At 38.9% G+C, this 101,529-nt stretch carries 92 protein-coding genes, 1 rRNA gene, 2 pseudogenes, 1 riboswitch and 1 other annotated feature (2 of these 97 only partly in view); of the genes and pseudogenes, 74 read left to right on the forward strand and 21 right to left on the reverse strand.

Going from position 1 to position 101,529, the window contains the following annotated elements:
* Window positions 1–798, reverse strand: the 5' portion of a protein-coding gene (rlmD, locus tag HII32_RS03805; protein WP_172188455.1) for a 23S rRNA (uracil(1939)-C(5))-methyltransferase RlmD. 615 nt of this gene lie to the left of the window's left edge; only the first 798 of its 1,413 coding nucleotides appear in the window; its start codon is at window positions 796–798; its stop codon lies off the left edge, out of view.
* Between the two features lie 244 nt (window positions 799–1,042).
* Here rlmD and HII32_RS03810 point away from each other — a divergent pair, with 244 nt between their 5' ends.
* From HII32_RS03810 to HII32_RS03835, 6 genes are all read left to right on the forward strand, one after another.
* Window positions 1,043–1,900 (forward strand): oxidoreductase, encoded by an 858-nt coding sequence (locus HII32_RS03810; RefSeq protein ID WP_172188457.1) that lies wholly within the window; start codon window positions 1,043–1,045, stop codon window positions 1,898–1,900.
* A 7-nt stretch (window positions 1,901–1,907) separates the two neighbouring features.
* Window positions 1,908–2,017, forward strand: a riboswitch (TPP riboswitch).
* Window positions 2,018–2,085: 68 nt separating this feature from the next.
* A complete protein-coding gene (thiM, locus tag HII32_RS03815) occupies window positions 2,086–2,889 on the forward strand; it encodes a hydroxyethylthiazole kinase (RefSeq protein WP_172188459.1) in 804 nt (267 codons plus the stop codon).
* Window positions 2,879–3,682: a bifunctional hydroxymethylpyrimidine kinase/phosphomethylpyrimidine kinase gene (gene thiD / locus HII32_RS03820; RefSeq protein ID WP_172188461.1), complete on the forward strand. Its 804-nt coding sequence runs from the start codon at window positions 2,879–2,881 to the stop codon at window positions 3,680–3,682. Before thiM ends, thiD begins: the two co-directional genes overlap by 11 nt.
* A gap of 10 nt (window positions 3,683–3,692) precedes the next feature.
* Window positions 3,693–4,346 (forward strand): thiamine phosphate synthase, encoded by a 654-nt coding sequence (thiE, locus tag HII32_RS03825; RefSeq protein WP_172188463.1) that lies wholly within the window; start codon window positions 3,693–3,695, stop codon window positions 4,344–4,346.
* Window positions 4,347–4,574: 228 nt separating this feature from the next.
* Complete coding sequence (locus HII32_RS03830) at window positions 4,575–6,515, forward strand: ABC transporter ATP-binding protein/permease (protein ID WP_172188465.1); 1,941 nt, start codon at window positions 4,575–4,577, stop codon at window positions 6,513–6,515.
* A 128-nt stretch (window positions 6,516–6,643) separates the two neighbouring features.
* Complete coding sequence (locus HII32_RS03835; protein ID WP_172188467.1) at window positions 6,644–7,123, forward strand: hypothetical protein; 480 nt, start codon at window positions 6,644–6,646, stop codon at window positions 7,121–7,123.
* Window positions 7,124–7,167: 44 nt separating this feature from the next.
* Here the strand turns inward: HII32_RS03835 and HII32_RS03840 are convergent, their stop codons facing one another.
* Window positions 7,168–8,274 (reverse strand): glycerol dehydrogenase, encoded by a 1,107-nt coding sequence (locus HII32_RS03840; RefSeq protein ID WP_172188469.1) that lies wholly within the window; start codon window positions 8,272–8,274, stop codon window positions 7,168–7,170.
* A 264-nt stretch (window positions 8,275–8,538) separates the two neighbouring features.
* Here HII32_RS03840 and HII32_RS03845 point away from each other — a divergent pair, with 264 nt between their 5' ends.
* The 5 genes from HII32_RS03845 (at window position 8,539) to HII32_RS03865 (ending at window position 14,310) form a co-directional block, all read left to right on the forward strand.
* Window positions 8,539–9,909: a DUF5776 domain-containing protein gene (locus HII32_RS03845; RefSeq protein WP_172188471.1), complete on the forward strand. Its 1,371-nt coding sequence runs from the start codon at window positions 8,539–8,541 to the stop codon at window positions 9,907–9,909.
* Window positions 9,910–10,083: 174 nt separating this feature from the next.
* On the forward strand, window positions 10,084–10,332 hold the full coding sequence (locus HII32_RS03850; protein WP_172188473.1) for a sigma factor: 249 nt from the start codon (window positions 10,084–10,086) through the stop codon (window positions 10,330–10,332).
* 191 nt (window positions 10,333–10,523) lie between these two features.
* Window positions 10,524–11,714: a hypothetical protein gene (locus HII32_RS03855; RefSeq protein WP_172188475.1), complete on the forward strand. Its 1,191-nt coding sequence runs from the start codon at window positions 10,524–10,526 to the stop codon at window positions 11,712–11,714.
* A gap of 249 nt (window positions 11,715–11,963) precedes the next feature.
* Window positions 11,964–12,725 carry a C40 family peptidase gene (locus tag HII32_RS07815; protein ID WP_246224813.1) on the forward strand — a complete coding sequence of 254 codons (762 nt, stop codon included), beginning with the start codon at window positions 11,964–11,966 and terminating at the stop codon, window positions 12,723–12,725.
* Between the two features lie 25 nt (window positions 12,726–12,750).
* On the forward strand, window positions 12,751–14,310 hold the full coding sequence (locus tag HII32_RS03865) for a GH25 family lysozyme (RefSeq protein WP_172188477.1): 1,560 nt from the start codon (window positions 12,751–12,753) through the stop codon (window positions 14,308–14,310).
* Between the two features lie 25 nt (window positions 14,311–14,335).
* Here HII32_RS03865 and HII32_RS03870 read toward each other — a convergent pair whose 3' ends face one another.
* Window positions 14,336–14,959, reverse strand: coding sequence for an SGNH/GDSL hydrolase family protein (locus HII32_RS03870; protein WP_172188479.1), 624 nt, complete (start codon window positions 14,957–14,959; stop codon window positions 14,336–14,338).
* Window positions 14,960–15,162: 203 nt separating this feature from the next.
* Here HII32_RS03870 and HII32_RS03875 point away from each other — a divergent pair, with 203 nt between their 5' ends.
* The 21 genes from HII32_RS03875 (at window position 15,163) to HII32_RS03975 (ending at window position 40,645) form a co-directional block, all read left to right on the forward strand.
* Window positions 15,163–16,227, forward strand: a complete 1,065-nt coding sequence (locus HII32_RS03875; protein ID WP_172188481.1) for a hypothetical protein — start codon at window positions 15,163–15,165, stop codon at window positions 16,225–16,227.
* Window positions 16,228–17,189: 962 nt separating this feature from the next.
* Entirely contained in the window at window positions 17,190–18,455 is a 1,266-nt protein-coding gene (locus HII32_RS03880; RefSeq protein WP_172188483.1) for a NupC/NupG family nucleoside CNT transporter, read from the forward strand.
* A gap of 30 nt (window positions 18,456–18,485) precedes the next feature.
* Window positions 18,486–19,799, forward strand: a complete 1,314-nt coding sequence (locus HII32_RS03885) for an NCS2 family permease (RefSeq protein WP_216655626.1) — start codon at window positions 18,486–18,488, stop codon at window positions 19,797–19,799.
* Between the two features lie 23 nt (window positions 19,800–19,822).
* On the forward strand, window positions 19,823–20,737 hold the full coding sequence (gene rihC / locus HII32_RS03890) for a ribonucleoside hydrolase RihC (RefSeq protein WP_172188485.1): 915 nt from the start codon (window positions 19,823–19,825) through the stop codon (window positions 20,735–20,737).
* Between the two features lie 170 nt (window positions 20,738–20,907).
* Window positions 20,908–21,630: a 16S rRNA (guanine(527)-N(7))-methyltransferase RsmG gene (gene rsmG, locus HII32_RS03895; protein WP_172188487.1), complete on the forward strand. Its 723-nt coding sequence runs from the start codon at window positions 20,908–20,910 to the stop codon at window positions 21,628–21,630.
* Window positions 21,631–21,648: 18 nt separating this feature from the next.
* Window positions 21,649–22,416, forward strand: coding sequence for a ParA family protein (locus HII32_RS03900; protein WP_172188489.1), 768 nt, complete (start codon window positions 21,649–21,651; stop codon window positions 22,414–22,416).
* Window positions 22,406–23,290 carry a ParB/RepB/Spo0J family partition protein gene (locus HII32_RS03905; RefSeq protein ID WP_172188491.1) on the forward strand — a complete coding sequence of 295 codons (885 nt, stop codon included), beginning with the start codon at window positions 22,406–22,408 and terminating at the stop codon, window positions 23,288–23,290. Before HII32_RS03900 ends, HII32_RS03905 begins: the two co-directional genes overlap by 11 nt.
* A gap of 11 nt (window positions 23,291–23,301) precedes the next feature.
* The gene (locus tag HII32_RS03910) at window positions 23,302–23,487 is read left to right on the forward strand and encodes a DUF951 domain-containing protein (protein ID WP_172188493.1); all 186 of its coding nucleotides are present in this window, start codon (window positions 23,302–23,304) and stop codon (window positions 23,485–23,487) included.
* A gap of 18 nt (window positions 23,488–23,505) precedes the next feature.
* The gene (gene ychF / locus HII32_RS03915) at window positions 23,506–24,606 is read left to right on the forward strand and encodes a redox-regulated ATPase YchF (RefSeq protein WP_172188495.1); all 1,101 of its coding nucleotides are present in this window, start codon (window positions 23,506–23,508) and stop codon (window positions 24,604–24,606) included.
* Window positions 24,607–24,624: 18 nt separating this feature from the next.
* On the forward strand, window positions 24,625–25,359 hold the full coding sequence (locus HII32_RS03920) for a DUF1129 family protein (protein ID WP_343034647.1): 735 nt from the start codon (window positions 24,625–24,627) through the stop codon (window positions 25,357–25,359).
* Between the two features lie 81 nt (window positions 25,360–25,440).
* The gene (gene guaB / locus HII32_RS03925) at window positions 25,441–26,580 is read left to right on the forward strand and encodes an IMP dehydrogenase (RefSeq protein WP_172188497.1); all 1,140 of its coding nucleotides are present in this window, start codon (window positions 25,441–25,443) and stop codon (window positions 26,578–26,580) included.
* 156 nt (window positions 26,581–26,736) lie between these two features.
* The gene (croR, locus tag HII32_RS03930; RefSeq protein WP_172188499.1) at window positions 26,737–27,426 is read left to right on the forward strand and encodes a response regulator transcription factor CroR; all 690 of its coding nucleotides are present in this window, start codon (window positions 26,737–26,739) and stop codon (window positions 27,424–27,426) included.
* A gap of 16 nt (window positions 27,427–27,442) precedes the next feature.
* Window positions 27,443–28,633 carry an ATP-binding protein gene (locus tag HII32_RS03935; RefSeq protein WP_172188501.1) on the forward strand — a complete coding sequence of 397 codons (1,191 nt, stop codon included), beginning with the start codon at window positions 27,443–27,445 and terminating at the stop codon, window positions 28,631–28,633.
* A complete protein-coding gene (locus HII32_RS03940) occupies window positions 28,620–29,882 on the forward strand; it encodes a D-alanyl-D-alanine carboxypeptidase family protein (RefSeq protein WP_172188503.1) in 1,263 nt (420 codons plus the stop codon). The genes HII32_RS03935 and HII32_RS03940 overlap by 14 nt, the downstream gene beginning before the upstream one ends.
* 136 nt (window positions 29,883–30,018) lie before the next feature.
* The gene (locus HII32_RS03945) at window positions 30,019–30,786 is read left to right on the forward strand and encodes an AzlC family ABC transporter permease (protein ID WP_172188799.1); all 768 of its coding nucleotides are present in this window, start codon (window positions 30,019–30,021) and stop codon (window positions 30,784–30,786) included.
* A gap of 12 nt (window positions 30,787–30,798) precedes the next feature.
* The gene (locus HII32_RS03950) at window positions 30,799–31,131 is read left to right on the forward strand and encodes an AzlD domain-containing protein (RefSeq protein ID WP_172188505.1); all 333 of its coding nucleotides are present in this window, start codon (window positions 30,799–30,801) and stop codon (window positions 31,129–31,131) included.
* Window positions 31,132–31,507: 376 nt separating this feature from the next.
* Window positions 31,508–33,739 (forward strand): ornithine decarboxylase, encoded by a 2,232-nt coding sequence (gene speC, locus HII32_RS03955; protein ID WP_172188507.1) that lies wholly within the window; start codon window positions 31,508–31,510, stop codon window positions 33,737–33,739.
* A gap of 80 nt (window positions 33,740–33,819) precedes the next feature.
* On the forward strand, window positions 33,820–36,000 hold the full coding sequence (gene speC / locus HII32_RS03960; RefSeq protein WP_172188509.1) for an ornithine decarboxylase: 2,181 nt from the start codon (window positions 33,820–33,822) through the stop codon (window positions 35,998–36,000).
* Window positions 36,001–36,034: 34 nt separating this feature from the next.
* A complete protein-coding gene (gene potE, locus HII32_RS03965; RefSeq protein ID WP_172188511.1) occupies window positions 36,035–37,372 on the forward strand; it encodes a putrescine-ornithine antiporter in 1,338 nt (445 codons plus the stop codon).
* 218 nt (window positions 37,373–37,590) lie between these two features.
* Window positions 37,591–39,096, forward strand: a complete 1,506-nt coding sequence (gene lysS, locus HII32_RS03970) for a lysine--tRNA ligase (RefSeq protein WP_172188513.1) — start codon at window positions 37,591–37,593, stop codon at window positions 39,094–39,096.
* Window positions 39,097–39,127: 31 nt separating this feature from the next.
* Complete coding sequence (locus HII32_RS03975; protein ID WP_172188515.1) at window positions 39,128–40,645, forward strand: UDP-N-acetylmuramoyl-L-alanyl-D-glutamate--2,6-diaminopimelate ligase; 1,518 nt, start codon at window positions 39,128–39,130, stop codon at window positions 40,643–40,645.
* 50 nt (window positions 40,646–40,695) lie between these two features.
* On the opposite strand, the gene HII32_RS03980 is transcribed toward HII32_RS03975, so the two are convergent.
* The gene (locus tag HII32_RS03980) at window positions 40,696–41,868 is read right to left on the reverse strand and encodes an SAM-dependent methyltransferase (protein WP_172188517.1); all 1,173 of its coding nucleotides are present in this window, start codon (window positions 41,866–41,868) and stop codon (window positions 40,696–40,698) included.
* 154 nt (window positions 41,869–42,022) lie between these two features.
* Between HII32_RS03980 and HII32_RS03985 the strand changes: the two genes are divergently transcribed.
* The 7 genes and pseudogenes from HII32_RS03985 to HII32_RS04015 form a co-directional block, all read left to right on the forward strand.
* Window positions 42,023–42,970 (forward strand): hypothetical protein, encoded by a 948-nt coding sequence (locus HII32_RS03985; protein ID WP_172188519.1) that lies wholly within the window; start codon window positions 42,023–42,025, stop codon window positions 42,968–42,970.
* Between the two features lie 21 nt (window positions 42,971–42,991).
* A complete protein-coding gene (locus tag HII32_RS03990; protein WP_172188521.1) occupies window positions 42,992–44,041 on the forward strand; it encodes an AI-2E family transporter in 1,050 nt (349 codons plus the stop codon).
* Window positions 44,042–44,111: 70 nt separating this feature from the next.
* Window positions 44,112–44,801 carry a 2,3-diphosphoglycerate-dependent phosphoglycerate mutase gene (locus HII32_RS03995; protein ID WP_172188523.1) on the forward strand — a complete coding sequence of 230 codons (690 nt, stop codon included), beginning with the start codon at window positions 44,112–44,114 and terminating at the stop codon, window positions 44,799–44,801.
* Window positions 44,802–44,938: 137 nt separating this feature from the next.
* Window positions 44,939–45,385 carry a hypothetical protein gene (locus HII32_RS04000; protein ID WP_172188525.1) on the forward strand — a complete coding sequence of 149 codons (447 nt, stop codon included), beginning with the start codon at window positions 44,939–44,941 and terminating at the stop codon, window positions 45,383–45,385.
* 203 nt (window positions 45,386–45,588) lie between these two features.
* On the forward strand, window positions 45,589–45,852 hold the full coding sequence (locus HII32_RS07930; RefSeq protein ID WP_172188527.1) for a tyrosine-type recombinase/integrase: 264 nt from the start codon (window positions 45,589–45,591) through the stop codon (window positions 45,850–45,852).
* 556 nt (window positions 45,853–46,408) lie between these two features.
* Window positions 46,409–47,617, forward strand: a complete 1,209-nt coding sequence (locus HII32_RS04010) for a reverse transcriptase family protein (RefSeq protein ID WP_172188529.1) — start codon at window positions 46,409–46,411, stop codon at window positions 47,615–47,617.
* A 177-nt stretch (window positions 47,618–47,794) separates the two neighbouring features.
* Window positions 47,795–48,010, forward strand: a pseudogene (locus HII32_RS04015) (2,3-bisphosphoglycerate-dependent phosphoglycerate mutase); the annotation flags it as partial.
* 75 nt (window positions 48,011–48,085) lie between these two features.
* Here the strand turns inward: HII32_RS04015 and HII32_RS04020 are convergent.
* Window positions 48,086–48,586, reverse strand: coding sequence for a hypothetical protein (locus tag HII32_RS04020; RefSeq protein ID WP_172188531.1), 501 nt, complete (start codon window positions 48,584–48,586; stop codon window positions 48,086–48,088).
* Between the two features lie 184 nt (window positions 48,587–48,770).
* On the opposite strand from HII32_RS04020, the gene HII32_RS04025 reads away from it, so the two are divergent.
* The 7 genes from HII32_RS04025 (at window position 48,771) to HII32_RS04055 (ending at window position 56,042) form a co-directional block, all read left to right on the forward strand.
* The gene (locus tag HII32_RS04025) at window positions 48,771–49,352 is read left to right on the forward strand and encodes a uracil-DNA glycosylase family protein (protein ID WP_172188533.1); all 582 of its coding nucleotides are present in this window, start codon (window positions 48,771–48,773) and stop codon (window positions 49,350–49,352) included.
* A gap of 266 nt (window positions 49,353–49,618) precedes the next feature.
* Window positions 49,619–50,971, forward strand: coding sequence for a guanine deaminase (gene guaD, locus HII32_RS04030; protein WP_172188535.1), 1,353 nt, complete (start codon window positions 49,619–49,621; stop codon window positions 50,969–50,971).
* On the forward strand, window positions 50,972–52,318 hold the full coding sequence (locus tag HII32_RS04035; RefSeq protein WP_172188537.1) for a uracil-xanthine permease family protein: 1,347 nt from the start codon (window positions 50,972–50,974) through the stop codon (window positions 52,316–52,318).
* A 158-nt stretch (window positions 52,319–52,476) separates the two neighbouring features.
* A complete protein-coding gene (locus HII32_RS04040) occupies window positions 52,477–53,538 on the forward strand; it encodes an ABC transporter permease (protein ID WP_172188539.1) in 1,062 nt (353 codons plus the stop codon).
* Window positions 53,538–54,200, forward strand: a complete 663-nt coding sequence (locus HII32_RS04045) for an ABC transporter ATP-binding protein (protein ID WP_172188541.1) — start codon at window positions 53,538–53,540, stop codon at window positions 54,198–54,200. The genes HII32_RS04040 and HII32_RS04045 overlap by 1 nt, the downstream gene beginning before the upstream one ends.
* A gap of 140 nt (window positions 54,201–54,340) precedes the next feature.
* Window positions 54,341–55,066: a MerR family transcriptional regulator gene (locus tag HII32_RS04050; RefSeq protein ID WP_172188543.1), complete on the forward strand. Its 726-nt coding sequence runs from the start codon at window positions 54,341–54,343 to the stop codon at window positions 55,064–55,066.
* A 295-nt stretch (window positions 55,067–55,361) separates the two neighbouring features.
* A complete protein-coding gene (locus tag HII32_RS04055) occupies window positions 55,362–56,042 on the forward strand; it encodes a matrixin family metalloprotease (RefSeq protein ID WP_246224814.1) in 681 nt (226 codons plus the stop codon).
* Between the two features lie 194 nt (window positions 56,043–56,236).
* On the opposite strand, the gene HII32_RS04060 is transcribed toward HII32_RS04055, so the two are convergent.
* Entirely contained in the window at window positions 56,237–56,518 is a 282-nt protein-coding gene (locus tag HII32_RS04060; protein WP_172188545.1) for a hypothetical protein, read from the reverse strand.
* 191 nt (window positions 56,519–56,709) lie between these two features.
* Here HII32_RS04060 and HII32_RS04065 point away from each other — a divergent pair, with 191 nt between their 5' ends.
* From HII32_RS04065 to HII32_RS04075, 3 genes are all read left to right on the forward strand, one after another.
* A complete protein-coding gene (locus HII32_RS04065; RefSeq protein WP_172188547.1) occupies window positions 56,710–57,438 on the forward strand; it encodes a Tim44 domain-containing protein in 729 nt (242 codons plus the stop codon).
* 201 nt (window positions 57,439–57,639) lie between these two features.
* The gene (locus HII32_RS04070) at window positions 57,640–58,398 is read left to right on the forward strand and encodes an ABC transporter ATP-binding protein (RefSeq protein ID WP_172188549.1); all 759 of its coding nucleotides are present in this window, start codon (window positions 57,640–57,642) and stop codon (window positions 58,396–58,398) included.
* 11 nt (window positions 58,399–58,409) lie between these two features.
* Window positions 58,410–60,206: an FtsX-like permease family protein gene (locus HII32_RS04075; RefSeq protein ID WP_172188551.1), complete on the forward strand. Its 1,797-nt coding sequence runs from the start codon at window positions 58,410–58,412 to the stop codon at window positions 60,204–60,206.
* A gap of 124 nt (window positions 60,207–60,330) precedes the next feature.
* On the opposite strand, the gene HII32_RS04080 is transcribed toward HII32_RS04075, so the two are convergent.
* A complete protein-coding gene (locus tag HII32_RS04080) occupies window positions 60,331–61,389 on the reverse strand; it encodes a YdcF family protein (RefSeq protein ID WP_172188553.1) in 1,059 nt (352 codons plus the stop codon).
* Between the two features lie 146 nt (window positions 61,390–61,535).
* On the opposite strand from HII32_RS04080, the gene HII32_RS04085 reads away from it, so the two are divergent.
* The 3 genes from HII32_RS04085 to HII32_RS04095 all read left to right on the forward strand — a co-directional run bounded on the left by HII32_RS04085 (window position 61,536) and on the right by HII32_RS04095 (window position 65,627).
* Window positions 61,536–62,873, forward strand: coding sequence for a TrkH family potassium uptake protein (locus HII32_RS04085; RefSeq protein ID WP_172188555.1), 1,338 nt, complete (start codon window positions 61,536–61,538; stop codon window positions 62,871–62,873).
* Window positions 62,866–63,543: a potassium channel family protein gene (locus HII32_RS04090; protein WP_172188557.1), complete on the forward strand. Its 678-nt coding sequence runs from the start codon at window positions 62,866–62,868 to the stop codon at window positions 63,541–63,543. Before HII32_RS04085 ends, HII32_RS04090 begins: the two co-directional genes overlap by 8 nt.
* A gap of 128 nt (window positions 63,544–63,671) precedes the next feature.
* The gene (locus HII32_RS04095; RefSeq protein ID WP_246224815.1) at window positions 63,672–65,627 is read left to right on the forward strand and encodes an acyltransferase family protein; all 1,956 of its coding nucleotides are present in this window, start codon (window positions 63,672–63,674) and stop codon (window positions 65,625–65,627) included.
* Window positions 65,628–65,726: 99 nt separating this feature from the next.
* Here HII32_RS04095 and HII32_RS04100 read toward each other — a convergent pair whose 3' ends face one another.
* On the reverse strand, window positions 65,727–66,044 hold the full coding sequence (locus tag HII32_RS04100; RefSeq protein WP_172188559.1) for a DsrE family protein: 318 nt from the start codon (window positions 66,042–66,044) through the stop codon (window positions 65,727–65,729).
* Window positions 66,045–66,354: 310 nt separating this feature from the next.
* Here HII32_RS04100 and nagE point away from each other — a divergent pair, with 310 nt between their 5' ends.
* The 3 genes from nagE to HII32_RS04115 all read left to right on the forward strand — a co-directional run bounded on the left by nagE (window position 66,355) and on the right by HII32_RS04115 (window position 71,398).
* Window positions 66,355–68,349 (forward strand): N-acetylglucosamine-specific PTS transporter subunit IIBC, encoded by a 1,995-nt coding sequence (nagE, locus tag HII32_RS04105; RefSeq protein ID WP_172188561.1) that lies wholly within the window; start codon window positions 66,355–66,357, stop codon window positions 68,347–68,349.
* A gap of 136 nt (window positions 68,350–68,485) precedes the next feature.
* On the forward strand, window positions 68,486–69,427 hold the full coding sequence (locus HII32_RS04110; protein ID WP_172188563.1) for a glycosyltransferase family 2 protein: 942 nt from the start codon (window positions 68,486–68,488) through the stop codon (window positions 69,425–69,427).
* A 6-nt stretch (window positions 69,428–69,433) separates the two neighbouring features.
* Entirely contained in the window at window positions 69,434–71,398 is a 1,965-nt protein-coding gene (locus HII32_RS04115) for a hypothetical protein (RefSeq protein WP_172188565.1), read from the forward strand.
* A gap of 94 nt (window positions 71,399–71,492) precedes the next feature.
* Here the strand turns inward: HII32_RS04115 and HII32_RS04120 are convergent, their stop codons facing one another.
* The 4 genes from HII32_RS04120 to HII32_RS04135 form a co-directional block, all read right to left on the reverse strand.
* Window positions 71,493–71,705: a hypothetical protein gene (locus tag HII32_RS04120; RefSeq protein ID WP_172188567.1), complete on the reverse strand. Its 213-nt coding sequence runs from the start codon at window positions 71,703–71,705 to the stop codon at window positions 71,493–71,495.
* 23 nt (window positions 71,706–71,728) lie between these two features.
* Window positions 71,729–71,998: a hypothetical protein gene (locus HII32_RS04125; RefSeq protein ID WP_172188569.1), complete on the reverse strand. Its 270-nt coding sequence runs from the start codon at window positions 71,996–71,998 to the stop codon at window positions 71,729–71,731.
* Between the two features lie 119 nt (window positions 71,999–72,117).
* The gene (locus tag HII32_RS04130; protein WP_172188571.1) at window positions 72,118–72,513 is read right to left on the reverse strand and encodes a pyridoxamine 5'-phosphate oxidase family protein; all 396 of its coding nucleotides are present in this window, start codon (window positions 72,511–72,513) and stop codon (window positions 72,118–72,120) included.
* An 84-nt stretch (window positions 72,514–72,597) separates the two neighbouring features.
* On the reverse strand, window positions 72,598–73,071 hold the full coding sequence (locus HII32_RS04135) for a MarR family winged helix-turn-helix transcriptional regulator (protein WP_172188573.1): 474 nt from the start codon (window positions 73,069–73,071) through the stop codon (window positions 72,598–72,600).
* Between the two features lie 221 nt (window positions 73,072–73,292).
* Here HII32_RS04135 and HII32_RS04140 point away from each other — a divergent pair, with 221 nt between their 5' ends.
* Window positions 73,293–73,556: a hypothetical protein gene (locus tag HII32_RS04140; RefSeq protein ID WP_172188575.1), complete on the forward strand. Its 264-nt coding sequence runs from the start codon at window positions 73,293–73,295 to the stop codon at window positions 73,554–73,556.
* 2 nt (window positions 73,557–73,558) lie between these two features.
* Here the strand turns inward: HII32_RS04140 and HII32_RS04145 are convergent, their stop codons facing one another.
* Window positions 73,559–73,927 (reverse strand): helix-turn-helix domain-containing protein, encoded by a 369-nt coding sequence (locus tag HII32_RS04145; RefSeq protein WP_172188577.1) that lies wholly within the window; start codon window positions 73,925–73,927, stop codon window positions 73,559–73,561.
* A 148-nt stretch (window positions 73,928–74,075) separates the two neighbouring features.
* On the opposite strand from HII32_RS04145, the gene HII32_RS04150 reads away from it, so the two are divergent.
* On the forward strand, window positions 74,076–74,906 hold the full coding sequence (locus tag HII32_RS04150) for a LysR family transcriptional regulator (RefSeq protein WP_172188579.1): 831 nt from the start codon (window positions 74,076–74,078) through the stop codon (window positions 74,904–74,906).
* Window positions 74,907–75,088: 182 nt separating this feature from the next.
* Here the strand turns inward: HII32_RS04150 and HII32_RS04155 are convergent, their stop codons facing one another.
* Entirely contained in the window at window positions 75,089–75,682 is a 594-nt protein-coding gene (locus HII32_RS04155; protein WP_172188581.1) for an ECF transporter S component, read from the reverse strand.
* Between the two features lie 192 nt (window positions 75,683–75,874).
* Between HII32_RS04155 and HII32_RS04160 the strand changes: the two genes are divergently transcribed.
* The 6 genes and pseudogenes from HII32_RS04160 to HII32_RS07820 all read left to right on the forward strand — a co-directional run bounded on the left by HII32_RS04160 (window position 75,875) and on the right by HII32_RS07820 (window position 81,702).
* Window positions 75,875–76,216: a PadR family transcriptional regulator gene (locus HII32_RS04160; RefSeq protein ID WP_172188583.1), complete on the forward strand. Its 342-nt coding sequence runs from the start codon at window positions 75,875–75,877 to the stop codon at window positions 76,214–76,216.
* Entirely contained in the window at window positions 76,216–76,881 is a 666-nt protein-coding gene (locus HII32_RS04165) for a DUF1700 domain-containing protein (RefSeq protein WP_172188585.1), read from the forward strand. The genes HII32_RS04160 and HII32_RS04165 overlap by 1 nt, the downstream gene beginning before the upstream one ends.
* Complete coding sequence (locus HII32_RS04170; protein WP_172188587.1) at window positions 76,865–77,674, forward strand: DUF4097 family beta strand repeat-containing protein; 810 nt, start codon at window positions 76,865–76,867, stop codon at window positions 77,672–77,674. The genes HII32_RS04165 and HII32_RS04170 overlap by 17 nt, the downstream gene beginning before the upstream one ends.
* Before the next feature lie 374 nt (window positions 77,675–78,048).
* Window positions 78,049–79,974, forward strand: a complete 1,926-nt coding sequence (locus HII32_RS04175) for a hypothetical protein (protein WP_172188589.1) — start codon at window positions 78,049–78,051, stop codon at window positions 79,972–79,974.
* 65 nt (window positions 79,975–80,039) lie between these two features.
* Complete coding sequence (locus HII32_RS04180; protein ID WP_172188591.1) at window positions 80,040–80,600, forward strand: WxL domain-containing protein; 561 nt, start codon at window positions 80,040–80,042, stop codon at window positions 80,598–80,600.
* Window positions 80,601–80,770: 170 nt separating this feature from the next.
* Window positions 80,771–81,702: pseudogene (locus HII32_RS07820) on the forward strand (WxLIP family cell surface protein).
* A 52-nt stretch (window positions 81,703–81,754) separates the two neighbouring features.
* Here the strand turns inward: HII32_RS07820 and HII32_RS04195 are convergent.
* Complete coding sequence (locus HII32_RS04195) at window positions 81,755–82,375, reverse strand: uracil-DNA glycosylase (RefSeq protein WP_172188594.1); 621 nt, start codon at window positions 82,373–82,375, stop codon at window positions 81,755–81,757.
* A 185-nt stretch (window positions 82,376–82,560) separates the two neighbouring features.
* Between HII32_RS04195 and HII32_RS04200 the strand changes: the two genes are divergently transcribed.
* The 3 genes from HII32_RS04200 to HII32_RS04210 all read left to right on the forward strand — a co-directional run bounded on the left by HII32_RS04200 (window position 82,561) and on the right by HII32_RS04210 (window position 86,349).
* A complete protein-coding gene (locus HII32_RS04200; RefSeq protein ID WP_172188595.1) occupies window positions 82,561–83,136 on the forward strand; it encodes a matrixin family metalloprotease in 576 nt (191 codons plus the stop codon).
* 162 nt (window positions 83,137–83,298) lie between these two features.
* Entirely contained in the window at window positions 83,299–84,405 is a 1,107-nt protein-coding gene (locus HII32_RS04205) for a lactate oxidase (RefSeq protein ID WP_172188596.1), read from the forward strand.
* Window positions 84,406–84,648: 243 nt separating this feature from the next.
* A complete protein-coding gene (locus tag HII32_RS04210) occupies window positions 84,649–86,349 on the forward strand; it encodes a bacterial Ig-like domain-containing protein (RefSeq protein WP_172188597.1) in 1,701 nt (566 codons plus the stop codon).
* A 127-nt stretch (window positions 86,350–86,476) separates the two neighbouring features.
* On the opposite strand, the gene HII32_RS04215 is transcribed toward HII32_RS04210, so the two are convergent.
* Complete coding sequence (locus HII32_RS04215; RefSeq protein WP_172188598.1) at window positions 86,477–87,649, reverse strand: iron-containing alcohol dehydrogenase; 1,173 nt, start codon at window positions 87,647–87,649, stop codon at window positions 86,477–86,479.
* Window positions 87,650–87,788: 139 nt separating this feature from the next.
* Window positions 87,789–88,379, reverse strand: coding sequence for an NAD(P)H-dependent oxidoreductase (locus HII32_RS04220; protein WP_172188599.1), 591 nt, complete (start codon window positions 88,377–88,379; stop codon window positions 87,789–87,791).
* A gap of 90 nt (window positions 88,380–88,469) precedes the next feature.
* Between HII32_RS04220 and HII32_RS04225 the strand changes: the two genes are divergently transcribed.
* The 3 genes from HII32_RS04225 to HII32_RS04235 all read left to right on the forward strand — a co-directional run bounded on the left by HII32_RS04225 (window position 88,470) and on the right by HII32_RS04235 (window position 90,458).
* Window positions 88,470–88,943, forward strand: coding sequence for a MarR family winged helix-turn-helix transcriptional regulator (locus HII32_RS04225; RefSeq protein ID WP_172188600.1), 474 nt, complete (start codon window positions 88,470–88,472; stop codon window positions 88,941–88,943).
* A 123-nt stretch (window positions 88,944–89,066) separates the two neighbouring features.
* Window positions 89,067–89,744 (forward strand): VIT1/CCC1 transporter family protein, encoded by a 678-nt coding sequence (locus HII32_RS04230; protein WP_172188601.1) that lies wholly within the window; start codon window positions 89,067–89,069, stop codon window positions 89,742–89,744.
* Window positions 89,745–89,759: 15 nt separating this feature from the next.
* Complete coding sequence (locus HII32_RS04235; protein WP_246224816.1) at window positions 89,760–90,458, forward strand: VIT1/CCC1 transporter family protein; 699 nt, start codon at window positions 89,760–89,762, stop codon at window positions 90,456–90,458.
* A 41-nt stretch (window positions 90,459–90,499) separates the two neighbouring features.
* Here HII32_RS04235 and murI read toward each other — a convergent pair whose 3' ends face one another.
* Together murI and HII32_RS04245 are read right to left on the reverse strand one after the other, a co-directional pair.
* Entirely contained in the window at window positions 90,500–91,294 is a 795-nt protein-coding gene (murI, locus tag HII32_RS04240) for a glutamate racemase (protein WP_172188602.1), read from the reverse strand.
* A gap of 63 nt (window positions 91,295–91,357) precedes the next feature.
* Window positions 91,358–93,355 carry a cation:proton antiporter gene (locus HII32_RS04245; RefSeq protein ID WP_172188603.1) on the reverse strand — a complete coding sequence of 666 codons (1,998 nt, stop codon included), beginning with the start codon at window positions 93,353–93,355 and terminating at the stop codon, window positions 91,358–91,360.
* A 141-nt stretch (window positions 93,356–93,496) separates the two neighbouring features.
* Here HII32_RS04245 and HII32_RS04250 point away from each other — a divergent pair, with 141 nt between their 5' ends.
* From HII32_RS04250 to HII32_RS04260, 3 genes are all read left to right on the forward strand, one after another.
* Complete coding sequence (locus tag HII32_RS04250; RefSeq protein ID WP_246224817.1) at window positions 93,497–94,711, forward strand: MFS transporter; 1,215 nt, start codon at window positions 93,497–93,499, stop codon at window positions 94,709–94,711.
* Between the two features lie 256 nt (window positions 94,712–94,967).
* Complete coding sequence (locus tag HII32_RS04255) at window positions 94,968–95,756, forward strand: C40 family peptidase (RefSeq protein WP_246224818.1); 789 nt, start codon at window positions 94,968–94,970, stop codon at window positions 95,754–95,756.
* Window positions 95,757–95,782: 26 nt separating this feature from the next.
* Window positions 95,783–97,135 (forward strand): GH25 family lysozyme, encoded by a 1,353-nt coding sequence (locus HII32_RS04260; protein ID WP_172188605.1) that lies wholly within the window; start codon window positions 95,783–95,785, stop codon window positions 97,133–97,135.
* Window positions 97,136–97,187: 52 nt separating this feature from the next.
* On the opposite strand, the gene HII32_RS04265 is transcribed toward HII32_RS04260, so the two are convergent.
* Both HII32_RS04265 and spxB read right to left on the reverse strand, forming a co-directional pair.
* On the reverse strand, window positions 97,188–97,388 hold the full coding sequence (locus HII32_RS04265) for a hypothetical protein (RefSeq protein ID WP_172188606.1): 201 nt from the start codon (window positions 97,386–97,388) through the stop codon (window positions 97,188–97,190).
* Window positions 97,389–97,441: 53 nt separating this feature from the next.
* Window positions 97,442–99,190: a pyruvate oxidase gene (gene spxB / locus HII32_RS04270; RefSeq protein WP_172188607.1), complete on the reverse strand. Its 1,749-nt coding sequence runs from the start codon at window positions 99,188–99,190 to the stop codon at window positions 97,442–97,444.
* 139 nt (window positions 99,191–99,329) lie between these two features.
* Window positions 99,330–99,529, forward strand: a binding site (T-box leader).
* A gap of 45 nt (window positions 99,530–99,574) precedes the next feature.
* Between spxB and tyrS the strand changes: the two genes are divergently transcribed.
* Complete coding sequence (gene tyrS, locus HII32_RS04275) at window positions 99,575–100,831, forward strand: tyrosine--tRNA ligase (protein ID WP_172188608.1); 1,257 nt, start codon at window positions 99,575–99,577, stop codon at window positions 100,829–100,831.
* Window positions 100,832–101,176: 345 nt separating this feature from the next.
* Window positions 101,177–101,529: ribosomal RNA gene (locus HII32_RS04280) — 16S ribosomal RNA — on the forward strand (it continues 1,259 nt past the right edge of the window).

Raw genomic sequence — 101,529 nt, forward strand, 5'->3', positions numbered from 1 at the left:
TTTACCGGGATTGATATTTTGCATCACTGAAACGACTTCCGGTAGCTCGGCTTTAATTCGTTCTAAAAGTTGATGTTTCTTTAGTAACTTCGCACTTTGAGTTACAAAAGTTACTTGAACTTCATTAGTGGCTACAGCGGCCCGCACAACAATAGTTTTAATGATACCGGAATTTTGCTCTTCGTTATAAACGGGAATTTGCAATTCTTCTACCATTGCGACCAAAGCCCGCATTACCTTCATGGTTAATGGATATTGCAAGGCACTGGTTTTAAGGTCGACAACGTCATGACTCCGTGATTTATACAAACCGGCAACCACGTTACCATTTTGTTCGCGAACTTGAAATTGGGCCTTGTTTCGGTATTCAATCGGTTCATCCATTCCAATAGTAGCTGGAATTTTATAATGCTTATAACCGGCTGGCTTGAATTTTTCGAGGGATTGAATCACAACATCACGCTTATACTCTAATTGCTCAGGGTAAGCCAAATTCTCGAGTTCAAAGCCACCGACTTCATTGGCATAAGCATCAACGGGATCAATTCGGTGTTCACTAGGGACTAGAATTTCATCTAGTGAAGCGCGGATAAAGCGGGGAAGGTCAGCTTCAACTGTTACCATCACCGTTTCATCTTTGAGTGCGCCCGGAACGAAAACTAGTTTGCGTTCGAAATAACCAATTCCTTCACCGTTAATGCCGAGACGTTTAATTTTAACTTTGAGACGATCACCTTCGTCCACATGGACTTGATCATCATAATAATTATCTTGATATCGATTATTGTATTTGCTCATAGGTACTTCCTTAATTCCTTAGTATTCTGCCTATTATAGCAGAAAATCTAAATTTATGAGCAAGTGTCGGGTTCAAATATTTCATTAAAGGATTTCTATTCAGATATTAAAATAGTTGATGAGGTTAATTTAGAGTTGACGGTCATTTTAAATTGGAAATGATAGCGCTACACTGTGTTCGTAAATATATGGTATACTTTTCTCAATTAAGAAAAATTTAAGGCTGCTTAAGGGAGGAATCGCAATGCAAAGAGAAGTTGCATTAGTAACCGGGGCTTCGTCTGGAATTGGTAAACAAATTGCTAAAAATTTAAAACGCAACGGGTTTAACGTTTATGGTTTGGCTCGACGCGTGGATCAAATGAATGAATTAGATGATTTAGGTATTAATACTATGTATCTCGATGTCGCTGATGAGGAGAGCGTTGATCAGGCAGTTAAGCAAATTGCCGCGCAAACTGATGGCCACATTGACGTCTTAGTCAATAACGCTGGTTATGGTTCATTTGGAGCGGTAGAAGAAGTACCGCTTGAAGAAGGCGAATACCAATTTAAGGTTAACGTCTTTGGTACGATGAAGATGATTCAAGCAGTCTTACCTTACATGCGTGAACAACATCAAGGCCGGATTATCAACATCTCTTCTGTTGATGGTAAGGTCAGTCATTTACTTGGCAGTTGGTATGTCGGTTCTAAGTTTGCGATTGAAGGTATTAGTGATTCGCTACGCTTGGAATTGAATCCCTTTGGCATTGACGTCATTGTTATTGAACCCGGGGCGGTGGAATCTGATTGGGCCGCCATTGCAATGGACAAATTAATTGATAGTTCTGCCAATGGTCCCTATGCGGGCTTAGCCCAACAATCGGCTAACTTTATGGAAATTTCAGCTAAGTTTGCATCAAAGCCCCGCGTCATCGCTCGGTTAGTTGACTTAGCCGCCATTAGTAAACGTCCTAAGACTCGGTATACTGCCGGGTCCGGTCACCAAGCCATTGCGTTGCGTAAAATTTTACCAGATCGCACCTTTGATGCTTTGATGAATGCTATGTATCGTTATGTGACGAAAACGGCTAATCGTAAAATCGCTGAAAATCGTTAATCAAATAAATAAACACTAGGGGTGCCACCGTTTTAGTGGCTGAGATGAACCTGAACGGTTTAATCCCTTCGAACCTGTAAGTTAATACTTGCGTAGGAAATGTGTTCAGTTGAACCGTTACCCACGTGAAACTACGTCTTGGTAGCGGTTTTTTGCTGCCAAGCAATCACGAGGAGCAGATAATAATGAAAATCAATTTACTAAACCAAGTTAAACAACAAAACCCACTCGCTTTTAATTTAGCGAACAATGTCACCATTCAAGATGTGGCCAATGGTATTAACGCCATTGGAGGGTCGCCAATTATGTCCAGTGAAGTAGTGGAAGCTAAGGATATGGTGGCTATGGCTGATTCAGTCACGATTAATTTAGGGACCATTACGGAAATGCAATTTGAACAAATGCAGGTAGTCGGTCGGGTGGCTAATGAACTTGATAAACCCTTAATTTTAGATCCCGTTGCGGTGGCCGTTCCGTATCGTTTCAAACATTGTCAGGAATTATTAGCAGAATTACAGTTTGCGGTGATTCGGGGGAATGCTGGCGAAATTGCGGCATTGGCTGGAGAAAAATGGCAGGCTAAAGGCATCGATGCCGGTGATGGTGATGGTGATCTAGTCGCCATTGCGAAGCGATTAGCTAATAAACAGCACTGTGTGGTAGTGGTTAGTGGAGCGGTCGATATTGTGACTGATGGGCAATTAGTCACTAAAATTTACAATCAAACAGACTTGTTTAAGCTACACGTGGGATCTGGCGACATGCTTTCCAGTACTATTGGGGTGTTTGCTGGAGTTACCGCTAATTATTATGAAGCTGCTCAAGCCGCTAGTTTGGTATTTGCCGTGGCGGGTCAAGTCGTGGCCGAACAAATGAAGCAACCCTTAGCAGGTAGTTTCGGCGCACAATTGATTGATGAGTTATACTTATTAACGGAAGCAACTGTAGCGGAAAAATCTAAATACGAGGAGGACGAAAATGGTAAATGAGTTTCCACAGGCATTGACCGTGGCGGGCACCGATAGTGGTGGTGGCGCCGGGGTTATGGCTGACATTAAAACCATGCAAGAACGGCATGTTTTTGCCGCAGCTGTCGTTGTGGCCGTCACCGCCCAAAATACGATTGGGGTATCTGATTTTATGGCGATGCCGACTAAATTAATTGACGAACAATTTAAGGCCGTGGCTGATGATTTAAAGATCAGAGCGGTTAAAACGGGGATGTTGGCGGATGTTACCAGTGTGCAAACGGTGGTCCGTAACTTTGAGACATATGATTTCGGTCCATTAACGGTAGACCCAGTAATGATTGCTAAGGGGGGCGCCAAACTACTGGCCGATGATGCGATTAAGACGGTTAGAGATGAATTATTACCGTTAGCTACCATTGTGACACCCAATCTACCAGAAGCTGAAGAACTCACCGAAATGCATATTAAAGATGAGGCGACTATGCAACTGGCAGGGCATCGTTTACAAGAATTAGGCGCTAAAAACGTTATTGTCAAAGGGGGACACTCTGACGGCAATCAAGTTAGCGACTTTGTGTTATTAGAAGATGGTCAATCATTTTGGCTATCAGCTCCACGCATTGATACGGTGAGAACCCATGGCACTGGTGATACTTTATCATCAGCAATCACTGCTGAATTAGCTAAGGAAAATGACATTGAAACCGCCATTCGCACCGCGAAAAAATATGTACAAGCAACCATTGCCGATGGAATTGAAGTTGGTCATGGTCACGGACCGCTCAATCACTGGGCCGGCCGAAATATCTAGGAGGAAGAATATGAGTGTTACTTTTGAACCGGGCCTTTTGAAGGCCTACTTTGTAGCGGGAACGCAAGATCTACAACCCACCCAGAGTTTACCAGGAGTATTAACTGATGCTATTTTAGCGGGAATTACGGCGTTTCAATTTCGAGAAAAAGGCCCTAATGCGTTAAAGGGATTAGCTAAACGACAGTTGGCGGAAATCTTGCAAAAGAAGTGTAAGGCAGCTAATATTCCCTTCATCATTGACGATGATTTGGAATTAGCTATGGCCATTGATGCTGATGGAATTCACGTTGGTCAAGATGATTTGTCCGTTCAAACGGTGTTAAGTCGTGTCCGACAACGTCGCATGTTTGTAGGATTATCAGCTAGCAATGCCACTGAAATTGAAAATGCCAATCAACATGAACGAATTGCTTACATAGGATCTGGTCCGATCTTTCCTACCACTTCCAAAGCCGATGCTGATCCGGTTATTGGCATTCCGGAATTAACTAATTTGGTAAAATTAAGTAACAAACCAATTGTAGCGATCGGGGGAATCACCGAAGCTAATATTGCTGAATTAAAACCCACCGGTGTCTCTGGGGCAGCAGTTATTTCTATGATTACTAGAAGTGATGACGTTGTACACACGGTGGCCACCATGAAAGAAGTATTTGATTAATAAGCTGAGCTGGAGTCTATGACTCTGGCTTTTTTTATGAATAATAAGGAGTGCCTGTTGGTTTTATTAATTCTTAACCATTTGGCAAACGCTTAGGCACCTAACTATTATCGAGGGATTGACCGATTAATGCAGTGATTTCAACGGATAATTTGGTTTACTTTTAAGACCACAGTGATATACTCAGGCACATATCAAATTAACGGGCGTAAGTCTTAGGAGGAATCTATGAGTTATTTAGAACTGCGAGATATCAGAAAATCGTATTATCTCGGTAACCAGGAGTTCAAAGTTTTAAAAGGCATTAACTTGAATTTTGAACGGGGTGAATTCGTTTCGATCTTAGGAGAATCTGGTGGTGGGAAATCAACCTTGATGAACATCATTGGGGGACTAGATTCCAACTATGAAGGAGACGTTTTCTTAAAGGGTGAATCATTACGTCATGAAACTACCAAGCAACTGGATGCTTATCGCCGACAAACGATCGGGTTTATTTTCCAAAACTTCAACCTAATCAGTCATTTGACGATTTTACAAAACGTGATGGTTTCATTGGAAATGACCTCACTATCACACGCCGAACAAGAAGAACGAGCCAAAGAGTTACTTGATAAAGTAGGACTAACGGAACACATCAAGAAGTTTCCTAACCAACTTTCTGGTGGTCAAAAACAACGGGTAGCGATTGCTCGAGCCTTGGCTTCTGATCCAGAAATTATCATTGCCGATGAACCCACCGGAGCCTTGGATAGTGAAAATACCAAGGAAATTTTGCAATTGTTATATCAAATTGCAGCGGAAGGTAAATTAGTGATTACCGTTACTCATTCGCAAACGGTTGCTGATTATGGAACCCGAATTGTGCGCTTGGCTGATGGTCAAATCAGTGAAGATATAGAGTTAAAGCCGGCATATCCAGCTGATAGTGAACACGAACTGGCCACTCACACTCTACGTTTTGGGGCAACCTTAAAAATGGCACTGGATAATATGAAGTACAATTGGAAACGGAATTTACTGATTATTATCGGGGCTGCTATCGGAATTTTCTCAGTGATCTTAATGCAAGGGCTGGGGAATGGGGTCCAAGGGTATATGAATCACGAAATTTACTCCCAAATTAATCCTAACGCGGTTCAGGTGGCTAAAAACGTGTCGTCCGATGAACTAGCGGAAGGCTCGAAGAAAGTTAACTTAACTAATCAGGATCGACAACGTTTTGAAAAAATTAAAAACGTTAAAGACGTCCAAGAAGGTTACTATGTTCAAGGCGGAACCCGGCTTCAAAATGGTAAAAAAACGGCCAACCTTCAAATGATGCAAACCTACAATGACACCATCAAGAAAAAGTCTATCAAACAAGGTCATGCACCAAAAAATGGTGAAATTTTATTAACCAAAGAAAACGCACAAAAGTTGAATAAAAAAGATACTAATGCGTTGATTGGCAAAAAAATTACTTACACCCAAACAGTGATGAATGATCAAAAACAACCGGTTCAATTGAAACAAGATTTGACGGTTAGCGGCATTGCTAGTGCTAACTCAGGTTCCACTTCAGTTACTTATAAGACATTAAAACAAATGTACGCTGATCAAAATATTAAGTTAGCACCTAACTTTATGACGGTGGTAATTAAAGGTAATGCTAAAAATGTTAAACCGGTTCAAACCAAGATCAAAGATTACAAGACCGGCAAGAAAGCGACCTATACCATCACTGGTGCTGGTGCCATCGTTGATACTTTAAATACCTATATCGACTTAGCGGTAAACGTTTTGGCAGCTATTGCCGGTATTTCTCTCTTGGTATCTGCGATTATGATTATTGTCGTTTTATACATCAGTGTTTCAGAACGAACCAAAGAAATCGGTATTTTACGGGCATTGGGTGCTTCTAAAGGCAGTATTCGGAATCTGTTCTTCTCGGAAGCATTCTTCATTGGCTTGTTCGCTGCCATTTTAGCGATCGCCTTAGCTTTACTTATTCAAGTCGGAGCCAACTCATTATCACAAGCCGGCATTCATTACGCAATTATGCAAATTAGTGGTAGTAACATTGCCTTTGGGGCAATCGTTTCCATCGTGATTAGTTTACTTGCGGCACTTTCACCAGCTGGGCGGGCTGCTCGATTAGATCCAATTGAAAGTTTAAGTTACGAATAAAACGGTTAAATTAAAGAAGTCTAACGAAATAATTTCGTTGGGCTTTTTTGCTGCCGTTAAGCGCTTAAACGTGATATTCTAAAGGAGAACCAATGGATGATTAGTAACCTGTCGTGGGAGGGATTCTTATGAAGAAAAGTTCGATGGCTTTATTAACTTTGTTAGCTGGATTAATGCTGGGTGGTGGCGTGGTAACAACCGCCCAAGCGGCGACTTGGCATTCAGGGATGCCGGCAGAATTTGAAGGTCAGTGGAAGAAACATGCGGGCTACACTATGGATATCCAAAAAGCGGTGGGGATGATTGTTAACCACCAAAAAACCAGCGAATTGGCCGATGTTTTTCAAGCTCATGAAGGTTACTTTTTAACGATTAATCATCAACGACCAATCGTGAAGGTGAACGTGCCCTATGCTTATAAGCGGACGGGAAAAAACACCTACATGCTTAAATATAAAAAAGAAAATAGTAATAAAATCAAAGTCGGCTACCTCAAACGCTACACTAAAGATATGATTGGGTTTAAGCCTCAGGGAAGCACTACTTATCACATTTATAATAGTCGCAAACCAGTGGTAAACATTGGTAATAACTGGTTGGGACGCTAATAAAAAGCCACCGCAAATGCGGTGGCTTTTTTGTTTGTTTAAGTTTAATTAGTTAAATCTTGATATGCCCGACTATAAGCATTGACGGCTTTCATCGCAGCGGCCACATCATCTGGAGTAACGGTGAATGGCATTTCACTCATAGTGTCGTTAGGAGCGCACGCCACTTCACCCACCTCTAGCAATTCGGTATCGGTTACTTTATCGATAGCTAAATCAGCGAAGTTAGTTGGTAATCCAAGAGCTAAGTCGAAGTCGAGATATTGATCAAAGACGTCGGTAGGGACCCCTTCGAGCATCAATTGAACTAAAGTTCCAAAAGCGACTTTTTCGCCGTGGGTCTTTTCATGAATTGGACCGTGTAAAGCAGTCAAACCATTGTGAATAGCGTGAGCAGCAGCAAGTCCGCCACTTTCAAAACCGACACCACTCATTAAAGTATTGGCCTCAACGATTTTTTTAAAGGCACTAGTAACTACGTTGGCTCTGGAAGCTTCGATAGCTTGCATACCATATTCAAATAAAGTTTCTTCACATTTTTGGGCAACGGCGTTTCCAACTAAAGTTTGTGTCCCACCTAGCATGGTTTGACCGTTGGATTGAGCCACAGCTTGGGCTTCGACGTTGGTAGCTAATGCATCGGCAATCCCGGAAGCTAATAAGCGAGTGGGAGCTTGAGCGATAATTTCGGTATCAACAAGCACTAAATCAGGGTTCTTACTATAGAAACGATACTTATCAAATTTTCCGTCGGGGGTATAAATGACGGATAGACGTGAACAAGGGGCATCAGTGGAAGCTAAGCTAGGTAGGATGGCCACTGGTAAGTGTAAATTGTCAGCAATGGCTTTTGCGGAATCTAGCGTTTTACCACCACCGAGGCCAATGATGAGATCAGCATGGAAATTATTACAGATTTCAGTAATGCGGTTGATTTCTTCGTCAGAAGCTTCGCCACCGAATTCTACGGTTTGAACGTTAAAGCCACTATCGCCTAGGTAGCTAGCTAAATCGTTACCGGCAATCTGCCAAACGATGCTGTCAGCTATTAAGACTGGTTGATGACCTAACTTACCTAAAGAATCAGCACAATACTTTAATGCGCCCTTACCTTGTTCATAAGTTGCGGGACTACCAAAAATTTGAGTCATAACATTTCCTCCCAAAGTATATTTGTTGAAGACAAGTTCAGCTTATCACAATCTGGGAATGGTGGTGCATTTTTAAATCAATTGAACTATATAAAAGTTAGTTAATACTGTGGATAACTATGAGTTTATGAAAAAGTGATGTGTTAGATAAGAAACGTTTGTTAAAGTAATGCCTTATATTATCTATAATGAAAAGTTCATGGTATGTTGTAGTCAGATAAAAAGAAAACGCATTTAGGGATCATTCTATGGGAGAAAATTATTATGACAACACGTAAACTAATTAGTAGCTTAATGTTAGCCGGATTAATTCTGGGTTCAGGAGCCACCGCGGTTTCTGCCACTTCCATGGCTAATGCGCCAGTGACTACGAGTCAAAGTACTCAAAGAGTTGCCGATAAAGAATCAGATTTTGAAATTGTAGATAATATGATTACAGGGGCTAAAAATAAAAAAATTACCAGTTTAACGATTCCCGCTAATATGAATGCTGATGGGATTGCTGTTGGTGCTTTTGAAAAAAATCAATATCCTAATTTAACTACAGTTGACCTAAGTAAAGCATCAAACGGATTTATCGTTGGTAACAGTGCCTTTGCCGAAAGTAATGTCACCACGGTACATTTACCAGGAAAAGGTAACATTGCGGATAATGCATTCTATGGCTGCAAAATTAATTATGTAGTAAATCATGATAGTGGTGGGAAATTAAGTATGGAAGATAATGCCTTTGCTAGCCAAAATCTATCATTAGATTACACTGGCGAAACTAAGCAAGGTACCGAAATCCTGTTAGCGGATATTTTGAAGAATAATCCACAATTTTTAAAGAATAACGGTAAAACTAATTTCTTACAAGTGGTTGATGCTGAAGTATTAGAAAATAATGCTGGATATAAAATCGGTAAAAATGCTGCCGGTCAACCCGTATTAATTATTACAGATACAGGGATTGAATCAATCAAGTTGAGTGTCAGCTTTACTAGTAATCAGGAAGGACATTCTATCGGTGGCTACTCGATTGGTAGCTTGGACTTGAACTTGAATAATGTGACTGATAAAGATGATGGAGAAGGACCTGGTGATGGTACAGGTGAACAACCAGGTGGTGGCACAGGTATCCCTGGCGACTTAAACGACCGGGATAATGGTCAAAGTCTTGGTAAGGGCGAATCAGTAACCTTCAAATTCCCATACAAGATCATGATTAATAAGAACATTTGGCGTCACAAAGATGTTCAAATGACTCAGCGAATTCAACGCTACATCGGTAATGGTGTGAAGCGAGTAGATCGAAAGGTATTGAATATTGTTGGTGCTGCCAAGACCAAGAAAGGAACGTTACGTTATCGCGTTGAAGGTGGTGGCTATGTAACGGCAAATCCTAAGTTCGTTGTGAGTCTTTACTACGCTGGAACTCCTAAGACTATCAAGGTGCTCAACAAGAAGGGAATTAACAGTTACCCAACTAGTAAGTTGAACCGTCCCGACATGGTTAAGCATCATAAGAAGGGTTCCATTCTCAAGATTAAGCGAATTGTTTGGCGGGCTGGTAAGATTACCCGTTACCAATTAACTAACGGTAAGTACATTACCGCCAACAAGCAATTAGTCATCTGGGATCAATATAAATAAATATTAATTTCCAGCAAAGTCCGCCCTTAGTGGTGGGCTTTTTATTTGTTAAGCTGATGACAGCAGGGTTGCAACGCTCTCAAAGTCGGCGGTAGTTATCACCGTGGTTGCTCTTTTACAATTGAACTCGTGACAAGGGCCCTTGGATCAATTCGCTTAAAGGACTGAATCCAAATGAAAACTAACGAAACGATAACGACCATTCAACAACTCTTAGATACCCCGGAGCAAGCCGCCTTTAACTATCTCTTGAGCAAGCAACACGAGCGCATTATTTATGGTGCCCTCAAGCGACTACACGTTTATCGGCGCTACTCGGAGTTCGATGATTTAGTGCAAGAGGGCCGACTCGCCTTCATTCGGACCTATCTAAAAGCACCGGCGCACTATTCACAAAAATTCCTCCTCAAGTTGGTTTGCTGATAACGCTTACAATTAGCGCAGTTATAATATTATCATTAGTTCACGTTTATTCCAATCAAATTATTGAAAAGATGGTCATTTAGCTATATTTATCAAAAATCCACTAAACGAAAAATTTTCCGTTTGGTTATGACAGTCGTTAATAAATAAGTTATAATTAAATTGTTAAATAATTATTAGGAGTGAAGATTGTGAAGGAACGATTAATGTTTTGGGGGATTGCGACCGCTATGTTAGGTACCATTGGTGGTATGAGTTTTAATAACTCATTTAACCAAGGCGAACTAGTAGCTCATGCTGCTAAAGCCAAGTATACTGGTAAATCTGGCGGGATTAAGCAATATAAGGTTAGTGGAAATGTTTTGTCGGGAGTAACTAGCAAAGGTTTTAAGACTGTGAATGTCAGCAAGAAGTATATGGCTGGCAAGGTGGGTAAGTATGATAGTGGATCTTCTTATGCTAGTTGGATGAAACCAGGTGCAGATCATATTCAAACAACGGCTAACGTCATCAAGTCCTCAGCACATAAGGGCGCGGCTTATAGCTTCAAGACAGCTGCTTTCTTACCTTTATTGCCTAAGTCAAGTCCGTTATACGATTATATTCGGACACCACAGGCAGCTGCTTTTTCTAAGAATGGTAAGGAACTCTTTGTGGTTTACACGAAGGGTGGTACCACTTCTGATTGGAGCAAGAACAAGCAAGGTTTTGTTGTGAAGTATGACTGGAGCAAGATTAAGAACAAGGGAATCGATCTTCGTTCAACTTCCACTTACAACAGTATTAAAAAATACATTCATATTGGACCTACATTCGCTACTGGTCACGGTCAACAATTTGCGTTGAATCCTAAGACTAACGAATTGTGGTTAACTCGTGATCGGACTGCTGGTAAGATTTTAATGCAACGAATCAACCAAAGTTCTTTAAAACCAGACCAAGCGATTACTTTCAGTATGGGTAAGCAACAAATGGGTGCTCAATTAACCTTTGATAAAAACGGTTATGCTTACTGGAGTAACGTTACAGCTAAGGCTTGGAGCAATTGTCCAAAGGGAACCATGAAGTTTTATCGTGGTAAGATAGGGACTGGTTCGACTTACTTCAAGATGGTTAAGCGCGGTATTCGTTATGCACCAGGTGCTACCGTTCAAAGTATGGGTTACAACCCAGTTAAAAACCGTGTCTACGTGGTAGCTGATAACGGTATTACTTCAATTGCAGCTAACAAATTTGATAAATTAAGTGCTAAAGATATTGACCAAAATAAATTCAGTGGCTCCCGCGAATTTGAGGGTTTGATTTTTGATCCAACCAATAAATCCGCTAAGAATGGTTATTTACTATCTAACCGTGGTCCTGAACTACTTAAAATGTATTAGAAAAAGCGTGGCTGCGGCCACGCTTTTTTAGTTGCTTCTCTAGACCAATGTTACAAATCATTAGATTTTATTAACATTTGTTACACAATAAAATTAACAAAGCCCTAAAACTGGGGTCTAACGACACATTATAACCAAAATGGCCTGTCATAATCTTTTACTTGTTTGACATTTTCTCGTGCTGGTTCTGTAGTAATGACACTTTATACTAAGAATCATAAATTAAAGTTAAATCGCGGAGGAAATGTTTTGAATAAACCTGTTAAATTATTAACCATTCTCGGGCTTGGCCTTTCAGTTGCTTCTATTGGTACGACCATCGTTCCTGCTACGACACACGCAAGTACTACAATGAAAATTTCTCAATTAAAGAATATCTCTAAAAAAGAATATGTTAAAAAGTCTACTAAAGGTTGGACTTACAATATTAATACTAACAAGAGCAGCTTTACTAGCTGGGGTAAAAAGACTCATTACTTAAAGAATTATCCTAATACTACCTGGGTAGCTACTAAGTCAATGTACATAACTCCTCAAGGTAAATCAGCTGGCCTTTATTATTATGTAACTAATGGTCACGGTGACGTGAGTGGTTGGATCTGGAGTGGCTATTTGAAAGCTAAACCAACTAAGAACAAGAATACTTTTGATAAAGTTTATAACACTGCTAAAAAGTACAAGGGTACTCGTTATGTTTACGGTGGAACCACCCCATCTGGCTTTGACTGCTCCGGCTATACTCAATACGTTTTCAAGCACTCAATCAATAAGAGTATTTCACGCACTGCACAAGCACAATACAATTCCACTAAAAAAGTTTCTAGTTCAAATACCCAAAAAGGTGATCTAGTTTATTTCGGAACTAGCAAGAATAACATCAGCCACGTAGGAATTAACATTGGTAACGGTAATATGATTGATTCTCAAAACCGCGGCGTTGTGATTGAAAAGATTAACTCACCATGGTGGCACAAAGTTGGCTATTCACGTCCAACGACCTTGCAACAATAAAATATGGAACTAGGAGATTGTAATTATGTTGTCGAAATTTAGTAAAGTGATTTGGAGTTTAGCAGTTACTGGGGGAGTGCTAGTGGGGGCGCAACAAGTAGTTAATGCCGAAACTACATTGAGTAAAAAACCAGCTGGAACGATGGGTTCTAGTTATCCAGTTAAGCAATATAATGCCTTTGCTAGGAGTCGTACGAGTATTAAGTACAATAACTCAGTCCCGGATTTATCCGAATGGCAGGGGAATTTTACTGACAGCCAAGTTAAAAAATTGAAGAGTCAAACCCCGTTTGTTATTTTACGAGTGCAGTATGGTAGTGATTATTACGATCGCACTTTTGATCACAATGTGGCTTTGATGAAGAAGTACAAAGTTCCTTACGGAGTGTACTCATTTAGTCAATACTCTAGTCCTAGTGATGCTAAGACGGAAGCGAAGGATTTGTATAAGCGCGCTCCTAACGCCAAATTTTACGTGAACGATTACGAAGATCAAACGGTTAGTGGCAATACTAACACGGCCGCTACTAACTGGTATAACACGATTAAACCGTTAGCTGGTAGTCGCAAAGTGCTGCTTTATTCTTATGCCTCGTTTATGGCATCATACGCTTCTAAGGCGGTCAATGATTATGATGGATTCTGGTTGGCGGCTTATCAATCTAGCGAACCTAACACCTATAAGCATGTTTTATGGCAATACACTGATTCATATTATTCCAGTGCTTTAGGTCAAGCTGTTGATGCAAGTATTTCTTCTAGTAAAGACAGTTCTTGGTTCTTAAATGGTAGTAGTGGCAATTCGTCCACACCATCGACGCCAACACCCACTGGTTATGCCTACACTTATTCCAGCGCTAGTGGTAAATACACGGTGAAAAATGATCCGGGGCATGCCTTTTATAACCACGTTAAGTATGACAAAGATTATAAGTCCACTAAAAAACACAACGGTGCTACCTATGCCGGTAAAAATGTTACCGTGGATATGAAAGCCAAACGTACTGATGGTAAGGGAGGTTACTACTACCGAACTTACTATAATGGAACTAATATTGGTTGGATTAGCGAAAAGGCGTTGGCTAGTCAAATTACTTACAAGGACGCTAACATTAAAGTGCGGGTTAAGGCCAAGCCGGCTTCTAACTTCTATAACCATGTTACTAATAGTAAATATACGGTGAAAAAGACCCACAACGGTGCTACTTATGCCAACAAGGTATTGACCGTAGATCAACAAGGAATTAAGTACGGTTGGAAGACACCTTATTATCGTACCTATGATAACGGCAAGTTAGTCGGCTGGATTTACAATGGTTCTGTGAGCCAAGTGTACCCAGTTAGCTACACTAGTGTTAAGAAAACTTACACGGTGAAGACTGATCCCGGTCATGCCTTTTATAACCATGTTCCTAACGGTGACAAGTATGTTGCTACTAAAAAGCACAATGGTGCCACTTATGCCGGTAAGAAAATTACTGTGGATATGAAGGGTACCCAAGCTAATAGTAAAAAAGATACTTATTATCGAGCATATTACAATGGTAAAAACATTGGTTGGATTCACGCCGCTTCGTTGAAATAAATGTTATTTAAAAAAGAACCTTCTATTATAGAAGGTTCTTTTCTTTAATATAATTAGCAATAATGGTGCCCATTTTTTGATAGGTAGCAGCACTGGGATGTAACCGATGATCATGGAAACGTTCATAATGATTAGTATCAGTAATCAAAGTGGGGGCACTAACCCGCCAATCGAGCACCGTAGCATCATTTTGTTGGTAAATAGTGGCTAACGTATTTCTAAGTTCGTTGATCGTGTAACCCGCCATTCCCGGTAAGTTGTCAGCATTCTGTTCATAATCATAGCGAGTTAGGGGCAAAATACCTAAGATTTTGATAGTGTGATGGTTATCTTTGATAGCAGTTAAATTAGTTTGAAGCGTAGTAGCAATAGTGGTTAATGAATTACGACTGTGGCCGTAATCGTTGGTGCCATAAGCAATGGTAGCTAAACTAAACTGGCTGAAGTCAGTCTGGTATACTACTTTAGTCAAATCACCAGGAGTACTATCATTAGCTAAATAAGCGCCGTTATAACCAAGATTAAGCACTGGTGTATGCAGTAATTGCTGTAAATAATCAGGATAACTGTGACCAATGAGGTCTTGAAAGCCGTCATAACCATTAGTAATAGAATCACCTAAACAGACGATGCGGGATGAATTTTTCATAAAATAACCTCTTTCTACCTTAGAATAAGTATTATCTGTGAATTTATTTATAATAAATGAATTTATTAAGAGCGAAATTTGAAGATTTTTTGAATATTTTATTAATTTTATCGTATTCAACTATTGAAATTTTGTAAGTGAGGGGCTACAATGATGATGTAATCTAGAATGAAAGTCTACTTAAAAACGGGGGGAATTATTAAATGAGAACCACAATTCGAAAGAAAAGGGTTCTTGCTCTTGTATCAGGATTGGTATTAGCCTTCGGGGGAAACGTTAATATCATCCACGCTGCAGTCACATCTGAGAATTCCTCGTCAGTGATTAGTAGCACGAATAATTTTAATCCAATTAACACAAGAGCTAAAGGGTCAACTAATAACGCAACTTCAACAACTTCTAATCATTGGTGGTGGGGACATCATCATAATCATGGCGATGGTGATACCGGTTCTGGGGGGACCGTCGATGATAATGCAGAACCACCAGTGTTTGAAATTACTAAGCCTAATGATCCAAATTACTACCGCCCTAGCGAAGGTAACGACAGTTTGATAACACCGACACTACCAGTTAAGCCAGGTAATCCTTTGGTTAATATTCCTGATAATGATGCCGATAGTACTGAATCGGGTGATTCGAATACAGACGTGGAAGCACCAGTTACGGATAATCCGGTTGTCTCTAATCCGGACCCAGTAATTGATCAACCAACAGATAATGGGCAGCAATCAGGTAATAATAATCAAACCAATAATAATCAACAGGCTAATAATTCCCAACCTAATGATGATAAAAACCGGGTAAAAACTGTTGAACCTGATTCCAATAACAATTCACCGGCAAATAATGATTTGAATGTGTCTACGAAGAATAATAAATTAATTAGCACTAATAAATTTATTGCATTGGTAACGAGAGCGGGAGCTAAAATTTCTAAAAACATTGCGATTCCCAATGAAGACGAAGAGTCTTCGGTTAAAGCTGCCAACAGTGACATTGAAAAATTAATGCGAACCAAACAAATAGTGGTGCAACCAGCAACTACTGAAACAAATACTAACAAGGCGTCTGATAAAGCTAAAGTGACATCCCAAAATCGGTTAAGCATTTACTCACCAGGAAGCAACAATCAATATACAGCTGGTGATAAGAGAAGCGCCAAAGACGATATTATGGATGAATTGCCCGTGATTGGGGTGGCTGTCGGTGCTGCTACTATCTTGGGATTAGCAGTCTTTTTCGATCCATTTAAATATATTGTATAACGACTAAGGTAATCAACAAACGGGTTGATTACCTTTTTTATTGATTTCAGATTTAGAAGTTGTAATCGCTTACAGATATGTTATTATATAGTCATGGAAGGGCAGTAACAGTAAAGCATTCGGGTTAGATTCCCGCTTTTTGGATGTTAGTCAAATTCGAAAGGAATTAACAATTTGAAAAAATTTGAATTTGCACAGTGTGTTTCTGCCAGAAGTTAGGTTCACTATTAAAACTTAAACAATAATATAGAGAAATCTCGATTTAGAAGTAACTTGTAGTGGGCAAAACGGAGGCAATTTATAAATGATTGATTTACCGCGACAACGTGAAACAACACAAACAGTAAGCATGAGTTTTGACCAGTGGGCTTAGTTTGACGGCAAAAATGATATGTATGGACTTAGGTTAATATAAATTTTGCGGCAGAGATGACGGCTCCTAGGTTAACCAAACAAAAAATGTGAAAACCGAGGCGATAAGATATTAATTTCTTCGTAGAGCGGGTTACAAACCCATTATCAGCCCCTTCCACATAGGGTCCAGGCGATTATTTCGATAATTGGCTTGAATCCTATTTTTATGCTTTGAATACATAGTACCTATGGAAACTAATCAAGTATAGTTAGGTATCATGCATAGTTATTTTGGAACTATCTGTTCATATTTTTTTCACATTGTGACGGTTTACAGTGCTATCAAATTTCGTTATCCTTAATATACAGGATTGAAACTATCGCTAATTGAAACTCCAAGTGAGTCTCTAACGCTTCCTCTGATAGCGCTTAACTTATTTGCGTTTAGATGGTTTACCACGGCCAGTGATTGCTATTATTATCGCTGCCATATTATTAATTAGGGTTTAATTCATAAGACCAATCCAATTTGAAGGAGGACCGAGGTAAGCAGGGTTTAATATTTACGTTTATAACGCACATATATAGAAAAGAGAGGACACAATATAATGTATTTGATTGTAAACATTATTGGTATTTTGGTTTTCTTAGGAATTGCAGTGCTATTTTCTAAGGACCGCAAAAACATCAAGTGGAAATCAGTAATTGTCGTTTTAGCCATTAATTTAGTTCTTGCCTGGATTTTCACTAGTTTTACTTGGGGTCGTGACGCGGTTAAGGCAGCTGCCGATGGCTTCAACTGGTTAGTTCAAGTGTCATACACTGGGATTTCATTTGCACTTGCTAGCTGGGTTAACGTTAAACAAATGGACTTCGTTACCAGTTCATTGCTACCAATCTTAATGATTGTTCCATTATTTGATATTTTAACTTATATCGGGGTATTACCTTGGATTATTAAGTGGGTTGGTCGCGGACTTTCATTTATTACTGGTCAACCAAAGTTCGAATCATTCTTCTCAGTTGAAATGATGTTTTTAGGTAACACCGAAGCGATTGCCGTTTCAACATTGCAATTAAAGCAAATGTCAGCTAAGCGTGATTTGACCATTGCGATGATGTCAATGTCTTGTGTTACCGCATCTATCTTAGGGGCCTACACCCAAATGGTTCCTGGTCAATATGTTTTGACCGCTATTCCTCTAAACGTTTTAAATGCAATTATTATTACTAACATTTTAAACCCTGTTCAAGTTACCCCTGAAGAAGATACCATTGCTTCTCTTAGCAGTAGTGCCGGCGACAGTGGTGATGCAGTGGCTACTACTGATGCTGAAGCTTTGGGTGAAGAAAAGGGTAAAAAAGAACCATTCTTCTCATTCTTGGGTGATTCTATCTTGGGCGCTGGTCGCTTGATCTTGATTATCGCTGCTAACGTTATCGCCTTTGTTGCTTTAGCTGCATTGATTGACAAGATTCTCCAATTGTTCAACCGTAACTTAACTTTGGAAAACATTTTAGGTATTATCATGTTCCCATTCACATGGTTACTTGGTTTGAACGTTCACGATGCCTTCCAATTTGCTCAATTTGCCGGAACTAAGTTAGTTACTAACGAATTCGTGGTAATGGGTAAGATTGCATCTACTATTAACAACACCAAAATCTTTGATCCTCACTACCAAGCACAATTAACCGTCTTCTTGACATCATTTGCTAACTTCAGTACTACTGGGATGATCATCGGAGCCTTTAAAGGAATCGTTGATAAAGAAAAGAACGATTTGATTAGTAAAAACGTTGCTTTGATGCTTCTTTCTGGTATTCTTGTTTCCTTAATGTCAGCTGGAGTTGTCGGCTTGTTCGTTTGGTAAACAATTGTTTCAGAAAGTTAGGTTTTATTTTTGAGTAAAGTAACTCGTGAAGAAGAGGTAGCTAATCAGCTACCTCTTCTAGACGCATTGAAGGATAAACAGGTTTTAAAGCAAGAAATTATTGCTGGTATTACAGGCTTCTTTGCGATTTCATATATTATTATTGTTAATCCTATTATTCTAAAAGATGCTGGTATCCCCACCGATTTAAGTGTCTTTGCTACTATTATTTCCTCAGTTATTGGTTGCTTGATTATGGGACTGTGGGCTAATGCTCCTGTGATTTTGACTCCCGGAATGGGAGTTAACGCCTTTTTCACGTATACCGTGGTTGTGGGAATGGGACTTAAATGGCCAATAGCTATTGCCATTTCGATGGTGGCGAGCGCTATTTATGCGTTGGTGGCATTTACTAAGCTTAGCCAAATTTTGGCTGAGGGGATTCCAGAAACTCTCAAGGCGGGAATTACAGCCGGTATCGGGTTATTCTTAGTTGAAATTGGATTAGAAAAGGCTCAGTTAATTCAGCGTGGTACTAATTCGATTTTGGCTGTTGGTAATTTAGCACAACCAGCCACGTTATTAGCTTTATTTGGCTTAGTACTGACGCTGATTTTGTTCTTACGTAACGTGACCGGCGGCTTTTTCATTGGTATTTTTATTACTTCCATTATTGGGGTGATTTTTAAGATCAAAGATCAAGCGGCTCCCAATGTTAAGTTAAGTGATTTTAGTAAATACCACCAAATTATTGCTAAAGGTGATTTTAGTGACATCCTGAGTATTCCGGTACTGCTAGCCATCTTTTCTATGACGATGATTTTAGTATTTGAGTCAATGGGACTGTTGGAAGGCATCTTACCGAACCCGAATAAGTTTAAACGTTCGTTTCAAGCTAGTTCGGTGACCAGCTTCATCTCAGGGGTTTTGGGAACTAGTCCTACGGTTGCAGCCGCTGAAAGTGCTTCTGGTATTGAGAGTGGTGGTCGGACCGGGATCATGGCTTTGGTTGCTGGTTTATTATTTGCGGTATCGCTGTTCTTTATTCCACTATTGACCTACGTACCACAAGCAGCCATTGCCCCAGTTATCATTATTACGGGTGCCATTATGATGGAATCACTGGCGCGAATTAATATGGATGATTTGGCTGAATGGTTCCCAGCGTTTTTGATCGTTGTGTTAATTCCATTTACGACCAGTATTTCTACTGGTTTAGCATTTGGATTTGTAGCTTATCCAGTACTAAAGATTGCAACTGGAAAGGCTAAAGACCTAACCGTTCCAACCTACGTGTTAGGTGGTCTGTTTTTGTTGGATTTAGTGTTGAGTGCATTACTATAATTTAATTGAAGAGGTAATTTACAATGACTATTAAAGTGATTATGGATACTGACCCAGGAATTGATGATGCTGCTGCGTTAACAATGGCAATTAATGACCCTGAAATTGATTTGAAGCTGGTAACTACGGTGGCTGGTAACGTTACGGTAGATAAAACTACCAAAAACGCTCAAAAAATCGTGCGTTTCTTTAACGCTGATGTACCAGTTGCGGCTGGTGCCCAACAACCATTAATCAAGGAATTTGAAGATGCTGCTCGCATTCACGGTGAATCTGGTATGCCTGGTTATGATTTCCCAGAAGATCTACCTAAGCCCCTTGATATGACTGCGGTAGAAGCTTTACGGAAATACATTATGGAAAGTGATGAAAAAATCACTTTGGTACCAACCGGTTCATACACTAATATTGCTTTATTATTTAGCCAATACCCAGAAGTTAAGGACAACATTGAACGTATTGTTGCCATGGGTGGTGCGCTAGGTAAGGGTAATATGACTAGTGCCGCTGAGTTTAACGTCTTTACTGATCCTGATGCTGCTAAGATTGTTTACAATGCCGGGATTCCAATTGTAATGATTGGTTTGGATATTACTATGAAGGCTTTATTAACTCCTGATTCATTAGCTAAGTTAGAAAACATGAATCGAACTGGTAAGATGCTTCATGATATTATTTCTAACGATGGTGACAAGAGCGAAGCCGGTAGTGCCATGCACGACGTTAACACCATCTTCTACTTGCTTCACCCAGAAGCTATCAAGACAGAAGATATGTGGGTCGACGTGGTAACTGATGGTCCTGCCATTGGTGAAACTGTTGGTGATATTCGTGGTGCTTATCACGATGGTAAAATTAACACCAAGGTAGCGGTTGATATTGACGCTGCTGCATTTAACAAATGGTTCTTAGAAGAAATTAGCAAGATTGCTGATTAATAAAATGGTCCTGATTGTTCAATAACAATCGGGGCTTTTTATTTGCACAAAAAATCCAATAATTACGGCCGAAAATCACGCTCGCCCGGTTGTCATACCAGTGATTTTACGTTAAAGTATAATAAGACGTGAAACAGGTTTGTTTCACACTTTCAGGGAGACAAAATGTCATGAATATTGAAGAATTTAAAGCTGAACTTGCTAAACAGCAAATTCAACTAACTGACAAACAACTAACGCAATTTAAACAATATTTTGAATTGCTAGTTCAAACTAACGAACATGTGAATCTTACGACGATTACAGAAGAGCCGGCAGTCTATCTTAAACATTTTTATGATTCTTTGACGCCTGCTTTTTTTATTGCCGGTCTAAGAGACACGCACTGGCATTTATGTGACGTTGGCGCTGGTGCTGGCTTTCCATCAATTCCACTTAAAATTGTGTTTCCAGAGTTGGAAGTGACCATTGTGGACTCACTTAACAAGCGCATCAATTTCTTAAAAGAATTGGTTGCTCAATTGGGCTTGACCGGGGTGCATTTAGTGCATGCCCGCGCCGAGGAGTTTGGTCAAGATAAAACGGCACGAGGCCAGTTTGATATTGTTACCGCTCGTGCGGTGGCTCGAATGAGTGTTTTGGTAGAACTATGTTTACCAATGGTTAAAGTGGGCGGTAAAATGATTGCCTTAAAAGCCGCTAAAACCAATGATGAACTAGCCGCTGGTGCTAAAGCCATCCAAACCATGGGTGGTGTTTTAGAAGCGGATTATGAATTTAAATTACCTCAATCAAATGATGAACGTCACATTGTGGTGATTAATAAAATTAAAAATACGCCTAAAAAATATCCTCGTAAACCAGGAACCCCAGCAAAAGAACCGATTGAATAACGGAAAGGAGGCGCCGAAATGACCAAAGTAATTGCGTTAGCTAACCAAAAGGGTGGTGTTGGTAAAACTACTACCGCCGTCAATTTAGGGGCTGACTTGGCAACTCTTGGTAAGAAAGTATTATTAATTGATGCGGATGCACAAGGCAATGCAACTAGTGGTGTTGGAATTTCTAAAGCTGATATTCAAAATGATATTTACGATGTTTTATTGAATGAAGAAGCTTTAGCTGACACAATTATGCAAACAGCTCATGAAGGCTTAGACATTGTCCCAGCAACGATTCAATTATCAGGCGCCGAAATCGAGTTAACGCCCCAAATGGCACGAGAAACTCGACTGAAACAAGCTCTAACACCGGTGCAAGGTGATTATGATTTTGTATTAATTGATTGCCCACCATCGTTAGGATTGATTACGATTAATGCTTTTACCGCTAGTGATTCGATTTTAATTCCGGTTCAAAGCGAGTATTATGCTTTAGAGGGATTAAGTCAGTTATTAAACACGATTGCGTTGGTTCGCAAGCATTTCAACCCGGACCTAAAAATTGAAGGAGTCTTATTAACCATGTTTGATGCCCGGACTAATTTAGGGGCACAGGTTAACGAAGAAGTCCGTAAGTACTTTAAGGATGACGTTTATGATACTGTTATCCCCCGTAACGTTAAGCTCTCAGAAGCACCTAGTTACGGATTACCAATTATTGATTACGATCCCAAATCTAAGGGAGCTCAGTTTTATTTAGATTTAGCCAAAGAGGTGCTAGCTGCTCATGGAGAATAAGAAAAAAAACGGTGGGTTAGGTCGTGGTATTGAAGCATTATTTGCTGATAATGCAGTCGATACCAGTAAGGAAACCGTGGTGGAGGTAGCAGTTGAAAATATTGTGCCTAATCCGTATCAACCCCGGCATAAGTTCGATGAACAAGCCTTAAAAGACCTGGCCACTTCCATTAAGAACTCGGGGGTCTTTCAGCCAATTATTGTGAGACAACCTAAGCCCGGCATTGAGTCCTATCAATTATTAACTGGAGAGAGACGACTACGAGCTTCTAGAATGGCTGAATTGGCCACGATCCCTGCCATCATTCGTCCCGCTACCGAAGAAGAAATGATGGAAATTGCCGTATTGGAAAACTTACAACGAGAGGATTTAACCCCGTTGGAAGAAGCCGAAGCCTACGATACCTTAATGACCCGCTTGGATTTAACTCAGGCTCAGGTTGCTAATCGGTTAGGGAAGAGTCGCCCATATATTGCCAATTATTTGCGCATTCTAGGATTACCAACTGAGGTTAAGGATATGCTTCAAGATGGTGAAATTTCTATGGGACAGGCCAGAACCGTGTTATCCGTAAAGGATAAGCGTAAAATGGTGGAATTAGCCAAGAAGGCTGCCAAAGAAAAAATGACCGTGCGACAATTGGAACAAGAAGCTAATCGTCTCAACGGCGTTAAAAAAACGGTTGATCACACACCAGTACGTAAATCACCGTTTGTAAAGGCTTCAGAAAGTCAATTGCAAGACAAATTTGGTACTCAAGTCGCTATTAAGACAACTGGACGCAAAAAAGGTCAGGGCAAAATTGAGATTAACTACATGTCAGTAGACGACCTCAATCGAATTTTGGCACTTCTGGACGTTGATTTAGACTAGGAGGGTTAAAAATGTACGAAATTCATGATATTGTGGAAATGAAAAAGCCTCATCCTTGTGGTGTGAACCGCTGGGAAATTATTCGCTTAGGCGCCGATATTAAGATTCAATGTACTGGTTGTCAGCATATTGTAATGCTCTCTAGACGCGAGTTTGAAAAGAAACTCAAAAAGATTTTAGAAAAAGCTACAGATTAACGGAAAGAGGACCTGATAATGTCACTTACTGCAGGAATTGTTGGCTTACCAAACGTCGGCAAGTCAACGTTATTTAACGCTATTACTAAAGCGGGAGCCGAAATGGCGAACTACCCGTTTGCCACGATTGATCCAAACGTCGGGATGGTAGAAGTTCCCGATGCCCGCCTCGACCGTATTCAAGAACTAATCCCCGCTGATAAAGTGGTTCCAACTACTTTTGAATTTACCGATATTGCCGGAATCGTTAAAGGTGCCAGCAAAGGTGAAGGATTGGGAAATAAGTTCTTAGAAAATATTCGCCAAGTAGACGCCATTGTTCACGTGGTTCGAGCATTTGACGATGATAATATCACTCACGTTTCTGGTAAAATCGATCCAATCGAAGATATTGAAACGATTAATTTAGAACTAGGCATGGCTGACTTAGAAGCTGTTGAGAAACGCCTAGCTAAAGTTCAGCGAGCTGCTAAGGGTAACGATAAGGAAGCTAAGGAAGAATTAAGTGTCCTAGAAAAAATTCAACCGGTATTAGAAGCAGGTGGCGCTGTTCGGACAATTGCATTTGATGAAGATGAACAAAAGATTGTTAAGGGACTATTTCTTTTGACTTCTAAGCCTGTGTTGTACGTAGCTAACATTGCCGAAGATGATATGGCTGATCCTGAAAACTCGAAGTACTTTGATGAAATCAAGGAATATGCGGGAAAAGAAGGGGCACAAGTCATCGCTGTAGCGGCCGAAGCTGAAGAAGAAATTGCTCAATTAGATGATGCTGATAAAGCTGATTTCTTGGAAGCCGAAGGGGTGGAAGAACCCGGATTGAATCGTTTAATCCGTGCCTCATACCAATTATTGGGGTTAAAAACCTTCTTCACCGCTGGTGGTAAAGAAACCAAAGCCTGGACCTTTAGAGATGGTACTAAGGCACCACAAGCTGCCGGTATTATTCATTCCGACTTTGAACGGGGCTTTATCCGCGCTGAAGTAATGTCATTTGATGACTTGGATCAATTAGAAACTCCAACTGCTGTTAAAGAAGCTGGTAAGTTACGTTCCGAAGGTAAAGAATACGTCATGGAAGATGGCGACATTGTCGAATTTAGATTTAACGTTTAATAAAAGGAGCCCATTATTGTGAGTGAAGAACAACCAAAACGCAACGCAAACGCAAACCAAAAGCGTAACGCAAACGTTCACCAAGATCGCAATCACAGTGCCAAAGAAGGACGGCGTCGCTTTGATAACATTGGTTTGACCAAGCGTAACGCTGATTATATGTATCGGTTTAGTCAAGCACTTTCAAAGACTAACTTGTCAGATGAAGTGCGCACCAACACTATGGACACGATGTTAAATGAATTAAAAGAAGGCCAAAAGTCAGGAAAGACGGCTCGAAATTTGTGGGGAACGGTTGATGAAAAAATCGAAACGACCGTCCACCCACCACGTAAAGAAGGCCAATTGATTGGTCCGGATTACTGGCCTAACGTCTTATATAACTTCTTCATGTTCTTGATGATCTTTTCACTGTTGTATGGAATTACTCACTACATCAGTAAGAATAACGCTAACGCCGCTATGGGTATCACTGGTATCTTCATCAGTTCAGCCGTTGCTGCGTTAACGATTCCATTTGTCAGCGATATGTTTGCTCCAAACGTTAAACATAAATATAACGTTTGGATTCGCATTTTATTTGTAGCTGGAATCTTCTTATTATGGATGGAAGCCTTCTACCTCGCTGCTATGATCCCACGTGGATTAAACCCAATCTTAGACGCTAACGTTTATATTGGATTAGGCGTGCTTTCATTTGGATTAATGTGGTTCGTCCGCAGTCGCTTTAATGTTAGAAGTACACTATTTTAAGCTGTTAACAATTAAATGGGGTTGGCCAGGTGCCAATCCATTTTTGTATCCAAAACTTGATAAACTATGGAGGTTCATATTATGGGAAAATGGGAAACTAAATTTCAAAAGAAGGGCTATACTTTTGACGATGTTTTATTAGTTCCAGCCGCTAGTGATGTATTACCTAATGAAGTTGATTTAAGCACTCATTTAGCAAGTAACTTAAAGCTAAAGGTACCCTTTATTAGTGCCGGAATGGACACAGTTACTGAATCTGGTATGGCTATTGCAATGGCTCAATTAGGTGGTCTTGGCGTAATTCATAAAAATTTAAGTATTGAGGCACAAGCTAAAGAAGTAGCGCTGGTAAAGGCAGCTTCTGCCGGTGAAGATGCTGCTGTTGACGCTAAGGGCCGCTTAGTAGTAGCAGCTGCGGTAGGAGTTACTTCCGATACTTTTGATCGCGCTCAAGCTTTAATCGATGCGGGGACGGATGCCATTGTGATTGACACGGCCCATGGTCATTCTGCTGGGGTGTTGCGAAAAATTGCTGAAATTAGAGAACAATTTCCAGCGGTTACTTTAATTGCTGGTAACGTTGCTACTGGCGAAGGTACTGATGCCTTGTTTGCTGCCGGCGTGGACGTGGTTAAGGTAGGAATCGGTCCGGGTTCTATTTGTACCACTCGAGTTGTCGCTGGTGTCGGTGTGCCACAACTAACGGCGATTTATGATAGTGCCGCTGTAGCACGTAAATGGGGCAAGCCGATCATTGCGGACGGTGGTATCAAGTACTCCGGTGATATTGTAAAGGCCTTAGCTGCTGGTGGTAATGCCGTAATGCTTGGTAGTATGTTGGCGGGAACTAGCGAAGCTCCCGGTGAAGTTTACGAACAAAATGGTCGTAAATTTAAAACTTACCGAGGTATGGGGAGTATGGCTGCGATGGAACAGGCTCATGGCTCTAAAGATCGTTATTTCCAAAGTGGAGTTAACGAAGCCAATAAGTTAGTGCCAGAAGGCATCGAAGGTCAAATCGAATACAAAGGTTCGGTTAATGATATTGTCTTTCAAATGGTTGGTGGCTTACGTTCGGGGATGGGCTACACGGGTTGCAAGAACATCGCTACCTTAAACGACAACGCTCAGTTTGTTGAGATTTCTAACGCAGGCTTGTTAGAGTCACATCCACATGACGTCCAAATTACGAAAGACGCCCCTAATTACTCTAATCATTAAACAAAAACCCTCATTAAAATGGTTAGTGGGGGTTTTATTGTACTTTAGTTTTAGTTAAGCTTAAGAGCATACAGTTGGTAGTATAATCGGAAAAGTGTAAAATTAATGTAGAAATTGCTAAACCAAAATTATAAGAGATTATATGGGGTTATTAATATGAAAATTTTAGTTGTTGATGATGACAAAGAAATCGCTCAATTATTAGAAATTTATATTCGAAATGAAGGCTACGAACCAGTTTCAGCTTACAGTGGTGAAGAAGCACTCACTAAGCTACGAACAGAATCAGACATTGGCTTAATGATTTTAGATATTATGATGCCAAAAATGAATGGTATTGAAGTTATTAAGGAAGTTCGTAAGGATTCTCAAATTCCAATCATTGTGTTGTCTGCTAAAACAGAAGACATGGACAAGATTCAAGGCTTAATTAGTGGAGCTGATGATTACGTTACTAAGCCATTTAATCCACTAGAAGTTATGGCTCGGGTTAAGTCACTTCTTCGTCGAGCAGAAGAACATGTGACCGATGATACCCCTGACGTGTTAGACATTGGCCCACTTACCATTAACAAAGATTCTCATGAAGTTAAAACCATCACTGGGACGCCAATTCAATTGACGGCCTTAGAATTTGGAATTTTGTACTTACTCGCTAGCCATCCTAACCGGGTCTTTTCTGCTGACGAAATTTTCGAACGAGTTTGGCGGCAAGAAAGTATCGTATCCGCTAAAACAGTAATGGTTCACGTTAGCCATTTACGAGATAAAATTGAAGAAGCCACTAATGGCGAAAAAGTGATTCAAACGGTTTGGGGCGTTGGTTACAAAATCGAATCACATTAGAAAGAGGTAGTTTTTTGTGAAGTTAACAGGCCGTGAAAAAACCGGATTGATTCTGGAAGCCATCGTCACGGTGGTTTTGCTATTATTATTAAATTTGGCCGTTGTGGTTTTAATCAATCAGGCACTATATGCTAATCCCGGCTTACGTGAAGGAATTTTTATTATTAAGCGTTCGATTGTCATTGGTAATTACCGGCTATGGAGTTGGGAGAACGTCTTTGTGACTTTCATGGCCATCTTTGATGTGTTTATTTTGTACTGGCGATTAATTCGGCGTTATCACCAAATTGAATTGCGCCATATTATCAATGAACTACATTACATTGCCAATGGTCATTTGGATCACCGCATTGATTTTCATTTAAGCGGGAATACCGAGAGTGTGATTCAAAGCATCAATGCGTTAGTTGATAGTGTGATTGATTCGATGGATGAAGAACGGGCTATTGAACACTCCAAAGATGAGTTAATTACTAACGTTAGTCATGATTTACGCACACCGTTGACTTCCATTATTGGTTATTTAGGTTTGATTGAGGACAAACAATACCATAGCGAAGAGGACTTGCTGAAATATACGGGAATTGCTTATCTTAAAGCCAAGCAGATGAAATCATTAGTGGATAATTTATTTGAGTACACCAAGGTGCAACAAACTGGGGGGACTCAATTATCGTTTAACCGCTTAGATGTTAATCAAATGCTAGAACAATTGGTAGCCAGTTTTGAACTAGAAGCCAATAAACATGGTTTAGAAATTAGCGCCATTGGGGCCGATGAACCTTTTTATATTCAAGCAGACGCTGAAAAGTTAGGACGAGTTTTTAACAACCTGATTTCTAACGCTATTAAATATGGTGAAGGTGGTAAAAACATCTTCTTACGATCCCAAGTGATTGATCAACATGAAGTAGTCGTTGAGGTCAGTGATGATGGTCCTAAAATTCCCGAAGAATCTCTAAATAAAATTTTTGAACGTTTTTATCGAGTTGAAGGTTCCCGAAATATCGATACTGGCGGGGCTGGTTTAGGTCTGGCCATTGCGCTTAGCATCGTCCAACTGCATGGTGGCTATATTGAAGTGTCATCTGATGATGAGGCAACAACGTTTGCAATTCATTTACCGGTTCGACGAACTGATAAAATTACCAACCCGAATGCTAAAAAAACGCCAAAGCACACGGAGGATTCAAATGAAAAAAAGTAAACATTGGTTATTGCTGAGCGGTTTAGCAATGACCTTTTTACTGAGTTTACCCATTGTTAGTCAGGCGGCTTCACAACCGGACGTAGCGGCGAAAGCGGCGATTGCAGTTGATAGCCAAACGGGGCAAATTTTATACCAAAAAAACGAGCAACAAACACTGCCCATCGCTTCGATTTCTAAGCTATTGACGGTTTACATAGTTCATCAACAAATTGAAGCTGGTAAGTTAAAGTGGTCTGATCGTATTAAAATCTCACCGGCAATTGCTCGTTTGAGTACGGCTAGTGAATTAACCAATGTGCCCCTAAATGAGGGCCAGTCTTACTCAGTCAGCGAATTGATGAATGCGACCATGGTGGCTTCGGCGAATGCGGCCGCCATTGCGTTAGGCAATCAAGTAGCTGGTTCACCGGTTAAATTTCAAAAGAAAATGCAACAAACGGCGCAACAATTAGGAATTAAACACGCGCAGTTGTACAACGCAGCTGGCATCACAAATCAACAAGCAGGCTCGCTTAAGTTACCCCAAGTGGCTAAAAATGCTGAAAACCAAATGAGTGCGGCGAATGTGGCTACCGTTGCTGTGGCTTTAATTAAACAATTTCCGGGAATTACTAAGATTAGTTCCCAAGCTAATTTAAAATTTCATGGTGATAGTTATCCAGGGCATAATAAGCTATTAAAGGGCCAAGAAGAAGCGGAGCCTAAATTATTGGTGGATGGACTGAAGTCGGGGACATCTGATGCGGCTGGTGGTTCTTTTGTCGGAACCGCTAATAAAGATCATCATCGGATTGTGACGGTTATTTTGCATGCTAGCAATAAATCTGGTGATGACCCGGCCCGTTATCAGCAAACGGCTAAGATAATGAAATACGTTTATCAAAATATGAAACCGGTGACTCTTGCAGCTAATTCGCTAGTTAAACATGCTAGTCGGGTTGCTGTAGTTAATGGAAAGCAGCGATTTGTAAAAGCTCAATTGGTTAATAAAACTCAGGTGTGGATTGATCAAACGGCTACCACGAGTGCAATTAGTGGGCGGCTTAAGCTAGCTAATAATAAAAAACAAATCGCCGCACCGATTGAAGCCAATCAAAAAGTTGGGACCGTTAATTTGCTTGTGAAGCAAAAACCGGTTAAATATTTAGACAATTCTGATGCACAACTACCTGTTATATCAAACCGCTCAGTTACCAAGCTGAATGTATTGGAAGCGTTTTGGCGAAAAATAACGGAGAGCTTTTAAGAGATTTTGCTGGGAAAAAGTGTTTATTATTTCAGTGGTTTCACATATAATTGATAGTGAACTTATTTTAGAATCAGATAGGCTTTAATTAGATGGAGGATTCCTTTTGGCTAACAAAGTAGTGGATACAAAGGACATGCCGGTTTGGCGTCGAATCTTAGATGTTTCGATGCCGGTTGATTTAAGTTATATTCCGATTGGACTGGCATGTGGTATTTTATTAAATGCTTCTGGATTCAACTTTTGGACAACGTTATTAGTGTCCGTGATGGTGTTTTCCGGAGGTGCCCAATTTTTGATTGCCTCATTGTTGGCAACCAATTCGCCAATGTATTCAATTGTTTTGATGTTATTTTTCCTGGAGTTGCGTTACGCTCTTTTGGGAGCCAGTTTATCTAAGTATTTGCATGGTAGATCATTAGGGTTTACGGCGTTGTTTGCCGCCTCGATGAACGATGAAAACTATGCGTTGAACTATTTGAAATTTTCAACTGATAAAAAATTTACGCCCGACGATGCTTTAAAAGTTGAGCATATGACCTTACTATTTTGGACCGTAAGTAACTTAGTAGGTAGTTTAATTGGCAAAGCAGTTCATATTGATTTGACGGTAGTGCATTTTGCGTTAACCGCACTCTTCTTATATATGATTGTGATGCAGTTAAAAGAATGGTTACTGATTTTTATTTGTATCCTATCCGCATTTTTAGCAATCTTTTTCCTAGTGTTGACTAAGTCCACGTTAGGATTGGTGATTTCTACACTGGTAGCCTCATTCATTGGTTTCTTAATTGAAGCAACTATTCGTAAGTATAATCCTAATAGTAGCTTGATTCATCCGATGAAGAATCCAGCCGGATCGCCAGTAGAAGAAAGCGACGATGTAGATATTAATGAAGAGTAGGGGTATTATTTAATGAAATGGAATACGATGCAACATGTATGGTTAATTTTGGCGTGCTTTGCCGTCGCCTTTTTACCACGTTTTTTACCATTGCTATTTTTCCGCACTCGTAAAATTCCCACTTGGTTCAACGAATGGATGAAATATGTGCCAGTTTCGTTGTTTACGGCATTGGTAGTGAAGGATATTTTCATTAATGAAAGCTATGCTTTTTCAATGGGTGACCGCATTCCCCAAATTATTGCGGCAGTATTGGTGATTGCGATTGCTTATTGGACTCGTTCAATGACCATCTCGGTATTGTCAGGGTTAGCAGCCGTCTTTATTTTAACGATGGTATTATAATTTAAATACGAAAACCAGCCAATGATGGCTGGTTTTTTTGTGGATTAATTTTGTTTAATAATTTTAAAATAATATATGAATTATTTTTGTATAATATAAAAATGCTATTTTGGCAAAGTAAAAGGCTATACCAATTGATTTTATGGCCTTGATAAAATAATCACATACTAGCTATAAAATGTTTAAATATTAATTTTTCTGAAAGCGAATTTATGCCTTTAAATAGGTTCTACGGTGCTGATAGATCAACTTGTGCGGTATTTTATCATATGCAAATGAAAACGCTTAAAAAATCTCTTGATTTAGGCGCCATAATAGTTTAGATTAGTAGATGTACGGTGTACCACAAAAATAATGTTTTCAGGAGGCTTTTATTATGGACAGCACAAGTACAGATGCTTTAACTCCACAAACTGATGATTCTCGCAAATATCAGAATTCGGAATTAAAGATTGCTTCAACTGACTCAGCACGGGAATATTTCGATACTACTCGGGAAATTGTTGATGCTAACAATACAGATTTCGTTGACGTTGCTGCAGTTGTAGTAATGGATAGTGACAAAGCAATTATTGATAAGGCTTACGACACTAAGTTTAACATTCCAGTTTTCGTAGTTAGTGAAGATAGCTCAAAGATTGATGCTGATATGATGGCAAAAATCTTCCATATTATTGATGCAGATCGTTCCATTGATCGTCAATTGGTCGATCGTGAAATCGAATCAAATGCTAAGAAGTACCAAGATGGTGTATTACCTCCATTCTTCAAGGCTTTGAAGTCATATGTTGAACGCGGAAATATTCAATTTGATTGTCCAGGACACCAAGGCGGTGCTTACTTTAGTAAACATCCAGCTGGTCGTGAATTCTATGATTTCTTTGGCGAAAATATCTTCCGTTCAGATATTTGTAATGCCGACGTAGATCTTGGTGATCTTTTGATTCATGAAGGTCCTGCAATGGATGCTGAAAAGCACGCTGCTAAGGTCTTCAACGCTGATAAGACTTACTTCGTTATGAATGGTACTACTACTTCAAATAACATTACTGTTACTTCAGCTGTTGCTCCTGGCGACTTAGTATTATTTGACCGTAACAACCACAAATCAGTTTATAACTCAGCATTAGTTCAATCTGGTGGTGTTCCAATTTACTTGGAAACTTCACGTGATGCTTACGGTTTCATCGGTGGTATCTACTCAAAAGACTTTGATGAAGCTTCAATTCGTGAAAAAATCGCTAAAGTTGATCCTGAAAAAGCTAAGGCAGAACGTCCAATTCGTTTAGCTGTTATTCAATTAGGTACTTATGATGGTACTATTTATAACGCTAAACAAGTTGTGGAACGAATTGGTCATCTTTGTGATTACATCTTGTTTGACTCAGCTTGGGTTGGTTATGAACAATTCATTCCTATGATGAAAGATTCATCACCATTATTGCTTGACTTGGGACCAGAAGATCCAGGTATCTTTGTTACCCAATCAACTCATAAACAACAAGCTGGTTTCTCACAATCATCACAAATCCACAAAAAAGATAAGCATATTAAAGGTCAAAAACGTTACATCGACCACAAACGTTTCAATAATGCTTACATGAAGTTCTCATCAACTTCACCATTCTATGCATTGTTCTCATCACTTGATGTTAATGCAAGTATGCAAGAAGGCGAAGCTGGTAAGAAGTTATGGCACGATACTTTGGTAACTACTATCAATGCTCGTAAGAACTTGATTAAGAATGCTACCATGATCAAACCATTCTTGCCACCAATGGTTCACGGCAAGCCTTGGGAAGAAGGCGACACTGAAGAAATCGCCAACGATATTGATTACTGGAAGTTTGAAAAGGGTGCTAAGTGGCATGGCTTTGAAGGCTATGAAGATAACCAATACTTCGTTGATCCTAACAAGTTCATGTTAACTACTCCTGGTATTGACGTGGAAACTGGTGAATATGAAGACTTTGGTATTCCAGCTGTTATCTTAGCTAACTACTTGCGTGAACACGGAATTATCCCAGAAAAGAATGACTTGAACTCAATCTTATTCTTGATGACTCCTGCTGAAACACCTGCCAAGATGAACAACTTGGTTACTCAAATTGTTAACTTTGAAACTCTTGTTAAAAATGACGCTCCACTTTCACAAGTATTGCCTAACCTTTACGCTAAGAACCAAGAACGTTACCAAGGTTACACAATTCGTCAACTTTGCCAAGAAGTTCATGACTTCTACAAGTCAAACAATGCCAAAGAATATCAAAAGAAGATGTTCTTAACTGATTACTTACCAGAACAAGGTATGTCAGCATACGATGCCAACGTTGAACTTCTTAAGAACAACGTTGAACTTGTTCCATTGAGTCAAATCGAAGGTCGAATCGCTGTGGAAGGTGCTTTACCATACCCTCCAGGAATCTTCTGTGTTGTTCCAGGTGAAAAGTGGTCTAAGACTGCTCAAACTTACTTCATGATTCTTGAAGAAAGTATTAATCGCTTCCCTGGCTTCGCTCCAGAAATCCAAGGTGTCTACTTCGAAAACGAAAATGGCAAGACCGTTGCTTACGGTTATGTTTATGATCCAGAAAAAGAAGACAAATAATTAAAAACGTTGTATACTTGTTAATTGTCAATTAGAATTTGTGATTTTAATTGTTTAATACATTTTTATGGAGGTAAATAATGGAACTACTAAGTATCGCTAGCTCCCAAGAAGCACGTAACTACTTCAAAACAACTCGTAATGTTGTGGACGCATCACAAGATTCAGACTTTACTGATGTTGCTGCAGTCGTATTGACTGAAAATGAAGCAGACCTTGTGCAAAAGGTTGCTGACACTTATTTTGGTATCCCTGTATTTATGGTTACTGACAACTCTGTCAATCTTGACCCAGCTGTTCGTGCCAATGTATATCACTTCATCGATGGCGATTCTAAATACGCCAACATGTATGATGGTGAAATTGAAGCCGCAGCAAAGGCTTACGAAAAGAAAATGATGCCACCATTCTTCGGCCATTTACAAGAATATGCTGAAGAAGGTAACTTGAGTTTTACTACTCCAGGTCACCACGCTGGTAAATTCTTCAAACGTCACCCTGCTGGTCGTTGGCTTGTAGACTTTTATGGTGAAAACTTGTTCAGATCTGACTTGAGCAGTTCTGACGTTTCCGTTGGGGACTTATTGACTCATGACGGTGCACCTTTGTCAGCTGAACAACACGCTGCTAAAGTGTTTAACGCTGATAAGACTTACTTTGTTATGAACGGTACTTCAACATCTAACTCAATTGTTACTTCTGCAACAGTTGCACCTGGTGATCTTGTATTGTTTGATCGTAACAACCACAAGTCAAGTTATATCTCAGCATTAGAAGATGCTGGTGGTATTCCTGTATACCTACAAACTGAACGTAACCCATTTGGATTTATTGGTGGTATTAGTGATTCTGTCTTCAATGAAGAACACATCCGTGAACAAATCCGCAAGGTAGCTCCAGAACGTGCTGATGAAGAACGTCCATTCCGTTTAGCTATTATCGAATTGGGTACTTACGATGGTTCAATCTACAACGCTCGTCAAGTTGTTGATCGCATTGGTAAACTTTGTGATTACATCCAATTTGATTCAGCTTGGGTAGGTTATGAACAATTCATCCCAATGATGGAACCAAGCTCACCATTGATGCTTGACTTGGGACCAGAAGATCCAGGTATCTTCGTTACCCAATCAGTTCACAAGCAAATGGCTGCTTTATCACAAGGATCACAAATTCATAAGAAAGATAAGCATATTAAGGGCCAAGATCGTTACATCACTCACAAGCGCTTTAATAATGCTTACATGAAGTTCACTTCAACTTCTCCATTCTACCCAATGTACGCTTCACTTGACGTGAATGCTTACTTGATGGAAGGCCCTGCTGGTGCCGAAATGTGGAAGAATACCGTTAAGTTGGGTATCAATGCTCGTAAGCGTATGATGAACGAATCATCAATGTTTACTCCATTTATCCCACCTGTAGTTAATGGTAAGAAGTGGCAAGATGGTGACACCGATGAAATGGCTGATAATCTTGATTACTGGCGTTTCAAGAAGGGTGAAAAGTGGCACTCATTTGAAGGCTACGCAGACAACCAATACTTTGTTGATCCATTGAAGGTTATGTTCAAGACCCCTGGTATCGACATGGAAACTGGTGAATACCAAGACTTTGGTGTTCCTGCAACCATCCTTTCAAGTTACCTACGTGAACACGGTATCGTTCCTGAAAAGAGTGATTTGAACTCAATCTTGTTCCTACTTACTCCTGCAGAAACGCAAACCAAGTTAGATAACCTTGTTAACATGATTTTGAACTTTGAAAAGTTAGTTGATGCTGATGCTCCATTGCAAGATGTATTGCCAGCTATCTACAACGAAAATGCTGCTCGTTACAAGGGCTACACTATTCGTCAACTTTGCCAAGAAATGCATGACTTCTACAAGCATGCTGATGCAAAGACTTTCCAACGTGAATTATTCATGGAAGACACTCTTCCAGAAATGGCAATGACTCCATTTGACGCTGATAAAGAATTGATCCGTAACAATGCGGAATTAGTTCCATTGGCTGAAATTGTTGGTCGTGTCGCATTGGAAGGTGGTTTACCTTATCCTCCTGGAATCTTTGTTATTGCTCCAGGTGAACGTTGGACTGAGAGTGTACAAAAGTACTTCTTGATCTTGCAAGATGGTATTAATAACTTCCCTGGTTTCTCACCAGAAATCCAAGGTGTCTACAACGAACCACAACCAGATGGTACTGTTAAGGCCTACGGTTATGTTTTGAAAGACGAATCAGTTATTAACAAAAAATAACAAACAAATCTAGTATTAGAGTGGAAGGTTTATTATGGCTGAAAAGAAAAAAATGAGCGTTATGCAGTTAACCATCATCACTGCGGTTAACATGCTTGGCTCAGGTATCATTATGTTGCCATCAAAACTTGCCCAAGTTGGTACCATGTCAGTTCTTTCATGGCTGGTTACTTTAACTGGTGCGCTATGTTTAGCGTACAGTTTTGCCCGCGCAGGTATGTTCAGTAAGAACACCTCAAGTGGTATGGGTGGTTATGCTGAATATGCATTCGGTAAAGATGGTAGTTTCATGGCCAACTTTACGTACGCAATTTCATTAGTTATTGCGAACGTTGCCATCGGTGTTTCTGCCGTTGGTTATGGTCAAGTTGTCTTCGGTGTTACTTTGAAACCAATCCAAGTTACAATGTGGTTAATGATTCTTATCGTTATTACTACTGTTGCTAACTTCTGGGGTCCTCGGATCACTGGTAACATCGGTACTGTTACTGTTTGGGGTGTTATCCTACCAGTTGCCGTTCTTTCAATCATTGGATGGTTCTGGTTCAGCCCTCACATGTATGCATCTTCATGGAATCCACACCACATGGGTATCTTCAAAGGTATTAGTGAATCAATTCCTATTACTTTGTGGGCATTCTTAGGTTTGGAATCAGCAGCTGCCAACTCTGACGCTGTTGAAAATCCACAAAAGAACGTTCCTATCGCCGTTTTAGGTGGTACGATTGGTGCAGGTATTGTCTACATCCTTTCTACCAACGTTATGGCCGGAATCGTTAACAACAAAGACTTAGTTACATCAAGTGCTCCATTCGGTCTTGTTTTCGCAACTATGTTTACTCCATTAGTTGGTAAGATTGTTATGATCTTGATGGCCTTGGCCTGTGTTGGTTCACTTCTTGGTTGGCAATTTACTGTTGCTGAAGTTTTCCGTAGTTCAGCAATGGAAGGTTACTTCCCTTCAGTATTTAAGAAGGTTACCAAGCGTGAAGCTCCAGTAGTTGGTATGACCATCTTGATGATCGTTCAATTAATTCTTTCATTGATGACTATCAGCCCTGACTTGAACTCTCAATTTAACGTTCTTGTTAACTTGGCTGTTGTTACCAACTTGGTACCTTACGTTCTTTCAATGGCTTCAGTTAAGACCATTCAAATGGCTGCTGGCTTGCGTAAAGGATCAAAAGGTTTTGCACTTGCTAACTTTATCGCTGTTGTTGCTGGTTTCTACAGCTTGTACTCAATGTACTCAAGTGGTAGCGAAGCCATGGTATTAGGTTCACTTGTAGCCTTTGCCGGCTGGACTTTCTACGGTTTCATTGCTTACAAATACAACAAAGATGATAATGGTATGCCAATGAGCAAAGATTAGAAACTTTCTAATCTCTACTTTGTAAAATGAGAAACACTCTCAGATATAATCTGGGAGTGTTTTTTTGTGCTTAAATCATGCTACGTTCGTCATTATCAGAAAAAAATTTAATTTTTTAGGGTTAATGGGTTGCTAAATTAGTAAAAAACGATTAAATTTATATTAGATTTAAATTAGATTAATAGTTTGAATCAAAATATTTATTAGGAGGCAACAACATGGGTAATAAGAACGAAAATAGCTCAGCTGACTTAAATGATCAAATGCAAATTCGACGTGAAAAGATGGACAAATTATCTAAAGAAGGAATTGCACCATTTGGCCACCGTTTTGATCGCACCAACGAAAATGAAGAAATCGTCGAAAAGTATGATAAACAAACTAAAGAAGAGTTAGCTGAAAATAAACACTCAGTAGCTATTGCAGGACGTGTTGTTGCTAAACGTGGAAGCGGTAAAGCCGGCTTCTTGGATTTGATGGATAGATCCGCAACAATTCAAATTTATGCTCGTCAAGATGAACTTGGAGAAGAAGAATATGACTTATGGAAGTCACTTGATTTAGGTGATTTCATCGGGGTAGAAGGATACGTTATTAAAACCGACTCAGGCGAATTAACTATCCGCATTACACACCTTGAATTCTTGTCAAAAGCTTTACGTCCACTTCCTGACAAATATCATGGTTTGACTAACAAAGAAGCTATTTACAGAAAGCGTTACTTAGACTTAATTGCTAACCGCGATAGCTTCGAACGTTTCAAGAAGGTTACGTTAGTTAAGAAGGCTATCCGTGAATATCTTGACGGTCAAGGATACATCGAAGTTGATACTCCCGTTTTAGCAACACAATCTGGTGGTGCTGAAGCCCGTCCATTTATTACTAGCTCAAATGCTTTGGATATTCCTTTGTATCTTCGAATCGCAACCGAATTATACCTCAAGCGTTTAATCGTTGGTGGTTTTGAAAAGGTTTATGAACTAGGTAAGGATTTCCGAAACGAAGGAATTGATACTAAGCATAACCCTGAATTCAACATGGTCGAAGTATATACTGCTTATACTGACTACAACGACGTAATGGACTTAACTGAAAATATCTTCCGTCATGCAGCACACAAGGTAAATGGTGATGGCCACATTACTTATCAAGGTAAGGCTATTGATCTTGAATCACCATTCCGTCGTCTTCACATGGTTGACGCTGTTAAAGAAGCCACTGGAATTGACTTCTGGAAGCACATGACTATTGAAGAAGCGCGTGCCCTTGCTGACGAAAATCATGTTGCCTATGAAGATTACTGGACAATTGGTCACATTATTAATGCTTTCTTTGAAGACAAGGTTGAAGACACATTAATCCAACCAACTTTCATTTATGGTCATCCAGTTGAAATTTCACCATTAGCTAAGAAGAATGCCGAAGATGGTCGTTTCACTGATCGTTTCGAACTTTACATTAATGGTAATGAATACGGTAATGCCTTTACTGAATTAAACGATCCAATTGATCAACGTCAACGTTTTGAAGCTCAAGATGCTGAGCGTGCTGCTGGTAACGAAGAAGCGCACGGTATTGATGAAGATTACCTAGAAGCTATGGAATATGGTATGCCACCTACAGGCGGATTGGGTATCGGAATTGATCGTTTGACAATGCTCCTTACTGATGCACCATCAATTCGTGACGTTATCTTATTCCCAACGATGCGTCCTAACGAATAAACGACATCTTAAAGAAAGGGAGCTTGATTGAATGAAGGCTGATGAACTATTAACTCTTTTAGAAGAACACAATTTAGTTGTTAGTTCGGGTGACGTTGCTTCCATGAGCTTTGACTCATTGGAGTACGATTCTCGACAAATGACCGCTAATGGACTCTTTATTTGTAAAGGGAAAACTTTTAAACCGGAATACTTAGATGCTGCTATTAAAAATGGTGCCACAGCTTACTTAGCTGAAAAAGAGTACGATGTAGCCGTACCCGGTATTATTGTTTCCGATATTCGAAAAGCGATGTCATTGGCAGCTCAGCTCTTTTTCGACTTTCCACAAAACCACTTATTCATTGTTGGAATTACTGGTACAAAGGGAAAGACTACGACAACTTACCTAACCAGAAATATTTTGGCCCATGCTTTTCCTGGTAAAGCGGCAATGTTTTCAACGATTGATCGAATTGTTGGACCCAAGCCAACTGACCAATTCAAAGCACATTTGACTACTGCTGAATCCTTGGATTTATTTAAGGAAATGCGGGAAACAGTCGATAATGGTATGAAATATTTGGTGATGGAAGTAGCTTCTCAAGCTTACTTGTTAAACCGAGTTTACGGCTTAAAGTTTAATGTCGGCATCTTTTTAGATATTACTCCTGATCATATCGGGGTTAATGAACATACTAGTTATGCTAACTATCTCTTCTGCAAGCAACAATTGATGCTTAATTCTGATTTCAACGTGATTTGCTCAGATACTAACAATTTTGAAGATGTTTTATCAGCTGCTAAGGTTTCTTCTGCACCTGATCACATCATCACTTATGGTACTGATCGTGAAAAATCAGACTACACCATTGTTAGTAAAGAGATGACCTTAACTGATAGTGTCTTCTCTATCTTACCTGGTCATGAAAACCCAATCGTAGGTGATTTAGCTGATGATTACGCTGTTTCTCTTCCTGGTGATTTCAATGAGGCCAACTCTACGGCGGCCATTATTGCAGCCACTTTGGCGGGCGCAGCTTCTGAAGATATTCACTACGGTTTAGCTAATACTACTGTACCTGGTCGAATGCAGTTTATTACCTCTAAAAATCATGGAACAATCTATATTGATTATGCTCATGATTGGGGTAGTATGAATGCTTTGATGAACTTCTTAAGTTCTCAATTCACTGATAAGCGAATCATCGCTGTTCTCGGTAGTACTGGTGATAAGGGTGAAGATCGCCGTGAAGGTTTCGCACAAGCCTTAAATGACTATGCAGATATTGCCTTTTTGACGGCGGACGATCCTGGTCATGAAGATCCAGAAGATATTGCTAAAGAAATCGATAGTCACATTGATCATAATAAGGTTCAAACTCATATTGTGATTGATCGTGAAGAAGCGATTGCTGCCGCCATTAAGATGGCTACTAACGATGATTTAGTGGTAATTGCTGGTAAGGGTGAAGATAAATACCAAAAGATTAACGGTGTTGATACGCCATACCCAAGTGACCCAGTAGTGGCCCAACGAGTATTGGATACTTTACCTGATGAAAAATAAGCACTAAAACTAAAAGATTCCCAATATCTTAATGATATTGGGAATCTTTTTTATTTATACATATATTCACGAGTCATTGGTAAGTCGCGCCCAGAGGCCCCTTTAGAAATCAAATATTGCATAACATCGATGTTACCTGATTTAAATGAAGCTGCGCAGGCTTGCAGGTATAAATCCCACATGCGCACAAATTGTTCATCAAACATTTCAGCAACTTGTGGCCGAACTTGATTGAAGTTTTCATCCCACATTTCTGTGGTTCGTTGATAGTGTCGGCGAAGTGATTCTAAGTCATAAATCTGCAAACCGTTTTCTTCAATATGACTAATGTTCTCTACTAGGCCGGGAACATAACCACCAGGGAAAATCCATTTGTTTAACCAACCGTTAGTAGCCCCACCTTGTTGACGAGTAATCCCATGAATAAGAGCCACACCGTCGTCTGTGAGGTAGTTAGCAACACATTTGAAGTATTCACCTAGGTTTTCTTTGCCAACGTGTTCAAACATGCCGACAGAAGTGATGTAGTCGAATTGGACGTCACCTAGTTCGCGGTAATCCACTAATTTGACCGTAGCCACATCTTGTAAGCCCCGGTCTCTGATTTGATCGTGGACATAGTCGTATTGTTCTTGGCTCAAAGTAATGCCGGTAACCTTCAAATGGTATTCTTCGGCAGCCGTGAGCATTAAAGTACCCCAGCCACAACCGATATCTAGAAAAGTTCGGCCAGCCTGTGGATTTAATTTCTTTAAAATGTGATGAACTTTATTAAGTTGCGCAGTTTTAAGATCATCTTTGGGTGTTTCAAAGTAAGCACAAGAATAGGTCATTGTGTCATCTAACCACAAGCGGTAAAAGTCATTACCAATGTCGTAGTGTTCTTGAATATCCTTTTTACTTTCAGCTTCATCATGTGAAATTTTTGGTAGGTAGTGAATAAATTTCTTATTGTGAAAGAAACTACCAGCAGTATCGTATGCTGAAGTGAGTAAATCTTCTAGGCTACCATCAACTTCAATGGTGCCATCCATGTATGCTTCCCCTAAAGCAATCGAAGCGTTCTTAACAATTGAGCGGATCGGAACTTCTTTATGAAAAGTAATGGATATTTGCGGAGTACCTTCGCCATAGATTTCAGTTTTGTTATCCCAGTAGGTGACCCTGATGGGAATATTAAAACCATTTTTGAAAAAAGCTCGATAAAATTTTTTCTCCAACATCAAATATATCCTTCTTTCTCTAAATAATGAACACTCTGTATTATAACTCTTTTGGCTCATTTTTTTAAGCGAATTAACTGTGTTAGTTGTTAGATGTATATCCTTGATGATGTTATAATTAGGCGATATTGAAACTAATAAGGAGGTCGTTACCTTGAAAAAATGGATTTGGTTAGTACTTGCCGTTATTATTGGCGTATCAGTGGGGGGCTATTCTTACGCGCGGCACAATAAAGAAATGCAATTATATGCAGAAGCAATGCAACGTGGTAATTCAGAGATTGCCGATAAAAACTATAGTGAAGCCGAAGTGGCTTTTCAAGATGCATTGATGAAAAAAGCAAATGATCCCAAGGCAACCCGCTACCTAAAACAAACTCAAAATTTTGCTACCGCCGAAAGTCGTTTTGGTGGGGCTAATTATCAAGCAGCCCAAATTCACTATAAGCGGGCCGCTAACATGAAAAATGGGCAAAAAACTTTGACCCAAAGAGCGCAAAAAAAGGTTAAATTATTGAAGTCAGTGATTAGTAATCGCAAAGGCTTTAACGATATTTACAAGACAGCTAAAAAACAGTCTAAAGAAGGTAAATATACGACCTCTAATGAAACTTTAGACTTGATATTAACTAGTCCAACCACTAAGCAAAAATATTATAAGGATATTGTTAAAAAGGCTCAACAACTTCACAATTCCAATGTGGCAGTGTTAAATGGTACTAAATTAATTGAACCTAAAAAGGATTCCAAGCCAGAGCAACCAACAACACGGCCAACTGATCCAGCCACTAACAATAGTGAATCCGACAGTTCTAGTTCTACCGATACTCCTAAGGCCAATAGTGACACAACCTTGACGCCGGCAGAAAATAAAGCGGCTGATAATTATAAGGGTAAAAATGAATACACCGTGTCACAGTCAGATAAAGAAGTTAATGGTAAAACAATTACTGATAGCCAAATTACTGATGCCCGTAACTTATTTAAGAGTGCCGGGATGGATGCTGATGCTATGAGTGATCAAGATATTCGAAATGCTATTAAAGGCGCTGCTCAAAACCATCAGTCATTACAAGAATATGCTAAAAATAACGGTTTTTAAAAAATCAGTACGGAGGGCACTGTGAGTATTTGGGAAAAATTTATTAATAACGTTCAGTTGAGGCGCATAGTTGTTTTGGCGCTTATCATTGCGATTTTGGTGGCATTTAAAGGTATGATGAGTATGATCTTGTTAACCTTTATTTTTACCTTAATTGTGGTTAAATTATCTAACTTGGTTAGTAGCAAGACCCCCATTCCCCGGACCTTGGTGGTGGTAGTGGTATACGTTTTGATTTTAGTTGGTTTGTTTATTACCATTACCGATTATTTACCACAATTGTTGGATCAAACTATCAGTTCTACTAAGGATATGGTTACTTTTTATTCCAATCCGAAAAATTTACCAGATGGTAAAACGATGGGGTGGATTAATTATGCCATTCAAAAAGCTCATTTGATGGATCAAGTTCAAAATGGGGTCTCGATTGTGTGGCACTACGTTACCAGCGTGGGTGCGATGGGATTAACCTTATTCTTATCTTTGATCTTGAGTTTCTTTTATGCTATTGAACAAAAAACAATGGCTGATTTTTCCAAGGAATTTTTAACTAGTGATATTAGTTGGTTCTTCAGTGATATTTATTTCTTTGGTAAGAAATTTGTGGGTAGCTTTGGGGTAGTGATTGAAGCCCAATTTTTCATCGCCATTGTGAACACGGTTATTACCACGATTGTGATGTATTTTATGCACTTACCTGAACTGGCTGTTTTATCCATCATGATTTTTATTTTGAGTTTGGTGCCGGTAGCCGGAGTGATCATTTCCCTCATTCCGCTATCATTGGTGGCATACTCGGTGGGCGGTTTTACCGATGTTTTATATATCTGGTTGATGATTTTAGCGGTGCATACATTAGAGGCCTATGTTTTGAACCCTAAATTCATGTCATCTCGAACTAACTTGCCCATCTTTTATACCTTTGTGGTATTACTTGTAGCCGAACACTTCTTTGGTACTTGGGGCTTGATTTGTGGGGTGCCCATATTTACGTTCTTCTTAGATATTACCGGAGTGCAAACGACCGGTCAGAGTCCTACTAAGGGGATTACTGACGATATTCCTAAATAAAAAGGCTGAATTGTCTCACCAAATGATGTAAAATAAGGTGATTAAGAGAAATTGAAAAGGGGTAATAATCATGGCAAAATTAGTATTGATTCGTCACGGACAAAGTGAATGGAACCTTTCTAACCAATTTACCGGTTGGGTTGATGTTGACCTTAGTGAAGAAGGAGTTAAGCAAGCTCAAAACGCTGGTAAGCTTATCAAAGAAGCTGGCATTGAATTTGACTTTGCCTACACTTCAGTATTGACTCGGGCTATCAAGACTTTGCATTATGCACTTGAAGGTTCAGACCAACTCTGGATCCCAGAAACTAAAACTTGGCGTTTGAACGAACGTCATTATGGCGCTTTGCAAGGCCAAAACAAAAAAGAAGCCGCTGAAAAGTTCGGTGAAGACCAAGTTCATATTTGGCGTCGTTCTTACGATGTATTGCCTCCACTTTTGAGCGCTGATGATGAAGGCTCAGCAGCTAACGATCGTCGTTACGCTAACCTTGATCCACACATCGTTCCTGGTGGTGAAAACCTTAAGGTTACTTTGGAACGAGTTATGCCACTATGGGAAGACGAAATTGCTCCTAAGTTATTAGATGGCAAAAACGTTATCATCGCAGCCCACGGTAACTCACTTCGTGCCTTAAGCAAGTACATCGAAGGCATTTCTGATGAAGACATCATCAACCTTGAAATGGCTACTGGTGAACCCGTAGTTTACGACTTTGATGACAAGTTGAACGTAGTATCAAAGACTAAGCTTGACTAATTAAATTGATGAAAATAAAAGAGACCGTCTCGATGTGAGAGGGTCTCTTTTTTGTGTTGTTTTAATAACTAAAATTTTATGTTATTATTATTTATAATATAATGATTTTAATTACATAAATTTTAGGAGGAACTATCATGCTAAAAAAGTTCGTTACTACTACTTTTCTTAGTATCATGTTTGGATTTTTGAGTTTTGTATTAATTAATAATAATGTACAGGCACATGCAAGTTCACGAAGTGTTCCTAAAAATATGCGTGGAAATTGGTATGTGTATAGCTCCTATAATGGGCATCATAGTTTTTCTAAATATAAATTCACCAAACATACTATGACTAATTGGGATTCAGGTCATAAATACCATTATAAAGTTAATGTTTCTCCTTATGTTCATGGTAAATGGGTAAGTATTAGTCCTAAGAATAAGACAGCGGGCCCTACAGCATATTATCGGTATTCATCAATAAAAATTAAAGGCAAACGTCATCGCTCGTTACAATTTAGGGAAGGTACGATGTATTACCGTCTTTTTAAAACTAAGGTAAAACATTCATATAATAAAATGGTAATTCCGTGGAATTAATTAACTTTGCCACAAAAAGGTTCTTTCAATGTGAGAGAATCTTTTTTTATGGAAATTGATGGGGTATAAATGTATAAAAAACAGTAGTTATTAACAATTAGATAGAGCAATGATAGTTATTCACAGGTGGATAACTTATCACCGTCAATAACTGTTTAAACGGGGGATAACTAATCCACAACAGTTTGCTTTCCTGAATAAGGATGGTCAATTCACAGGTTAGAAATATTAACGCTTCTTACCATCAAATTCAAAAGCGCCTAGGTTACGATCCCAAATTTAGTACCCATACATTTAGGCATACGATTGCTAGTCTAATGCTAGGAGATTCAAAGGTTTCGATTAATTATGTATCAAGATACTTGGGTCATGCCAATGTGGGGATAACTCAAAGGTATTATGTAGGACTACTGCCGGAGCAAGAGGATATCGAAGGTGATAAGGCGGTGAAAGTTATAAGTATGTAAAATGCGGAAGAAGTAGGAAAACTGCTTCTTTTTTTTCGTCAGATATTTATTATATGCAATTAACTTGGTTTATAAAAATATTTGAGCTATTCGGTAAATACATATAAAAAAAGATCTAGTGGTGTATTATGTAGTTATGCTTAGTTGGTTCCAATGGTATCTACTGCTAATTTTGCTCGAAAGAGTGCTAGTTTTACTCCCTGCCTTGGATTGCGAAGCCCACATATAAAAATTCCATATATCCTGCTAGTAGGACGCGGCAATCTGGGTTCTATGGAACACGGATGAAAGGTATTAACGGATTTCATGTGTAACTATATATGGCTTATTTTCCCGTGGCCCGTTGTTTGCACGTCTTACGTGCGTGGCTTTCCGGTTACGGTCAATTGGTTGTATGGTTATCAAGTGTGAGTTTAGTAATAATAAAATTCTTTTCGATTTTTTAGGCAGTGGTTAATTAAGAGATGTAACGTTATCAGAGCTTTTTCCTTCATGATCAATAATTTATTAGGCAGTCTGACAATTTTGTCAGGGATTATTGAAAGGAGGCTTCATTATGAAGCATGCTAAGCATAGGAAAAAGCAGTGTTTGAATGATTACTATCAAGCACTAAAGGAAATTACGATTGTAAAAAATTTAGTGTATGTTGTTAAAGCAATCCAGTATTTAACAATATTAAAGATTATAATTGCTATTATATTTTTTACGTTGCAAGTAATCGTAAAAATTATTTCATGGGTGATTCCGTATCTTGAAATAATTTATAATTTCCTTTCTCAAGTTACATCTCTTTTTTGTTGCTTTCAGAGAGGGAATGTAAAAATGTACTGGAAAAGTTGTCGCCTTTATGGGGTGAAATCAAAGCGTGAATTATCATATCTTCTAAAAGTCCCATTAGAGTCATTGAAGAATATTGATGAAAATTACATATCAGAAAACTTTGTTTATGATGGTAGGGAACTTACAAATCCATCAGATAAATTAAAGAAAGTTTTGGAACGGATTTTGGGTTACTTGTTTATGCTTAGAATTCCTCCATACGAATACGGAGGAATAAAGGGACGGAATGCAATTCAAAATGTACAACGCCATGTGGGCCATGGCTTTATACTTAGAACAGATATTAGACATTTTTTTCCAAACACGAAATATGATAATGTATTTGATCTCTTCAGAAATAAGTTAAATATGTCAATAGATTGTGCGACTATACTTACGTTATTAACAACTAATGTTGCTGTTAATGCAAGCTATCGTTCATTAGCACAAGGCTATCCAACCAGCCCGGTACTTAGTCTTTTATCGTACTTGGACTTATTTAATGAAATTTCAGATTATGCTGATGAACATAAATTTACTTTTACAGCGTATTATGATGATTTAACGTTATCGTCAGAAACTTTTATTAATAAATCCCATCTTAGAATGATTGAACACATTATTAAAAAGTATGGATTTGACGCCCATCCGCAAAAAACTAAGCTGGTTAAGGTATCTAAGGTACATTCAAAAATAAAAATTACAGGAGTACTTCTTCAAAAGGATGGTCTTTATGTTCCTAAAAAATTATATAAAGGGCTTTATGAATATGTCCAACGACTTAGATCAGTTCTGAGTGGCGATGTGTCTATTAGTAATGAAGAAAAAAAGACGTTGATTCAGCAAGTTAGAGGATGCATAGCGGCGATTCAGGTAATATCTGATGATGAATCATTTCAAGGGTATGAAGATATGGCTAGGTCTTTAGAAAAAACTATTATTTAGAGAAAGTGACTATTGCCATTTTTATTTCTATATGTAATTAAAAATAATATTGTACATAATATATGATTAATTAGTATAAAAGTATATTTTGATATCTCGGCCGGTCACTAAATGTCACCAATGAACCATGCTAAACCGCCATGAACTACTGATATCATCACGTTCTGTAACTACTATGTCTACCCACTATGGGAAGACGAAATTGCTCCTAAGTTGTTAGATGGCAAGAACGTTATCATCGCAGCCCACGGTAACTCACTTCGTGCCTTGAGCAAGTACATCGAAGGCATTTCTGATGAAGATATCATCAACCTGGAAATGGCTACTGGTGAACCAGTGGTTTACGACTTCGATGACAAGTTGAACGTAGTATCAAAGACTAAGCTTGACTAATTAAATTGATTAAAAGAAAAGAGACCGTCTCGATGGGAGAGGGTCTCTTTTTAATAATTATGGTTGCCAATAGCGTTATTTCACTTGCTGTTCCGCCTGTTTAACCATGACATTATAGAGTTTATCCAAGTAGCGTTTTAATTCTGTCCCTTGCTTAAACCGGGAATAAATTCGCTCTGCATTTAGACAGAAGACGGCAATATCTTTCTGCTTTTTGCCTGGCACGGGGTAGTCCATGACAACTAGTTCATCATCACCGAAAAACATTGTGTCGTTTTTATAGGTAATGGGTTGGTGAAAAACATCTTCGATTCCGTTCAAGAAAGCCTGATTAAACTTAGTGTAATTACCAACGGGATGTAAGTTGTAGCCACCATAAATATCGCCATTATCGAATTCGGCTAGGAGCAGTTGTTGCCCGCGTGATTTTCGTTCAGATAAAAAGGCGGTAAAGCTGATGGGATCATTAGTATTGGTGGTATGAATTGGCTGGGCTTGCCAGGTAAGAGTGTTATTATCTCCTGATTTATCCATGGCTGCCTGTCGTTCTTTTCGTTTCCGGGCTCCTTTTCCCATGATGATCATCCTTTCAGAATTAATAGCTCACCATTGAGTGTAAACTATTCAATTAGGCAACTCAAATGGAACTGAAATAGCTGGTCACAACTTGCATAAATCTTAATAAGAGGTTAATTTAAGGGTTGGTATAATGTTTGCACAGCATCAGTAACTTAATTATAAAAACGGTAGGAGAACTTAAATGACAGATGCAGAAATTTTTGCGGCAATCAAAGCCGATTCTCAGAACGCAGAATATACTTCCCGAAATATCCCACCTATTTATCAAGTTAATCCTCAAGCGGAAATATTGATTATTAGTCAAGCCCCGAGCAAAAAGGTTCAAGAAACCCAAATTTTTTGGAACGATCAAAGTGGTGACCGGCTACGAAAATGGATGAATCTCAGCCGAGAGGAATTTTACCATACCGATAAGATTGCTGTTTTACCGCTGGATTTTTACTTTCCTGGGAAGGGACTTCATGGTGATTTACCACCTAGGCGAGGTTTTGCAGAAAAATGGCATGCACCTTTGCTAGAATTGATGCCTAACATCCAACTCACTTTATTAATTGGCGCATATGCTCAAAAATTTTACTTGCAGCAACGAGCCCAAAGAAATCTAACCGAAACGGTTCGACATTATCAAGAATACTTACCACAATATTTTCCCATTGTACACCCGTCACCGTTGAATTACGGGTGGTTTAAGAAGAATCCGTGGTTTGAAGAACAGGTAGTGCCGGATTTGCAACAACGGGTAGCCAAGATTATGAAGAATTAGGTTTATAAATTTGATTCCCTGTGAAACTAATTAGTAATTACTGAAGACAAGCTGGATTCATTGAATTGATTACAACAAAGGAGACCTTCTTAATATGAGAGGGTCTCCTTTTTACGTTTAAAGACGAACTATAAAATCTATAGAAAATCATTTTAAGAATTATAAGCATTAAAACACGAACAATAATTGTGTTGTTTTTGAAATAGTTTGTGATATACTAAAAACATTCTTAAGGAATTAATTGAAATTCGAAGGGAGCAACTGAAATGTACTCACAAGTAATTGCAGGGACGTATTTTACTTCAAAGGATGATCAGACGGTCCAAGTTGGTGAAAATATGCTGATTTGTATTGATGAACAGGGCAAGATAGTTCGAATTATTGCTCATTCTGAACCAGAGTTTCAGCAAGTACGACAAGCTGCAGCAGAGCAACACCACTTACTTGAATTAGCAGGTAATGAACGATTACTACCAGGGTTTGTGGACGTACATATACATGCTCCCCAGTGGGCACAAGCCGGATTGGCCTTAGATCGCTCACTTAACGACTGGTTAAATACCTACACTTTTCCATTGGAGTCCCGGTTTGCTGATGATCAGTTTGCGTTAAAAGTCTATGCTAGTTTAGTGCAAACACTATTAGCCAACGGCACTACCACGGCGTTGATGTTTGGAACCATTTATAATTCCAGTAATTTAATCCTAGCCCAGCAAGCAGCCAAATTTGGGTTACGGGCGTTAATCGGCAAAGTAGCGATGGATGATCCCACCCAAACGCCAGAATATTATCGGGATGAATCAGCTACGGCAGCACTTCAAGCTACCCAAGAATTTATTGAAGCTATGTTTAACTTACAACAGCAAACGCAAACTACCTTGTTACCGGTCATTACGCCTCGTTTCATTCCTAGCTGCACGAATGAATTACTGCACGGGCTGGGTGAGTTGGCTAAACGGTATGACTTACCGATTCAATCTCACTGTAGTGAAAGTGATTGGGAAGATCAGTACGTGCAAGACCGTTTTGGTAAACGGGATGCAGACGTGCTGGATCAGTTTGGTTTACTGACTGAGCAAGCAGTGATGGCTCATGGTACCCAATTAACCGATGAGGATCTATCCTTGTTTCGTCAACGCCAAACGGCGGTTGCTCATTGTCCTATTTCTAACGTGTACTTTGGTAATGCAGTATTTCCTACCCGAAAGGCTTTGCAAGCTGGTAACCAAGTTGGATTAGGAAGCGACATTTCTGGTGGTTTTTCACCCAGTCTGTATCGCAATATGCAGCAAGCAGTAATGTCGTCACAAATGCTCACTGACGGAGTTAATAGTGAACTAGCTACTGGTCAACGAGGGGTACCTGATTCTCGAATTTCGATGAAAACGGCATTTTACTTAGCGACTAAAGGAGGGGCTCAGGCACTGAACTTACCAGTTGGTGCCATTGAAGTCGGCAAGCAGGCTGATTTTCAAGTAGTGAAATTGGCACCAGCATTAACTACAGAAAGTACCGATGATGAGTTGGAACGGCTTCTCTACCAAACCGAAAGCAAGGATATTAGCTGGGTAATGGTGGGCGGCAAACGAGTATATCAAAATCAGAAAGGACACAAATAAATGAAGGATGATCACGGAATCTTAATTGGCCCAGATGATAAGATTAGTAACACCCAAGCCGGATTGCTCGGCTTACAGCACGTATTAGCGATGGATGTTTACGTGCCACCTATTGTTTTAGCTGGGGCGGTAGCAATGGGCAGCGAAGCTACTTCGGGATTGCTACAATCCACTTTCTTAGCGGCTGGCATTGGGACGATCTTACAAACCTGGTTCTTTATGAAAATGCCAGTGTCGCAAGGCCCCTCGTTTGTCCCCCTTGGAGCTGCGGCTGGAATTATCTTGGGAGCAGGTAGCCTTAACGGCGGGATGGCTAATCTGATTGGGGCTTCCTTAATTGGGGCGTTAATTTTGATATTATTAGGAATCACCGGCGTTTTTCATAAAATTATTTCGGCTTTGGTACCGGCTTTAGTAGGGGGCACCATTATCACCTGTGTGGGACTATCACTGATTCCGACGGCCCTGAATTCTAATATTTTTCAAGCGAGTGGTAACGTTAATCAAAATATATTATTGGCTGCGGTCACGGCAACTACATTGTTAATATCAGTGATGATTAGTATGAGATTTCCTAAACTACAACGCATTTTTAAGACTAGTTCCATCATTTTAGCGCTGTTAGTGGGATCGAGCTTGGCAGCCGTGATGGGGCGCTTTGACTGGCAGGCAGTGGCTAAGGCACCATGGGTTAGCTTGCCTAATCAAACGGTATTTCACTATGGTATTCATTTTTCTATTCCCGCTATTTTAACGTTTGTTTTGATTTACGCCATCTTGACTACGGAAACCACGGGAACTTGGTTTGCGATGGGAGCAGTCATTAACCGTGACATTAGTAAAAAACAATGGAACCAAGGAATCATTGGTGAAGGTGTCAGTTGTTTAATCGCAGCGTTAGTTGGCACTACGCCGGTAACTGGTTATTCCACCAATGCGGGGGTGATTTCCATTACGGGAATTGCTAGTAAACGTGTCTTCATTGGAGCTGGTATTTGGTTTATTTTACTGGGCTTTTGTAGTAAAATTTCAGCGTTTCTCGCTGCGATTCCAGCAGCCGTAATTGGCGGAGTCTTTGCCATTATCTGTGTCATCATTATGTTAAATGGCTTAAACGTTATTCGTAGTTTAGATACTAGTGAAGGCGATCTTTATGTTATTGGCATTCCAATCATTTTGACGTTAGCACTAGTATTATTACCAGCTAAAGTATTAGCAGAAACTCCTCAAACGGTGCAATACTTACTGGGGTCGCCAATTGCGGTGGCAGCCATTGCGGCCATTTTGTTAAACTTAATGATGCCGAAGCGAACTAGGGTTGATAAGTTAGCTGAGGAAAAAATCTAAGCGATTAATGAATCACTTTAAAAAACATTTCCGAATTGAAACTGATGCGGAGGTGTTTTTATTTTGGGCGTTGATAAACTGCTAACGGCTTTAGAAACCGATTTCAATGGTGTACAATTGTTTCAACTTCATTTTTGAATCAGAAAGGAAATACTACTATGTACTTAGCGACACACGAACTAAAAGCTAATAAAGGCCGCTACGGCTTAGTGATTTTGATGCTATTTTTAATTGCTTACTTGATTTATTTTCTGACGGGGTTAGCTTATGGCTTGGCTTCTAATAATCGGTTGGCAGTCGATCAGTGGGATGCGAGTCGGATTAGCATCAGTAAATATGCTGATGGTAACTTAGCGGCTTCTACCTTGTCAGGAGTCAACTTAAAACAGTTGAACTCCAACCAAGCACCAGTCGGAGAAATGAACGCGGTGGCTACCTTAAATGGTGGTGATGATAACATTGATGCTACGATTTTTGGGATTAAGTTTCAAAGCTTTATTAAACCGCAGTTAACTAAGGGGCATCAGGTTAAAGCTGACGAGCAGGTAGTTGTTGACGAACAGTTCAATGCCGGTAAGGTTAAAATCGGGGATCGTTTGAAAATTAATGGCAGTCACCAAAAATATCAGGTGGTTGGTCTCACGCAATCAAATTTATACGGGACATTACCGGTAGTGTTTACTACTTTAAAAACTTACAACCAACTGAAGTACACGAATGCCAATGCCGGCAATATTAGTGGCATTGTTTACAAGCATAAAAAAGACGTTAAAAATGTGGAAAATGCTAAAATCATTACGCCCAAAACGTTAATTGAAAATATTCCTGGTTATAGTGCCCAAAATTCTACTTTTAGTCTGATGATTGGGGCCTTATTCATCATTGTCTTGTTTATCGTTGCCATTTTTATGTATATTTTGACGGTACAAAAAATTAGTGTTTACGGTATCATGCGGGCTCAAGGAATTAGTAGTAAAACTTTGGTCAATAGTATTGTCGTTCAAGCATTGATTCTTGGTGTGATCGGAGTGGGATTAGGCTTAATTGCTAATCAACTGACCGTCTTAATTTTACCAGCGGCGATGCCGTATGCTAATAATGGGATGTTAGTAGGTGGCTTTTCAATGGGACTGTTACTAATGGTTATTTTGGGATCAGTCTTTTCCATTCGCCAAATTCTCAAAATTGACCCAATCAAAGCGATCGGAGGGGCAGCATAATGGCAGTGTTAGAGTTAAAACAAGTTAGTAAAACGTTTGGTAGTGGTAATACTGAAATGACGGCGGTAGCACCTTTAGATCTAGCGATTGATGCGGGGGAGTTTATCATTTTGACGGGGCCTTCTGGTTCCGGTAAAACCACCTTGTTAACCATGATGGGCGGCTTATTGACGCCGACGAGTGGTCAAGTTTTGCTTAATGGACAGGACTTAGGCCAAATGACGGAAAAACAACGAAGCCGAGTGCGTTTTGATCAGTACGGCTTTATCTTGCAATCTTCCAATCTAATTCCATTTCTAACGGTAGCCGAACAGTTTGAATTGGTCGATCGGCTTAGCAAACAAAATCATGATGGATACGCCGACCAGCTATTAACGGCGTTGGGAGTGGCTGATGAAAAGACCAGTCTACCCGCTAAATTATCGGGAGGACAGCGTCAACGAGTGGCCATTGCCAGAGCGTTATACAACCATCCGGCCGTTATTTTTGCGGATGAACCGACCGCGGCACTGGATTCTAAGCGAGCCTTTCAAGTTGTGCAAACCTTGAAATCCCAAGCTAAAGAACACAACGTGGCCGTGATTATGGTGACCCACGATGACGATTTGTTGGCGGAAGCGGATCGAGTGTATACGGTGGTGGATGGGAAAATTAAAGAGTGATATTAAAAAGCAGTCCTATTCAGGGCCGCTTTTTTTATGCGATAATTAAGGACATAATAGCTACTCATTAAATTAATTAAACAAAAGCCTTGCAGGTGACGCAACGTCAGGAGGTATAAATAAAGCATGGAGGTGAGACAATGACGCAATATACATCGGGAGAATTAGCCAAGATAACCGGTGTTTCTATTCGGACGATTCGATATTATGATCAACAGGATTTGTTGCACCCGGCTTCAACCCTTAATGGCCGTAGAATTTACAATGATCGAGCGATTACGGTATTAAAAACCATCTCCTTATTAAAAGTACTCGGTTTTCATTTAACTGATATTCGCCAAATTTTAAAGCAAGAAAATCCAAATGATTTTATTCAGGCAAACTTGGATGAGCAATTGCAATCATTTAAAACAGAAATTGATGAAGCTCATCAATCTATTGCGACCATTAAGGCGCTGCAGCCATATTTGAGTCATCTCAATGATTTGCCGATTACACAGATTGGAGCGATGGGGGATATTATGGAAAATAAAAAAGCATTACGCAATACTAGAATTACCTTGTTTACAGCAGGAATTATCATCGATATTGTTGAAATAGCGGCGTTTGTACTAAGTTTGCGAACCGGACAATGGTGGTGGTTTATTGGAGCAATCGGGTTTGCGATTGTCGGAGCTATCTGGTTGGTGAACTTTATGTATCGACGGGTAGCCTACGTGTGCCCTAATTGTGGCTTCATTTTCCGGCCGACTAAGAAAGACTTCTTCTTTTCTGCTCATACCTTTGCCACTCGTAAGCTGAAGTGTCCACACTGTCACGAAACTAATTCTTGTTTAGAAATTAGTGCTGAAGCTCAAGAATATTAGCCAAAAACCAAGCTCTAAAGGAGCTTGGTTTTTTTAAGGTTTATTAATGAATAATGAAACCAATTAGCAGTACAATAAGGACAACTAATTAAGAGGAGAACAACTAATATGACCGAAAAGCGATCAGCAACTGAGCAGCTACATGAGCGTAGCGTTGACGGTATCTGTCCTAATTGTCATCGCCAAATGACCATTCATTACGGTCTCAATCGTTGTCCACATTGTCGTTTTATTTTTAAATCTAATTTTAAGGTTCAGTGAGTATACTGGATGGATCACAAAAGGGGATGAGGACTTGAAGAAAATTAAATCAACCATAGTTGTAGTAATTCTAATTTTAGGTGGTTGGTGGGGATTTAACCACACCGATGACATTAGTCAGTTTACCCAAAAAACGATGCAATTTTTGAACATGAAAGCTGTAGATTTATTCAGTTCTCAATCGTCATCATCAACCACTTCGAAGGTGAAGGGAGCCGAAAATTATACTGGAACGCCCATTGAACCCATTATGAATAATATTAACTTGAGTAATAAATATCGTTATCGGTTTGATAAAGACGTTCCAAAGGCCGCCCGGAAGGTCTTCTTAGATGCGGTTCGTGTGTACAATAAAACGGGCATTGTAAAGTTACAAGCATCTGGCAAAGCTAGCAACACCATTACTTTTTCGATGTATCATAAAAAAATGCCAGCCAATCAGGGCAACATTGAACTCGGTATCGGGGGGCCGAAAATTATCACTCGCACCGGGATTACCGGTACTACTAGTATCAATCAGGCATCTGCCAAATTAAACGGTGATTATAATGCTGCCTTTAGTGATTCCGTTACAATTCATGAGCTTGGGCACGCACTGGGGCTTGATCACAGTAGCAGTCCCAAGTCGATTATGTATCCAGTCACGCAAGGACGATCACGGTTAAGTGACGCGGATATTGCTGGTCTACGGCAAATTTATGGTAAAGCAAGTTAAAAATAAAAAGGACCCCACTCAATTGAGTAGGGTCCTTTTTATTTTTAACGATAACCACCGCGTTTTCTAATGAAAACCTAGGGTTAACTACATTATTTTTAATAGCAGTAAAAACTGATTATATCAAGCGTTGTGATTGTTATTCATACTTTTTTAATTGCAAACCAGTTCGCAAATCAAGTGCGCACCAGCTTTTATTGATCGACTTCTTCCACATCCATTAAAACTCGTCGTTCTGGATGAGGCTTGGAATCTCGAAAGATTTCTACTTCCGGTCCACGGGTTTTTTGACGAGTACGGGTACGAGCCGTTTGATACTTTCTAATCTGACTTCTAACAAATAAAAACAAACCAATGATTGCAGCAACGACGGCGACAAACAAAATTATCCGCCATGCCAAAATCATCCCCACTACAAGAATGAGGGCCGACAAGACAAATCGTAACGGACTGCGATCAAACAGGTTAAGGGTCAATTAAGGTTCCTCCAAGTTCATTTATTTGAAAGATGATTTTACTATTTCTACTTAAAAAAGCAAGCCTAATTAATCAATTCTTTATGATTAATCATTGCGTAATGAGTTTCTTAATTTTTGATTGCGGTCGCTATTAATTTATTACATAAGATGAGATAATATTTCTCGTTTAAAGAGAATGGAGAAAAATTATGAAGAAATGGTTAATCGGGCTAAGTATTGCCATTATGTTGGGAGTAAGTCCCACAATATCAACATTTGCTAGAGCGGGTGGTGCAGTTGGCGGTGGCACGGTCAGCTTTGGTGGCTCTCACTCCACGGGTGGGGGCAGTACTAGTACTGGCAATGCTTTTTACAATCGGGGCATTTATTTTGGTCGTCCCGGTTGGGGCTATGGTCATGGCGGGATGTTTAACTGGCTCGGCGTCTTAGTGCTCATTGTCTTTTTAGGATATGGGTTACGAAGACGAACTAAGCAACAGTTAGTGGCGGATCAACAACCTCATGATGTAGGAGAATTAGGTGCCGAACTAGCCAATGAATTTGAGCCACTATTTTACGCAGTGGAAAATGCTTGGGTCAGCGGTAATAAAGCAGAGTTGAAACGATTAATGACTCCCAAATATTTTAAGCAGCAGCAGATTATTTTAAATAATTGGCGGCAAGAAGGTAAAGTCAATAATTTAGATAACTTAGTGATTGTTAAATTGCAACGTGAGTACGTAAAAACTGATGAACTACACGTAGTAGTAACCGCGCAAGCTCGTGATTACTTTCAATATCCGGATCGAGCGGACGAGTACAACCAATACTTGCAAGACAATGCGATGATTCAACGCTTTACTGAAGTATGGGAATTAGTGAAAGATAATAACGGCCAATACCTGGTTAATAATATTCGACAGGCTGCGAAAAAGTGAGTTAGAAATCCTAGTGATTTTTAACTCACTTTTTTACTGTCATTAGAGTTTCTTAAGGGTTAATTATTATTGCTTCTGATAGGATCGTGAGATAATTAGGCCAACTAAATAGCAAGGTAGTAATTGACTTTTGAAATTGAAGTTAGTATAGTTAGCTACACAAGTAATTAACCAACGCACAAACTAAGAGGAGAATTTACTATGACAAATACACCCATCATTAACGTAACTGATTTGCATAAAACGTACGGTAAAAAAGGCGAGAAACAATACGAAGCCTTAAAAGGAATCAACTTTAAAATGGAATCTGGCGAATTTGTTGGTATCATGGGAGCTTCTGGATCAGGGAAAACAACCCTGCTAAACATGCTGGCTACTTTGGATAAACCTACTAGTGGTACCGTAGAAATTAATGGTCAAGATGTTACTAAGTTAAACGGTAATAAGATTTCTGATTTTCGTGCTCATCAAATTGGTTTCATCTTTCAAGATTTTAATTTACTAGAAACGCTAACCGCTTATGAAAATATTGCGTTACCTTTGTCACTTCAAGGGGTTAACCGCAAGGAAATTGGTACAGCAGTGGCTCAAATCGCCCAAACCTTATCGATTGAAGATTTACTAGATAAGTATCCTGCTGAACTATCTGGAGGACAGAAACAACGGGTGGCTGCTGCGCGAGGAATTATTGCTAAACCAGCGTTGTTATTTGGGGATGAACCTACCGGAGCATTGGATTCTAACAGTGCCCGAGAATTACTAGAATTATTAAAACGAATTAATTATGAACAATTAATTTCAATTTTATTGGTAACGCATGACCCATTTTCTGCTAGTTACTGCGACCGCATTTTGTTCATTAAAGATGGGGTAATCGGTCAAGAAATCAAGCGCGATGGTCGAAGTCGGACCGAATTTTACCAAGAGATCTTAGAACAATTAGGCACATTTGAACAATAGGAGGAAATGACATGTTAATGAAACTTACGATGGCTAATATTAAAAGCCATTTAAGAGATTACATTGTCTTATTGACGGGGTTAGTGATGTCTTCAGCCATTTTTTATATGTTTGCTAACCTAGCTACTAATGAGGCATTGATTAAATCTGATTTAAACTTTAAGTTTGCTTCAGTAGTTTTCATTTTTGGTTTAATTTTGTTAGCCATTATTACGTTGGTATACGTTATGTATGCTAATCAATTTTTACTAAATATGCGTCAACACGATTATGGTTTGTTTATGATGCTGGGAGCCAAGAAAAGTCGTGTTAGTCAACTTTTGGTTCTAGAAACGATGGTAATTGGATTAGGTGCCACCGTTATTGGCATCATTATTGGTATTTTGGCTACCGGTGGGTTATCAGGATGGTTGTTAGGTAATTTGGGCTTAACTATTCACCATTTCAATCCGGTATATCCTAAGGCTATTTTAGTTACTTTGGCATTATTTTTAGCTTTGTTTTTTATTGCCGCAATGCTTAACTTACAACGGATGATTAAAACTCCTGTTTTGAAGCTATTAAAACAAGCAGATACAGTTGATCGGGTAAACTTTAAACCTGTGCGTTTAGTTGTCCAAGCCATCTTGGGAATTGGATTATTGGCGGTTGGTTACTGGGCGATGGATTCTATCACTACCTTGCAATTATTATCGGTACCAATTGCTATTGTTACCATTACCATCGGTAGTTACCTGATTTTTCGGGCAGTCATTTTATTAATTCTGAACCTTATTAAGAAGACCAATTGGGCAACCAAAGGACTAAATGACTTCACGATTTCGCAAATTATGTTTCGGGTACGAGATTACACCAAAATATTAACGATTACTTCCTTATTGTTTGCGATGGCTTTAGGTGCCATTACCGTGGGGGCGGGCTTTCGGCGTGATATTCCACTAATTGCTAATAATACATCAGCCTATACGTTAGCGATTAATGACCCTGATGCCACTCAAACTAAACAATTGAAGCAATTAACGGATGCTAATCAAATTACTTATCAACAAAAATTTGCTGATAATAAGGTTTACTACCTGCAATCAGAATTGCAAAAAAATCCGTTTAAGGAAGCTATTCCTAGCAATAAACCCCAAGCAAAGGCGCATTACCGCAATGTAAGTGTTGATAAGTTAACCCAAAATCAACAATATGAATTTGCGATGCTAAGTGGTAAAAAACAAACTCTTAAAGCTCAATTTTTAAGTACGGGCGAATTTAGTCCAATTAAGGCACCAGTACAACGAGTAATCTTGGTTAAAGTGAAAAGTATTCCGGCCAATTATCAAGTCTTGAATAAATTAAATAAAAGTCAAAACAGTAAACACCCAAGTGCCATGCCAGAAATTACCTTTGGTTCCTTTAATACTTATCTATTAAGTATTAGTATTTTCGGTGGTTTGGAATTTGTGGGTTACTTCTTGGGAATCGCCTTTTTGGCAATGTTGGCTAGTTGCTTAATGTTCAAGATTTTAGCCGGCGCTACGCAAGACCAAATTCGTTACCGGATGTTAGCTAAAATTGGAACTCGACGTTCATTATTAAAACGCAGTATCGATAGTGAGATTCTGGTATTATTTGCCTTACCAGGAGCACTGGGAATTGTGGATGTTTTATTTGGACTGAAATTATTTAAGCCGTTAATGGCTGACCCATATAATCATATTGGTTGGATTATTGCTGGCTTTGGTGTGATTTACTTAGGGTATTATTTATTAACTATTTGGTTGTATCAAATGCTGGTGTTACCAGCTAAAAACAAGCATTAATATAAAAAGACCTGACTTTATTAGATTAAAAAGCAGGTCTTTTTTATTTGTGATGAATAATTCTATAAAAAAACCATAATTATTAGATTTATTTTCTAATAATTATGGAATAATTAGTACTGGTTTATCTAGGCCAAGCTAACCAAGCAGAATAGATAATTGCCACGATTAAAAAGGCTATGTGCCATTTTTTATACTTTAAGAAAATAGCAACGTATTCACGAATTAGAGCATCGGGAACGAAGAACCAAGAAGTCTTAGCACCAATGCCATCAGCATTTAACCCAACCTCTCGAGCCATTCTAGCAGCTCGGTAGGTGTGATAATTATTGGTTACAAAGATCACGTTATGTGAACCAGGTCGCTGTTCAATAATTTCCTTAGAATTACGCATATTTTGATAGGTGTTTAAGGATTTGACTTCAGCAATACCGTATTGGCTGGGCATGCCGTGTGCCACAGCGTAGTCTAACATGGCTTGACCCTCAGGAACGGTTTCGTCACGACCCTGGCCACCGGAAAAGATAATAGTGGCCGCCTTACCGGTTTGTTGAATTTGTTGAAAATGAAAAGTCATGGCGCGTTGAATTCGAGCAGCGAGCAGGGGTGTCACTTGATCACCATGCATCAAACCAGCACCTAAAACAATAATATAGTCTTGATCAAAGGTGGGCTTATTGAATTGATAAAGTAGGGCAACGGTTAAGAAATTATAGCCCCAACCTAAAACATAGAGTAAGCATAATCGCCATAGATAAATTCCAAAAAGATAAAGAGCATGCGGTAAAATTGGCTGTAAAATATTATTGATAAATGGTATTAAAATAATGGCAATTCCAATAATTAAAGTCAGTGTATTAGCTAATGTATGACTTTCTCGTCGCCACATTAAAATACCATTCCAAATCCAAAAGAAGGCTTGCAGCCCAAAGAAAATCAGGATAACTCCGAGGATTAGAAAGAAAATGCCGATACTACCGTAAATTAAGACGGAATTATGAGTGCCGATGATAGTAATGGCCAGACAAAATAGTAAAGAATAAAAAAACAAATTAAACCAAATGCCATCGACTAATTTGACCTTATTATGGCGATAGCGCAGATAAAATATCAAAAATGAACAAATGGGAATTACCCAGAATAGGTATAAGTAGGGAGAAAAATAATACATCTGATTATCCATCTTCATCCTCCATCCATATTAAAAAAATTATGAACATATTAAGTAAATTGTAGCATATCTCAATAAAAGTACCTAAAAAGCGACTTCAGTTAGTCGTTGTGGTTATTATTTGGTAAAATTAATATGGTAGAGAGGAGTTTTAGTTCATGCAGAGAAGTGTAAAAACGCATCGATTTTCATTGGTGCAGGGGCTGACCTTGGGTTTTACTGGCGTTATTTTGTTAGGAACAGCCTTATTATTATTGCCTATTGCTGCTCATGGGCACACCAGTTTAATTCACGCGCTATTTACCGCAACTTCGGCAACCTGCGTGACTGGACTGACTGTAGTCAACACCGCTGCTCATTGGACCCTGTTTGGCAAGATTGTTATTTTAGGGTTGATTGAAGTCGGTGGCTTGGGCTTTATGACCTTTGTAGTATTGTTGTTTGCTTCTACTAAACGTCATATTGATTTAACAACCCAATTAATGGCGCAACAGTCATTAAACTTAGAAAGTCTTTCACAAATTACGTTAATTCGGTGGATTGTGGCGGTATCATTTGGGGTTCAATTAACCGGTGCGGCCTTTTTATCATTTGATTTTATTCCGCGCTATGGTTTGATTAGAGGCCTTTGGTACAGCTTTTTTCATGCGATTTCGGCTTTTTGTAACGCCGGCTTTGATTTATTTGGTAATAGTTTAGAAGGCTTTCAAACTGATCCATACGTGTTGATTATCATGATGCTGTTAATTATTAGTGGCTCTTTTGGTTTTTTGGTGCTCTCAGATCTGTTAGCTTACCATCGGCGTCACCGTTTAACGTTACATACTAAATTAGCATTAACCACATCGGGATTTTTGTTGTTATTAAGTACCGTTGTGTATTTTTTAACTGAGCAAAATGTGGCACAACTTTCCCATTTAACCCCTTATCAACGTTTTATTAACACTTTATTTTTAGCAGTTACACCTAGAACGGCGGGCTTTGATACAATTTCTTATGCCCATATTTCTATGGCGGGGATTGTATTTACCATGGTATTAATGTTTATCGGGGGTACACCGGGGTCAACAGCTGGTGGAATTAAAACCACCACGATGGGCGTGTTATTGATTAAGGGGATGGCCACACTTCGTGGTAAGGCTGATGCGACCTTTGCTCATCGGCGTTTTACCAATCAAAATATTGCCCATGCAATGACTTTATTTTTCATTTCCTTAGTGATGGTAATGGTAGCCGTTATGATTATGGCGGCTACGGAAGTAGTTCCGAAAAACGAGGGATTAGAATATATAATGTTTGAAGTGTTAACTGCATTTGGGACTACCGGGGCAACGTTAGGACTGACTCCGCATCTGACCGTTGTGGGTCAATTAATTATTATTTTTATGATGTTTGTCGGCCGGGTCGGAATTTTTACGGTGATGTATTCAATTTTAAATTCCAATCATCCAGACGATGGTTATCGTTATCCAGAGGAGAGTGTCTTAATTGGCTAAAAAAGAAACCAAAAATTATGCTGTCATTGGCTTGGGTCTGTTTGGCGGAAGTATTTGTAAAGCGCTAGCGGAAAAAGGGCAAGAAGTATTAGCAATTGATATCAATGAGAACCAGGTTAATAAATTCGCCCCCATCGTTACTCAAGCCGTGATTGCAGATGCGACTGACGAGGATGCTATGCGCAATTTGGCATTGGGCAAGTTTGACCATGTTTTTATTTGTATTGGACAAAATATGCAAGCCAGTACGATGGCTACCTTAATAATGAAAGAATTAGGGGCAAAAGATGTGATTTGTCGAGCAGAGTCGCCATTACATGCTAAAGTGCTGAAAAAAGTAGGTAGTGATCAAGTTATTCAACCAGAAGTTGATATGGGTTATCGGGTAGTTGAGAGAGTTTTAGAACCAAATATTTTGCATTATTTGATGCTTAATAAGAATGTTTCCCTGTCTGATGTCCGAGTAGAAAACCAAACGATGGTGGGAAAATCATTACGAGAATTAAGCTTAGCAGAACGATATCGAATTACCGTTATCGCAGTTACACATCAGAATGAAGTGATGGTTTCTCCTAGTCCCGATTTTGTTTTGGCCTATGATGATCGGTTGACCGTTATTGGTCAAGCGACAGCAGTGGATGAATTTAATCAAGAAGCTAGCGCTAATTAATGCCATCACAATCATGTTTAGGCGGTTAATTATTACAATTGTATAAAAATAAGACCGTTTGCAGTCAATAACTGCAATTACTATGGTAGAATCAAAAAATAATTATTATTTGTTAGGGGATTTTTTTAATGAGTCAGTCGTCGGGAGAGAATAAAGCAATGAACCGAACACAGTGGCAATCACAACAATATCAAAAGAAAATTGGCAAAAGACGTTACATTACCGGAATTGATGGGTTAAGAACCCTTGCGGTGATTGGGGTAATTGTATTTCATTTATCTCCATCATTCTTACCAGGGGGATTTTTAGGGGTACCGATTTTCCTAGTTTTGGCTGGTTACTTAGTAACTTATTTCATGTTGTTAGATTGGGAAAAGTCAAAGTCATTACATACTGGTTCGTTTTTAAAACGACGAATTCTACGATTGTATCCAACTTTAATCACGGTGCTAGTGGGGACCACCGCGTATATTACGTTATTTAATCGTTCCTTATTAACCAATATTCGTGCCACGATCGCAACTAACCTGACCTTTGTTTATAACTGGTTTGAAATTGGTCATGGTCAATCTTACTTTGACCGGGCGATGGGGGAATCGCCATTCACTCATTTATGGACACTATCTTTAGAGGGTCAGTTTTATATTTTATGGCCATTTGTGATTTTATTGCTATTAAAATTAACTAAAAAACGTTGGCAATCAGCTATTATTTTATTTATTGGAGCCATTTTATCAGCAGTAGAAATGGCAGTGTTGTATAACCCAGCAACTGTTAACCGAGTTTATTACGGGACTGATACTCGGGCCTTTGCATTGCTATTAGGAGCTTCTTTAGCATTCATTTGGCCAATTCATCGGTTACCCGATAATATTAATCGCAGTAATAAATTTGCCTTAGATTTGGTAGGATTGGCTGCAATGGCCATGATGGTTTACATGTATGTCACTACTTCAGGCTCTGATGCTTGGGCTTATCATGGTGGGATGCTTTTATTCTCAGCCATTGCTACGGTTTTCATTGCCGTCTTAGTTCATCCCGGTAGTCATTGGAACCAATGGATGACCAATCCGGTCTTTACTTATATTGGTAAGCGCAGTTATGGCATTTACGTTTACCAATTTCCAGTTATGGTCTTTTATGAAAATGCAGTTACTAGTATTGGTAATCATCCGGTTATTAATGCCTTGATTGAAGTGGCTATTATTTTAGCGATTAGTGAATTAAGTTATCGCTATATTGAAAAACCATTAAATCATTTGGATTGGCAAAAGGTCAAAGAAGGTTTCAAACAACCACAATTATCACGAATCATTCCAGCAATGGTGATGATGGTGATGATTGGTATTACTGCCTTTGGGATGGTCAAACAACCAGCTCATCCACAAGAATCGGCATTAAAGCATACAATTACTAAGCGTAGTGCGGAAGCCAAAAAGAAGAACCAAGAAGCTATTAAGCTACAAAAGAAGCAAAAAGCACAAAAAGCTGAATTTGAGAAAAACAAAAAGTTGCAAGCAGAAGCTATTAAGAATTTAAGCAAGAAACAAAAAGCTACTATGCAAACCTATGGTGTTAGTGCAGCTAACATGGTAACGTTACAACATACACCATTATCTTCAATCGGAGATTCTGTTATGTTAGATGTTTCTGGTGGATTACAACAATTGTTCCCAGGTGCCGTAGTTGACGGTAAAGTGGGTCGACAAGCGGTTGAAGTTTTACCAGTAATTAATCAAATGAAGAGCAGTGGTCATTTAAGTGACAACGTCTTCTTAAATATCGGAACGAACGGAACGGTTGAAACTGATCAACTGGACGATATCATGAAGGCCATTGGTTCTAAGCGCCAAGTATACTGGACTACGGCTTACGTACCTAATCGGAGTTGGCAAAATCAAGTTAACGATACGTTAGCTGCTGGAGCCAAAAAATACAAGAATTTGCACATTATTGATTGGTACAGCTTAGCCAAGAATCATCCAGGCTGGTTCACTAGTGATGGTATTCATCCTAATAATACTGGGGTGGAACACTTCGCCGGTTTGGTTGCAAATAGTATTGCTAAAGATCAACAAGAATAATTCAGAAGTCCTCGTTAGTAACGGGGACTTTTTTATTAAGATAATATTCACCAATTTAAAAGAGATTAGTCTAATTTAGACTAATCTCTTTTTTGGAAGTTACGGTTTAATATAGCGATAGCCAGAATTTTGTAACTTGGCCAAGTCAATGATGCCATTAGGCACCACAACCACTTGGTCTGGTAGTTGGTTATCGGTGACATCGTGGGACTGCATGGCATTATGACAGGCATGAAAAGTAATTCTACCATGGTATTTAGTAATAAACTGTTTTACGTCATCAGTAAGGTATCCAGTAATTGCCGGTCCGTTTACTACCACAACAATTCTCGTCAAAATGTGATCGACAGTATTTTCAATATTGCTCATCGCAATGGGCCAATTAGCTAAATCATCAATATGAAAAACAATCTCCATAACGTTATCCCCGCTTCTTTAATTTGAATCTATTTTAACATTGTTATTCGTGATTATAAATTTTTTTATGGAACTTATTATTTTGTCAATTAACAAAAATTTTTGAAATGTTGGTAATGGTTACATTTTTTGAAAAATAGAATGATTGCTTGTTAATTGTTATTACATTCGTTAATTGGTATAGTCCTGAAAAATCACTAAAAGGGTAGCTTTTGACCGTTTTTCATGATATAACATTTACATTGGTATTTTCATGAATAGTAATAAATATGAAACTTTTATTTTTCATTCTTAGGAGGAAGAAAAACTGATGAAGACCTATTTACAACGGATGGGACGATCGTTGATGTTGCCTGTGGCAACTTTACCAGCGGCAGCCCTATTGATGGGAATTGGGCATGCACTACCATCTAATTGGGCATTAGCGCTCTTTTTACAAGCGGGAGCCAATGCAATCTTAACTAACTTACCGATTTTATTTGCAGTCGGGCTGGCTTTGGGAATGTCAGTAGATAAATCTGGTGCCGCAGCCTTAGCTGGTTTGGTAGCCGTTATGGTACCAATGTTTGTTTTAGATCCAGCACAAGTAGCTACATATTTTCATATTGCTGCCACTAAGGTGGATCCAGCTTTTGCGGCCATTAAGAGTAATGTTTTGATTGGAATTATTGCTGGTTTAATTGCCGCAGGATTATATAATCGCTTCCATGAAGTTAAGCTACCAATGGCACTGTCCTTTTTCAGTGGTAAACGTTTAGTACCTATCCTATCATCAGTAGTGATGTTAGTCTTATCAGCGATTTTATTATTTATCTGGCCACCAGTATACGAAGCCTTAGTTGGTTTTGGTAAATTCATGGTTGGCTTAGGGCCATGGGGAGCAGGCTTATATGGCTTCTTTGATCGCTTATTAATTCCTACAGGTCTTCATCAAGCATTGAATTCGGTCTTTTGGTTCAATGTTTCGGGGATTAATGATATTGGTAAGTTCTGGTCAGGAACCGGGGTTCGTGGTGTAACCGGAATGTATCAAGCAGGATTCTTCCCAATTATGATGTTTGGTCTTCCTGCGGGAGCTTTTGCTATTTACAAAAATGCACGACCAGAACGTAAAAAAGAAGTGGCTTCGTTAATGATTGGGGCAGCCTTTGCTTCTTTCTTTACTGGAGTAACCGAACCGCTTGAATTTTCATTTATGTTCGTGGCTTGCCCACTATACGTTTTGCATGCAGCTTTAACTGGGGTTTCCATGATTATTGCTGCGGCAATGCATTGGATTGCTGGATTTTCATTTTCCGGTGGGTTGGTTGATTTTATACTAAGTTACAGCCAACCATTATCGGTCCGACCATACATGCTGATTGTACAAGGTTTAGTGATGGCCGTTATTTATTATTTCACGTTTGATTTTGCAATTAAAAAATTTAATTTGTTAACCCCAGGTAGAGAACCGGTGGAAGCAGATGACAATGATGGCATGATGGAACTTGAAAGCGATGAAAACGACGACAAGTATATGACCAAGGCCAAGAAAATTTACATTGCTATTGGTGGTAAAGAAAACTTAACGTATGTCGATAGTTGTGCTACGCGATTACGATTACAAGTAAAAGATACTGCTCAAATTAATGAAAAAGCGTTGAAAAAAGCCGGAGTGGCTGGTGTCAATGCAGTGGATAAAACTAATTTACAGATCATTATCGGAACAGAAGTACAATTTGTTGATGAGGCCTTAGCCAAGTTATATCGTGCTGGGGTACCGTTGTCTGATTTGACGGTCTCAACTGATAATCCCGCTATCGAAGAAGAAAAATTAGTTAGTGAAGCGATTGGCAATAAACCAGCCATTACCGAAAGCCTGTATAGTGTGGCTAATGGTGAGTTTGTAGATATCAGTGATGTTGCTGATGATACTTTTGCTCAGAAATTGATTGGCGATGGTTTTGCGATCGAACCTAGTGATGGTAATATCGTTTCACCAGTGGATGGAGTGGTTACTACCATTTTCCCAACGAAACACGCCCTAGGGCTTAAAACTGCTAGTGGATTAGAAATCTTGATTCATATGGGCTTAGATACGGTTGAATTAAACGGTGAACCATTTGAAGTTAAGGTCCAAGAAAATGATCAAATTAATCACGGTGACCCGATTGCTACGATGGATTTAGCCCAAATTCAAGCAGCCGGTAAGCAAAACACAATTGAAATTGTGATTACTAATATGGCTGAAGTTAGTGATTTGCATTTTGAGTCATTAACCACGGTTAAAAACGATCAAGCTGTAGGAACAGTGACAACTAAATAATTTAAAAAACGCCCATTTCGGGCGTTTTTTTGTGGTTTTATTAATAAAGTCAATAAAACGGTGATGAAGTGGCTCAGAGATGATATATTAAATAAGGCGTATGGCTACATTTTTGAGAAATTTTTTGGAGGATACCATGGGGAAATTAACGATTGTAGTTCCAGCTTTCAATGAGGAAGCGGTATTACCCAGTACGATTGCAACACTGACAAAAATTGAACATGATTTAATTGAACAAAATCAAATTGCTGAAAATTCTGATATTTTGGTTGTTGATGATGGTTCGGCAGATGGCACCTGGGCGGCAATTGAAGAACAACACCGCCAACAACCTTCTGTAAAGGGATTAAAATTTAGTCGTAATTTTGGGCATCAAAATGCATTATTGGCAGGAATGCAAGAAGCAGTCAAGAGTGCGGAAATGATCGTAACAATTGATGCTGATTTGCAAGATGATCCGAATGCAATTATTGAAATGGTAAAAGATTATCATGAAGGCGCCGATATTGTGTATGGTGTTAGAAATAATCGGGAGTCTGATACCTGGTTTAAGCGAACTACTGCCAATGGCTTTTATAAATTCTTGAATTTATTAGGAGTGCGATTAATAGTTAATCATGCTGATTTTCGGTTAATGTCACAAAAAGCGGTCGTTACCTTAATGCAGTATCAAGAACGAAACATGTTTATTCGAGGCGTGATTCCCATGCTGGGCTTTAAGACAGCTAAAGTTTATTACAAGCGTACGCCTAGAATGGCTGGTGATAGTAAGTATCCGCTGAAGAAGATGCTCGCATTTGCTTGGGAGGGCATTACTTCCTTAACGATTGCGCCAGTGCGATTAATCTTGGTATTAGGTATTCTGGCCTTTATTACTGGAATCTGTATGATGTTTTACGCTTTATTTGCTAAATGTTTTGGCGCCACCGTTCATGGCTGGACTTCTTTGATGATTTCTATTTGGATCGTCGGTGGTTTACAAATGATTAGTCTCGGGGTGGTTGGTGAATACATTGGTAAAGTAACAACTGAAGTTAAGCACCGCCCCCGCTTCACGATTGAAAAAGTGTTGGAGTAATTATCTATGAAAATGGCAAATAAAATTCAAAAAATATTTCCGGCGATTTTGATATTACCGTTAATATTGGGCGTTATTAGTAATTTGGTTAATATTACTAGTGGTATGTCAGGCTTAATAAGTGTGGCAATGACCGCTATTTTGATGATTGTGGGCAAGTGGGCTCATCCCAAGGTTAATCAGTTAAGTCAACGACAAGTTAGTTATTTAATTGGAGTGGGCTTAATAATAATTTTTATAGTCCAACTATGGGTATTAAATAATCTCCAAACTACCGTCTATAATGATCCTTTTCGGGTATTATACAAAGCAGAAGAATTAAGTCATGGTCATCACAATTGGGCCGAATATACTTATTTCTGGCGTTATCCTAACAACGTTAACATTGCCTATATTTTATCGCGGTGGTTGGTATTAACGAACATGTTTCATTTGTCCACCAATACAGCGGTTCATATTTTAACTATTTTCTCTTTGGATACTTTCATTTTAATTAGTTTAAAAACGGTCCAAAAGTTGAATCAACGAGCTTTTGCCACCATGGCATTATTACTATTTTACTTAGTAAGTCCGTTTGCCTACACTTACTACTTACAAGTTTTTTATTCTGATTTACCGACTTTATTGGCGTTGATGATAGCCTTTTGGGTATTAATTAATTGGAGTAATTGGTCCAAACTAACTAAGAGCTTGAGTGGTATTGGTCTTTTAGTGGTAGTCTTATTTTCACAACTGTTGAAGCCCACTTTGATTTTGATGGTGATTGCGATGGCCATTGTAGCCGTAATCTGGGGCTTTAGTGATAAGCAGGCGTTGAAAAAAGTGGCATTGCCATTTGCCATTATTACGCTGGGGATTTTATTAGCAGTTCCTACTGGTAAGTTAATTACCAAACAGTCTCAATTTACTCCTAACGAACGTTACCAAATGCCGGTGGCTAATTGGATTTATATGAGCTACAATTCGCACAGTCACGGTATCTATAACTCTAAAGATGTGCAATTTATGAATACGTTGCCTAACATGAAGGCTCGGCAACGTTATTTAAAAACAGCGTTACCAAAGCGTCTGAAGCAATTAGGCCCTCTGGGGATTGTTAAACAGTGGGGAACCAAGGCGGTTATATTATTAAATGGTGGTCAAGTATCGTCTAGGTACAATAGAGGATACGTGAATGCCCCGAAATTGTATCAACGATTTGAGCGAATAATCACCATTTTTGGTAATAGCCTATTGCAAGCGGGCTTTGCACTTATTTACTTGGTGGGTATTATCCGTTGTTGGCAATTAATGAAGAGCTCTCAATCGATTAATATTGTAGTGGGAACAGCCATTGTTTTGGCATTAGGTTATATTAGTTTTCATACTTTAGTTTGGGAATCTGAATGTCGTTATGGACAAGCCATTTTTCCATTATTATTAGTGCTGGAAAGCTGGCCATTGGCCCCAATTGAAACCTTTACTAATAAAACGCGGCAACTTTGGTTGGCCGGAATTACAATTGTGGTGGGCGTTTTGGGTAATATCATTCCTAATTTAAATGGGTTAGCCTTAGCTCAAAAGACCCAAACGGTGGCTATTCAACGTGGGCAACTGTCCGTTCAGTATGGCGTAAAAAGCAAGCTACTCGATGGTAATACTACAGCCACTCAACGTGTCGACTTAAATCATGCTAGTAACCACTTTCAGGTACAAACGATGGAACACACTAAATTGAAATACAAATTAGTAAATATCGACACTCGTCAAGCATATTCATTGCAACAACAAACCACTATTGCCAAGTATACGGGCAAATTAATTGCTGGTCGCTACCAAATTGAGGCTACTAATCCCACCTCAATGCCACAACCGATTAGCTTGACCTTTACTCAAAATTATCAGATGGCACCATATCCAGTTCGTTTAAATGGTCGTTGGTATGCTCATGGTAGTTTTATTTACCGAGGATTAAATCATGCTAGTTATTAAGCTAAAACAAAAGCACGTAGCCATTAGGTTACGTGCTTTTTGATTAGCCGGTATTGACCGAAATCATTACCCTTAATCAATCTCTAGTATAAAATTATTTAACTTCGACAAAGAATTTACCGTTAGCCTTATTAATTTCAAAATGTTTATCAGGTGCCACTGTTTTAGCTAATTCCATAGCTTCAATGGCTTCATCGTGAGTTTCAAAGCGGCGATCGCCAACTTCTTTCGCATTATCAATTTTTTCTGATGTAATTTTTTTAACAGAATTAACAAATTGATTTCTAGCTTCAGCATTCATTTCCATTTTCAATTCCCCCTAGCTGTTAATTAAAGTTTAGCCACAATCGCTTTTCCTTCGGCCGTTAATGGTGTTGGATTTAAAATCTTGGTAATAAATTCGCGGTTACCATCTTTGGTAACTTGTAAATTAGTCAAGCCCAAGTCAAATAATTTTTTCAACACAATCATTGCTTCGTCAGAATCTAATATGTGATCGATTGCGTCTTCGAATTTAGGTAAATCCAAATCATTAAGACTATTTAGTTGATCTAAGTATTTTAAAGCAAATTGATCGGCGTCATTTAATTCCATATTCATTAAGCTCACCACCTTTTAAAAATATTGTCTCGCAAGCCATAAGAGATTTCTATTAAAACGACTTATAAATTCGATGGTAACAAAAAAGTGATTGCCCTAATCGGCAATCACTTAGTAATTTATTTTACAGCTGTTCCGGCTTTGGGACCGATATCGAGCCAGTAAACTTGATCAATTGCAATTACGCCAACATACTTAGGAGCTGGATTACCGCCAGCAGTTTCGGTGGCAACCATTTGGTCAAAGTATGGGCCGTCAGTCACGATTTCGGCCTTTCCAGTAAAACGAAATCCCTTCATAGCTTTAGCATCTACAACGGCAACGGCGGCTTTGCCCGTTTGCTGAATATTTTTCATGGTTTGTCCAGCGGTAAATTCATTATAGTATAAATGCGAATCATCATAGAGTTGCATGGTCATTTTCGGGCCAATGTCGGGATTACCTTCGCCATCCACCGTGGCAATATAAGCTAATTTCTTTTGTAACATGTTCTTCATTTCTTCAGTAACATTCATTATTTGTCGCTCCCTTCGTCGCTAACAAGTACTTCTTTAAGTATAGCAGTTTTTGACATCAGGCCAAGGAAAGCGGCCAGATTGTTAAAAAATATCTAAATGATTAATGGGAGCCGCCTTAATGACCCCCGCTTTAGTTAACAGTTGAATGCTACGGTTAAGGTCAGTCACTAGTTCTTGTTTTTCAGTCGAACTTAATTGATTAAGCCGCGTTTCCATTTGCTTTTGGACATGTCGGAGGTGTTTTTGGGCGACATCAATTCCTTTAGGAGTGCGGATTACGTTATAAATCCGGTGATTATTACTATTTTTTTGGCGCTGGACCAAGCCTTGTTGTTCTAAATTATCCACAATCCTAGTTATTTGGGGCCGGGTGTTGCCGATTAAGTCAGCTAAGTCACTCATGGAGATGCCAGAATGTTGGTAAACATTGGCCAGGGTAACGGCTTGGAGTCTACTCAAGCCAAATTCTTCGAAGAAATGATTTTGAATAATAGTTCTGGTTAAAGTTAAATACATTTGTACGAATAACTGGGAATTGTTCGGTTCATCTACCATAGTTGTGACCTCCAAATTTTCGACTACCTCTTAATTAAGTAATTCCAAAAGTATGCGCTATCATAATTATGAACGAGTCTTAAATTCCCGTCAAATATCATTTGATAGTGGCAGCTTAAATAGTAAACCGCAGGCATTTTCAAATTACCTAAGCAAATTAACCAATGCCATCCATTTTTTGTGCTAGGATGAAACGGTAAATAAGAAAGGGGATATTTATTATGGCAGAAGATTATGAAAAAAAAGAAGACAAGACTTTAGATAAGATTAGCAACACATTTAATAATTTAGATGATGCTTTAGCTAAAGAAGATACTGATTTGGAAAATAATCACAAAACTCGAGCCTGGTTTGAAGAGCATCGTGCAATTCACGAAGTTAAAAAAGCCCTTCATGAAATTGGTAAATACGATAAGTTTGATGAAGATGAATATAACCGCTTCATGAAAGATTATGAAAAAGCCATCGAAGACTTTAATAACTAAATTCACGTACTAAAAAAGCTGGAACAGAAATAGTTCCGGCTTTTTATGCTTTTAAGGCATTGATTAACATTAAAATAAACAACGCTAACCAGCCAGCGATGGCAAAAAAAGAGCCACCAAAAATTTTGGATAAAATAACTAATATGCTGCCGATTAGTAGTCTTAACTACCACAGGTTGGCCAGTTAATAAATAATCCGTAGTAACCTCAAATAAGCGACTCAGTTGAATTAGTTGGTTGTAATCAGGAAGTTCAGTGTCTGATTCCCAAGCAACAATCAGGGGAGTAGTAACGGTTAAAGCGTTAGCTACTTCTTCACGCGATAGTTTGTCTTGTTGGCGTTGTTTCATTAAGCGAGTACCTAATGTCATTAGAAATTCCACCTTTCCGTGATTGTCTTCTACTTTTATTATCGAGTAATGGTAACAAAATTGCATTTTTAAAATCCGAAGAATTAAATGTGCGAAACTAACTGGTATAATGAAATAAAGAAATAAAGAAATGCGACTGAGGTGAATAATGAATACTAATTTAGAGACGTTTATCAGCGTTTATGAAAGCCGCAATTTTTCTATTGCTGCTAAAGAACTATTTGTGACCCAACCAACGGTGTCAGTTAGAATTGAACAACTGGAAAAAGAATTAGCTACACCACTATTTGTTAGAAAGTATCGCCAAGAAATTGTGCCCACTAAGGCAGGAGAATTATTATATAAAAAAGCCATTCAAATTCGGGAGTTATGGCAAGAAACCCAAACGGAAATGCGTTATGCTGAAGCTAGTAATCGGCGATTAATCCGAATTGGTTTTTCACAAACCTTAGCGATGACAACAGTGACTGATTTTTTGGTACAAGCCAGAGCCAAGTATCCTACTGATGATTGGGAAGTAACGGTGGCCAATTCCGAAGCCATTTCTCATTTGATTGCTAATCGTAAGTTAGAAATGGGACTAGTAGAGAAGCCAATTGTGACCGATACGAGCGTGGTGAAGCGTAAAAGTATTGCTACTGATCAACTAGTTCGAATTGGTCAACCAACCGGGACTTGGATTATTCGCGAACCCGGTTCTGGTATTGAACATTACACTAATTTGTTTTTTAGTGAGTATGATTTAATTCCGGCTCATACCATTGTTTTAAATCGTAATGATTTAATTTTGAATTTGGTAACGGCAGGTGTAGGAGAAACGATTATTTCGCGTAGTGTACTCCCTAAATCATGGGACTTCACGGAATTGAATCCTCATTTTCAACGGTCTTTATACTTTATGTCGGCGGCCGATACGGATAAACATTTACTAGGAAACGTATTTGAGTTACTACAAGAGATTATTGCTACCATTTATTAATGGTGGTAGTGATGAACGGAGGTGCTGTTATGACGAAAAAACCGACTTCTCAAAATAACCAAAAAATTTCGGGTTTTCGCTATGCTTTACTATTGTTTATGACTATTTTTGGATTAGGACCTCGTAAATATCGTTATCATAAAAAATAAAAAGGTAGTTACCAGTTACTGGTAACTACCTTTTTATTTGGAACGATGGCTAGTGGCTTTTAAAAGTGGTTTGGCAATAATAGGAGTAACAATGCCAGCGAAAATGGCTTCTGGTACACCGTTGGTACCAATCACACCTAGTAAATAAGGTAAGAGGTTTTTAACATTAATCGCATAAAGTTGAGGAGCATTGCCGCGATAGAGGAGATAAATAAGACCTAAGACCAAAATAGTATTAGTCAAAGAACCAGCAATCGCGGCCAGCGAAATGGTAATATTACTGGATTTAATTCGGTGCTTAAGTTGTTGATAAACAATGCCAGCAACTACTCCGACCATAATCCGCGGAAAGACCGATACCAGCGGATTGACAAAAACAATCGTAGCCATGGGGCTAGTGGGCCAGACGTAAGCGCGAATAAAAGTAATTAATCCCCAGACTCCGCCGATAATGGCCCCATCCATGGGGCTCATGATAATTGCAACAATGGCAATGGTGACCGGAATAATGGTAATTGAAAGGGGCCCAATCGGAATGAGACCCAAAATGGGAATGGAAGTCTGCAAAATAATGATAGCAGTAAATACCGCCAGCAGATTTAATCGGTAGGTATTATTTTTTTTCATAGTTATTCCTCTGAATTAAATAAGTTATTGTAAAAACTATTTGAATAAATAATAGCACTGTGATGGCTGCTTTAAAAGAAAAATAGTTAAGTGGGTGCTGGGCAATAATCAAAATACAATCGATAATATATTGACGAGCATATTATATCGTGTATAATATTGAATTGTATTAAATAAGAGATGAGGTAGAAAATGGAAATTCAAGTGAACTCTGAACTTTTGGATGGCTTGGTTTTATCGCTATTAACCAGAGAAGACTACTATGGTTATGCAATTACTCAAGAAATTCAAAAGTCGATTAACATTTCGGATTCAACCATGTATCCAGTTCTCAAGCGGCTGAAAAAAAACGATTGGTTAACTACCTACGATCACCCTTATCAAGGACGAAATCGGCGGTATTACCAAATTACGCCAGCAGGAACGGAACATTTGCAAGAGCTTTTAGGGGCTTGGCGAAAATACAAACTCAATATTGATGCGATTTTTGACCAAACTCAAATACCACCACTAACTTTAGGAGGAGCAGATTAATGGCTAACGATGTCACCGAATATTTAGCTGAGTTAAAAGGGCTGTTAGGCTCGTTAACCACTCAGGAACAAGACGATGTAATGGAATTTTATAGTGAATACTTACAAGATGCTGGGGTCGTCACTAGAAGTGAAGTTGAAAGTCGGTTAGGAACACACAAGCAGTTAGCACGTAAGGTGTTGGCCGATTATTCAATTAAAGATAGTCAAAAACAAGCTAGAGAAAATAAGAGTACCATCAAGGATCAAAAAGCAACCAACAAGTCCAACGTGACCATGATTTGGATGGTGATCCTAGCCATCGCTTCCTCACCAGTGACTATTCCCTTGGCATTGGGTGTTTTATTAGTTTTAGCTGGAGCAATTTTGGCAGTATTAGGGGTATTATTTGCGGCGATTGTGGGCGTATTAGGCGTGGGAGCCATCGCTTTATTTGCGATCTATGTGGGTATTATGATGATTCCTGGTCATCTGGCTGTGGCTTTATTTTATTTAGGGGCCGGGGTGGCCGCAATTGGAGCCCTATTAATTGGGGTACCATTGGCACTATCAATTTTGAGTTGGTTAATTAAGATGACGGCATTAGCTATTAGCTGGCTCTATCGTAAAATTACTAAAATTCAACCGACAGTAAAAAAGGAGGATCATCATGAAAAGGTCGATTAAAATTGGAATTATTTTATTTGTGGCAGGCCTCGTAGCCACTTTAATTGGGTGGCGCACCAATGGTTTTAAGCCAGTAACATTAGATAAACAATTAAAGCCGATAGTGGTACAACCAATCACAATTGATAAGGATTTCAAAAAAGTTAAAGGGATTAATGTCGATGTCATTAACACGGAAATCCAATTACGTTCTGGCGAACAATTTCATGTTACTATTCACGGCAATAGTACTGATCAACTTAAGGCGGTTAATAACAGTGATAATTTAACCATTAGTAATCAAAATGGTATTGGCTCATCTGGCTTTAATTTTGATGATAATTTAGACAGCAAGGTAATTATCACGGTACCAGAAAATGCCAGGCTTACAACTGTTAATCTGGCTGGTTCTGGCAATATTGATATTAGCCAGTTAAAAGCTAAAAATATGATCATTAAGCAAGGCTTTGGTGATTCTAATATTTCCAATAGTGATTTAGAAAATATAATCGTGAAAACCAGTAGTGGTGATATTAATTTAGATGAAACTAATATCACGGCCGGTAATATTACCAATGAAAATGGCGATTTTGAAATGAATTCCGGACAAGTACGTAAGTACCTAAAAGTGAATAATCAAAATGGAAATAATGAAGTGACGGGAGTTAACTTTAAAGGCTACAAGTTAATTACTAAGAACGGTAAAAATGAATATAATGATGTCGAATCAGAGCGACCATTAGTTAAAAATGAAAACAAGCAACCATTTTTACAATTGTTAAATAACAATGGTGATAATGAATTGATGAATTAACATATTAATATGGATATAAAAAGCAGCCAAAATAAATTTTGGTTGTTTTTTTGTAATGATAGCGTTGTTTGTAAATGCCATTTAAGTTATATAGCCTAAATGTTATTTGAATGAAAGGAAGTGTTATGTTACAAAAAAGACTTGATGTGTTATTGTAATCAATGTAAAATATGATTTTTTTATGAAAATAAAAAACGCATTTATTGCAAATCTAGTCGTTAGGTGTTTGGGGAAACATCGCAGTATTGGGGACTAGGCTAGCAGTGAATGCTTTGAATTAGGGGATGAGTCCCTTTTTGTATGTTCGCAATTATTGAGATACTCGTTTAGAGGTGTGAAGGTTGTTGAAAAAGATAATTAGTAGAATTTTCATAATGTTAATGCCGTTAATATTTAACGGATTGCTATTATCCACGTCGGTTACAGCGGATACGGCATTAAAAGATAATATTCCGTATCTAGTTACTCATGGTCATGCCTTGGGAGTTGCTTCTAATTTTAATATATTTGCGACTAATAATTACATGCAGTCTAGTAGTGTTAGTAATGTCAGACTGGCTGCAGGCTACTTTCAATCTAAGGGGTGGCAGCAATCTATTGGCTGGACAAAAAACGATGATCGTTTTGATAGTCATATGTTAGTCGTCAAAAAACGAGCTGATGATGCAAACACTAATTCTACTTTTCTCAATACTGATCAAAGTAGCGGAATTTATGCAGCCGAAGACAGTGACGCTTTACCAATGAAAAACACTAAAGACCAACCGAATGATAATAGTTATAGTGTTAAACCAGATGCGTTAAGCGATGTTTCAGATTTTACTGATAATGGCGTGACTTCGTTTAGTGATGCCACTAAACAAAGTCAAGAAGTTAGTGATTTTTATAATTCTAAGGATGCACTAACTAAGGCATTTTCAGCTGATTTCTTAAATTACACTACATTAGATCAGGATCAAATTAAAACTTTACATGATGGTAAAAAAATTGTAATTAAAGATGATAACGCAAAGAAAAAATTCTTAGTTATTAATATTCCGATTACCAACATTGATCAACTTAGACTTAATACCCTTAGTTTAAATATTGAATACCAAACTAAACTTACTGAAACACCGATTGTAGTTTTAAATTTTCCAAATCTAACAAATGGATTTGAATTATACAGTAATGATGATGCTTTAAATGTTACTTATGGGACAGCAGATAATCAAACGCGAATTAGTGATAAACAACACTTACTGTTAAATTTTCCTAGTTTAGACGAAACGACCCCGTTAGCATTTGATCAACAGTTTTTAGGCACGATTATGGCGCCTAAAGGTAAGATTATCATTAATAGTTTAAATTCGGTGCTCACTTCCATGATGGCCAAAGATATTGAAGTTCATTCTTCAGTAAATACAGCGGGACCAGATGGAATCTTTAATCCACCAGATTTTGCAGATCCCAATAATCATGGTGACGGTGATGATAAACCAGAAAGTAAAGTAACTGCTACTGTAGATCGAATTGACACTACCGGTCAAAAAAGCTCTGCAGCCTTAGAAGATGCTAAGCAATTAGGTTATTTTATGTATAAGGATAAAGCAGTTTTTAATATTGAATGGAGTAATGCTAAAAATACGCAACTTTACCGTAGTGATGATTATGGTGCTACATGGGAAAAAGTTAGTAATTCATCAGCTGATGGCAGCGGCAGTTATAGTTCAATAAATGATTATCGACCAGCACAAAGATTAAGTTGGAATGTTTCTGCTGATCAGAAAACTTTAACTGCACAAGCTACTAAAAATATTCGCTTTGAGTTAGCAACTGAGAGTCCTAATACTGATGGAGCCGATAAAATTTGGTTCGGAGATACAGAATTAAACATGGCTAAATTCTCGCTAACAGTACCAGCGACCATTAACTTTTCTAATCTTGATGCCGATGACAAGGGTGTTATCAAGCCCACGATAACGCCCCAAATAAAAGTCAATAACGCCTTAGATGTGCCGTTTAATTTAAAGCTGATTGTGGATGCTCAAAGTAGTGGTAATAGTCCTACTGATTCATCGAATATATTTTTAGGAGCAAGGCAATTTACTTTTAATAATACGGATCTGAACAATTTGACTTCCATATTCGGAATGAATCAAGCGAGTGCAGATCAATTTATCAAGGATATGGCAACAACACCATTAGAAGAAGCTGGTAAAACTTATGATTTGACTGGGTTTCAGTTAAATACTAATAATCAGCGCTTCGTGGCGGCCACTGCCGGATTAAAGTGGCAATTTGATTGGGGATCTGAGTAAGAGCCCCAATCCTAAAATGATGTACCAACTATAAAACCCAAATATCAATATAGGAGTGATATATTATGAAAAAAATGATTAGTGTAGCATTTGTCGCAGCTTTGTTAGCAACGGGGGTAGGCGTGAAGGTTAATGCAGCTGTTGCTGATGGCAATCGTGATTTGGATACTACAGCCAAGTTCAACGTGGAGAATGGTAAATTGACTCTTTTGCAAGCACCCGACTTAGATTTTGGTACAATTTCTGTTAAAAGTTTAGTTGACGGTAGTAGTGAGGATAAAGTACTTTCTGGTAATCCTTCAACTAAAATCAAAATTAGCAATTATGATGTTAATGTGAATAACTGGGAATTGACAGCAAAAGCAGGGGATTTTGTTAATCAAAATGATGGAAGTAATGTGTTAACTGGCACCAAAATAACTTTAAATGAGGATAAAATTATTTCTGGTGATGGGGCTACTGTTTTGACTGGTGGACATTTAGAATCTAATGAATCAGATGTTACAGCTAAATTAGATTTAAATGGCTTAGATAAAGATAAGGTTAAAGCTGAAACTTACACAGCTAATATTGATTGGACACTATCTAATACTGAAGCAACCAAATCAGCAAGTAGCTTCAAATAATCAACGTTTCAATAGACTGGACACGCTCCAGTCTATTTTATTAGTGGAGGATTAACATGTTTAAAAAACGAGTAATCAGTTTCTTGATGATGGTGGCTTTCAGTGTAGGAATGTTGCAGCCAGCTACGACGCAGGCTGCCGAATCCGCGCAATCGGGAACGGGTTTTACGATGAAAATTAAAACACCAGCTAAGTCATTGGATCCAGAGCAAAGTTACTTTAATTTATTGGTACAACCGGGCGATTCAGAGACTCTGACCCTGCAGCTGCAAAACTTGCGAAAGCAAACGCGCCAATTTAAAGTGACCCCCGTGTCAGCTTATACGAATAACAATGGTTACGTTGACTACAAGGCGCAGGTTAATACCGCGCAGTCACAAGCTAAATATCAATTTACTGATATGACCTCGGAAGCGCAAACTGTGACTGTTGCTGGTAATGCCACTAAAGAAGTCAGCTTTTCACTAAGTGTGCCTCAAGATAAATTCGCGGGAATTATGGTCGGGGGCTTTAGGGCCGCTGACATCAATCAAGCTAAAAATGATCAAGCTGACCAGAAAGGCTTTACCATCAATAATCGTTACGCGATGTTAATGGGAGCAACAGTCCAAGAGACGAAACAATTGCATATGCCTGAATTATCCTTGGGTAAAATAACGCCGACAGTTGTGCGAGGAGCAACCACCTTATCGACCCAAATCAGTAACCAAGTACCGACATGTTTGGACAACTAAACATTAACGCTACGGTTACTAAGCGTGGTCAAACTGAGGTATTGCACAAATTAAAGCGAAAGAATTTGTCGATGGCACCAGCTTCTACCTTTAATTATCAAATGGATTGGAATCACGAAGCCTTTAAGCCTGGTAAGTATACCTTGCATTTAAAAGCTACTTCAGGGACCAAGCATTGGAACTTTGACGAACCGTTTACGATTACTGCAACTCAGGCTAAACGAGTTAACGATAAGGGAGTTAACTTAAAACGTGATTGGTCCTGGTTGTGGATTCTCTTGTTAATTCTGTTAATTTTACTATTGCTGATTGCTATGTATTATTACGGTAAATACCGAGCTAGAAAAGACGCTGAAAAAAATAACTAAGTATAGTTAATTACGAAAAAAGATTCAACCAAACTTTAATGGTTGAATCTTTTTATTTTGTCTGAATAATCTGTTTGAGTTTGCTCAAGTCAGCCAGAGCCAATGGCCGTTTACTAGGGAAGCGTTTGATATAAGAAGGATGAAATAAGGGAAATACCTGATAAGCGTGGTCACCGGAATGGTAACGTTGGGTTGCTTCATCATATACCTGCAGTGGGGTAGTTATTAGTTGACCATGAATGGTTGAAATAGTGTCCTTTTTACCCAGTAAACGATTCAAAGCAGTACCGCCTAAAGGCACGATGAGGCTATCGGGAAAGTGAGATAAATCAAAATCCAAAATGGGAGCAGATTGATTAATTTCTTTTTGGGAGGGTTTACGATCACTTTTACGATTATTTTTTAGGTTAAACGGGCGTGAAAAAACCGTTTTAGTAATATAAATATCTGCGCGTGTGAGTTGGAGCTCCTGCAACCATGCGTCTAACTCCTGACCACTGCGGCCGGTAAATGGCAAACCAGTTTTAATTTCAGTTGCTCCGGGCGCCTCCGCTACTAGGACTACTTTAGCGGCTAAGTTACCGTTGCTAGAAACAATGCCTTCCAGGCGATCATCGTTATCACAGATTTGTTGGGCCAATGCTAGTTGTTTAGTTCCCAGATAAGTTGGCATTTAAAACGCTCCTTTCAATAAGTTAATATTAGCGTTTTTACCATAAATAACCAAGTGATTGTGATTAGCAGATGTTTCGAATGAAAATTGCAATTATTCTTAAAATATTCATGATTAATGTTCATTTTATTTAAATTATATTGCTACTATATATAGTTTTAAAATATAGTTGGGAGTTTATGTTGATGAGACGTGGAAAACAATTGGTATTTTTAGTAGTAACGATTTTAATGGGCATTAATCCAATAGTAGCTAGTGCTAGTTATAGTAGAAAAAGTTTACGAATGGCACTGACATTTCAGTCCATGCCGATTACTTATGAAATTCAGCAAAAGAGTCCCTACTATACGAAAATGTGGCGAGAAGCGATTAATACCTGGAATAAAGAATTGAAAACCAAAGGGCAGAAAAGTAACGTGTTTGTTCCGGTAAAAAAACATCAAACGCCTGATATTACATTATCAGCAGTCAATAAGTATAATTGGTCAGCTAAAAACGTAACGGGGACGACTAGAAGATTTTTCAATCGCCGTGGTATCTCTCATGATCAGGTACGGCTTAATATTAAACAAGTCAAAAAGCTCCACTATTCATATCAAGAGCGTCGCAACGTCATGGTCCATGAATTAGGCCACGTCATTGGCTTGCCGCATAATAACAATTATCAGTCGGTAATGTACTATGCGGCGCGCAAGCAAACCATACAACGAGAAGATATTAATGGCGCTAAGTGGCTGATTAATAATAAAATTACATATTAAAAAGAAATCATTTTGTTAACCCCGATATACCGGTTAGTAAAATGATTTTTTATTATCAATAATTAATGACATGTAGGAAATAAATCTAGGTGTTAATTGTCATCATTTTGTTTCAACCGTGATAGCATAAAAAATAATAAGCAAAAGGAAGATGATGATACGATGACAATGGTGAATGGTTATGAACAAAGTGACCGCGAAAAGCACATTAAAGTAGTGGATTTGGAATCACTAGAAGCAGAAGCACAAAAAATTATTCCTACCGGTGCCTTTGGCTACATTAGTGGTGGTTCGGAAGATGAATGGACTTTACGCCAAAATCGTAAATCATTCACGCATAAACAAATTTATCCTCGAGTATTAACGGATGTGGAAAAACCAGAGATAAGTACCAACTTTATGGGAATTGACTTAAAAACCCCGATCATGATGCCACCATTAGCTGCGCAAGGATTGGCTAATTCACAAAGTGAAAAAGATACCGCGCGAGCCTTTGCTGCGGCAGGTGGTTTGATGGCACTTAGTACTTATGGCTCAGCTACAATTGCTGATTTTGCGAAAGCTGGTAACGGAGCGCCACAATTTTTCCAACCATATATGAGTAAAAATGATGATTTTAATAAATCATTATTAGATGAAGCTAAACGAAACGGTATGAAAGCCATTATTTTAACGGCAGATTCTACTTTAGGCGGCTATCGAGAAGCTGATGTTATTAACAATTTTCAGTTCCCAATTCCCATGGCCAACTTAGAAAAATTGAGTCAGGGTGCGGGTAAAGGACAAGGAATTGCCGCTATTTATGCAGCCGCAGCACAAAAAATTGGCCCAGATGAAATTAAAAAAATTGCTGATTACACGGATTTACCAGTTATTGTTAAGGGAATTCAAAATCCAGTAGATGCTGAATTAGCCATTGACGCAGGCGCCGCTGCTATTTATGTTTCCAATCATGGTGGCCGTCAACTCAATGGTGGCCCTGGATCCTTTGATGTTTTACCAGAAATTGCTGTTGCAGTTGCTAAAAGAGTACCGATTATTTTTGATAGTGGTATTCGCCATGGCTCAGATGTCTTTAAGGCCCTAGCGACCGGTGCGGATTTAGTAGCTATCGGGCGACCATTCGTATATGCTTTAGCTTTGGGTGGGCAACTTGGCGTTGAAGATGCTTTGGCAGAGATTAACCGAGAATTTCAAATTGTGATGCAATTGGCTGGTACCCAAACTATTGAAGATGTAAAGAATACTAAATTAGCTGATTTGAGTTAATGATTAAAAAAGACAACTTAACTGTTGTCTTTTTGTGTATAATTTGAATAATTAAGGTAGTGAATCTTTAAAAATGCATTTTAAAATGACTGATGATATTATGAATAAAATATTGATAAAGTATGAACCATTTTAGTTTTTTATATGAATTTTTCGATCAATAAATCTAGTAATCTTTGTTAACGTGATGTACAATCTAGTAAATATAATAGTGTCTAGCTAAAATCAAATGGGGGATTTTTAATGAATAAGAAAAATATGCCTAATACAACCAAAGTACACTTCAAAATGTATAAGGCTGGTAAAACATGGTTAGTAGCGGGACTTTCAGTAATGGCATTAGGTGGGGGAATGGCATTAAGTACGGGTGCTGCCCATGCTAGTACCTCTACGACAACTATTACTAGTGTTACTTCAAAGGCAGTAACGGCTAGTGAGGATAACGATGATAATCAAACAACCACAGCAGTCGATACTTCAACCAGCACAGAAGTTACTGCGGCAAACACTGCTAATGCTGAAAATAGCAATAAGGTAACAATTAATGATAATGCTATCAGTAATAATACGGATACGGCTGCATCAACGTCAAAAACAATCACAGATCAAGCTTCAAAAGAAGTAACACCAACGACTAGTGATGATGAAACCTCTAATGAAGATACAAATACAACCACGGCAATGGATACCACTGATAAAGTTGCAGAACAAAGCACTACTGACAAGACTCATAGCGTCGCAACTGATAATAGTTCAGTTAAAACACCGGTGAATAACAATACTAATGCGGTTGATAATGATAAACCGGCAACGGATTCTAAAAATTCAGAAGTTGCCGCCGAGTCTGAGGTTACGATTGATAAAACGGCTAAGTATCCGGATGGAACTACTAAGGATGTTACTGGGGAATCGGCTCAAGAAGTGACTGAAAATGGTAAATATGGGGTTAATTTAAATAATAGTATTATTTACCATAATGGCGAAAATATGGGTAGTTTAGCTGATTTAATGAATACTGTTACCAGTGATAGTCCATTATATGATGCAATTCAGACACTAAAAACCAAGTATCCCGATGGAATTATTACTGGAGTTGATGATTTAGCATCATTACAACAACTTTTAGATGCCATTGACGCTGATTTTCAAAATGCTAATCATGAAAATGATGGCTCATTTTATCACTTAGATATTCAGCTAGTGGGTGATGATTCTACAGAAACTCCAAGTAACCCCGGTACCGATCCATCCAACCCTGGTACCGACCCTACCGACCCAACTAATCCATCTAATCCCGGTGACAACAACCAATCGTCCATCAGCGGTCATGACAGTACCATCAAAGAAGGTGACACTTGGAACCCGGCAGATAACTTTGATGGAGCTAAGGATGCAGATGGCAAGGACATTGCCTTTGGTGACGTTACGGTAACTGGCTCGGTTGATACTAGTAAACCAGGTGAGTATCATGTTACTTATACTTACGGCGACAAGTCAGTAACAGTTACTGTAACCGTAAAAGCAACTGATGATACCACTAACCCTGGTGACAACGGTGGCGATAATAACCACGGTAACCAACCCGGAACTGGTACTGATGATAACAACAATACTGGTAGTGGTTCGGATAACCAAGGTTCTGGTAACACTGGTAATGGTTCTACCAATAATGGTGGCACTAATACCGGCTCAGGTTCTGATGCTAACGGTGGTAATACTACTGAAACTGGCTCTAATGAAACTACAACCGGTAATGGTAGTACTATGAATGCAACTGGTAATGGTACAAGTAACGCTCAAGAAACTAGTGCTAATGCTGCTCAAGCCACCTTACCTCAAACTGGTGAAGATGAAGCTAACGTTTCTGTTTTATCAGTAATCGGATTAGCAATTGCGTCATTATTGGGAGTCTTTGGTATCTCAACTAAGCGTCGGAAGAATTAATTATAATTAAATTGCTGATCAGTGAAACAAATATAAATTCACTTTAACAATAAAAAAACTGTAATTTTGACATTAAAGTCAGAATTACAGTTTTTTGTTTTAGGTCTGATATTTATTTAATTAATGATTATTTAGCGTCATAAGCTGCTTGGAAAATATTAACGATATCGTCCACAGTACCTTTACGAGGGTTAGAAGCAGCGTTACCATCTTTAAGTGCATTTTCAGCCATCATGCGGAAATCTTCTGGCTTAGCACCAATTTCTTTGATGGACTTAGGAATACCAACGTCTTGTGACATTTGTTTCATTGCTTTAATTGAAAGTTCAGCAGCATCACGAGTAGAAAGACCAGTGGTATCTTCGCCCATGAATTCAGCTAATTCAGCAAATCGTTTAGGATCAGCTACCAAGTTGTATTGTTCAACGTAAGGGAGCAAGAGGGCACAACAAACACCATGAGGAGCATCATATTGGCCACCTAATTGGTGAGCCATGGCGTGAACGTAACCTAAGTTGGCGTTGTTAAAGGCCATCCCAGCTAGCATTTCAGCTTCCACCATGTGAGTTCTGGCTTCTAAGTTATGACCATTAGCGTAGGCTTCACGAAGATTATTTTCGATTAACTTAATGGCTTCAATACATTGAGAATCAGTGATTGGATTGTGATCGACTGAAACGTAAGGTTCGATAGCTTGAACGAAAGCATCCATTCCCGTAGCAGCAGTTAATGAAGCTGGCACGTCTAGCATCAAGGTTGGATCGTTAAATGATACTAATGGAATGTTTCTCCATGAAACCACCACGAATTTAAGATGAGTTTCTTCATTAGTAATCACCGCATGACGAGTTAATTCTGAACCAGTACCGGCAGTAGTATTAACGGCAATTAGTGGTGGTAGGGGATTGTCTAAAGTTTCAATCCCGGCTAATTGAGTAATATTGTCGCCGTTAGTTAGGATAATTCCGGCCCCTTTACCAGTATCGTGAGCAGAACCACCACCAACAGTGATGATTGAATCAGCACCGCTTTCTTCATAAAGTTTTTTAACTTCCTTGATATTTCTTACTTTAGGATTGGGTTCGACATTGTTGTAAACAACATAATCAACACCTGCAGCATCAAGGGATTTCAATGTTTGTTGAACAGCACCATCTTTAAGTCCCTCCAGGAATTTGTCGGTAACAATTACTGGCTTCTTCATTCCCAACATTTTGGCACGATCACCAATTTGAGCAATGACACCAGGACCAAAGAAATTGACACTAGGCATTAAAAAATCATAACTACGTTCGCTCATGAATTATCCTTCTTTCTGCCTGTACGGCTAGAAAATTTAATTAAATCAACTTACAAGGTTAATTATAATTAATTCACAAGCAATATGCAATACCAGGGTAGTCATTTTTATGAAAGGGCTTTTAATGACAAGGTATTAACTATTTTATAATACGATCTATTTTAGCTAAAGACTTGGTACGACTTGCTTCGGATTGCTTTTCGGGAGTGGAGTTTAACCAGTGATAATTGTATAGACCAAGTTTGTTAAAAGTTCCACGTTTTAGCATTTTAGTGACTGGATTACCAAAAATCCATTTATAAAGAGACGTGGGAGTGCCAGCGGTGGTAAGGGCTACGATCCGTGGCTTTTTAGGCAATAATCTAGGTCTGGTAGCTTGATAGTGACGCTTACTTAAGACCTTATCTAAGAAACCATTGGTCATAGCTGGAGTAACTTCCCACCAAAGCGGGAAGATAAAGATAATCTGATCGGCAGCCGCCAAGCGTTGATAATAATTTTCGGCTTGGGTATCTACGACTTGTTTGGTACGCCAATTCGTTAGTTCAGTTGCAGTCAGCACCGGGTTAAAATGGTCCGCATGTAAATCAATCACGTCAACAATTTCTCCTCGATGGGTTAAAGTATCAACTGCGTGTTGTGCGATGGCGGCACTATAACTTCGGAAATGAGGTTGATTATGACTAGCGGCAATAGTATAAGGATGATCAAAAACAATAACGGTTTTCATGAATTAAGGACCTCGCTTGTTTATTTATATTCCACGGAATATAATAACAGTAAGAAAAAGAATGTCAATATATATTCGGAGGAATATAAAATGAATGATCAAATTAATGCACTAACAACGACAATCAGTCAGCAATTACAAAGTTTTCGTAATCGAGAAATCGATCAACAAACCATTGATTGGTACCAACAACAAGTTTCAACGAATAATGCCGCTATTATTAAGAAGCTCAGTATTAGTGATTTGGATTTGTTAACCTTAATTGATTTGCATCCTGATAGTCGGGTGAGTGACCTAACTAATTTTGTAAATTTACGACAAGGCACAATTTCTAAAGTCATTACTAAATTTGTCCGTTTGCATTTAGCTGAAAAATATCATCGAGATAATAATCGAAAGAATACCTATGTAAAATTAACGGAAAACGGGATGGAATTGGTACAACTTCATAATGAATTTCATCAACAGAACAAAGAAAAAATGATAGCGGCTTTTAACGATTTTTCAGTTAACGATTTAAGTGTTGTGGCTAGATTTTTGACCAAATTAAATCAAATGGATTAAATAAAAAGCACTGCCACTCGGCAGCGCTTTTTTAGTAACCAAATCACATTTGCAATTAAACATAAAAAAGTGTAATCTTTATTTGATGATAATCGTTCTAAACTAGATTGAGGAGTTAAATTAATGAAGAAAAAACAAAGCTTGGCACAAAAAGTTAATATCCTACGAGCTGCAGTTATGGGGGCCAATGATGGGATTATTTCCATTGCTGGTATCGTTGTTGGGGTAGCGGGGGCGACCTCAAACAGTTTCGCCATTTTGGTTTCGGGATTAGCAGGGATGTTAGCTGGAACAGTATCGATGGCAATGGGGGAATACGTTTCCGTTAATACCCAAAAGGATGCTCAAAGACAAGCGGTGGAAAATGAGGAACAAGCGTTAAAAGATAATTATCAGGGTGAGTTTGATTTTATTGAACAAAAATACATAAGTACTGGCATGGATGCTAATTTAGCACATAAAGCCACACAAGAAATGATGACCGGGGACGCTTTGGGAGCGGGAGTGCGTGAACGTTACGGCTTTAATTCTCATGAGTATACTAGTCCTTATGACGCGGCGATTGCATCCATGATTGCTTTTCCTACGGGTTCGTTTTTTCCTTTATTGGCAATTTGGTTATTCCCTCAAAACGTGCGGGTAGTGGCCACGATTGTGTCAGTCTTATTAGCGCTAGTGCTTACCGGTTATTTTGCAGCAGTATTAAGTAAGTCTAACCGGTTACGTGGTGTTATTCGAAATGTTGTGTCGGGACTGCTAACAATGTTAGTAACCTACTATATTGGTTCATTATTTGCCTAAGAAAGGAATTAATCAATGGAAACCTTAAAAAAAGAAGATCATAAACAACATCTAACAATGGAAGAAAAATTAAATTCCTTGCGAGCTGGAGTCTTAGGCTCTAACGATGGTATTTTAACGGTGGTTGGGGTGTTGTTTAGTGTTGCCGCCGCTACCACGAATGATTTCACGATATTTATTGCGGGATTGTCGGATTTGTTAGCTTGCGCTTTTTCAATGGCAGCAGGGGAATATGCTTCGGTTAGTACCCAAAAGGATTCAGAAGTTTCAGCCGTTGATAAAGAAGCCCAATTGCTGCGTAGTGATTATGATGGTGAAATTGAGGCAGTGCAACAATATTATCAAGAGCGAGGAGTGACTGCGGCCACCGCACTCGCCATTGCTCAAGATTTGATGGCTAAAAAGCCACTAGAAACGATTGTAGATGTGAAGTATGACATTAAATTGGGACATTATATGAACCCATGGGATGCGGCCTTTTCATCAATGTTTGCGGCCGCTGCCGGGGGCTTGTTTCCATTGTTAGCCATGACCTTTGCGCCGGACCCATATAAATGGTTGAGCACTATTTTAGCAGTAACGGTGTCAGTAGCTTTAACTGGTTATTTAAGTGCCAAGTTAGGTAAAGGAAACGTTAAAACTGCGGTCATTCGAAACGTGATTGTCGGTATTGTAACCATGATTATTCACTATGGTATTGGTAAATTATTTTAAACAAAAAAAGGCTAACAGTCATAGACTGTTAGCCTTTTTATTTAAATAACTAGATCAGATGGTAATACTTGATAACGATCGAATAAACTTTGGTAACGATTGATTTCTGTAGGAGTATCTTCGGTACTGTAAAAATCAATGGTTTGTTTATGAGTATTTTCAGCCAACAAATCTGCTTGAGATAATAAGCTAATAACGCGCTTAGAAACGCCATCAAAGCCATCATAAAATTGAACGTTAGGGAATAATTTGGCAAAACTATTACGAACAAATGGATAATGAGTACAGCCTAACACAATACTATCTACACCTTTGTCCTCAAAGGATAGTAAATTATCAACTGCAAATTGATCAATTTGGGGACCTTCAATGACGCCGGTTTCGATGATATCGACTAAACCAGGTAGTGGTCTCAATAAGATATCAGTATGAGCTTGGTATTTTTGGTATTGAGTTTGAAATTTCGGTAATTTCATGGTCAAAGCGGTACTTAACACTAAAATATGTTGATTACCTTGGACTACGGCTGGTTTTAAGGCTGGTTCAATCCCGATAATTGGAATTTCGGGAAACTCATTAACCAGTTGTGCTTTAGCAGCACTGGTAGCAGTATTACAGGCAATAACGATTGCTTTGACGTTTTTCTTTAACAAGAACTCCACGTTATTTCGGGAATAGTTGAGGATTGTTGGTTGTTCTTGGTCGCCATAAGGGGCGTTTTTAGAATCTCCTAAGAAAACAAATGATTCATGTGGCATGATGGTAGCCATTGTACGAGTGGTCGATAGACCCCCGATACCGGAATCAAAGACTCCAATTGGACGATTATCAGACATTTTTCCATCTCCATTTCGAAATTCTGTAGCCTATAGTATAGCACAAATTACTAAAGCTGCCATTTAATGGGGAGCGAAAGCATCGCTATTTTGCAAGTAAGCTAATTCATCAAATACAATTTTTTGTTGCAATTGCTGAGCAACGTTAATGTTTAATTTATCATTTTGAAGATTTTGTTGCAGAAATTCATATTCACTGTGAAAAGCACTTAAAAACAGTTCGTATAAGACTTTAGCATCGGGAGCTGCTAGAGCCATTCGTCGGTGCCTTTGGTGATAGTAACGTCTAGCTTCATGTAATTCTACTGAATCATGATATTGATGTCGATATTTTTTGAGTGCCTGATTAACGGCCTGATATCCTGCCGTTTCCAGGGGAATAATTTGTTCGTGATGATGCTCAAAGGCGCGTTGCCAATAATATTGTTCCGCAATAATGGGTGAAGTTAAGAAGGTGTTTTGAGTTTCAGCCAGACTCTTAAATAAATGACCAACGTGAATGCCAAATTTAAGTCTTAGCCAGAGGTTTTTAAAGGGATTGTTGTTTAAGGTATAAAGACTCAGGGTTAAAAATTCCTGATAGTAATAAGATTCATCGGCAGTAATTTGGTGGTTGGCCTCTAACTCTTGGATGGCTTGAATTTCAGCTTCATAAGCATAACGGTAAATCTGTTGTAGCTTACGGTGAGCAATGCGCCGATGCTGGTGTAATTGTTGACTGAGTGCGTCCGTGACAACTTGAACTTCAGCCGGATGGTTAGCCGCTTGCTGTTTTAGTTGATTAATGGCTACCATGATCATTTCACGACGCCAATTATGTTTAGGCTTGAAGCTACTACTGGATTCTGGTTTAGTCAGGATAGGAACCACGATGGCTGCCACAATTAAACTAATCAAAATAGTTACGCCAACGATAAAAATCAAAGAGTTGCGGGTAATCCACTGATTAGGATGAATTTGATTAGGAATTAAAAATGCTAAGGATAAAGAAATCGTTCCACTAGCACCACTAACGGCCATTAACCAACTATCTTGCCAGCGATGCTGACTTTTAATATGCATCCACACAAGGTAACGACTCCAAAACAAACGAATTATGAATTTGAGGACGTATAAGCTGATGGCAATGGCAATTAACAAGGTTAAATGGTTAGCATTGCCGATTTGATAAGCAATTGTAGGAAGTGAAATCCCTAATAGAACAAAGATAATACCGGTTAAGGAATTATCGATGATTTCCCAAACACTAGTACGCACTATTTGCATCCGACTCGACACAAACCGCAAATTATCGTTTTCAACACCTTGAACTAAGCCCGCAGCTACTACGGCTAAAATTCCGGATAGTTCTAAGCGTTCAGCTAAATAATAAACTATGAAGGGAACCGTTAATTCAAGCACCATCATTACTAAGGGTTCATCGTCTTGACTACGAATTAATAGGGAGCGAATTCGATGAAAAATCCAACCGATGAAAGAGCCCAGTAAAAGACCACCGACAAACTCTAGTAAAAACAACGCTAACGCGTGGTGAATGGTCACCGCACCGGCTAAAAACAAACCAATTGCTAAATCAAAGGCCACAAAACCGGTGGCATCATTAAATAGTGATTCGTTGTTTAAGATGATAAAAGGAATTTGAAATTTAGGATTGGGATTCGAAAAGGCACTAACGGCCGAAGCATCGGTCGGGGTTACAATAGCGCATAATGCAAAGGCTAAAGCTAGTGGTAGGACCGAAAAAATACTGTGTAGTAATCCTCCCACCACTAAAACAGTGGTTACTACTAGCATAATCGATAGTGAAAAAATATTAATGGCTCCCCGACCAATCCAATAACGTGATGCATTTTGCGCATCATTATAAAGAATGGGGGTAACCACTAAGAACATAAAAATAGTAGGATTAAACAAATAATTTCGATAGAGTGGAATTAGAGCTAGTAAAGCCCCACCAATAATGTAGAGCATGGGTAATGGTAGCCATTTTAAATGGTTACTGATAACGTTGGATGCTACCACTACTAATAATAGAAATAATACGAAAAAAGTCGTGTTCATAATTTCTTCTCCCTAATTCTGATTTGTTACTAATATTATACCTGTTACCATTAAATCCAGTAAATGCTGACTAGTACTGGCGAACTTGACACTAGGTTTTATAATATTTATATAGAAGAGAAAATTGAGAGGCGATTAAAATTGACGGGTAAAACAAAAAAGCAAAAACCCCAGTGGCAAAAAAATCTGGTATCGTTGTGGATTGGTAATTTTGCGACTGGTTCGGGCTTTAGTATGAGTATGCCATTTTTACCGCTATTTATTAGTACGATGGGACATTATCCTAAGTGGGAGCTGACTCTTTATGCAGGGTTGGCGTATGCGGTGACCTTTTTGAGTCAAGCCATTGTATCACCGATGTGGGGACGTTTGGCCGACAGAACTGGTAGAAAACCAATGTTACTACGGGCCAGTTTAGGCATGACCGTGACAGCTACTTTGACAGGATTTTCCACCACGGTTTGGATGTTGATTGCGTTACGCTTAATTCAAGGGATGTTTTCTGGATACATCAATAACGCCTATGCCTTAATTGCTAGTGAAGTTCCCAGTGATGAAAGTGGCAAAACGATGGGCCAATTAACCACCGGCGCCGTTGGTGGTCAGTTGATTGGACCAATCTTTGGTGGGGTGATTGCCGGTGTATGGGGCTATCGGGTACCGTTCTTTATTTTTGGCTTTTTAATGTTTGTGGCCACGGTAGTTACTTACTTTGGGGTTAAAGAAAACTTTCAACCAGTTGAAACTAACACTAAAGAACATCAAAGTGCGTTTGCCGGTATTCAAAATGTGGCTATTGTATGGGCGATGATCATTTCATCCATGCTTATTCAAGCGGCGACCAATTCAATTAATCCAATTCTGAGCTTATTTGTTAGGGAATTGATGCATAATCAGGGAAATATTGCTTTTGTTAGTGGGGTGATTGCTGCTTTGCCAGGAATTGCTACGTTATTAACTGCTTCTCGCTTAGGTGCTTTGGGGGATCATATCGGTCCGGAAAAAGTATTAGTCAGTGGTTTAGTATTATCTGCGGCGGTCTTTTTCCCAATGTTCTTTACGACCTCCGTGGTGGTTTTAGGTATTTTACGTTTCTTTGTCGGCATTGCTGATGCTGCATTACTGCCAATTACCCAAACAGTGACGATGTTAAATACACCAGCGGATGCGATTAGTCGTATCTTTAGTTACAATCAGTCGGCTCAAGCAGTAGGTTCAGTGATTGGACCGATGCTAGCTTCAGCGGTTGCCGGCATTTTAGATTACCGATATGTCTTTTTAATGACGACTATGTTGGTACTAATTAATTTGGGAGTAGTCGGTATTGCTTATCGTAGTGAAAAGAATAAAGTTTAAGCGATTAGAATTAAAAAGTTATAAAAATAATTTTAAGAATTATAAAGCTCCAGAAAAACATTACAATCAAAGATGATTTTGTAACACTTGTAATAATTTTAAACAGTGTTTGGCTTAATACCAGATGTTGAAGCTATTAATAAGACGGAAGTTATGTAATAATTCTTTACCTTTTTGACATTTTTTTGAACTGTTCCCGTAGTAAATGGCCTATATACTTAAAGAAATATTAAAGTTAGGTTTTGGAGGAAATATTTTGAAAAATCGTTTACATAAACTAACACTTCTCGGACTCGCAATCTCAGGCTTGGCTATCGGTGCTTCATTTGCAGCGTTAGATGCTGACGCCAGCACTACTATGACAATCTCAAATTTAAAAGATATTACTAGAACAGAATATGTTAAGAAGGCTACTAAAGGCTGGACTTATAACATTGATACTACTAAAGCAACGTTTACTAGTTGGGGTAAAAAGACCCATTACTTGAAGAACTACCCAAACACCACTTGGGTAGCAACTAAATCAGCGGTTATCACACCTGCAGGTAAAGGTAGCGGTCTTTACTATTTTGTAACTAACGGTCATGGCGATGTTAGTGGTTGGATTTGGAGCGGTTATTTGAAGGCTAAAGGCACTGCCGTTACACCATCAGTACCATCATCTCCAGCTTCAAATAGCTTTGACAAGGTTTATGAAACTGCTAAAAAATATATTGGTACTCCTTACGTATATGGGGGAACTACGCCAGCTGGTTTTGATTGCTCTGGTTATACTCAATACGTTTATAAGCACTCAATTAAGCAAAACCTTGCTAGAACTGCTCAAGCCCAGTACAATAGTACTGAAAAGGTTGCTACCGCCGATACGCAAAAAGGCGATTTAGTATACTTTGGTACCAGTAAAAATAACATTACTCACGTTGGAATCAACATTGGTAATGGTAATATGATTGATGCTCAAAACTACGGGGTTATTATTGAAAAAATTAATGCACCTTGGTGGAATAAAGTTGGTTATTCACGACCAACTAACCTTGTTCAATAGACCTAATTGGGGGATAAAAATAAATAATGAGAATTAGTTTAGGAAAAGTTGTTTTTGGTTTAGCTGCAGTGACCGGGATGGTAGCGGGAGTACAAATGAGTGCTGATGCCGCTACGACTCTTAGCGAAAAACCAGCAGGGACGATGGGTTCTAGTTACCCAGTTAAACAGTACAATGCTTTTGCCAAAAGTCGCTCTAGCATTAAGTATGCTAACTCAGTGCCTGATCTTTCAGAATGGCAAGGTAATTTTACCGATAGCCAAGTTAAGAAATTAAAGGGCCAAACACCGTTTGTAATCTTACGAGTTCAATATGGTAGTGATTACTATGATCGCACTTTTGATCACAACGTGGCTTTGATGAAGAAGTATAACGTCCCTTATGGTGTTTACTCATTTAGTCAATATAGCTCACCAAGTGATGCTAAGACTGAAGCCAGAGACTTGTATAAACGAGCACCAGAAGCTAAGTTTTACGTTAATGATTACGAAGATCAAACTTCTAGTGGTAACACCAATACGGCAGCCACTAATTGGTATAACACCATTAAGCCACTAGCTGGTAATCGTAAAGTATTGCTTTACTCTTACTACTATTTCATGACGTTACACGCTTCTAAAGCGGTGAATGATTATGATGGTTTTTGGTTAGCTGCTTATCAAAATAATGAACCAACCAACGCATCGCATGTGCTTTGGCAATATACTGATTCTTATTACTCCAATGCGCTTGGTCAATCAGTTGATGCAAGTATTTCTAGCAGCAAGGACAGTTCTTGGTTCTTAAGTGGTTCAACTAATTCTGGTAATGATAATGGCTCATCTAATTCTGGTTCAAACTCAAACTCAAACAATGAATCTAAGCCTAAGCCAACCGCTAACGTTAATTACACAACGGTTAAAAAGGAATTTACTATTAAGAACAAACCAGGCTACGATTTCTTTAATCACGTTCCTGGTAACGGCGTTTATGCTTATACTCGAAAGAATAATGGTAGTGCATATGCCGGTAAAAATATTACAGTTAACTCAATGAGTACGGCTAAAGACGGCTCAGGAGTGACGTATTACCGATCATATTATAAAGGCAAGAACATTGGCTGGATTAACAGCAATGCTTTAGCCACTAAGATTAATTACAAAGACGTTAATTTAAAAGTGAAGGTAAAAGCTAACCCTGCTTCTAACTTCTACAACCATGTGACTGACAGTAAATATACGGTTAAACGAACTAGCAAAGGTTCAGCATATGCTGGCAAGACCTTAACTGTTAACAGTCAAGGAGTTAAATACGGCTGGAAGACACCATATTATCGTTGTTACTACAAAGGTAAATTAGTGGGCTGGATTTACAAAGGTTCAGTTGACGTAATTGGATAATCAATAAAAAAGATCACCTTGAAATCAATCAAGGTGATCTTTTTTATTTTAACTAACGATTTTGATTTTCCTTTTTCTTTTGGTGAGCATTAACGAGGTTAATTATTAGTGAAATAGCTAGAAAAATACTAGCTAAAATGATTAAACCGATTTGTACGTTTTCAGCTGGATTTTGCGATTGAATATACCAAGCGATGGCAATTGATAAAATTAAGCAAATATCAGCAAAAATTAATTTTGGTGAGAATCCCATATTTTTCAGTCCTTTCTGCGTTATTATAGCAGATTGAGCTGATGACGTTAATCCTACTTAGATTGATTCAAGAAATAACTTAATGGCTGAAGGTCTTCTGCCAAATAACGTTGCTTGAAGGCTTGGATTTGCTCGTTACTGAACTGTGCTGGATCTAATTGCAAGTGTTCTACTGGAATTGGTCGTTGATCAACGGCATGAATATTGATCAAAACGGGTTCGCCCATTGCAGCAATTTCGTTGGCTTTGTCAAAAGCAGCAACCAAATCTTTAACATCGGTCACATCAATTCCGGTGACCCCCTGTGCTTCAGCGATTTTGGCAAAATCCATACTATCTAAGCTAATTCCAAAGAATTCATGGTTTTCGTCTTCTTGCTCATCTTGGATAAAGCCCAAAACATCGTTGCTAAATACAACGTTGATAATTGGTAAATGGTAACGCTTTTCGGTATCAAGGTCTTGCATAACCATTGAAAGGGCACCGTCACCAGCTAGATTAAATACTTGGCGACCGGGATATTGTAAGCTAGCGGCAATAGCACCGGGAAGCCCAAAGCCCATGGTGGCAAATAAACCGGAAGTAAACCAACGTTTTTGACCATTCATATGAAGCATTCGTACTGAATTTTGATCTACTTGACCTACATCCACTGAGAAAATAGCATCTGGTTGAGCAATTCGATTAATTTGTTTAAAGGCTGGTTCTACTCGCATCGGATTAGTGGTCCGGTTCATTAATGAATCTAAGTATTGCCACCAGTTCTTATTATTTGCGACATTAGCTTGATACCAGTCACTATCAGGTTGTGGTTCACTTAGCTTTAATAGTTTAGCTAGTGCTTCGCCAGCGTCACTTAAAATAGCGACATCCACGTGATGACGTTTGCCTAGGTTAGCAGAATTAGTATCGATTTGGATAACCTTTGCGTTTTTAGGGAACTCTTTATGACTGAATGGCATGTTGGAACCCAGCATTAAAATTAAATCAGTTTGGGCCATTGCTTCATTAGCTGGTTTCGTGGCTACTCGCATAGATGAACCTAGGTTGGCTTCAAAATCAGTTGGAATAATATCACGGGCAATAGCTGAATGCACGATGGGCATCTGCAATTTTTGAGCTAATTCCATTGTTTGATCAGCATGGTCTTGAATGCCGATACCTGCAAAGATAACGGGATGTTGAGCCTGCTTAATTAAATCGAGGGCCGCAATAATTTGATCATCTTCTGGTGCTTGTAACTGATTGAAACGATGAGCATTAGCGGCACTGTAGTAACCGTCAGCAGGAATTTCTTTACCGGCCAAGTCGTTAGGAATGATAATGACGGCTGGACCGTGATAGGCATAAGCGCGGCGGATGGCCTCGTCAATAACATGGGGAAGACTCTCAGCGGTAGTAACCGTGCGAGCGTAGACGGCACCATCTTGAAACATTGGATCTTCGTCTAGTTCTTGAAAGGCGTCCATGTTCATGTCGGCTTGAGGTGATTGACCCACGAGAAATAAAGCCGGCACCTTATCCATCTTGGCGTCGTAGATTCCTTGCATTAAATGAGTAGCACCCGGCCCGGCTGAACCGATTGCCACACCAATTTGTCCCCCGATTTTATAATCGGCACTAGCAGCCATAGCCCCAACTTCTTCGTGACGCACATGGATGAATTTGATGCGATCTTTTTCAGCATCTAAGGCGTACATAATATTATTAACCGTCCCACCAGGTAAGCCGTATAGATGATCAATCCCCCAACTTTCCATAGTTTGTAACATTGCAACTCCTGAATTAATTGTTTCGGTCATCAAAAATTCCCCCTCTAATTTAATAATAGAAACTGCTTTCAAATGTGATTTCATTTTAGTCTAACTATTAATTAGTAACAACGAAAATGACTTGAAACTTGATTGACTTTTGTGGTGGCACTCGGTAAGATAAAACCATCAGATTGCGATGAACAAATTCAGTAACTAACTATGGGAAAAAGAAAGTTAACGGTAACTGCGAGTTAACCGAAGTAGTCAGTGAAATTACAGTTTGGGAGCAATCACATTCGGGTCATTTCGTTATCAATGAACTAAGAGATTATCTATTAATTAATTGATAATAACCTGGGTGGTAACGCGGAAAATTTCGTCCCTAACATCATTTTGATGTTGGGGACTTTTTTAATTTAGGAGGAAACATAGATGAACATTTTGGACGATCTAAAATGGCGTGGCGCCATTAACCAAGAAACTGATCATGATGGCTTGAATGAATTAGTTAACGACAAATCAGTCGGTATTTACGTGGGAATTGATCCTACGGGAGATAGTATGCATATTGGGCACTTGATTCCATTTATGATTTTAAAGAGATTTCAATTGGCCGGTAATAAACCAGTGATTGTTATTGGTGGCGGAACTGGTTCAATTGGTGATCCTAGTGGTAAGAAGTCAGAACGAGTACTTCAAACTATGGATCAAGTGCATCACAATGAACAGGCTTTAACTAAGCAGTTAACTGAATTATTTGGCGCTGATGGTGATTTTGAAATTGTAAATAACTATGATTGGCTATCTAAACTTTCATTGTTAGATTTCTTGCGTGATTACGGTAAGTTCTTTAATGTTAATACTATGCTTAACAAAGAAGTGGTTGCTAGTCGATTAGAAGTAGGGATTTCCTTTACCGAATTTACTTATCAAATTTTGCAATCAATTGATTTTCTTCATCTATATCGGGCAAATGATGTTCAAGTTCAATTAGGTGGCGCCGATCAATGGGGCAATATTACCGCTGGTATCGATTTAATCCATAAAATTGAAGGCCCCAATGCTAGCGTTTATGGATTAACTATTCCATTGATGCTTAAAGCGGATGGTACTAAGTTTGGTAAGACTGCTGGTGGAGCAGTTTGGTTGGATCCTGAAAAGACAACTCCCTACGAATTCTATCAATTCTGGTTGAATCAAGATGATCGAGATGTCATTAAGTATCTCAAGTACTTTACTTTCTTAACTCAAGCTGAAATTGATGATTTAGAAGAACAAGTAAAGAATGAACCAGAAAAACGAGCTGCACAACGCCGCTTAGCTGAAGAAGTTACCAAGTTTGTTCATGGTGAACAGGCAGTGGCTGAAGCAGAGCATATTTCGGCCGCTTTATTTTCAGGAGACGTTTCTAAACTAACAGCCACTGAAATTGAACAAGGTTTTAAGAACATGCCAACAGTTGAAGTTTCTAGTGATGAAGTTAATATCGTTGAATGGTTGGTGGATGTGACCGGTATTGAGAAGTCACGTCGCCAAGCTAGAGAAGACATTAATAATGGAGCTGTTCGGATTAATGGGGAAAAAGTAACTGATACAGATGCAGTGATTAACCCACTAGACCACTTTGATGGTAAGTTCGTAATTGTGCGTCGTGGTAAGAAAAAATACTTCTTAGCACGTGTTAAATAAAGAAAAAAAGCAAATCATTAAATTGATTTGCTTTTTTTGTTGACAGGATGAAGAATCCTTGGTATATTTGTATACGTTGCTGATTGAGAGAAACAAAAAGCCATCAACGAAAAAAAGAATTTAAAAAAAGTAGTTGACGGATTACTTGATTGGTGATATTATTAAGTAGTTGTCGCAAGGAGCTAACAAGTTCCGATCAACAAGGTAGACCTTTGAAAACTGAACAAAATTTCGATTAAACAAATGTGCTGGGCGTCTTGATTTTAAATCAAGACCAAAACATTTGCGAAGTCAATTCGCTAGTAAATGAATCAAAAAATAATGAGCTTACAAACAGCTCAGTTTAAAACTGAGAGTTTGATCCTGGCTCAGGACGAACGCTGGCGGCGTGCCTAATACATGCAAGTCGAACGCGTCTTGGTGAATGATTGGCGGTGCTTGCACCAAAGAGATTTCACATTGAGACGAGTGGCGAACTGGTGAGTAACACGTGGGTAACCTGCCCATAAGCAGGGGATAACACTTGGAAACAGGTGCTAATACCGTATAACAACTCAAACCGCATGGTTTGAGTTTGAAAGATGGTTTCGGCTATCACTTATGGATGGACCCGCGGCGTATTAGCTAGTTGGTGAGGTAACGGCTCACCAAGGCAATGATACGTAGCCGACCTGAGAGGGTAATCGGCCACATTGGGA

The organism is Lentilactobacillus kribbianus (genome assembly GCF_013184075.1).
In the GTDB taxonomy this organism is placed as follows: domain Bacteria; phylum Bacillota; class Bacilli; order Lactobacillales; family Lactobacillaceae; genus Lentilactobacillus; species Lentilactobacillus kribbianus.

Bases quoted from the DNA above. Each gene is read 5' to 3' on its own strand.
- HII32_RS03810 (WP_172188457.1), top strand. From the start codon at position 1,043: ATGCAAAGAGAAGTTGCATTAGTAACCGGGGCTTCGTCTGGAATTGGT.
- thiM (WP_172188459.1), top strand. From the start codon at position 2,086: ATGAAAATCAATTTACTAAACCAAGTTAAACAACAAAACCCACTCGCT.
- thiD (WP_172188461.1), top strand. From the start codon at position 2,879: ATGGTAAATGAGTTTCCACAGGCATTGACCGTGGCGGGCACCGATAGT.
- thiE (WP_172188463.1), top strand. From the start codon at position 3,693: ATGAGTGTTACTTTTGAACCGGGCCTTTTGAAGGCCTACTTTGTAGCG.
- HII32_RS03830 (WP_172188465.1), top strand. From the start codon at position 4,575: ATGAGTTATTTAGAACTGCGAGATATCAGAAAATCGTATTATCTCGGT.
- HII32_RS03835 (WP_172188467.1), top strand. From the start codon at position 6,644: ATGAAGAAAAGTTCGATGGCTTTATTAACTTTGTTAGCTGGATTAATG.
- HII32_RS03840 (WP_172188469.1), bottom strand. From the start codon at position 8,274: ATGACTCAAATTTTTGGTAGTCCCGCAACTTATGAACAAGGTAAGGGC.
- HII32_RS03845 (WP_172188471.1), top strand. From the start codon at position 8,539: ATGACAACACGTAAACTAATTAGTAGCTTAATGTTAGCCGGATTAATT.
- HII32_RS03850 (WP_172188473.1), top strand. From the start codon at position 10,084: ATGAAAACTAACGAAACGATAACGACCATTCAACAACTCTTAGATACC.
- HII32_RS03865 (WP_172188477.1), top strand. From the start codon at position 12,751: ATGTTGTCGAAATTTAGTAAAGTGATTTGGAGTTTAGCAGTTACTGGG.
- HII32_RS03870 (WP_172188479.1), bottom strand. From the start codon at position 14,959: ATGAAAAATTCATCCCGCATCGTCTGTTTAGGTGATTCTATTACTAAT.
- HII32_RS03875 (WP_172188481.1), top strand. From the start codon at position 15,163: ATGAGAACCACAATTCGAAAGAAAAGGGTTCTTGCTCTTGTATCAGGA.
- HII32_RS03880 (WP_172188483.1), top strand. From the start codon at position 17,190: ATGTATTTGATTGTAAACATTATTGGTATTTTGGTTTTCTTAGGAATT.
- rihC (WP_172188485.1), top strand. From the start codon at position 19,823: ATGACTATTAAAGTGATTATGGATACTGACCCAGGAATTGATGATGCT.
- rsmG (WP_172188487.1), top strand. From the start codon at position 20,908: ATGAATATTGAAGAATTTAAAGCTGAACTTGCTAAACAGCAAATTCAA.
- HII32_RS03900 (WP_172188489.1), top strand. From the start codon at position 21,649: ATGACCAAAGTAATTGCGTTAGCTAACCAAAAGGGTGGTGTTGGTAAA.
- HII32_RS03905 (WP_172188491.1), top strand. From the start codon at position 22,406: ATGGAGAATAAGAAAAAAAACGGTGGGTTAGGTCGTGGTATTGAAGCA.
- HII32_RS03910 (WP_172188493.1), top strand. From the start codon at position 23,302: ATGTACGAAATTCATGATATTGTGGAAATGAAAAAGCCTCATCCTTGT.
- ychF (WP_172188495.1), top strand. From the start codon at position 23,506: ATGTCACTTACTGCAGGAATTGTTGGCTTACCAAACGTCGGCAAGTCA.
- guaB (WP_172188497.1), top strand. From the start codon at position 25,441: ATGGGAAAATGGGAAACTAAATTTCAAAAGAAGGGCTATACTTTTGAC.
- croR (WP_172188499.1), top strand. From the start codon at position 26,737: ATGAAAATTTTAGTTGTTGATGATGACAAAGAAATCGCTCAATTATTA.
- HII32_RS03940 (WP_172188503.1), top strand. From the start codon at position 28,620: ATGAAAAAAAGTAAACATTGGTTATTGCTGAGCGGTTTAGCAATGACC.
- HII32_RS03945 (WP_172188799.1), top strand. From the start codon at position 30,019: ATGCCGGTTTGGCGTCGAATCTTAGATGTTTCGATGCCGGTTGATTTA.
- HII32_RS03950 (WP_172188505.1), top strand. From the start codon at position 30,799: ATGAAATGGAATACGATGCAACATGTATGGTTAATTTTGGCGTGCTTT.
- speC (WP_172188507.1), top strand. From the start codon at position 31,508: ATGGACAGCACAAGTACAGATGCTTTAACTCCACAAACTGATGATTCT.
- speC (WP_172188509.1), top strand. From the start codon at position 33,820: ATGGAACTACTAAGTATCGCTAGCTCCCAAGAAGCACGTAACTACTTC.
- potE (WP_172188511.1), top strand. From the start codon at position 36,035: ATGGCTGAAAAGAAAAAAATGAGCGTTATGCAGTTAACCATCATCACT.
- lysS (WP_172188513.1), top strand. From the start codon at position 37,591: ATGGGTAATAAGAACGAAAATAGCTCAGCTGACTTAAATGATCAAATG.
- HII32_RS03975 (WP_172188515.1), top strand. From the start codon at position 39,128: ATGAAGGCTGATGAACTATTAACTCTTTTAGAAGAACACAATTTAGTT.
- HII32_RS03980 (WP_172188517.1), bottom strand. From the start codon at position 41,868: ATGTTGGAGAAAAAATTTTATCGAGCTTTTTTCAAAAATGGTTTTAAT.
- HII32_RS03995 (WP_172188523.1), top strand. From the start codon at position 44,112: ATGGCAAAATTAGTATTGATTCGTCACGGACAAAGTGAATGGAACCTT.
- HII32_RS04000 (WP_172188525.1), top strand. From the start codon at position 44,939: ATGCTAAAAAAGTTCGTTACTACTACTTTTCTTAGTATCATGTTTGGA.
- HII32_RS07930 (WP_172188527.1), top strand. From the start codon at position 45,589: ATGGTCAATTCACAGGTTAGAAATATTAACGCTTCTTACCATCAAATT.
- HII32_RS04010 (WP_172188529.1), top strand. From the start codon at position 46,409: ATGAAGCATGCTAAGCATAGGAAAAAGCAGTGTTTGAATGATTACTAT.
- HII32_RS04020 (WP_172188531.1), bottom strand. From the start codon at position 48,586: ATGGGAAAAGGAGCCCGGAAACGAAAAGAACGACAGGCAGCCATGGAT.
- HII32_RS04025 (WP_172188533.1), top strand. From the start codon at position 48,771: ATGACAGATGCAGAAATTTTTGCGGCAATCAAAGCCGATTCTCAGAAC.
- guaD (WP_172188535.1), top strand. From the start codon at position 49,619: ATGTACTCACAAGTAATTGCAGGGACGTATTTTACTTCAAAGGATGAT.
- HII32_RS04035 (WP_172188537.1), top strand. From the start codon at position 50,972: ATGAAGGATGATCACGGAATCTTAATTGGCCCAGATGATAAGATTAGT.
- HII32_RS04040 (WP_172188539.1), top strand. From the start codon at position 52,477: ATGTACTTAGCGACACACGAACTAAAAGCTAATAAAGGCCGCTACGGC.
- HII32_RS04045 (WP_172188541.1), top strand. From the start codon at position 53,538: ATGGCAGTGTTAGAGTTAAAACAAGTTAGTAAAACGTTTGGTAGTGGT.
- HII32_RS04050 (WP_172188543.1), top strand. From the start codon at position 54,341: ATGACGCAATATACATCGGGAGAATTAGCCAAGATAACCGGTGTTTCT.
- HII32_RS04065 (WP_172188547.1), top strand. From the start codon at position 56,710: ATGAAGAAATGGTTAATCGGGCTAAGTATTGCCATTATGTTGGGAGTA.
- HII32_RS04070 (WP_172188549.1), top strand. From the start codon at position 57,640: ATGACAAATACACCCATCATTAACGTAACTGATTTGCATAAAACGTAC.
- HII32_RS04075 (WP_172188551.1), top strand. From the start codon at position 58,410: ATGTTAATGAAACTTACGATGGCTAATATTAAAAGCCATTTAAGAGAT.
- HII32_RS04080 (WP_172188553.1), bottom strand. From the start codon at position 61,389: ATGGATAATCAGATGTATTATTTTTCTCCCTACTTATACCTATTCTGG.
- HII32_RS04085 (WP_172188555.1), top strand. From the start codon at position 61,536: ATGCAGAGAAGTGTAAAAACGCATCGATTTTCATTGGTGCAGGGGCTG.
- HII32_RS04095 (WP_246224815.1), top strand. From the start codon at position 63,672: ATGAGTCAGTCGTCGGGAGAGAATAAAGCAATGAACCGAACACAGTGG.
- HII32_RS04100 (WP_172188559.1), bottom strand. From the start codon at position 66,044: ATGGAGATTGTTTTTCATATTGATGATTTAGCTAATTGGCCCATTGCG.
- nagE (WP_172188561.1), top strand. From the start codon at position 66,355: ATGAAGACCTATTTACAACGGATGGGACGATCGTTGATGTTGCCTGTG.
- HII32_RS04110 (WP_172188563.1), top strand. From the start codon at position 68,486: ATGGGGAAATTAACGATTGTAGTTCCAGCTTTCAATGAGGAAGCGGTA.
- HII32_RS04115 (WP_172188565.1), top strand. From the start codon at position 69,434: ATGAAAATGGCAAATAAAATTCAAAAAATATTTCCGGCGATTTTGATA.
- HII32_RS04120 (WP_172188567.1), bottom strand. From the start codon at position 71,705: ATGGAAATGAATGCTGAAGCTAGAAATCAATTTGTTAATTCTGTTAAA.
- HII32_RS04125 (WP_172188569.1), bottom strand. From the start codon at position 71,998: ATGAATATGGAATTAAATGACGCCGATCAATTTGCTTTAAAATACTTA.
- HII32_RS04130 (WP_172188571.1), bottom strand. From the start codon at position 72,513: ATGAATGTTACTGAAGAAATGAAGAACATGTTACAAAAGAAATTAGCT.
- HII32_RS04135 (WP_172188573.1), bottom strand. From the start codon at position 73,071: ATGGTAGATGAACCGAACAATTCCCAGTTATTCGTACAAATGTATTTA.
- HII32_RS04140 (WP_172188575.1), top strand. From the start codon at position 73,293: ATGGCAGAAGATTATGAAAAAAAAGAAGACAAGACTTTAGATAAGATT.
- HII32_RS04145 (WP_172188577.1), bottom strand. From the start codon at position 73,927: ATGACATTAGGTACTCGCTTAATGAAACAACGCCAACAAGACAAACTA.
- HII32_RS04150 (WP_172188579.1), top strand. From the start codon at position 74,076: ATGAATACTAATTTAGAGACGTTTATCAGCGTTTATGAAAGCCGCAAT.
- HII32_RS04155 (WP_172188581.1), bottom strand. From the start codon at position 75,682: ATGAAAAAAAATAATACCTACCGATTAAATCTGCTGGCGGTATTTACT.
- HII32_RS04160 (WP_172188583.1), top strand. From the start codon at position 75,875: ATGGAAATTCAAGTGAACTCTGAACTTTTGGATGGCTTGGTTTTATCG.
- HII32_RS04165 (WP_172188585.1), top strand. From the start codon at position 76,216: ATGGCTAACGATGTCACCGAATATTTAGCTGAGTTAAAAGGGCTGTTA.
- HII32_RS04170 (WP_172188587.1), top strand. From the start codon at position 76,865: ATGAAAAGGTCGATTAAAATTGGAATTATTTTATTTGTGGCAGGCCTC.
- HII32_RS04175 (WP_172188589.1), top strand. From the start codon at position 78,049: ATGTTAATGCCGTTAATATTTAACGGATTGCTATTATCCACGTCGGTT.
- HII32_RS04180 (WP_172188591.1), top strand. From the start codon at position 80,040: ATGAAAAAAATGATTAGTGTAGCATTTGTCGCAGCTTTGTTAGCAACG.
- HII32_RS04195 (WP_172188594.1), bottom strand. From the start codon at position 82,375: ATGCCAACTTATCTGGGAACTAAACAACTAGCATTGGCCCAACAAATC.
- HII32_RS04200 (WP_172188595.1), top strand. From the start codon at position 82,561: ATGAGACGTGGAAAACAATTGGTATTTTTAGTAGTAACGATTTTAATG.
- HII32_RS04205 (WP_172188596.1), top strand. From the start codon at position 83,299: ATGACAATGGTGAATGGTTATGAACAAAGTGACCGCGAAAAGCACATT.
- HII32_RS04210 (WP_172188597.1), top strand. From the start codon at position 84,649: ATGAATAAGAAAAATATGCCTAATACAACCAAAGTACACTTCAAAATG.
- HII32_RS04215 (WP_172188598.1), bottom strand. From the start codon at position 87,649: ATGAGCGAACGTAGTTATGATTTTTTAATGCCTAGTGTCAATTTCTTT.
- HII32_RS04220 (WP_172188599.1), bottom strand. From the start codon at position 88,379: ATGAAAACCGTTATTGTTTTTGATCATCCTTATACTATTGCCGCTAGT.
- HII32_RS04225 (WP_172188600.1), top strand. From the start codon at position 88,470: ATGAATGATCAAATTAATGCACTAACAACGACAATCAGTCAGCAATTA.
- HII32_RS04230 (WP_172188601.1), top strand. From the start codon at position 89,067: ATGAAGAAAAAACAAAGCTTGGCACAAAAAGTTAATATCCTACGAGCT.
- HII32_RS04235 (WP_246224816.1), top strand. From the start codon at position 89,760: ATGGAAACCTTAAAAAAAGAAGATCATAAACAACATCTAACAATGGAA.
- murI (WP_172188602.1), bottom strand. From the start codon at position 91,294: ATGTCTGATAATCGTCCAATTGGAGTCTTTGATTCCGGTATCGGGGGT.
- HII32_RS04245 (WP_172188603.1), bottom strand. From the start codon at position 93,355: ATGAACACGACTTTTTTCGTATTATTTCTATTATTAGTAGTGGTAGCA.
- HII32_RS04260 (WP_172188605.1), top strand. From the start codon at position 95,783: ATGAGAATTAGTTTAGGAAAAGTTGTTTTTGGTTTAGCTGCAGTGACC.
- HII32_RS04265 (WP_172188606.1), bottom strand. From the start codon at position 97,388: ATGGGATTCTCACCAAAATTAATTTTTGCTGATATTTGCTTAATTTTA.
- spxB (WP_172188607.1), bottom strand. From the start codon at position 99,190: ATGACCGAAACAATTAATTCAGGAGTTGCAATGTTACAAACTATGGAA.
- tyrS (WP_172188608.1), top strand. From the start codon at position 99,575: ATGAACATTTTGGACGATCTAAAATGGCGTGGCGCCATTAACCAAGAA.